Source organism: Pseudomonas lurida (assembly GCF_002563895.1).
GTDB classification, from domain to species: Bacteria; Pseudomonadota; Gammaproteobacteria; order Pseudomonadales; family Pseudomonadaceae; genus Aquipseudomonas; species Aquipseudomonas lurida.
In genome coordinates, this window is the sequence record NZ_PDJB01000001.1 from 6,222,413 (window position 1) to 6,311,648 (window position 89,236).

At 60.6% G+C, this 89,236-nt stretch carries 78 protein-coding genes and 4 pseudogenes (1 of these 82 only partly in view); 34 read left to right on the top strand and 48 right to left on the bottom strand.

Going from position 1 to position 89,236, the window contains the following annotated elements; genetic code table 11:
- The 4 genes in view from ATH90_RS28470 to dksA are tightly spaced (at most 44 nt apart) and all read right to left on the bottom strand, a layout consistent with a single transcriptional unit that may run on beyond the window.
- Window positions 1-899: the 5' portion of a CobW family GTP-binding protein gene (locus ATH90_RS28470; RefSeq protein WP_098467606.1), read on the bottom strand. The gene continues 64 nt to the left of window position 1, outside the view; 899 of the gene's 963 nt are visible here — the first part of the coding sequence; the start codon lies at window positions 897-899; the stop codon falls past the left edge of the window.
- Window positions 900-943: 44 nt separating this feature from the next.
- Window positions 944-1,588, bottom strand: coding sequence for a DUF1826 domain-containing protein (locus tag ATH90_RS28475; RefSeq protein WP_098467607.1), 645 nt, complete (start codon window positions 1,586-1,588; stop codon window positions 944-946).
- Window positions 1,588-2,796, bottom strand: coding sequence for a zinc metallochaperone GTPase ZigA (gene zigA / locus ATH90_RS28480; RefSeq protein WP_098467608.1), 1,209 nt, complete (start codon window positions 2,794-2,796; stop codon window positions 1,588-1,590). The genes ATH90_RS28475 and zigA overlap by 1 nt, the downstream gene beginning before the upstream one ends.
- Before the next feature lie 27 nt (window positions 2,797-2,823).
- Window positions 2,824-3,228 (bottom strand): RNA polymerase-binding protein DksA, encoded by a 405-nt coding sequence (gene dksA, locus ATH90_RS28485; protein ID WP_098467609.1) that lies wholly within the window; start codon window positions 3,226-3,228, stop codon window positions 2,824-2,826.
- Window positions 3,229-3,355: 127 nt separating this feature from the next.
- Between dksA and ATH90_RS28490 the strand changes: the two genes are divergently transcribed.
- Entirely contained in the window at window positions 3,356-3,724 is a 369-nt protein-coding gene (locus tag ATH90_RS28490) for a hypothetical protein (protein WP_034110429.1), read from the top strand.
- Here the strand turns inward: ATH90_RS28490 and ATH90_RS28495 are convergent.
- Window positions 3,721-4,923, bottom strand: a complete 1,203-nt coding sequence (locus ATH90_RS28495) for an N-acetylmuramoyl-L-alanine amidase (RefSeq protein ID WP_034110431.1) — start codon at window positions 4,921-4,923, stop codon at window positions 3,721-3,723. The two genes, ATH90_RS28490 and ATH90_RS28495, sit on opposite strands and share 4 nt — an antisense overlap.
- 128 nt (window positions 4,924-5,051) lie before the next feature.
- Between ATH90_RS28495 and folE2 the strand changes: the two genes are divergently transcribed.
- Genes folE2 through ATH90_RS28530 form a run of 7 tightly spaced genes read left to right on the top strand, consistent with a single transcriptional unit; the run spans window position 5,052 to window position 10,677 of the window.
- Window positions 5,052-5,948 carry a GTP cyclohydrolase FolE2 gene (gene folE2, locus ATH90_RS28500; protein ID WP_098467610.1) on the top strand — a complete coding sequence of 299 codons (897 nt, stop codon included), beginning with the start codon at window positions 5,052-5,054 and terminating at the stop codon, window positions 5,946-5,948.
- On the top strand, window positions 5,945-6,613 hold the full coding sequence (locus ATH90_RS28505) for a metal ABC transporter ATP-binding protein (RefSeq protein WP_069078603.1): 669 nt from the start codon (window positions 5,945-5,947) through the stop codon (window positions 6,611-6,613). Before folE2 ends, ATH90_RS28505 begins: the two co-directional genes overlap by 4 nt.
- Window positions 6,613-7,479, top strand: coding sequence for a metal ABC transporter permease (locus ATH90_RS28510; RefSeq protein ID WP_069078604.1), 867 nt, complete (start codon window positions 6,613-6,615; stop codon window positions 7,477-7,479). Before ATH90_RS28505 ends, ATH90_RS28510 begins: the two co-directional genes overlap by 1 nt.
- Window positions 7,480-7,490: 11 nt before the next feature.
- On the top strand, window positions 7,491-8,369 hold the full coding sequence (locus ATH90_RS28515; protein ID WP_098467611.1) for a metal ABC transporter substrate-binding protein: 879 nt from the start codon (window positions 7,491-7,493) through the stop codon (window positions 8,367-8,369).
- Window positions 8,366-8,779, top strand: a complete 414-nt coding sequence (gene hisI / locus ATH90_RS28520) for a phosphoribosyl-AMP cyclohydrolase (protein ID WP_069078606.1) — start codon at window positions 8,366-8,368, stop codon at window positions 8,777-8,779. The genes ATH90_RS28515 and hisI overlap by 4 nt, the downstream gene beginning before the upstream one ends.
- Window positions 8,776-9,336, top strand: a complete 561-nt coding sequence (locus tag ATH90_RS28525) for a gamma carbonic anhydrase family protein (RefSeq protein WP_034110438.1) — start codon at window positions 8,776-8,778, stop codon at window positions 9,334-9,336. Before hisI ends, ATH90_RS28525 begins: the two co-directional genes overlap by 4 nt.
- 3 nt (window positions 9,337-9,339) lie before the next feature.
- On the top strand, window positions 9,340-10,677 hold the full coding sequence (locus tag ATH90_RS28530; protein ID WP_069078607.1) for a dihydroorotase: 1,338 nt from the start codon (window positions 9,340-9,342) through the stop codon (window positions 10,675-10,677).
- Here the strand turns inward: ATH90_RS28530 and ATH90_RS28535 are convergent.
- Complete coding sequence (locus ATH90_RS28535; RefSeq protein ID WP_034110442.1) at window positions 10,674-11,195, bottom strand: DUF3617 domain-containing protein; 522 nt, start codon at window positions 11,193-11,195, stop codon at window positions 10,674-10,676. The two genes, ATH90_RS28530 and ATH90_RS28535, sit on opposite strands and share 4 nt — an antisense overlap.
- Before the next feature lie 130 nt (window positions 11,196-11,325).
- Here ATH90_RS28535 and cls point away from each other — a divergent pair, with 130 nt between their 5' ends.
- Window positions 11,326-12,765 (top strand): cardiolipin synthase, encoded by a 1,440-nt coding sequence (cls, locus tag ATH90_RS28540; protein ID WP_034110444.1) that lies wholly within the window; start codon window positions 11,326-11,328, stop codon window positions 12,763-12,765.
- Window positions 12,766-12,798: 33 nt separating this feature from the next.
- On the opposite strand, the gene cfaB is transcribed toward cls, so the two are convergent.
- From cfaB to hflK (ATH90_RS28580), 8 genes are all read right to left on the bottom strand, one after another.
- Entirely contained in the window at window positions 12,799-13,983 is a 1,185-nt protein-coding gene (cfaB, locus tag ATH90_RS28545) for a C17 cyclopropane fatty acid synthase CfaB (RefSeq protein ID WP_034110446.1), read from the bottom strand.
- 86 nt (window positions 13,984-14,069) lie between these two features.
- Complete coding sequence (locus ATH90_RS28550) at window positions 14,070-14,858, bottom strand: HvfC/BufC N-terminal domain-containing protein (protein ID WP_069078608.1); 789 nt, start codon at window positions 14,856-14,858, stop codon at window positions 14,070-14,072.
- Complete coding sequence (gene bufB / locus ATH90_RS28555; protein ID WP_034110449.1) at window positions 14,849-15,694, bottom strand: MNIO family bufferin maturase; 846 nt, start codon at window positions 15,692-15,694, stop codon at window positions 14,849-14,851. The genes ATH90_RS28550 and bufB overlap by 10 nt, the downstream gene beginning before the upstream one ends.
- Before the next feature lie 67 nt (window positions 15,695-15,761).
- Window positions 15,762-16,013 carry a BufA2 family periplasmic bufferin-type metallophore gene (gene bufA2, locus ATH90_RS28560; protein ID WP_034110450.1) on the bottom strand — a complete coding sequence of 84 codons (252 nt, stop codon included), beginning with the start codon at window positions 16,011-16,013 and terminating at the stop codon, window positions 15,762-15,764.
- A gap of 116 nt (window positions 16,014-16,129) precedes the next feature.
- Complete coding sequence (locus ATH90_RS28565; RefSeq protein WP_098467612.1) at window positions 16,130-18,016, bottom strand: cation-translocating P-type ATPase; 1,887 nt, start codon at window positions 18,014-18,016, stop codon at window positions 16,130-16,132.
- Complete coding sequence (gene hflK, locus ATH90_RS28570; RefSeq protein ID WP_098467613.1) at window positions 18,013-19,047, bottom strand: protease modulator HflK; 1,035 nt, start codon at window positions 19,045-19,047, stop codon at window positions 18,013-18,015. Before hflK (ATH90_RS28570) ends, ATH90_RS28565 begins: the two co-directional genes overlap by 4 nt.
- Window positions 19,044-20,024, bottom strand: coding sequence for a protease modulator HflC (hflC, locus tag ATH90_RS28575; protein WP_034110455.1), 981 nt, complete (start codon window positions 20,022-20,024; stop codon window positions 19,044-19,046). The genes hflK (ATH90_RS28570) and hflC overlap by 4 nt, the downstream gene beginning before the upstream one ends.
- Before the next feature lie 12 nt (window positions 20,025-20,036).
- Window positions 20,037-21,941 carry a protease modulator HflK gene (gene hflK, locus ATH90_RS28580; RefSeq protein ID WP_098467614.1) on the bottom strand — a complete coding sequence of 635 codons (1,905 nt, stop codon included), beginning with the start codon at window positions 21,939-21,941 and terminating at the stop codon, window positions 20,037-20,039.
- A 212-nt stretch (window positions 21,942-22,153) separates the two neighbouring features.
- On the opposite strand from hflK (ATH90_RS28580), the gene ATH90_RS28585 reads away from it, so the two are divergent.
- Genes ATH90_RS28585 through ATH90_RS28610 form a run of 6 tightly spaced genes read left to right on the top strand, consistent with a single transcriptional unit; the run spans window position 22,154 to window position 27,841 of the window.
- A complete protein-coding gene (locus ATH90_RS28585) occupies window positions 22,154-22,777 on the top strand; it encodes a CDP-alcohol phosphatidyltransferase family protein (protein WP_034110459.1) in 624 nt (207 codons plus the stop codon).
- Between the two features lie 11 nt (window positions 22,778-22,788).
- Complete coding sequence (locus ATH90_RS28590) at window positions 22,789-24,543, top strand: bifunctional alpha/beta hydrolase/class I SAM-dependent methyltransferase (RefSeq protein WP_098467615.1); 1,755 nt, start codon at window positions 22,789-22,791, stop codon at window positions 24,541-24,543.
- 2 nt (window positions 24,544-24,545) lie between these two features.
- Window positions 24,546-25,844 (top strand): phosphatase PAP2/dual specificity phosphatase family protein, encoded by a 1,299-nt coding sequence (locus ATH90_RS28595; protein ID WP_098467616.1) that lies wholly within the window; start codon window positions 24,546-24,548, stop codon window positions 25,842-25,844.
- Window positions 25,834-26,277 (top strand): hypothetical protein, encoded by a 444-nt coding sequence (locus ATH90_RS28600; RefSeq protein ID WP_069078614.1) that lies wholly within the window; start codon window positions 25,834-25,836, stop codon window positions 26,275-26,277. The genes ATH90_RS28595 and ATH90_RS28600 overlap by 11 nt, the downstream gene beginning before the upstream one ends.
- A gap of 9 nt (window positions 26,278-26,286) precedes the next feature.
- Window positions 26,287-26,907, top strand: a complete 621-nt coding sequence (locus ATH90_RS28605; protein WP_034110467.1) for a lysophospholipid acyltransferase family protein — start codon at window positions 26,287-26,289, stop codon at window positions 26,905-26,907.
- 1 nt (window position 26,908) lies between these two features.
- Window positions 26,909-27,841 (top strand): phosphatidate cytidylyltransferase, encoded by a 933-nt coding sequence (locus ATH90_RS28610; protein ID WP_017528659.1) that lies wholly within the window; start codon window positions 26,909-26,911, stop codon window positions 27,839-27,841.
- A 145-nt stretch (window positions 27,842-27,986) separates the two neighbouring features.
- On the opposite strand, the gene ATH90_RS28615 is transcribed toward ATH90_RS28610, so the two are convergent.
- Window positions 27,987-28,469, bottom strand: coding sequence for an Lrp/AsnC family transcriptional regulator (locus ATH90_RS28615; protein ID WP_016978705.1), 483 nt, complete (start codon window positions 28,467-28,469; stop codon window positions 27,987-27,989).
- A gap of 126 nt (window positions 28,470-28,595) precedes the next feature.
- Here ATH90_RS28615 and ATH90_RS28620 point away from each other — a divergent pair, with 126 nt between their 5' ends.
- The 3 genes from ATH90_RS28620 to pbpC all read left to right on the top strand — a co-directional run bounded on the left by ATH90_RS28620 (window position 28,596) and on the right by pbpC (window position 37,384).
- On the top strand, window positions 28,596-29,225 hold the full coding sequence (locus ATH90_RS28620) for a LysE family translocator (protein WP_034110470.1): 630 nt from the start codon (window positions 28,596-28,598) through the stop codon (window positions 29,223-29,225).
- A 76-nt stretch (window positions 29,226-29,301) separates the two neighbouring features.
- Window positions 29,302-35,106, top strand: a complete 5,805-nt coding sequence (locus ATH90_RS28625) for an MG2 domain-containing protein (protein WP_098467617.1) — start codon at window positions 29,302-29,304, stop codon at window positions 35,104-35,106.
- The gene (gene pbpC / locus ATH90_RS28630; protein WP_098467618.1) at window positions 35,087-37,384 is read left to right on the top strand and encodes a penicillin-binding protein 1C; all 2,298 of its coding nucleotides are present in this window, start codon (window positions 35,087-35,089) and stop codon (window positions 37,382-37,384) included. Before ATH90_RS28625 ends, pbpC begins: the two co-directional genes overlap by 20 nt.
- On the opposite strand, the gene ATH90_RS28635 is transcribed toward pbpC, so the two are convergent.
- The 17 genes from ATH90_RS28635 to mnmG form a co-directional block, all read right to left on the bottom strand.
- A complete protein-coding gene (locus ATH90_RS28635) occupies window positions 37,381-37,758 on the bottom strand; it encodes an avidin-fold protein (protein ID WP_098467619.1) in 378 nt (125 codons plus the stop codon). The two genes, pbpC and ATH90_RS28635, sit on opposite strands and share 4 nt — an antisense overlap.
- A 59-nt stretch (window positions 37,759-37,817) precedes the next feature.
- The gene (gene glmS, locus ATH90_RS28640; protein ID WP_034110478.1) at window positions 37,818-39,650 is read right to left on the bottom strand and encodes a glutamine--fructose-6-phosphate transaminase (isomerizing); all 1,833 of its coding nucleotides are present in this window, start codon (window positions 39,648-39,650) and stop codon (window positions 37,818-37,820) included.
- A 10-nt stretch (window positions 39,651-39,660) separates the two neighbouring features.
- Window positions 39,661-40,428, bottom strand: a complete 768-nt coding sequence (locus ATH90_RS28645; protein ID WP_098467620.1) for a DeoR/GlpR family DNA-binding transcription regulator — start codon at window positions 40,426-40,428, stop codon at window positions 39,661-39,663.
- Between the two features lie 227 nt (window positions 40,429-40,655).
- The gene (gene glmU / locus ATH90_RS28650; RefSeq protein WP_098467621.1) at window positions 40,656-42,023 is read right to left on the bottom strand and encodes a bifunctional UDP-N-acetylglucosamine diphosphorylase/glucosamine-1-phosphate N-acetyltransferase GlmU; all 1,368 of its coding nucleotides are present in this window, start codon (window positions 42,021-42,023) and stop codon (window positions 40,656-40,658) included.
- A gap of 123 nt (window positions 42,024-42,146) precedes the next feature.
- On the bottom strand, window positions 42,147-42,563 hold the full coding sequence (locus ATH90_RS28655; RefSeq protein WP_015886644.1) for a F0F1 ATP synthase subunit epsilon: 417 nt from the start codon (window positions 42,561-42,563) through the stop codon (window positions 42,147-42,149).
- Window positions 42,564-42,607: 44 nt separating this feature from the next.
- On the bottom strand, window positions 42,608-43,984 hold the full coding sequence (gene atpD, locus ATH90_RS28660) for a F0F1 ATP synthase subunit beta (protein WP_015886645.1): 1,377 nt from the start codon (window positions 43,982-43,984) through the stop codon (window positions 42,608-42,610).
- A gap of 27 nt (window positions 43,985-44,011) precedes the next feature.
- Window positions 44,012-44,872 (bottom strand): F0F1 ATP synthase subunit gamma, encoded by an 861-nt coding sequence (gene atpG / locus ATH90_RS28665; protein ID WP_010565870.1) that lies wholly within the window; start codon window positions 44,870-44,872, stop codon window positions 44,012-44,014.
- 50 nt (window positions 44,873-44,922) lie between these two features.
- A complete protein-coding gene (gene atpA, locus ATH90_RS28670; protein WP_003177064.1) occupies window positions 44,923-46,467 on the bottom strand; it encodes a F0F1 ATP synthase subunit alpha in 1,545 nt (514 codons plus the stop codon).
- Window positions 46,468-46,488: 21 nt separating this feature from the next.
- A complete protein-coding gene (locus ATH90_RS28675) occupies window positions 46,489-47,025 on the bottom strand; it encodes a F0F1 ATP synthase subunit delta (RefSeq protein ID WP_015886646.1) in 537 nt (178 codons plus the stop codon).
- Between the two features lie 12 nt (window positions 47,026-47,037).
- Window positions 47,038-47,508, bottom strand: coding sequence for a F0F1 ATP synthase subunit B (locus tag ATH90_RS28680; RefSeq protein ID WP_015886647.1), 471 nt, complete (start codon window positions 47,506-47,508; stop codon window positions 47,038-47,040).
- A gap of 58 nt (window positions 47,509-47,566) precedes the next feature.
- Complete coding sequence (gene atpE, locus ATH90_RS28685) at window positions 47,567-47,824, bottom strand: F0F1 ATP synthase subunit C (protein ID WP_002555987.1); 258 nt, start codon at window positions 47,822-47,824, stop codon at window positions 47,567-47,569.
- 133 nt (window positions 47,825-47,957) lie between these two features.
- A complete protein-coding gene (gene atpB / locus ATH90_RS28690) occupies window positions 47,958-48,827 on the bottom strand; it encodes a F0F1 ATP synthase subunit A (RefSeq protein ID WP_098467622.1) in 870 nt (289 codons plus the stop codon).
- 16 nt (window positions 48,828-48,843) lie between these two features.
- Complete coding sequence (locus ATH90_RS28695; RefSeq protein WP_010565865.1) at window positions 48,844-49,251, bottom strand: F0F1 ATP synthase subunit I; 408 nt, start codon at window positions 49,249-49,251, stop codon at window positions 48,844-48,846.
- A gap of 148 nt (window positions 49,252-49,399) precedes the next feature.
- Window positions 49,400-50,272, bottom strand: coding sequence for a ParB/RepB/Spo0J family partition protein (locus tag ATH90_RS28700; RefSeq protein ID WP_038845392.1), 873 nt, complete (start codon window positions 50,270-50,272; stop codon window positions 49,400-49,402).
- A 9-nt stretch (window positions 50,273-50,281) separates the two neighbouring features.
- Entirely contained in the window at window positions 50,282-51,079 is a 798-nt protein-coding gene (locus tag ATH90_RS28705; RefSeq protein WP_010207696.1) for a ParA family protein, read from the bottom strand.
- 18 nt (window positions 51,080-51,097) lie between these two features.
- The gene (gene rsmG / locus ATH90_RS28710) at window positions 51,098-51,742 is read right to left on the bottom strand and encodes a 16S rRNA (guanine(527)-N(7))-methyltransferase RsmG (RefSeq protein ID WP_034110484.1); all 645 of its coding nucleotides are present in this window, start codon (window positions 51,740-51,742) and stop codon (window positions 51,098-51,100) included.
- Window positions 51,739-53,631 carry a tRNA uridine-5-carboxymethylaminomethyl(34) synthesis enzyme MnmG gene (mnmG, locus tag ATH90_RS28715; RefSeq protein WP_025854394.1) on the bottom strand — a complete coding sequence of 631 codons (1,893 nt, stop codon included), beginning with the start codon at window positions 53,629-53,631 and terminating at the stop codon, window positions 51,739-51,741. Before mnmG ends, rsmG begins: the two co-directional genes overlap by 4 nt.
- A 566-nt stretch (window positions 53,632-54,197) precedes the next feature.
- Between mnmG and ATH90_RS28720 the strand changes: the two genes are divergently transcribed.
- The 3 genes from ATH90_RS28720 (at window position 54,198) to ATH90_RS28730 (ending at window position 58,179) form a co-directional block, all read left to right on the top strand.
- On the top strand, window positions 54,198-54,704 hold the full coding sequence (locus ATH90_RS28720) for a sigma-70 family RNA polymerase sigma factor (RefSeq protein ID WP_098467623.1): 507 nt from the start codon (window positions 54,198-54,200) through the stop codon (window positions 54,702-54,704).
- On the top strand, window positions 54,704-55,648 hold the full coding sequence (locus ATH90_RS28725) for a FecR domain-containing protein (protein ID WP_034110487.1): 945 nt from the start codon (window positions 54,704-54,706) through the stop codon (window positions 55,646-55,648). The genes ATH90_RS28720 and ATH90_RS28725 overlap by 1 nt, the downstream gene beginning before the upstream one ends.
- A gap of 92 nt (window positions 55,649-55,740) precedes the next feature.
- On the top strand, window positions 55,741-58,179 hold the full coding sequence (locus ATH90_RS28730) for a TonB-dependent siderophore receptor (protein WP_098467624.1): 2,439 nt from the start codon (window positions 55,741-55,743) through the stop codon (window positions 58,177-58,179).
- Between the two features lie 84 nt (window positions 58,180-58,263).
- On the opposite strand, the gene mnmE is transcribed toward ATH90_RS28730, so the two are convergent.
- From mnmE to rpmH, 5 genes are all read right to left on the bottom strand, one after another.
- Window positions 58,264-59,634 (bottom strand): tRNA uridine-5-carboxymethylaminomethyl(34) synthesis GTPase MnmE, encoded by a 1,371-nt coding sequence (mnmE, locus tag ATH90_RS28735; protein ID WP_098467625.1) that lies wholly within the window; start codon window positions 59,632-59,634, stop codon window positions 58,264-58,266.
- A 79-nt stretch (window positions 59,635-59,713) separates the two neighbouring features.
- Complete coding sequence (gene yidC, locus ATH90_RS28740; protein ID WP_034110493.1) at window positions 59,714-61,396, bottom strand: membrane protein insertase YidC; 1,683 nt, start codon at window positions 61,394-61,396, stop codon at window positions 59,714-59,716.
- Between the two features lie 2 nt (window positions 61,397-61,398).
- Window positions 61,399-61,644, bottom strand: a complete 246-nt coding sequence (gene yidD / locus ATH90_RS28745; RefSeq protein ID WP_003213574.1) for a membrane protein insertion efficiency factor YidD — start codon at window positions 61,642-61,644, stop codon at window positions 61,399-61,401.
- Entirely contained in the window at window positions 61,637-62,041 is a 405-nt protein-coding gene (gene rnpA / locus ATH90_RS28750; protein ID WP_010565857.1) for a ribonuclease P protein component, read from the bottom strand. The genes yidD and rnpA overlap by 8 nt, the downstream gene beginning before the upstream one ends.
- A gap of 16 nt (window positions 62,042-62,057) precedes the next feature.
- Window positions 62,058-62,192 (bottom strand): 50S ribosomal protein L34, encoded by a 135-nt coding sequence (gene rpmH / locus ATH90_RS28755; RefSeq protein ID WP_003213577.1) that lies wholly within the window; start codon window positions 62,190-62,192, stop codon window positions 62,058-62,060.
- 585 nt (window positions 62,193-62,777) lie between these two features.
- Here rpmH and dnaA point away from each other — a divergent pair.
- The 4 genes from dnaA to gyrB are packed head-to-tail and all read left to right on the top strand — an operon-like array spanning window position 62,778 to window position 68,986.
- Window positions 62,778-64,298 (top strand): chromosomal replication initiator protein DnaA, encoded by a 1,521-nt coding sequence (dnaA, locus tag ATH90_RS28760; protein ID WP_034110495.1) that lies wholly within the window; start codon window positions 62,778-62,780, stop codon window positions 64,296-64,298.
- A 38-nt stretch (window positions 64,299-64,336) separates the two neighbouring features.
- Complete coding sequence (gene dnaN / locus ATH90_RS28765) at window positions 64,337-65,440, top strand: DNA polymerase III subunit beta (RefSeq protein ID WP_010207719.1); 1,104 nt, start codon at window positions 64,337-64,339, stop codon at window positions 65,438-65,440.
- 20 nt (window positions 65,441-65,460) lie between these two features.
- Window positions 65,461-66,564 (top strand): DNA replication/repair protein RecF, encoded by a 1,104-nt coding sequence (gene recF, locus ATH90_RS28770; protein ID WP_034110497.1) that lies wholly within the window; start codon window positions 65,461-65,463, stop codon window positions 66,562-66,564.
- Window positions 66,565-66,568: 4 nt separating this feature from the next.
- On the top strand, window positions 66,569-68,986 hold the full coding sequence (gene gyrB, locus ATH90_RS28775; protein ID WP_025854386.1) for a DNA topoisomerase (ATP-hydrolyzing) subunit B: 2,418 nt from the start codon (window positions 66,569-66,571) through the stop codon (window positions 68,984-68,986).
- A gap of 108 nt (window positions 68,987-69,094) precedes the next feature.
- Here gyrB and ATH90_RS28780 read toward each other — a convergent pair whose 3' ends face one another.
- Window positions 69,095-69,817 (bottom strand): response regulator transcription factor, encoded by a 723-nt coding sequence (locus ATH90_RS28780; RefSeq protein WP_034110498.1) that lies wholly within the window; start codon window positions 69,815-69,817, stop codon window positions 69,095-69,097.
- Window positions 69,818-70,104: 287 nt separating this feature from the next.
- Between ATH90_RS28780 and ATH90_RS28785 the strand changes: the two genes are divergently transcribed.
- Together ATH90_RS28785 and ATH90_RS28790 are read left to right on the top strand one after the other, a co-directional pair.
- Entirely contained in the window at window positions 70,105-71,037 is a 933-nt protein-coding gene (locus tag ATH90_RS28785) for a FecR family protein (protein WP_098467626.1), read from the top strand.
- Window positions 71,038-71,040: 3 nt separating this feature from the next.
- Window positions 71,041-73,320, top strand: a complete 2,280-nt coding sequence (locus tag ATH90_RS28790; RefSeq protein ID WP_098467627.1) for a CHASE2 domain-containing protein — start codon at window positions 71,041-71,043, stop codon at window positions 73,318-73,320.
- A 181-nt stretch (window positions 73,321-73,501) separates the two neighbouring features.
- On the opposite strand, the gene ATH90_RS28795 is transcribed toward ATH90_RS28790, so the two are convergent.
- The 4 genes from ATH90_RS28795 to glyQ all read right to left on the bottom strand — a co-directional run bounded on the left by ATH90_RS28795 (window position 73,502) and on the right by glyQ (window position 77,898).
- Complete coding sequence (locus ATH90_RS28795; protein WP_034110504.1) at window positions 73,502-74,272, bottom strand: lysophospholipid acyltransferase family protein; 771 nt, start codon at window positions 74,270-74,272, stop codon at window positions 73,502-73,504.
- An 82-nt stretch (window positions 74,273-74,354) separates the two neighbouring features.
- Entirely contained in the window at window positions 74,355-74,891 is a 537-nt protein-coding gene (gene gmhB / locus ATH90_RS28800; RefSeq protein WP_012721458.1) for a D-glycero-beta-D-manno-heptose 1,7-bisphosphate 7-phosphatase, read from the bottom strand.
- A 2-nt stretch (window positions 74,892-74,893) separates the two neighbouring features.
- Window positions 74,894-76,948, bottom strand: a complete 2,055-nt coding sequence (gene glyS, locus ATH90_RS28805; protein WP_069078628.1) for a glycine--tRNA ligase subunit beta — start codon at window positions 76,946-76,948, stop codon at window positions 74,894-74,896.
- Window positions 76,945-77,898 carry a glycine--tRNA ligase subunit alpha gene (gene glyQ / locus ATH90_RS28810; RefSeq protein WP_003187265.1) on the bottom strand — a complete coding sequence of 318 codons (954 nt, stop codon included), beginning with the start codon at window positions 77,896-77,898 and terminating at the stop codon, window positions 76,945-76,947. Before glyQ ends, glyS begins: the two co-directional genes overlap by 4 nt.
- Window positions 77,899-77,979: 81 nt before the next feature.
- Here glyQ and ATH90_RS28815 point away from each other — a divergent pair, with 81 nt between their 5' ends.
- Window positions 77,980-78,537, top strand: coding sequence for a DNA-3-methyladenine glycosylase I (locus tag ATH90_RS28815; protein ID WP_034110508.1), 558 nt, complete (start codon window positions 77,980-77,982; stop codon window positions 78,535-78,537).
- Window positions 78,538-78,577: 40 nt separating this feature from the next.
- A complete protein-coding gene (locus ATH90_RS28820; RefSeq protein WP_098467628.1) occupies window positions 78,578-79,465 on the top strand; it encodes a lysophospholipid acyltransferase in 888 nt (295 codons plus the stop codon).
- Between the two features lie 46 nt (window positions 79,466-79,511).
- Here the strand turns inward: ATH90_RS28820 and ATH90_RS28825 are convergent, their stop codons facing one another.
- From ATH90_RS28825 to def, 5 genes are all read right to left on the bottom strand, one after another.
- Complete coding sequence (locus ATH90_RS28825; protein WP_034110512.1) at window positions 79,512-79,823, bottom strand: tetratricopeptide repeat protein; 312 nt, start codon at window positions 79,821-79,823, stop codon at window positions 79,512-79,514.
- Window positions 79,824-79,877: 54 nt separating this feature from the next.
- Window positions 79,878-81,251 (bottom strand): Trk system potassium transporter TrkA, encoded by a 1,374-nt coding sequence (gene trkA / locus ATH90_RS28830; protein ID WP_034110514.1) that lies wholly within the window; start codon window positions 81,249-81,251, stop codon window positions 79,878-79,880.
- 22 nt (window positions 81,252-81,273) lie between these two features.
- On the bottom strand, window positions 81,274-82,584 hold the full coding sequence (rsmB, locus tag ATH90_RS28835; RefSeq protein WP_098467629.1) for a 16S rRNA (cytosine(967)-C(5))-methyltransferase RsmB: 1,311 nt from the start codon (window positions 82,582-82,584) through the stop codon (window positions 81,274-81,276).
- Complete coding sequence (fmt, locus tag ATH90_RS28840) at window positions 82,581-83,534, bottom strand: methionyl-tRNA formyltransferase (RefSeq protein WP_098465466.1); 954 nt, start codon at window positions 83,532-83,534, stop codon at window positions 82,581-82,583. The genes rsmB and fmt overlap by 4 nt, the downstream gene beginning before the upstream one ends.
- A 69-nt stretch (window positions 83,535-83,603) precedes the next feature.
- A complete protein-coding gene (gene def / locus ATH90_RS28845; RefSeq protein WP_034110518.1) occupies window positions 83,604-84,110 on the bottom strand; it encodes a peptide deformylase in 507 nt (168 codons plus the stop codon).
- 135 nt (window positions 84,111-84,245) lie between these two features.
- Between def and ATH90_RS28850 the strand changes: the two genes are divergently transcribed.
- From ATH90_RS28850 to tsaC, 3 genes and pseudogenes are all read left to right on the top strand, one after another.
- Window positions 84,246-85,022 carry a peptidoglycan-binding protein gene (locus ATH90_RS28850; protein ID WP_098465467.1) on the top strand — a complete coding sequence of 259 codons (777 nt, stop codon included), beginning with the start codon at window positions 84,246-84,248 and terminating at the stop codon, window positions 85,020-85,022.
- A gap of 63 nt (window positions 85,023-85,085) precedes the next feature.
- Window positions 85,086-86,180, top strand: coding sequence for a DNA-processing protein DprA (dprA, locus tag ATH90_RS28855; protein WP_034110521.1), 1,095 nt, complete (start codon window positions 85,086-85,088; stop codon window positions 86,178-86,180).
- 54 nt (window positions 86,181-86,234) lie between these two features.
- Window positions 86,235-86,791, top strand: a pseudogene (gene tsaC, locus ATH90_RS28860) (L-threonylcarbamoyladenylate synthase type 1 TsaC).
- Window positions 86,792-86,920: 129 nt separating this feature from the next.
- Here the strand turns inward: tsaC and ATH90_RS28865 are convergent.
- A pseudogene (locus ATH90_RS28865) lies at window positions 86,921-87,909 on the bottom strand (NADPH:quinone reductase).
- 160 nt (window positions 87,910-88,069) lie between these two features.
- Between ATH90_RS28865 and hemF the strand changes: the two are divergent.
- Together hemF and aroE are read left to right on the top strand one after the other, a co-directional pair.
- Window positions 88,070-89,003 (top strand): annotated as a pseudogene (gene hemF, locus ATH90_RS28870) (oxygen-dependent coproporphyrinogen oxidase).
- Window positions 89,003-89,236, top strand: a pseudogene (gene aroE, locus ATH90_RS28875) (shikimate dehydrogenase); the annotation flags it as partial. The pseudogenes hemF and aroE, both read left to right, overlap by 1 nt.

Here is an 89,236-nt window from a genome sequence, read left to right on the forward strand (position 1 = left end):
AATTCGATACGTGAGTCACGCCGCCACTCGCTGGGCTGCCAGGCGAGCGCACTGTTGTCCACCGCGTTGGCCGAAACCCAGCCTTCGGCACTGTGGATAACCAGCTTGGCGCGGCGCCACCCAAGGCTTGTCAGCCAACGCTGCAGGCGTTGCGCATCGAATTGCAGGCTTGGGTGCCAGCGCCAGCCGATGCTCCAGCTGCCCTCTTGGGCCTGGCTCAGGCAGATCGGTTGCGCCGGATCGCTCCAGATCGCTGGCATCTGCGCCAAACCCCTGGGCACATCGACGTTATCCACAGCCGCTGCCGCCTGCGCATTCAGGCCTGGCAACTGCTCCAGAGGCACTTGAGCCTGGCGCGTCCAGTACAGCGGGCAGTCGGGTAACTGCTGTTCAATCGCTCGGCGCTGTGCAGCGTCCAGCGCTTCCTCCTTGTTCAATACCAGCAGCCCGGCGCTCGTTAGGGCTTCTTGCTGCGCTGCTGGCAACGGTTTGCCCGCCGCCAGCGCCTGGGCATCCAGCACCAGCACACAGGGCTGCACCGCCAGCACGTTCTGCCACGGCGCCTCGCGCAGTTGCTTGAGCAATTGCGCCGGATGACCCAGGCCCGACGGTTCGATAAACAGCCGGTCGGGCTTGGCCTTACGCAACAGACGACCCAGTCCTACCTGAAACGGCGCGCCATTCACGCAGCACAGACAGCCTCCAGCGACTTCGCCCAGGGCGATGCCGTCGTCATCCTGTGTGAGCAAGGCAGCGTCCAGGCCGATCTGCCCGAACTCGTTGATCAGTACGGCCCAGCGCTCGTTGGCCGGGCGCTGGGCGAGCAGGTGCTTGATGAGGCTGGTCTTGCCGGCCCCTAAGGGGCCGGCAATCACGTGAGTGGGAATGTTCTGCAGCATGAGGGGCATCGTTCGGACCATGTAGAGCGTTTGATCCTACGCGGTTATGCGAGCCAATCCAGCGTCAGGATCAAGCGACGCTCGTCGGCCTTGAGTGCCGGCGAACGGTGAACCAGGCCGTGGCCTTCATTGCCTTGCCACTGGGTGCCCTTGAGCAGGGCGACTTCGCCGCAGTGAAGCTGTTCGATACGGTCGGTGGGTTCGGCATCCGGCTGGCCCAGCTGGCGACGGTCCATCACACCTTCACGCAACCACTGGCTGCCGATACCGGCATAGGTGGTGATCAGCCGCACCGGCACATGGTCGACGTGAAACCGTGGGCACATGGCTTTATCCAACAAGCGCAAGCGCACCCCGATGCGCTTGGCACCCAGCAAACAGGCGAATGCGCTGACCAGCCAGGACACATCGGCGATAAAGCCTTCGTAACCTTCAAGGTCACGGCAGCTGGACGCCAACCCGTGCAAATCGGGAACGGCGTCTTCGTTGCTCAGCTCGATCACCCTGGCATCGGCCAGCGGCTCGTCAAGCGCCACCAGCAAGGCGCCGAACTCGGCGATGTGCAGGGGCAACTGGCGCTGCCACACCGCCAGGTTGACGCCGTCTTCGAGGATCTCGGAGAGCGCCAGTGGGGTTTCACCGCGGGTCTGGCGAATCACGGGGCGCAGGGGAATAACCGGGGCCAGCATCAGGCGGCTGCCTCCTCATACCAGGGGCCAAAAGGATCGGCCAGCAGGCGCCAACCGTCGACGCCCAGAGCCATTTCTTCATCATTGAGCAAGCAGGCGTCCAATTCGACGCGCAGTTGGGTGAAGTCGATGTTCTGCCCGATGAACACCAGTTCCTGGCGACAATCACCGGTGCTCAATTGCCAGTTGCCCATGATCGCCGCGACGTTTTCTTCGTCCTGGGGCCACTGGCTCTTGGGCACGAAACGCCACCAGCGACCGGCGAACCCATGGCGCATCAAGCCGCCGGCCTGGGACCAACTGCCCGCATCCTGGGGCTTGCTGGCCAGCCAGAAAAAACCCTTGGAGCGCAGCAGTTTGCCGTTGACCCACGGGCGGTCGATAAAGTCGAAGAAGCGCTGCGGATGAAAGGGACGGCGCGCACGGTAAGCACTGGAGGCGATGCCGTACTCGTCGGTTTCCGGCACATGTTCACCGCGTAATTCCTGTAACCAGCCCGGGGCTTGCGCGGCGCGTTCAAAGTCGAAACGGTTGGTGTTGAGGATCTTGTCCAGTGGCACTTCGCCCATGACCATCGGGATGATTTCTGCCTGGGCATTCAGGCGCTCGAGGATCGCTATCAGTTCTTCGCGTTCACGGCTGCTGATCAGGTCGATCTTGCTGATCAGGATCACGTCAGCGAACTCGACCTGCTCGATCAACAGATCGGTGATGGAGCGCTCATCTTCTTCACCGAGGGTTTCACCGCGCGAGGCCAGGCTTTCGGCGGCCTGGTAGTCGAGCAGGAAGTTCATGCCATCGACCACCGTGACCATGGTGTCCAGGCGCGCGATGTCGGCCAGGCTTTGCTCGTCTTCGTCACGAAAGGTGAAGGTTTCGGCGACCGGCAAGGGTTCGGAAATGCCGGTGGACTCGATCAACAGGTAATCGAACCGCCCTTCCTTGGCGAGCTTTGCGACTTCCTCCAGCAAGTCTTCACGCAAGGTGCAGCAGATGCAGCCGTTGCTCATCTCCACCAGCTTTTCTTCGGCGCGGTTGAGGGTGACGTCACGCTGGACTTCGCTGCCGTCGATGTTGATTTCGCTCATGTCGTTGACGATCACCGCGACCCGCAGGTTTTCGCGGTTGCGCAGGACGTAATTGAGCAGTGTGCTTTTACCGGCGCCGAGAAAGCCGGACAACACGGTAACGGGGAGACGATTGGGCATCAGGTATTCCTCATCAGGGTTGGCCGGTCAAATCGCCCGTTTATGGCGTTCGCGCAGCTCTTCACGTTCTTTGGCTTCGATACACAGGGTGGCGGTGGGCCTTAATAGCAAGCGTTGCAGGCCGATCGGGTCGCCGGTTTCGCGGCACCAGCCGTATTCGCCACGGGCGAGCAATTCGAGGGCATCGTCGATCTTGTCCAGCAGCTTCTTTTCCCGTTCAAGCAGGCGCAGTTGCCATTGGCGCTGTTCTTCGGCGCTGCCCACATCGGCCGGGTCGCTGTTGGTTTCCTGCTCACGCAGCACCAGGAACTCGGCGTCGATACGCTCTTGCAGTTCATGGCGATGGGTCAGCAGCAACGCACGGAAGAACCCTTGCTGGGCTTCATTCATGTAGTCGGCAGGCGGCTGGGCCAGGAGGTCTTGTTCGGTCATGGGGAGCGGTTCACGGGTCAGGCTGTGCTTTAATGTTATAGTATAACAATGCAAATAAGCCAATCCCCTCTTGCTCACCTCGACGAAGGGCGTAATCCTTGAAAACCTCCCTGCCGCGAGAAACCCCATGAAATACCTGGTGTGCGCCCTGCTATTGCTTGCGACAGGATCCGCCTGCGCCCAAGCGCCGAGCCTGCTGGCCAACTGCACGCGCAGCGCCAACCTGCTCGCTTGCGTCGACCCATTGGGCAATGCCTACAGCGTCGCCACGGTCGGCGGTACCACGTATTTGCGCGGGTATGAGGTGATCGGCAATCGCTATTGGGCACAGACCAACAGCCGCTACGGGCAACTGACGTTCTTCACCGGGTTGGCGTCGGACGGTGAGGCGTGGGTGGGCTACACGCGGCGTGTGGGCTGGACCACCCTCAACCGGTTCTCCAGTTCGGGTGGCACCAGCGCCAGATTCACCTGCAGCCGCCTCACTGGCTGTTAGACCTGACTGTTCTTCTGTTCCTGAACCCACGCCATGTAGCTGTTCATCGGTGGGTTCTTCTGGAAGTATTTTTTCAGGCCTTCGAACAGGCCGTCGGCAACCGCTTGCTGATGACGCGCGGTGACCAGGCGCGCACTGTCACGCGCATTGGAGATAAACCCGGTTTCCACCAGGATCGACGGCACGTCCGGTGACTTGAGCACCGCGAACCCGGCCTGTTCCACGCGTTTCTGATGCAGGCTGGTGATGCCTTCCAGGCTACCCAGGATCGAGTTGCCCAGTTGCAGGCTGGAGGCGATGGTGGCGTTCATCGACATATCCAGAATCACCCCCGCCAGCATCGGGTCCTTATCCTTCAGATTGAGCAGGCTGGTGGCGCCAAGCAGATCGGCGCCGTTTTCCCGTTGTGCCATGAAGCGTGCGGTAGCCGACGTCGCGCCGCCTTCGGACAAGGCATACACCGAAGCGCCCGACGCGGTGATCCGTGGTGCCGCATCCGCATGCACCGAGATAAACATATCGGCATTGTGCTTGTGGGCGATCTCCACCCGTTTACGCAGCGGTACGAAGAAGTCGTCGTTGCGCACCAACTTCACGTCAAAGCCCTTCTCGCGCTTCAGGCGCTTGGCCAGCAGCTGGGCAATGGACAACACCACGTCTTTTTCGCGCTGGCCCTTGGAACCGACCGCGCCTGGGTCCTTGCCGCCGTGACCGGGATCGACCACCACAATGATGTCGCGTTTGGGATGCGCCTTATCCACCAGCGGCTTGGGCTCAGGCGTAATTTGGCGAGGCACCTGGGTGGCGCTGGTCAGGTCCAGCACCAGGCGATGCCCCTGGCCATCCTGGGGAGGCAATAAAAAGCTGTTGAGCTGCATCGGCGCGGCCAGGTCCAGCACGATGCGCGTATCGCCTTGACCAAAATGCCCTGAGCGGATCGACGTGATTCCGCTGTTCGTCAACGCCAGCTGAGAAAAGTCGCCACTGAGGCCGGCGCCGCTCAGGTCGATGATCAAGCGTTCCGGCGCGCTCAGGGTGAAGGTCTTGTACTGCACCGGGCCACTGAGGTCGAACACCAGCCGCAGCTTGTCGTCCGAGCGCCATAGGCGGGCATTGCGTATCTGTGTGGCGCGGGCTGCAAACGGCAACGTGAAAAGAGGGCTGGCCAGAAGCAGGTTAAGGAGCTGACGTCTGTGCATGAAAAATACCGCGAATGAAGGAGCGTCCCTACTCGACATGACTGAAAAAAGGCTGGAGCAGAAAAATCATCGTCGACTCAATAGTTATAATATAACATGTCTTTTTATTTCCAACGATGGACCTGCTCATGAATGCGCTGACTCTGCCGGATATCGCCGCGCAGGCTTCACGCCAAGCCTTGCCACTCGACTGGGTGGGCATGTGCGGCATCGCCCTGCCCATTCTCATCGACGGCCAACGCCTCGCCGCCACCGCCGATGCCGGGGTAAGCCTGAACGACGGGACTGCCCGTGGCATTCACATGTCACGCCTGTACCTGGCGCTGGAGATGCTCGACCAGCAAGCACTTACGCCTGCACTTCTGCGTAATTTACTGCAGCGTTTTCTCGACAGTCATGAAGGTTTATCTAATAACGCCTACCTGCGTATCCACACCGATGTGCTGCTCAAACGCCCTGCGCTGGTCAGCCCGCTGGCCGGTTGGAAGGGCTACCCGGTAAGCATCGAAGCGCGTCTGGAAAACCAGATGTTCCACGTGGAACTAAAAATTGACGTTGCTTATTCCTCAACCTGCCCTTGCTCCGCTGCCCTCGCCAGGCAGTTGATTCAGCAGCAGTTTCTCCAGGACTTCGCCAACACGCCGCTGCAGCATGAAGACGTGTTGACCTGGCTCGGCAGCGCCAGCGGCATCGTCGCCACGCCTCACAGCCAGCGCAGCAGCGCGCAATTACTGATCCAATTGGACGGCGACCAATCCGGCCTGCCCATCACCGATCTGATCGATGACGTTGAAGCCGCTCTCGGCACCGCCGTACAAACCGCCGTGAAACGCGCAGACGAACAAGCCTTCGCCCTGGCCAACGGGCAGAACCTGATGTTCTGCGAAGACGCCGCGCGCCGCCTTAACCTCGCCTTGAAACGCTCGGACGCCGTCAAAGCCTTCCACCTCAAAGTGATCCACGCCGAAAGCCTGCACGCGCACGATGCCGTGGCTGAAAGCCGCTGGACGAGAAACCCTGCATGATCACCTGCACCGCATTGCGTTGGGGCGCCCCAGGCCAGCCGCTGACGCCAGCCATCGATCTCAAGCTGGAAAAAGGCAGCCTCACCGGCATCATCGGCGCCAACGGCACGGGTAAGAGCAGCCTGCTCAAAGTCATCGCCGGCCTGCAAAAGCCGCTGGCGGGCAAGGTCACGGTTGAGGTTCCACGGCGTGGCGGCCTATCGTTTCTGCCCCAGCAGCAACACCTGGACCGCCAGTTCCCCATCAGCCTGCAAGAACTGGTCGCCGCTGGCTTCTGGGGTACCCAACGCTCCCCGCAACAACGCAGCCAGCACTTAGAAGCGGTACTGGAAGACTGGTGCCTCAGCGGCCTGGAGCACCGCCCATTGATGGCGTTGTCCGGTGGCGAACTGCAACGCGCCCTGCTCGCCCGCATGAGCCTGGCCGAAGCGCCGGTGCTGCTGCTCGACGAGCCCCACGCCGCCCTCGATGAAGAAGGCCAGGCGCTATGCTGGAAGCATATTCATGCCTGGCACGAGCAGGGCCGCACGCTGATCGTGGTCTGCCATGACCTCGCGTCGGTTCGCCACCACACCCAGCAAGTGGTGCAGATCAAAAGCACCGGCTGCCTATTCGGCCCGAGCAAAGAGCTGATCCGCCCGCAGCCTCACATGCAGGTGGCCTGATGCACTTGGCCGGCCACCTGTGGGCCCCCTTCCTCGACTTCGTCTTCATGCGCCGCGCCCTGATTGGCGGCCTGGTCCTCGCCTGCAGCACTGCGCCGCTGGGGGTGTTTCTGATCCTGCGGCGCATGAGCCTGATCGGTGATGCGGTGGCCCACGGCATCCTGCCCGGAGCGGCCCTCGGCTTCTGGTTCGCCGGCCTAAGCCTGCCCGCCCTGACCATCGGCGGCCTCGGTGCAGGCCTGAGCATGGCCGGCCTGTCCGCCTGGATCACCCGTCGCACCGGCCTGCGCGAAGACGCCAGCCTCGCCGCCATCTACCCCATCTCCCTCGCCGCCGGCGTACTGATCCTTGGCCTCGCCGGCAAACGCCTGGACTTGCTCCACCTGCTGTTCGGTTCCGCCCTGGCTGTCGACGAAACCACCCTCACCGGCATGCTCTGGGTCTCCAGTTTCAGCCTGATCGCCATGGCCGTGATCTACAAACCGCTGCTGCTGGACACCCTCGACCCACTGTTCCTGCAGACCGTCAGCCGCCTCGGCCCGTTGGCTCATGGGTTGTTCCTGACCCTGGTGGTGCTGAACCTGGTGATTGGCTTCCAGGCGATCGGCGCGTTGATGGTGGTGGGGTTGATGATGTTGCCGGCCATTGCCTCACGTTTCTGGAGCCGGCGCCTGCCGGTGCTGATCGCGGTATCGGCGGTGCTGGGATGCCTGTCGGTATGGCTGGGGTTGTTGCTGTCGTTCTACTACTCGCTGCCCAGCGGCCCGGCCATCGTGCTGGTGGCGGGCGCGGGGTATCTGCTGTCCGTGGTCTTCGGTCCGGTGCACGGTTTGCTGCGCCGCCCGCCTTTGCTTACATCCCAATGAGGTGCTTCCCGATGCGCGCTCTACTCGTGCTGTTCAGTCTCGTCTTGTCGCTCTCGACGGCTCAGGCCGCAGACAAGCTCCAGGTGGTTACCAGCTTCAGTATTCTCGATGACATCACCCACCAGATCGGCGGCGATCACATCCAGATCAGCAACATGGTCGGCCCCGACGCCGACGCCCATACCTACGAGCCAACACCCGACGACGCCAAGGCGCTGCTCAAGGCCAAGGTGATCATCAAGAATGGCCTGGGCTTCGAGCCATGGCTGGACCGCCTGGTAACCAGCACCGAAACCAAGGCCACGGTGGTCACTGCCAGCAAAGGCGTGATCTCCCACACCATGGAAGAAGACGGCGAAACCATTCCCGACCCACATGCCTGGCACAACCTGGCCAACGCCGAAATCTACGTGAACAACATCACCAAGGCGCTGGTGGCCGCCGACCCGGCCAACAAGGCTGATTACCTGCGCAACAGCCAGGCCTACCTCAAGGAAATCTACCGTCTGCTTGCGCAGGCCAAGAGCAAGTTCGGCGCGCTGCCACCGGGCAACCGCCGCATCGTCACCTCCCATGACGCCTTTGGTTACCTGGGCCAGGCCTATGGCATCGAGTTCCTCGCGCCACAAGGCCTGTCCACCGAGCGTGAGCCGTCCGCCGCCGAAGTCGCCGCCCTGATCACCCAGATCCGCAAAGACAAAGTCAAAGCCGTGTTCATGGAAAACATCAAGGACTCGCGCCTGCTCAAGCAGATCGCTGATGAAAGCGGCGCGCAGATTGGCGGCACGCTGTATTCCGACGCCCTCGCCGCAGAAGGCCCGGCCAGCACGTTTACCGGACTGTTCGAATACAACCTCAACACCCTGTGCGCGGCCCTGGGCAAGCCATGAGCCTGAGCATGCTCGACCTGGAAGGAGCTGCCGTCGGCAGCCGCTTTCCACTCGAACACGTCCTGGACGCGCTGCCCTGGAACAGCGCTGGACTGATCGCCGCCATTGCCCAGCAACACCGCAGCGGCGAGGTACTGATGCTGGCCTGGATGAACCGCCAGGCCCTCAAGGAAACCCTGGCCACCGGGCAAGTCTGCTACTGGTCGCGCTCGCGCCAGCAGTTGTGGCGCAAGGGCGAGAGCTCGGGCAACGGGCAGCAGTTGATCGAGGCACGACTCGATTGCGACGGCGACGCCGTACTGCTGATCGTCGACCAACAAGGCCCGGCCTGCCACACCGGTCGACCGACCTGCTTCTACAACGCTATCGATGGCGACTACGTTCACATCCTCACGGAGCCCTGCGCATGATCCGCAAGAACCCTTCCGGCGACCTCCCAGTGATTGCCGAATCGGCCTACGTCGACAAGACCGCAATCATCTGCGGCAAGGTCATCATTGGTGAGAACGTGTTCGTCGGCCCCTACGCCGTGATCCGTGCCGACGAGGTCGACGCCAGCGGTGCGATGGACCCGATCACCATCGGCGCCAACTCCAATATCCAGGACGGCGTGGTCATCCACTCCAAGTCCGGCGCGGCGGTCACGATCGGGGAATTTACCTCCATTGCGCACCGCTCCATCGTCCACGGCCCCTGCACCGTTGGCGACCGTGTGTTCATCGGGTTCAACAGCGTGCTGTTCAACTGTGCCGTGGGCGACGGCTGCGTGGTGCGCCACAACTCGGTGGTCGACGGTCGCGATTTGCCCGCCGCCTTCTATGTGCCCTCCACCACCCGTATAGGGCCCAACACCGACCTGTCGCAATACCCGCCGGTGAGTGTGAGCGCCTCGGAATTTTCCGAAGACGTTGCGCGCACCAACGTCGACCTGGTGCGCGGCTACAAAGCCTTGCAAAACGAGTTCTGAACCATGAGCCGCCTGCTGATTCGCAATGCCCACCTGGTGAACGAAGGCCAGACATTCCACGCCGATGTGCTGGTTGCCAACGGCCGCATCGAGAAGATCGCCAGCAGCATCGAGGGCTGCAACGCCCCCGTGTCCATTGACGCCCAAGGCCAATGGCTGCTGCCGGGCATGATCGATGACCAAGTGCACTTTCGCGAACCCGGCGCGCCGGACAAAGGCAGTTTCTACAGCGAATCTCGCGCTGCAGTGGCCGGCGGCATCACCAGTTTCATGGACATGCCCAACACCCACCCGGCTACCCTGACCCTGGAGGCCCTGGCCGATAAAAAACGCCGCGCGGCCCTGCACTCGGTGGCCAACTATGGCTTTCACTTCGGCGTGAGCAACGACAACCTCGACACCGTAGCTGCCCTCGACCCGCGCGAAGTCGCCGGGGTCAAAGTGTTCATGGGCGCGTCCACCGGTAACATGCTGGTGGACGACCCACGGATCCTGGAGCGGCTGTTCGCCGAAGTGCCAACCCTCCTGCTGGCCCACTGCGAACACACGCCGAGTATCCAGGCCAACGAACAACGCCTGCGCGAACGCTTCGGTGACAAGATTCCCCCCGTGGCCCACCCGCTGATCCGGGATGCCGAGGCGTGTTATCGCTCATCGTCGTTCGCCGTGGAATTGGCCCGGCGCCTGGGAACGCGCCTGCATGTGCTGCACCTGACCAGCGCCCGCGAGCTGAGCCTGTTCGAGGACACGCCACTGGCGGAAAAACGCATCACAGCGGAAGTCTGCGTGCACCACCTGCTGTTCGATGACCGCGACTACCATCGCCTGGGCCATCAGATCAAATGCAACCCGGCGATCAAGACCCGCGCCGACCGCGACGCGCTGCGCCAGGCCTTGCTGAGTGATCGTCTGGATGTGATTGGCACTGACCATGCGCCGCATACCTGGGCGCAAAAGCAGTCGGGCTATCGCGAAGCGCCGTCGGGTTTGCCCCTGGTGCAGCACGCGCTGCCCGCGTTGTTGGAGCTGGTGGCCGATGGGCTGCTGCCGCTGACCACCCTGGTGGCGAAAACCAGTCACCGCGTGGCCGACCTGTTCGCCATCCCAGACCGGGGTTATCTACGCGAGGGTTATTGGGCCGACCTGGTGTTGATCAAACCGGAGCCTGCGGGTAAACCAGTCAGCAGCCAACCGATCCTGGCCCGCTGCGGCTGGACGCCCTTTGCCGAACGCAGCTTTCGCCACAGCGTCAGCACTACGCTGGTCTCCGGCCACCTGGCTTGGCACAACGGCCAGGTGGTCGACAGTTGCCAGGGCCTGCCGCTGCATTTCCTGCGTTAGGCGCGCGGCTTGACCGTACCGCAATCGTTGCCCAGCCACTGGGCATGACTGTCGAGGCTGCCCTTCTGCTGAATACCGGTGGCATTGAAGGTGCCATTGACCGTGGTGGTGAATTCTTTCTGGCTCTGGAAAGTGGCGACACCAGTACCCTGGGCCTTCGGGCAACTGAAGCGGAATTTCCACTGGTTACCGGTCTTGTCGGTGACTTCCTGTTTGCAGCCCGACTGCGGGTCGGTCAGGGGGATCGAATCGGAAGCGACCTGTGCCGGTGTCAGGCACACCTGCACGCCTTTGCCGGCCATGGTGATGCCTTGTTTCTCCAGCATGGCGCGCTGTTCGGGGGTCATCTGTTGCTTGAGCTGACCGAGGATCAACGACAGGTCCGGCAGATCCTGGTTATCGACTTTCATATTGCTGGTGGTCAATTCCCACAAGCCCGGCGCCAGCATCTGCGCCTGTGCCGCCAAGGGCAGCGCCAAACCAGTAACCATGGCTAAACAGAGCAAACGAGCATTCATCGGGTAACTCCTGGGCAATTGTTGGCGTTAGACGCCGCAAAGCGGCCAGTGTTGCACGGCAAATAAAATAGCGACATTCGTGATCGAACATGGTCTGTTAGGCACTGGATTGCCTGGAGTACCGTCGTCCATGGATTTTTTTGGTCCGCACCTGCTCGCCTATTTCATTGCCACGCTGCATTTTCTCGGGTCGCTTGCCGCGATCCACGCGGTGCTGACGGTCAGGACCGCCCAAGGCTCGATCGCCTGGGCCTTGTCGCTGATGTTCATGCCCTACCTCACCCTGATCCCTTACCTGATCTTCGGTCGCAGCACCTTCGACGCGTACATCCAGGCGCGTCGCCAGGCCAACCAGGAAATGCACACGGCAATCACCGAGCTGAACTGGCGACCCTGGGTCGAGGAAGCCCTGGCCGCGCGCAACTCCAGCGCCTACGCCTCACTGCGCGCCATGCCCAAGCTGGGCCGCATGCCGTGCCTGGCCAACAACGAGGTGCGGTTGTTGATCAATGGCGAGGCCACTTTCGGCGCGATTTTCGAGGCGATTCGCAACGCCAGGACCGCCGTGCTGTTCCAGTTTTTTATCATTCATGACGACGAACTCGGCCGCCAGCTGCACGCCCTGTTGAAGGAAAAAGCCGCCGAAGGCGTGAACATCCACGTGCTCTATGACCGCATCGGCAGCCACGCCCTGCCCCATCGTTATGTGCAATCGCTGCGCGATGCCGGGGTGAAAGTCAAAGCCTTCGCTACCCGCAGCGGCTGGCTCAATCGCTTCCAGGTCAACTTCCGCAACCACCGCAAGATCGTCGTGGTGGACGGCATCACCGGGTTCGTCGGCGGGCATAACGTCGGGGATGAATACCTGGGCAAGAAACCACCGCTGGCACCGTGGCGCGATACCCATGTGCAGGTCACGGGTCCTGTGGTGGCATGCTTGCAGGAGTCGTTCGCCGAAGACTGGTTCTGGGCGGCGCGCGAGTTGCCGCCGCTGATCCTGCCAGACGCCTACCCCGAGGACGGCGTGCTCTGCCAATTGCTCGCCAGCGGGCCGGCCGACCCGTATGAAACCTGCTCGCTGTTCTTCGTCGAAGCCATCCACGCGGCGACCGAGCGCGTGTGGATCACCAGTCCGTATTTCGTGCCCGACGAAGCCGTGTTCGCCGCGTTGCGCCTGGCCGTCTTGCGTGGCGTCGACGTACGCCTGCTGCTGCCCTCACGACCCGATCACCGCATTGTCTACGCCGCCTCGAGCCTCTACGCGATCGAAGCCGTACGGGCCGGTGTGCGGGTATTTCGCTACACGCCGGGGTTCCTGCATCAGAAGGTGGTGCTGGTGGACAGCGAAATCAGCGCCATTGGCAGCGCGAACATGGACAACCGTTCATTCCGGCTGAATTTTGAAGTGATGCTACTGACCGTCGACGAAGCCTTCGCCAAACAGGTCGAGCACATGCTGCTGGACGACTTCGCCCTGGCCCATGAAGTCAGCCACGAAGAAAGCCGCGAAACCCGCCGCCTTCAACAACTGGGCATGCGGATCGCGCGGCTTATTTCACCCATTCTCTGACAGCTCCCACAGAGGTATCGGTGTTTTCCACCCTCAGCGGTAGATATCTTCCCGTGTCCACGGCAGCTCATGACTGCCATCGGCATGAGGTTTCACCGCCAGAATCTGGTGCAGGTTGATCCAACCCCGTGCGAATGCATATGCGCAACCGGCCAGGTAGAGCCGCCAAATGCGCAGCGCTTGCTCTGGCACCATCTTCGCCGCGGCTTCCAGATTGTCTTCCAGGCGCTCGCTCCAATGATCCAGCGTGCGCGCGTAATGCAAGCGCAGGCTTTCGACGTCGACCACTTCGAGCCCGACTTCACTGATCTCGGCAGTCATCATCGCCAGGTGCGGCAGTTCGCCATTGGGGAACACATAACGCTCGATAAAATCTCCGGCGCCACGGCCTACAGGACGGCCATCGGTGTGCTTGGCGGTAATACCGTGGTTCATCACCAGGCCGCCTTCGCGCACTGCGCCATACAAGGTCTTGCAGTACTCGGCCAGGTTGGCATGGCCGACGTGTTCAAACATGCCCACGCTCACCACTTTGTCGAAACGGCCGTCCTGCGGGAGGTCACGGTAGTCGAGCAGTTGCAGGTCCACCTGGCCCTCCAGGCCTTCGGCTTTCACCCGTTCCCGGGCTAGCGCCAGCTGCTCCTTGCTCAAGGTGATGCCAAATACTTTCACTCCGAACTCACGCGCCGCAAACCGCGCCAGCCCGCCCCAGCCACAGCCGACGTCGAGCAAATACTCGCCTGGCTGCAGCCGCAATTTGCGGCACAGGTGGCGAAATTTGTCTTGTTGAGCCTGGTCGATGGACTCGCTGCCGGTCTCGAAATAACCGCACGAGTACGCCATGTCCTGGTCCAGCCACAGCTGGTAGAACTCGTTGGACAGGTCGTAATGGTAGGAAATGGCCGCTGCGTCAGTGGCCTTGTCGTGGATCGAGCGCACCGGACGACTGTCCTCGCCGTCTTCGATCAAGGCGTGACTCAATTCGTCACATACCCGGATGACCTCGGAGATCGAGCCTTCCAGCTCCAGTTTGCCCTCGACGAAGGCTTCGCCCAGGGAATCGAGCGTGGGATGGGTCAGCTTGGAGACGACCGTTGGGTCCTTCACCACGATGGTCACACTGGGCTCGGGGCCCAAGTTGAATTCATGGCCGTCCCAGAGTCGAAGACGCAGCGGTAGCTGAAGATTCTGTAAGGCCGGTGGAAGTTGCGCGAGCATGAGTAGTCCCCCCTTGTTTCAGACGTCTGGTGTGAGGGTAGACCATCCGAAGACAAGTAGGAGGCTATCGATTTGATAGCGGTCTTCTATGGGGCTCGGCGCTCGAGCAAACCGTCCTGGATCCACTGTTTCAACCATGTGGCGGCCTGCAGTGGTGCCCCCTCTTCGTAACTGACTGCCAGCGCTGCGCACAGTTCGGCAAAGCTCCAGCCGGTGGTCGCCATCCCAGCCAGGGCATCGGCTTCATCGGGTTCCAGGCTGCGGTAATGGCACACATGCTGATGTCGCCATACCAGGCATGTCTGCGCCGGGGCTAACGCCTGGCTGTGGGGAAACGGCGACGCGTCCTTGCTGGCACGCCAGATCGCCACACTATTGAAACGGCAAGGCAACTGCTGCACCGACGGCGCCAAGGTAACCTGCAACGCCGGCCAGGCTTCGGGTGGCAACCTGGCCATGTCATCCAGCGTCAGCGGTTCGCCCGGCGGCGCATCAAATGCCAGGGTAAACGCCCACTCCAACCGCGCCAGCTCTGCCAGCGGTGCACTTTGCTCCGCCACCCGATGCTCAAGGATAAACGCCGGGAAACGCTCGCCCAGCCAACGCAGGCTGTAATGCGCCGATGGATAACGGCGTACATAGGCCTGGGTCAGCGACGCGAATTCATCATCCCCGAGCCAATAGCGGATGGCCCCGAAGTCGTGCAGCAAGACGTCCTGCAACCGCGAGAGATAGCCGTGGTGGTAGATCGCCAGGCCGGTATCCACATCCAGCGTCGGCCCGCCCAGCAGGGTGGCGGCGAAGCCACTGTCGGCGATTGGTGTTTCAGATAACAGGTGCTGTTCGAAGGCCAACTGCCAATCGGTCAGGCGCATGACGATCTCCTGGCCAATGCCATGGCACCCAGTTCGCGGGCCTTGCTCAGTTCGGTGAACAGTTCTTCAAAAGGTGGGAAATGGTCGTCCCGCTCCAGCAGCGTCGACACCGGCCCCAGGTGTTCCAATGTCTGTTGATAGAGCGCCCACACCGGGTCACACACGGGATGGTCATGGGTGTCGACCACGTAGTCGCCATAGTCCATGTGCCCCGCCAGATGCAGTTGACGGATGCTCTGAGGTGGCAGGTTGCGGATGAACGTCCAAGCGTCGAAGCCATGATTGCGCGAGCTGACATACACATTGTTGACGTCCAGCAACAACTGGCACCCTGACAGGTGGGCCAGGGCGTTGAGGAACTCCCACTCAGTGAATTCATCCGCTTTCGAGCGCACATAGCTTGAGACGTTTTCCAGGACCAGCGGACGTTGCAACGTGTCCTGCACTTGGCGCACCCGGGCGGCCACGTGGTAGAGGCTCTCTTCGGTGTAAGGCAACGGCAGCAAGTCATGCAACTGGTGGGCGTTGCCGCGGCTCCAGCACAAGTGATCGGAAACCCACGCCGGCTGGATACGCTCGGCGAGCTGCTTGATTTGCTTCAGGTAATCGGTATCGAGCGCATGGGGCCCGCCGATGGACAGCGATACACCGTGCATCACAAGGGGATAGCGCTCGGCGATTGCATCCAGGTAGTACAAGGCTTTACCGCCCTGGACCAGATAATTTTCGGAGATCACTTCGAACCAATCCACGGCCGGCGATTGTTCCAGGATCTGCTGGTAGTACTCACTGCGTAGACCCAGGCCGTAACCGAGGCTTGAAGAGGATGCGGACATACGACACTCCTGGGCAAAGTGTCCGCAGCGGTGGTGGACAGCCGCTGCGGGAGCACTCGGTGGCCGGTTATTCGCCGACGGTGCCGCCTTTCTGGTCGCACATTGCCTTGCTCATCGACAGGAAGCCCTGGCCCTTGCAGGAACCTTGGCCTTTGCACGCGTGATCCTTGGTCTTGCAGTCGTTCTGGCCTTTGCAGGCGTTGACGCCATAGCAGTGAACGCTGGCGTCCGCAGCTTGTGCTTGGGTAGCAACACCGGCAAACAGCGTCGCGGCGGCCATAGCGAGCGCGGCACCAGCAGCAGCGGATTTGATGTTCATTGTTGTATTCCTCATGATCGGTAGGGGTGCCGGTCTGAACGGATTGCTCAGTCTCGACACACCACTAGAGTGAGGCCCCTCCTGCGCGTTACAGCCCTGTGCAATTATTTCTGAAATTATTCCTCAAGCTTCAACAGGGGCTCCTGAAAGCGCAGCAAACGTCCGGCATTGCCCAGTACCAATAAGGTGCTGAGGTTGTGCAGCACCGCCGCAATCATGGCGCCGGCTGCCCCCAACCAGCCAAACGCGGCAAACACAACGATGGCCAAGGTCCAGCCCAGGCCGATGATCACGTTGACCTGCAACGTCTGCCGACATTGACGGCTCAAGCGCACACAAGTACCGAGGCGCCGCAGGTCGCTGCCAATCAACACCACATCCGCCGACGCCAAGGCGATATCCGCCCCGCCCGCCCCCATGGCCACGCCAACCACGCCGGCCTTGAGCGCCAGCGAGTCATTGATGCCATCACCGACCACCATCGGACGGAAGCCACTGCGAATCTCACCCAACACGCGGTTGAGCTTGTCTTCCGGCAAGGCCTGGGCTTCGACATCGCTGATGCCCACCTCCAGCGCCAGGCTATCAGCCACACTCTGGCGGTCGCCGGTAAGCAGCAGTTGACGACCGAGGCCAAGGTCACGCAGCTCTTGCAAGGCCTGGCGTGCTTCCGGCTTGACGCTATCGGCCAGCAACAGCCAGGCGAGAAACTGCCCGTTCAGCGCCAACCCGGCGATGGGCCCGTCGTGATTCGGCACAGCGGTGGTGAGGATGCCCAGTTGCTCGAACAACGCCGGCCGGCCCAATGCCGCTTCGCCTTGATCGGACTGCGCCACCACGCCCAGGCCCTGGCGCTCGCGGATATCCGTCAACGCCAGCAGCTGTTCCTGTGTCGCCAACCCCGCCAACGCTCGGCTGACCGGGTGGCTGCTGGCCGAGCCCAAGCTGGCTGCCAGGTTCAACAACACCTGCCGATCCGGCGCGGTGGTTTCGATGGATTGCAGGCGCAGGGTGCCAAAGGTCAGGGTGCCCGTCTTGTCGACGACCAGGGAGGTCAGGTCCGCCAGCTCTTCGAGGAACGCCGAGCTGCGAATCAGGATGCCATGCCGCGCCGCCACGGCGATCCCGGCAATCGCGGTGGCCGGCGCCGACAGCACCAACGCACACGGACACGCGGCCACCAGCACGGCAAGCATTGCCTGGGCGTCGTTGGTCACAAACCAGGTGACCGCGGCCAGCAGCAACACCAGCACCATATAGCTGCCGGCGTAACGCTCCAGCAGCCGCGTGATCGGCGGCTTGGCACGCTCGGCGTTCTGCATCAGCGCAATGACTTTACCCAGGGTGGACTCGTTACCCGTGCGGGTCACCTGCAAGCGCAGCAAGCCATCAAGGTTGATTGCCCCGCCAAACACCTGCACGCCCACGCTGGCTTCCAGCGGCACCGACTCACCGGTAATCGGCGCCGTGTCCAGGCTCGCCTGGCCCGACAGCACCACGCCATCAGCCGGCACCCGATCCCCCGCGCGCACCTCGACGATATCGCCGGTGTTCAGCGTGCCGTTATCCACTGCTTGGATGCTGCCGTCAGGCTGCACCAACCGCGCTTGGCTGCGGGTCAATTTGCCCAGGGCATGGATCGCCTCCTGGGAGCCGATCACGCTGCGCTCTTCCAGCACATGGCCAAAGATCATGATGATCGGCAGCAGCGCGGCGGTCAGCAGATCACCCGTGGCCCAGGCGCCGAGCATGGCCAGGGCGATCAGTTGGTCGGTGATGCCGTGCAGGCTGGGGAACCGCAGGCTGTACCAGGCCGAGCGCATCACCGGCACCGCCACCAAGAGCGACGCGACGCCCAGCAGCAATTGGCTCACGCCGGTCTGGTCCGGCGCCAGCCAGCGCCATACCAGGCCCAATACCAGCAAGCCCAAGGCCAACATGGCCAGGGTCAATTGCCGGGCAGCGCTGCGCTGCTCGGCGGAGGTCAGCATGGGTGCGCTCATTGTTCGGCTCCCTGGATGATCAAGCGGGAGTCGTCTTTCGGATCGACCGTGGTCACGGAGCCGGCCTGGCCGAGAATCTTCGGCAGGCGCTCGCGGTACAGGCGCACCAGCAGGCCCGGGTCCTTCACCTGGGCCAAACGGGCGACCGTGGCGGTTTGCGCCTGGGCGTTGGCCAGGCGTTCGCTCGCCTGGGCGTGGGCGACTTGCACCAGGCGATCGGCCTGCTGGTTCGCGGTCTGGGTGAGTTTTTCCGCGTCGGTTCGGGCGTTGGCCACGGCTTTATCGGCTTGCTGACTGGCGGTCAGTACCGCATTGAATGCGTTCACCGCCGGGCCTGGCAGGCTCGATTGCACATCCACGCGAGTGACTTGGATACCCAGTCCCAACCCTGTGGAGGTGAGCTCCGCCAGGCGTTTATTGATGCCTTGCACCAAATCGCCCCGCAGCCGTTCGCGGCGTTCGGCAGCACGGTTATCGGTGCCGATCAGCTCAGGCCGCGCCACCAGGATCGTGTCCAGGTCCCGCGCTGCCGTGAGCGCGACGGCGCTGCGGGTGACCAGGCGATCCAGCGCCGGCAACACATGCTCGCCTTGCAACACAAAGGCATAGGGTTCGGTGACTTTGTAGAACACCCGCACATCCAGCTGCACCACACCGGCATCACCGGTCAGCAGGTAACCGGAACCGGCCAGTGCATCACTCAAGGGCGTGGCGAAACTGGCCACGCGATCGGCCTGGATCGCCGCGTCGGAACGCAGCAGGTTTTCCACCCTGCGCTCGATCACCCGGTCGGCCGCCGGCAACAACACCACCTGTTCGAATGGCTGCGGCCACGCCAGCAACAGCCCGGCATTCTGGATACGGTCGAGAGCGCCGAAGTGCAGCACCACCGCACGGTTCTGCGGGTCGATCTGGCGCACATTGGAAAACGCCCAGGCCAAGGCGGCCAGCACGGTCACCGCGTACAGCGCCAGGAACGTCAGGCGCCCGGCCTGGATCCACGGGCTGTCCGGGCTGTCACGCTCGGTCATGGCTGGATATCCTTCGGCCCGTCGACCAACGCGCGGAACGGCGCAGCATCGGTGCGCAGGATGATCTTGGTGCCCGGCGTGACCACGGTGCCCAAGGTATCCAGGGAACGCAGCAGGTTATACAGCTGCGGATTGCCGGCGTAGGCGCGGCCATAGATCTGCGCGGCCTCGACCCGCGACTGCGCTTCGATATCGGCGGCTTTCACCGTGGCATCGGCCTGCACAATGCGCGCATCGCGCTCGGCCGCAGAACGGATCTGCGCCGCCTCACGCTTGCCCACGGCGGTGCGCTCGGTGGCGATGGTTTCCCGCTCGGCTCGCATGCGGTCGACGGTGGCAGTAAGGGTCACCGACGGCAATGTCAGCCGTTCGATACCCACTTGGGCCACGCGCACCCCATAGGTCGTGAGCAATTGTTGATCAATCTGCTCACGCAACTGCGCTTCGAAATCGGCGATGCGCACCTGGCTGGCATCGGTATTGATCAGGCTGGACAGATCGAAGCTGGCCGCCGTGGTTTCCAGCGCCGAGCCCACGAACGTACGGATCTGCCGCGCCGCCTCATCCGGTTGGTTCTGCACGGCACGCATGAAGCGCTGCACATTGTCGGCATCGCCCTGCACCTGCCACGCCACGTACGCCTGCACGATGATGCGCAGGCCATCGCGGGTGCCCACATCCTGCAAGCCGCTGGAAGTGGTGCGCAGGCGCAAATCGACCGGGATCGCCGCCTCGAACGGCGCCGGCCAGCGCCAGCCCAGGCCCGGTTCCAGCAGCACCCGCGATGGGTTGCCGAAACGGGTGATCACCGTCGCTTCGCCGGACCGCACTTGCACCAGGCTGGCAGCGGCGACTGCAAACAGCACCAGCAACACTGCCCAGGCCATGCGCCGCCACGGGAAAGGGCCGGCGGCTAGCTCGTCACCATGATGATGGTGGTGGTGGCCATGATGATGATCGTGAGAATGAGCGCTCAACAGACAGACTCCTTATTGAACGGCTTTACGCGGCACCGAGGGGTCGGCCGGCAAGGTAAAAGAACGCAGATCGATCGTCGGCGCGCCATCGGCACCCAGGCGATGATCCAGAATGAGCAGCTTGGCGTGGGCCAGGCCCTGGCTGAGTTGGCCAAGGTATTGCTCCAGCACGAAGGCCTGGCCGGCCGTGGCATAGGCCTTTTGTTCGGCAGCGAAACGCAGGTCGGCAGCTTGGGCGCCGGCGTTCACTTCCCTTGCGGTGGCCTGGGCCTGATCACGCGCGGTGCTGGCTTGCAGCAGCGCCTGGTTGGTCTGCTCACTGGCCGCACCGCGCTCGCGGGAGATCAGGGCCTGGGCCCCGATCTGCGCGGCTTGCACGCCGTGATAGGCGTTGGCGGCACCGGCCGGGGGGTGGATCGCCTCGACCACCGTGGCGAGGATTTCCACGCCGCTGTCGAGCTTTTGCAGATCCGCCTGCACGGCGCGGCCGATCTCGTCGGCCAGGCGGGTGCGTTGTTCGCCGAGCAATTCATCGAGGGTACGCGAAGCAAAGTCATGCACCAGGATGCGGCTGGCGGTGCTACGAACCAGGGTCGGTACATCCGCATTGTTATACGTGGCGGCGAGAGCGGCCTGATCGGTGAGGCCGATGCGGTAGACGAAACGCACATCCATGTTGACGATCTGGAAGCTCTGCTTGTCGCCGCTGCTGCTGGCGATCACCTGGGATTTGTCATTCACATGGCTGGCGTCCCACAACCGATTGGCAGTCAACGGTGGCGGGCCTTCGGCGGGAGCCAGTGCCGGGGCTGCGGATTCAGTGACACTGGTTGCCAGCTCATGCACCCCACCGTTCTCCACCCTGATCACACGCCCCAGCGGCCACGGTAATCCGGCATGCAAACCGGGGCCGAACACCTCGACGGGCTTACCGAAGCGCTCATAAATCCCACGACCCTGCAGGGGTACTTCGTGCACGCCGGTGAGCGCCCAGCCGACCGCCAACACCACCAGCAACACCGGCAGGAACGCCCGGCGCATGTAGGTAAACGCCCAGATCTGACGCAGGTCGATGCCAAAGCGGTTGTGCAGCTCATGCTGCAACGCGAGCAACGGCTGGGGCGGCCAACGCAGCAGCCCGGCGATGAAACTTTGCGCCATCAGGCGAGGTTCGAGGCGCGGCTGGCGTGGGCTGAACAGCGACAGCACGGCCCTCAACAGAAACTCCAGCGAGGCCAGTGCCGGCAGCAAGCCAACCAGTACCGCCACGCGCAAGGGCCACACCGACGCCGCACCGGCAAACAGCAGGCAAACCGCACTGACCACCAGGCAGATGATCGCCAACCGGCTCAGTTGCGCCAGTGGCGAGGCTTCCGGCCACTGCGCGGTACTTTCCTGGGCGAGGCGACGTTCGAACACCAGCAGCCCAAATGCCAAGGCCAACCCCAGCGCGGCACCGATGCTTGCCGATTGACCGACCGGCGCGGCGGGCAATGCCAGGTTCCAGAACTCGATCACGCTGACCAGCACCAGCAGCGACCAGCCCCCGAGCCACAACGCCGGCGCGCCGACCTGCTTACCAACACGTTCCATAAAGCGCGCGTATCGGCCGCTGCCTTCAACCGGCACGTCAACTGCAGGCTCTTCCAACGACTGGGCGCGCCAGTCCGCCACCCACCACGCCGATTGCAAACCGGCTACCAACAGCAACAACGCCGACGCACAGTTGATCAGCACCACCGGCCAGATCGACAGCGGCACGAACAGCGCGACAAACAGTGCCAACACCCAACCGGCAACGCCCAGCACCGTCAGGCTGATACCCGCCTGGCGCAATCGACGGGCATGGAACAGCCCCTGTTGAAAACGCGGAAGGCCTTCCACCGAAGCGCCGCCAGCTTCCAGATCCACTTGCATCCACTCAACGCCCAGTCGTACACAATTCGTTACGATATAACACGCAGCGTGAAATTTTTGTTCGAAACCCGCTCCCACATTTTTTGGGCGACGTCCTCGATAGCGTGACTAAACCCCCAGAAACACGCGCCATCACTGGTGCAGGCCATGATTAATCGGCACACTCCAGAACAGTTTTTCGCGGGTCCACGGACAAGGAAGCGTCACCCCCCATGATTTCGATCTATCAGCTCAAACCGCGTTTTCAGAACCTGCTGCGCCCTCTCGTGCAGCGCCTCTACGACAACGGCACCACCGCCAACCAGATCACCGTATTGGCCGGCGTGGTTTCCCTGCTGGTCGGCCTGTTGATCGCCAGCTTTGCCCAGCATCTATGGCTGTTTGCGCTGATTCCGCTGTGGATGATCCTGCGCATGGCCCTCAACGCCGTCGACGGCATGCTTGCCCGCGAATTCGGCCAGCAGTCACGCCTGGGCGCCTACCTCAATGAATTGTGCGACGTGATCGCCGACAGCGCGCTGATCCTGCCGTTTGCGCTGATCCCCGGCGTGAGCCTGGTGCCGGTGCTGCTGGTCGCGTTGCTGGCGGTATTCAGCGAATACGCCGGCGTGTTGGGCCCCATGGTCGGTGCCTCGCGCCGCTACGACGGGCCGATGGGCAAGAGCGATCGCGCCTTCGTACTCGGCGTACTCGCCACCGGCGTGGCGCTGGGCTGGCTGGGCAACGGTTGGGTCGACGCGGTGATGTGGCTGGTCGCGGCCTTGCTCGCCTACACCCTGGTCAATCGGGTGCGTCAGGGCCTTAAAGAACAACAAGATACTTCACCGATTGCATAAGGATCTTTGCGATGCGCGAACAGCAAGAGCACACCTTCGGTACCCATGATGGCGTCGAGCTTTTCTACCGTCACTGGCCGGCTACCGCCCAGGCGGACGGCGAGCCACGCAAGGCGATTGTGTTGTTCCATCGCGGCCACGAGCACTCGGGGCGGATCGCCCATCTGGTCGATGAGCTGAACCTGCCGCAATTCGACTTCTTCGCCTGGGACGCCCGGGGTCACGGCCAGTCCCCCGGCGAGCGGGGTGACAGCCCCAGCTTCGCCACCAGCGCCCGCGATGTGCAGACCTTCTGCGACCACATCGGCGCTGCCTACGGCATCGAGGAAGAAAACTTCGCCATCGTCGCCCAAAGCGTCGGGGCGGTGATTGCCGCGACCTGGGTGCACGACTACGCACCGAAAATCCGCGCCTTGGTGCTCGCCTCCCCGGCCTTCAAGGTCAAGCTCTACGTGCCATTCGCACGGCCAGGCCTGGCGCTGATGCGCACGTTTCGCGGCAATTTTTTCGTCAACAGCTACGTCAAGGCCAAGTTCCTCAGCCATGACCCGGAGCGCGTGGCGTCCTACGACAGCGACCCCTTGATCACCAAGGCGATCTCGGTGAACGTACTGCTCGGCCTGTATGAAGCGGCCGACCGCGTGGTAGCTGATGCCCAGGCAATCCAGGTGCCGACCCAACTGCTGGTCTCCGGCTCCGACTTTGTGGTGCATCGCAAACCCCAACAGCAATTTTTCGACCGCCTTGGCAGCCTGAAAAAAGAGCTGCACATCCTCCCAGGCTTTTTCCATGACACCCTCGGCGAGCGTGACCGCGCCACCGCCGTGAACAGCGCCAGGCGCTTTATCCTGCAGAACTTCGAACACCCGCTGGACCGTGCCTCGTTGCTGGATGCAGACAAACTGGGCGCCACCTGCGCCGAGTCCGAAGCCCTCGCCGCGCCACTGCCGCGCAACTCCGTGCGCGACCTGTATTGGCGCCTGACTCGCGCCAGCATGGGCCTGGGCAAGAACCTGTCCGACGGCGTGAAGCTGGGCTTTGACACAGGTTTCGACTCCGGCAGTACCCTGGACTACGTGTACCGCAACACGCCGACCGGCAAGGGTGGTTTGGGGCGGATGATCGACACCAACTACCTTAACTCCATCGGCTGGCGCGGCATTCGCCAGCGCAAGCTGAACGTCGAGGAGCTGCTGCGCCTGGCCATGGCCAGGTTGCGCGCCGCTGATCGCCAGGTGCGCATCGTCGATATCGCTGCCGGCCACGGGCGCTACATCCTGGAGGCCTTGCAGGGCGTGTCGCCGCTGCCGGAATCGATCCTTCTGCGCGACTACAGTGATATCAACGTACGCGACGGTGGCGCATTGATCCGTGAGAAGGGCCTGGGGGATATCGCGCAGTTCGTCAAAGGTGATGCGTTCGACCGCTCGGACCTGGCGGCACTGGAGCCGAAACCGACACTGGCGGTGGTGTCCGGGTTGTATGAACTGTTTGCCGACAACGGCATGGTCGGCGGCTCACTGGCCGGACTGGCCGAGGCCGTGGAGCCCGGTGGATACCTGGTCTACACCGGCCAGCCATGGCACCCGCAACTGGAACTGATCGCCCGGGCACTGACCAGCCATCGCCAGGGCCAGGCCTGGGTCATGCGCCGACGCAGCCAGGCGGAAATGGATCAACTGGTGGAGGCTGCCGGTTTCCGCAAGATCACCCAGCGCGTGGATGAGTGGGGCATCTTTACCGTGTCCCTGGCACAGAAGATCTGAACATGCGCGAACCCGGCTTGTTGAAACCCGCGGTCCTCTGGCTGCTGCTGTTGGCGCCGCTGTTTTTCAGCACCTACGGCTTTGCCACCTGGGTGACCAGCCAGCGCAGCGACGTCGGCACGCTGGTATTTGACTGGGAAGCCCATATGCCGTTCTGGGCCTGGACCATCGTGCCCTACTGGTCCATCGACCTGCTCTACGGGTTTTCCCTGCTGCTGCCCAATAGTCGGCATGAGTTGAAACAACATGCGCTGCGGCTGCTATCGGCCCAGGTCATCGCGGTCAGTTGCTTCCTGGTCTGGCCGCTGCGCTTCACCTTCGAACGGCCGGAATTGGACGGTGTATTTGGCTGGCTGTTTGCGGTGCTGGCAGGGTTCGACAAGCCATTCAACCAGGCGCCATCGCTGCATATCGCACTGCTGGTGATCCTGTGGGTCATGTACCAGCGTCACACCCAGGGCTTCTGGCGGTGGGCGGTGCATGCTTGGTTCGCCTTGATCGGTATCTCGGTACTGACCACTTATCAACACCACTTTATCGACTTACCCACAGGTGCCCTCGCCGGGTGGCTGTGCGTGTGGCTGTGGCCGGTAGAACACCCCAACCCACTGTCGAACGCGCGGCTGACGCGAGACACCAAGCGCTGGCGCTTGGGCATGCGCTATGGCGTGGGAGCCCTGGCCTTGTTGGTCCTGGCTGTTGTCATGGGTGGCGCATGGCTGTGGATACTGTGGCCGGCGGTATCCCTTGCCTTGGTCAAGGCGAATTACCTCGTGCTGGGCCCTTCGGGTTTCCAGAAACGCGCCGACGGCCGACTGACGCCTGCCGCGCGCTGGCTGTATGCCCCATACCTGGCCGGCGCGTGGATCAACTCTCGGCTGTGGACACGCAAGCATCCACAACCCGACCTGATTGTGGATAACGTCTGGCTTGGGCGCATTCCTACGACGAGTGAGCAGGAACCCTTCAAGGCCATCGTCGACCTGTGTGCCGAACTGCCAATTAATCCACAGGGCCGCGCCTACCAATGCATCCCGGTGCTGGACCTGATCGCGCCGACGCCCGACGAATGCCTGCACGCCGCGCACGCCATAGAACGTCTGCGTTCCAGTGGTCCGTTGCTGGTGTGCTGCGCCCTCGGCTACTCACGCAGCGCGACCGCCGTCGCCGCCTGGCTGTTGCACACCGGACGCGCCACGACGGTCGAGCAAGCGCTGGCTATCATTCGTACAGCGCGGGCTGATGTGGTCCTGCACCCCGCACACCGTGAAGCGTTGGAGGGTTTACCCCATGCCCATTGATATGGAACTCCAGGTGGTCGCCAGCCTGTTACGGCGTGGCCGTTCACTGGATCAGTTATCCACAGGCCTGACGCTGGTCGGCGTGTTGTTCGGCCTGGCGCAACTGCTGATGGCCAGTATTGCGCCGATTTGCCTGCTGCTGAGCCTGTGGATGATTATCCTCGGCCTGTTGCAAAAGTATTGGGCGCTGCGCGTGGCCTTTGATGCAGACCTGTTCACCCTGCTCGCCCGTGACATCGAGCGCACCCCAGACCTCGACCAAACCCTGCAAACGCTTGGCCTGCAATCTGCCAAACGCGCCGGCCGGCCCTGGACCGAGCGCCGCCGTGGGGCGCTCAAACTGTTGCGCAAACAAGCCTGGCTGCTCGGCGCGCAAGCGCTGCTGACCCTGGGCGTGATACTCGCCAGCCCTTGGCTGCCTTTCGCCGGATAAGGAATTCCCATGTTCGAACCCGTGGTCGCCACGTTGATTACTTCGATGGCCCGCACCGTCACCGGGGCCCGCAGCCTGTGGCTGGGTTGCGCGCCTGTGCCGGTGCAACGCATCTATTTCGCCAACCACAGCAGTCACGGCGACTTTGTATTGGTGTGGGCATCACTGCCGCAGAACCTGCGCAAATTCACGCGCCCGGTGGCTGGTAGCGATTACTGGAACAAAAGCGCCCTGCGCCGCTACATCATCAACCGCGTGTTCAACGGCGTATTGATCGACCGCGAACGCAAGGACCCTGTGGATAACCCCCTGCAGCCCATGCTCAACGCCCTGGAAGGCGGCGACTCGCTGATCATCTTCCCCGAAGGCACGCGCAATCTCGAGGACGGCCTGCTGCCGTTCAAAAGCGGGTTGTATCACTTGGCCAATAGTTACCCACAGGCGCAATTGATCCCGGTGTGGATCGCCAACCTCAACCGGGTCATGCCCAAGGGCCGCGTACTGCCGCTGCCCCTGCTGTGCACAACCAGCTTCGGCGCACCGCTGCAACTGGAAGAAGGCGAAGACAAAGCCGCCTTCCTCGCGCGCGCCCGCGATGCCCTGCTCGCCCTTGCCCCGGAGCCTGTCTGACATGGATAGCCAAACCCTGATGTTGTTCGGCGGCATCGGCGCGATCCTGGTGCTCGCCTCGTTGATCGGCCTGATCCTCAAGCTGCGCACCCGTGGCACCCCCAACGCGGTGATCGACAACCTCAATGCCCGCATCAATGCCTGGTGGGTGATGGTGGTGGTCATTGGCATCGCTTTCTGGCTGGGTACCGGCGCGGTGATCCTGCTGTTCTACGCGGTGTCCTTCTACGCCCTGCGTGAATTCCTCACCCTCACGCCCACCCGTCGCAGCGACTACCCGGCGCTGGTCGCCGCGTTCTACCTGGCACTGCCGCTGCAATACCTGCTGATCTACTCCGACTGGTACGGGCTGTTCTCTATCTTCATACCGGTGTACGTGTTCCTGCTGCTGCCGATCCTCGCCTCCCTTGGCGGCGACAGCACGCACTTCCTGGAGCGAGCCTCGAAAGTGCAGTGGGGCCTGATGATCGCCGTGTTCTGCGTGTCGTTCGTGCCCGCCCTGCTCACCCTCGACATCCCCGGCTACGAAGGCCGCAACCTGCTGCTGATCGCCTACCTGGTGATTGTGGTGCAGCTGTCTGACGTGCTGCAGTACGTGTGCGGCAAGCTCTTCGGCAAACACAAGATTGCGCCTAACCTGTCACCCTCGAAGACGGTGGAAGGGTTTGTCGGCGGGATTTTGCTCTCGTCCCTGATCGGTGCGGCATTGTGGTGGACCACCCCGTTCAACCCATGGCAGTCGTTTTTGATTGCGCTGTTGATCAACCTGCTCGGGTTCGCCGGCGGCATCGTGATGTCGGCGATCAAGCGCGACCGGGGCGTGAAGGACTGGGGCCATATGATCGAAGGACACGGCGGAATGCTGGATCGGCTGGATTCGGTGTGCTTCGCCGCGCCCATCTTCTTCCATCTCGTGCGCTACTGGTGGACCTGACCCACCCACCTAAGACCCTATGGAGATCAACAAGCGGGCTTGCTCGCGATCGCGCTGTGTCAGCCAACGAACGTAACGGCTGATATACCGCCTTCGCGAGCAAGCCCGCTCCCGCACCCGTCTTGTGTCGATTTCAGATCCTCTATCAACCCGGTAAATGCCCCAGCGGCAACGCCCCTGGGGTTTTCACGGTCTGGATCGCGAAGTTGCTGCGGATGTCCCTCACCCCCGGCAGTTTCAGCAGGCTGCCAGTGACAAATCGCTCATAGCCGCGCAGGTCCGGCACCACCACCTGCAGCAGAAAGTCCGATTCGCCCGACACCAGGAACGCCGAGATCACTTCCGGCAGCGCCGTCACCGCCTCGCGAAAGGCGTTGGCCTCGGTGTCGTTATGCCGCTCCACCTTGACGCCAACAAACACCATCATCCCCAGTCCCACTTCGTCGCGATCCAGCGTGGCCTGGTAGCCGCGAATCACGCCGGCCTCTTCCAGCAGACGCACGCGCCGCAGGCAGGGTGAAGCGGACAATCCGATCTCGTCCGCCAGTTGGACGTTGCTCAGGCGGCCATCGCGTTGCAGGGCTTCGAGAATCTTGCGGTCAAACGCATCGAGTTTAAGATTTGGCATAAGTGAATGGCTGTTCAGGTTTTTAGTGGCAGACAGTGCCAAGACTAGACGCTTTTCTAGCTGACTACGCAAGCACCTGCCCTGCCCTCCCGCCCTAGAATTGGCAAACAAACAAGGGGGTGAGACATGGCGGAACTCTGGTTATTTCTGGTGGCCCTTTCAGTGGCGTTTCTATTGCCCGGGCCGGACATGATCCTGTTGCTGCAAACCGGCGCGCGCCAGGGCAAGGCCTTGGCGCTGACCACGGCGATTGGCTTGGGGCTGGCCCGCGCCTGCCATGTGGCATTGGCAGGCATGGGGCTGGCGACCTTGTTCAAAGTGGCGCCATGGACGTTCGATGTCGTGCGCCTGGGCGGCGCGGCCTACCTGTTGTGGCTGGGTGTTCAATGCCTGCGCTCGACGATGCTGCCGTCCCTCGATACCGCGAACACGCCTCCAACACGGCATGCCTGGCGCGCGGCCTTTCAGCGAGGCTTGCTGACCAACCTGCTCAACCCCAAGGCGCTGCTGTTCTGCTCGGTACTGCTGCCACAATTCATCAACCCGCAGGCCGGCCCGGTGGCGACGCAATTTGCGTTGCTGGGGGTGATCCTGGTGAGCCTCGGCTTCGTGTTCGATTGCTGCTACGCCCTGGCAGGCGCGCGCATCGGCCAGTGGCTGGCGCGCAATCGCGCCGCGCAGCGTATGCAGCAGTGGTTATTCGGCAGTCTCTTGATCGGTTTTGCGCTACGTCTCACGTTTGTGCAACACACCTAGCGGGCAGCGTATCTGCGTCATCTTTTGTATCAAAGACGCGTGTAAGATACGCCGCACTTAGCCAGGGATGCTCACCATGTTCGATTCGTTCAAAGCGATCAGCCGCCGTATTATCGGTGCGTTATTGACAGTGGTGGGGGCCGTCTTTGGCCAATGGCATCCGCCCCTCTGGCTGCGTGCAATTGGCCGTGGGCTCACGAACCTGGGCAGCAAGGCCCGCCGTTATCCACGTCAAACCGGTGCAGGCTTGCTGGGGCTGGTGTTGCTGGCCGCCGCCGCTTTCTACGGCTGGCACTGGTATTCCAACCTGCCACAGCCGCACACCGCGAGCTATTCGCTGCACAAACCGAACCTTACCGACTACACCCAGCAAACGCCGGTTGTGGATAACTTGCAGGTGCGTTTCGGCGAATCCGTGGCCCCACTGGCCGCCATCGGCAAACCCGTCACCGAGGGCATCACCCTCAAACCTGCGGTCGCGGGCACTTGGCGCTGGGCGGATGACCGCAGCCTGCTGTTCGTACCGGAAAAAGACTGGCCCATCGACGCCCATTACACTGTCGACCTGGCCAAGAAAAACCTGCTGGCTGACGGCGTGTTGCTGGACCAATACAGCACTCAGTTTTCCACCCAACCGTTCCGTGCCACCCTGGCGCAAAACGAGCTGTACCAAGACCCGTCCAATCCAACGCTGAAGCAGCTGGTGGCAACGTTCCGTTTTTCCCACCCCGTGGATGAAGACACCCTGCGCAAGCGCGTCACGGTGACCCTCGGCAAAGGCCTGGCTTACCGCGACGCCCAATTGCCCAACCGCCCCGAAATCACCTTCGACGAGAAAAAACTCAACGCCTACGTACGCTCAGCCGCGCTCGCTACGCCGTTGGAAAGTACGCCGGTGAGCGCCAAGCTCGACGAGGGCATCAAGGCCCGTGACGGCGGCAACGCCAGCACCACACCGCTGGTGGCGCAAGTCACCGTGCCCGGTCGCTATCGCCTGACCTTCACCGGGGCCGACGTGAGCTTTGTCGACAACGAACGTGGCGAGCCGGAGCCGGTACTGATGTTCAGCAGCTCCAGCGCCGTGGCCGACGAAACCATCGCCGGCAAGGTCCAGGCCTGGCTGTTGCCGGAAAAGGCCCAGGACGACACGCGCCCCTACAGCAGCAGCGACATCGATGACGCCCTGCTCGCCCGCAGCACCCGGATCAACCTGACCCATGTGCCCAGCGTCGAACCGCTGAATACCCTGCACGCCTTCAAGTTCAAGGCCCCGGCCGGACGTGCCGTGTATGTGCGTGTACCCGCCAACCTGGAAGCCATCGGCGGCTATCTGGCGAAGAATCCTACGGCGTCGCTGATCAGCATGCCGGCGTACCCGCGCACCTTGCAGTTCCTGTCCGACGGCGCCTTGCTCAGCCTCAATGGCGAAAAACGCCTGGGCTTCATGGCCCGTGGTGTACCGGGCGCCCACGTGGAAATCGCCCGCCTGTTACCTAACCAACTGCAACACCTGGTGGACCAGAGCAGCGGGAGCTTTGCCCGGCCGAACTTCGGCAACGAGTATTTTGATCGCATGGTCGAGCGTCAGTCGCTGGACATCCCGCTGTCATCCAATGACCCCGCGAAGACCGTCTACGACAATGTTGACCTCAGCCACTACCTCACCGCCAATGGCGGCCGGCGGGGCATTTTCGTGCTCAAGCTCAGCCCGCAGGATGACCCGGCACCGCGTACGTTCGAGTACGACCGCAGCAGTACCAGCGACCTGCGTTTCATCGTGGTGACGGACCTGGGCATCATCGCCAAGCGTTCCAGCGATGGCAGCCACGATGTGTATGTGCAGTCCATCGGCAATGGTTCGCCCGTGTCTGACGCGCAAGTCGACATCATCGGCCGCAACGGTTTGCCGGTGAGCAGCGGCCACACTGACGCCGAAGGCCATGCGCATTTCGCCAAGCTCGATGAACTGCGCCGTGAGAAAACGCCGCTGATGTATGTGGTCACTCGCGGCAATGACCAGTCCTTCCTGCCAATCGCCCGCCAATCCCAGCAGTTGGATTTGTCGCGTTTTGACGTAGGCGGTCTGGAAGAAGACGGCGCGATTGATCGCCTGAGCGCCTACCTGTTTACCGACCGCGGCCTGTACCGGCCCGGAGAGACCGCACACCTGGGCATGATCGTGCGCAGCGGCAATTGGAAGGGTGCACTGCAAGGCTTGCCGGTGGAGCTGCAAATCACCGACCCCCGTGGCCTGGAAGTGATTCGCCAGCCGTTGAAGCTGTCCGCCAGCGGTTTTGAAACCTTTGATTTCCCCAGTAGCGAAGTCGCCCCCGCCGGGGAATACACCGCGACCTTGCAGTTGATTGGCCAGAAGCAGACCCGCACCGACTTGGGCAGCGTGAACTTCAAGGTCCGCGACTTCGAACCGGACCGCATGAAGGTCAGCCTGAGCCTGCATGACACCCCAGTGCAGGGCTGGATTCCACCGGACCAGGTGGTGGCCAAGGTCACTGCCATGCACCTGTTCGGCGCTCCGGCCTCCGGCCGGCGTGTCACCGTGAAAATGTCCCTGAGCCCGACGCTAGCGGCCTTTGACCGTTATCCGGACTACCGTTTCCGCCTCAACGATTCCCTGGAAGACGCGACTACCGAAGACCTGGCCGAAACCACTGTCGACGACAATGGCCAGGCCGTACTCGACCTCAACCTGCAACGCTTCGCCAACAGCACCTACCGCCTGCAGGTGATGACCCAGGTGTTCGAGGCCGAAGGCGGCCGTAATGTCGCGGCGCAAAGTGCCTTGCTGGTGTCGTCCGCGCCCTACCTGGTAGGTGTGAAAAGTCAGGACTCGCTGTCGTACATCGCCAAGGACGCGCCGCGCCAGGTGCAATGGCTGGCTGTGGCGCCGGACCTCACGCCTGTGGCGGTGGACGGCCTGACCAGCGAAGTGGTCGAGCACCGTTATGTGTCGGTGCTGGTGAAACAGTCCAACGGCACCTACAAGTACGAGTCGCGGATCAAGAACATCAGCCAGCCGGCCTCGCCGCTGGTCATGACCAAGGAAGGTGCCAAGCAGGTCCTGAATACTGGCGCACCGGGTGATTTCACCCTCCAACTCAAGGACGCCAACGGCAACCTGCTCAACCAGATCGACTATAGCGTGGCCGGGCGTGGCAACACATCGCGCTCGCTGGAACGCAACGCCGAACTGCAATTGCGCCTGGATAAACGCAGCTACGCCACCGGCGATGAGATCGCCATCAGCATTCGTGCCCCGTATACCGGCGCTGGCCTGATCACCATCGAACGTGACAAGGTCTACACCCAGCAGTGGTTCAAGGCCGACAGCACCAACAGCGTGCAGCACATCCGCGTGCCGGCAGGGCTTGAGGGCAATGCCTACGTCAACGTGCAGTTTGTACGCGACATGGGGTCGGCCGAGGTATACATGAGCCCACTGTCCTATGGCGTGGTGCCGTTCAGCATCAACCTGGATGCGCGACGCATGGCATTGAAGGTTGAAGGCCCGGCGAAGATCGAGCCCGGGCAGACGCTGGATATCAAGGTCAACGCTGATCGCCCGGGCCGTGCCGTGGTGTACGCGGTAGATGAAGGCATCCTGCAAGTAGCGCGCTACCAGACGCCCGACCCGTTGGGCTTCTTCTTCCAGAAGCGTGCGCTGGAAGTGGGCACCAGTCAGATCCTTGACCTGATCCTGCCAGAATTCAGCCGACTGCTCAGTGGGGCAGCGCCCGGTGGCGATACGGAAGGCGCCCTGGCCAATCACCTCAACCCGTTCAAGCGTAAACATCAGCCGCCAGTGGCCTGGTGGTCCGGGCTGGTGGACTTGCCGGCGGGTGAAACCGTGCTGCATTACCAAGTGCCGGACAGCTTCAACGGCAAGCTGCACCTGTTCGCGGTGGCGGTGGACAGCGACAGTGTCGGCGTCAGCGAAGCCAACACCGACGTGCGCGGGCCTATCGTGATCACGCCGAACGTACCGGCCTTCGTGGCGCCAGGGGATGTGTTCAACGTCAGCGCCGGGGTATTCAGCAACCTCGACGCGGCGGCGGACGTGACGTTTGAAGTGCAGACCAGCGCTGGCCTGGTCGTTCAAGGCGACAAGGGCAGTACCTTGGCCCTGCAACCGCGCAAGGAGGGCACGGCCGAGTTCAAGATCAAGGTCGGCGACACCCTCGGCTCGGCGGACCTGCGTTTTGTCGCGGTGCTACCCGATGGCAAACGTATCCAGGTGGCGGAAACTACCTCGATTCGCCCACTGAGCGAACATCGCGTAGCCCTGAGCCTGGGCCGTTTCGACAGCGCCAGCAAAGAGCTCAAACCCACCCGCGAGCTGTTCAGCCAACTGCGCGACGTGCAACTGGGCGTAGCGGCCTCGCCGCTGGTGTGGGCCAATGGCCTCAAGCATTACCTGGATGACTACGGCTACGCCTGCACCGAGCAACTGGTGTCCAAGGCCATGCCGGCGTTGATCTGGGGCGGTAACGCCATTGAGGCCGAACAAGCCTTCGGCAGCGCGGTACGCATGCTGCGCCAACGCCAGAACCAGGCCGGCGGCTTTGGTCTGTGGGCGGCCAACCCGGACGTGGCGCCGTACGCCAGCCTCTACGCCACCGACTTCCTCATCGAAGCCAGGGAGCGCGGGTTGCCGGTGCCGGAAGACCTGCTGGTACGCTCGAATGCGTATCTGACAGACCTGGCCAATGGTCCTAGCGAAGGCCTGTCGGAATTGCGCAACCGTGCCTACGCCAGTTACCTGTTGAGCCGTCAGGGGATTCTGGTCAGCGGTGCGTTGAGCGATATACGCGAGCGCTACGAAAGCTACTTCAAGGACACCTGGCAGAACGACCTGGGCGCCGCTTACCTGGCGGCCAGTTACAAACTGCTCAAGCAAGATCGCCAGGCCGATACGCTGTTTCGTAAAATCCCATGGCGTTCGCTTGTGGATAAGTGGGACAGCGATGGCCTGTATTACGACCCGCTGGTGCACGACGCTGAGCACCTGCACCTGTTGGCGCGCCACTTCCCCGAGCTGATGGACGATGTGCCCACGGCGTTGCTGGATAAACTCGGCAAGCGTCTCAACGAACAGCGCTACAACTCGCTGTCGGCGGCCCTGTTGCTACGCGCCCTGGACAACTATGGCCAACGTGCGCAAAGCGACATGACCTTCAAGGCCACCGCCTGGCTGGGCGACAAGCAGCAGCAATTGCTGGAGATGGCCGGCCAGCCGCCACGCGCCGCCGTGCCGGGCAACACGCAAAAGCTGGTGCTGGAAAAATCCGACGGCCCGGCCGCGTTCTACATGCTCAGCGAAGCCGGTTTCGACAAGGGCGCCAAGCTCAAGCCGATCAACAATGGCCTGGAAGTCATCCACGAATACCTCGACCTCAAGGGCGAGCCCGTGAGCAAGGTCGCAGTGGGCGAAGAGTTCCTGGTGCGCCTGCGCCTGCGGGCTACCGACCGCGATCAGGTGCAGCAAGTGGCCGTGGTGGACCTGCTGCCCGGTGGCGTCGAGCCTGTGTATAACCTGCCGCCGGAGCCGGAGGCGGCCAGCAGCGAGGAAAGTGAGGGTGAAGCGTCCGAGTACGTCGAGGAAGACAGCCAGGAAGAACAAAGCTGGCAAGCGCCTATCGGTGAAACCGAACTGAGCAACTGGCAGCCGGACTATGTGGACGTGCGTGATGATCGGGTGGTGTTGTACGGCACTGCGCTGCGTGATGTCGGCACGTTCGTGTACCGCGTGCGCGCCACCAACGCAGGTACCTTCAACACGCCTGCGGCCTACGCCGAAGGTATGTACGAAACCACCCTGCAAGGGCGCGGCAAAGTAGGCCAGCTTGAAATTACCAAGCCTTAAGCGCCTGACGCCGCTGCTGGTAGCGGCAGCCGTACTGGCGGGGTTGCGGCTTTGGCCTCACGCCCCGCTGGAACAAGCCGTAACCTCATCGCGGGTTGTGCTGGCCGACGACGGTTCGCTGCTGCGCATGACGTTGGCGGATGACGGGCAATACCGCCTGTGGCTACCGCTGGAGCGGATCTCTCCTTCACTGGTCCAGGCATTGCTGCTCAAGGAAGACCGCAATTTCTACTGGCACCCGGGGATCAATCCCCCAGCATTGCTGCGCGCAGCCATGGCCACCTACAGCGGTGGCCAGCGCCAGGGCGGCTCGACCTTGAGCATGCAACTGGCGCGGCGCCTGTGGGACCTCAACACCCGCCAGGTGCCGGGCAAGTTGCAGCAGATGGCGTTGGCCCTGTGGCTGGAGGCGCGCTATAGCAAGCACGACATCCTGGAGGCCTACCTGAACCTGGCGCCCATGGGCGGCAATATCGAAGGGGCCGAGGCGGCGAGCCGCATCTATTTCGGCAAGTCGGCGGCGCAGCTGTCGTTGTCCGAGGCACTGGGGCTGGCGGTGATTCCCCAGCAGCCAGGCCGGCGTGCACGCTTCGGACCGTCGCTGCAAAATGCCCGCCTGCGCTTGATGACCGACTGGCGCGAGACTTATCCACAAGACCCGCGTAACGACAGTTTGCTGGAATTACCCCTCGAAGCGCGCAACCGCCAGCAGATCCCGTTCCTGGCGCCGCACTTGAGTGAACAGCTATTGGCGTCCCAGGCCGGCAATGAGCTCAACAGCACCCTCAACCTGCCGCTGCAACACTTGCTCGAACGCCTGGTCACCGGCTTTATCGCCGAGCGGCGCAGCACGGGTGTGGAAAACGCCACGGCAATCCTGATCGACAGCCGCGACCAAAGCGTCAAAGCGCTGGTGGGTTCGGCGGACTACTTATCCACAAGCCTGCACGGCCAGGTCAATGGCGTACTGTCGCGACGCTCACCAGGGTCGACGCTCAAGCCCTTCCTGTATGGGCTGGCGCTGGACCAAGGGGTTATCCACCCCATGAGCATCCTCAAGGATTTGCCGAGTAACTTTGGCTACTTCCAGCCGGAAAATTTCGACGGCAGTTTTGTCGGCCCGCTGACCGCGCGAGACGCGCTGATCCGTAGTCGCAACATCCCGGCGGTGTGGCTGGCCAGCCAGGTCAAGTCGCCGTCCTTGTACGGGCTGTTGCAACGCGCCGGGATCAAAGGCCTGCGCGACGAAAGTCATTACGGCTTGGCCTTGGCCCTCGGGGGCGGTGAGATGACCTCGGAAGAGCTGGCGCGGCTGTACGTGATGCTGGCCGGCGACGGGCACCTGCGGCCGTTGCGCTATTTGCAGGAACAGCCCCAGACCACGGGGGCCCAACTGCTGACGCCCCAGGCCGCCTTCATGGTGCGCGACATGCTGCGCCGTAACCCACGGCCGGATGGCCTGCCCGGCCGCCACTGGCGCACCGCGTGGAAAACCGGCACCTCCTGGGGCTTTCACGATGCGTGGAGCGCCGGCCTGGTCGGCCCCTATGTGCTGGTGGTGTGGGTGGGTAATTTCGATGGTCGACCGAACCCGGCGTTTATCGGTGCCAAGACCGCTGCGCCGTTATTCTTCCGCATCGCCGACGCCCTGCCCCTGGCCTTGCCCAACACCGTTATCAAGCCCGACAAGCCGCCCGCCGGGCTGGTGCGCATCGACGTCTGTGCCGCGTCCGGCGAGTTGCCCAACCGCTGGTGCCCGCAAACCCGCAAGACCTGGTACATCCCCGGCGTGTCGCCGATTCGTGTCTCGAACCTGCACCGCCCGGTGCTGATCGACACCCGTACCGGCAAGGCCGCATGCCCGCCGTTCGAGGCGCAATACACCCGCGAAGAGGTCTTCGAATTCTGGCCCAGCGACGTGCAACGGCTGTACCGCGCTGCCGGCCTGCCCCGGCGCACGCCGCCCAACGTGATGAAAAACTGCCAGCCCAATCGCCTCAGTGACCAAAGCGAAGCGCCGCAGATCCGCTCGCCGCTGACCCAGGTGAGCTATCAACTGCGTCTGTCCCAACCGCAGGAAAGCATCCCGCTGAATGCCAACGCGGCCAGCGATGCCGCGACGTTGTACTGGTTTGCCGACCAGACACTGATCGGCCAAGGCCCGCCGCAAACCACACTGAACTGGCGGCCGGGCAAGTCGGGGGAATATCGGTTGCGGGTCAGTGATGATCAGGGACGCAGCGCGAGTCGGGGCTTGAAGGTGGAGTTTGTGCCTTAGGCACGGCGCTCACGTTCGACAAACTCGACATAGTTTGACTCTCCGCCTCCCGTCGCGCCCGATAACCAGCCCCATACAAAGCTCAGGGTAGTCCGCCCGGCCTGATCCACGCCGACCACACCACGCGACCAGCCGGACAGCAGCTCACCCTCCAGGGTCAGGCACTGATACAGCAGTTCGATAGTATTCGCACCGGTCACTCGCCCTACTTGCATGCCCAGGCGAATCCGTCCGCCTTCGTAGGTACCGGAAATGGCCTCGCCTTGGACAAGGTAATGAAACACCGTGCCTGCGCCGGATAGCCCGTGGGTGTTGTGGGCGACGGTGAATCGGCGGTTGTTCAGGCGGTGGTGGAGCTGGGAGGGCGTTTGCATCGAGGTCGCGTCCTTTCGCGGAACCTGGAGACCCGGGCGGGTCTCCAGGGCATGGCGGGTTACTCCACGGTCACCGACTTCGCCAGGTTGCGCGGCTGGTCCACGTCGGTCCCTTTGAGCACAGCGACGTAGTACGACAGCAGCTGCAGCGGGATGGTGTAGAGGATCGGCGACAGGGTGTCGTTGATATGCGGCATGTTGATGACGTGGGTGCCTTCACCGTTGGTCATGCCGGCTTTTTCATCAGCGAACACCACCAACTGGCCACCACGGGCACGGACTTCCTGCAGGTTGGACTTGAGCTTCTCCAGCAGTTCGTTGTTCGGCGCCACGGTAACCACCGGCATGTCGTCATCCACCAGGGCCAATGGGCCGTGCTTGAGCTCGCCGGCCGGGTAGGCTTCGGCGTGGATGTACGAGATTTCCTTGAGCTTGAGCGAGCCTTCCATCGCCACCGGGTATTGCGCGCCACGGCCGAGGAACAAGGTGTGGTTCTTGTCGGCGAACAGTTCGGCGACTTTTTCCACGGTGCTGTCCATCGCCAGGGCTTCACCCAGTCGGGCTGGCAGGCGGCGCAGTTCTTCGACCAGAGTGGCTTCGACGCCTTCGGCCAAGGTACCGCGCACTTGACCCAGAGACAGGGTCAGCAACAGCAGGCCTACCAGCTGAGTGGTGAAGGCTTTGGTGGAGGCCACGCCGATTTCGCGACCGGCCTGGGTCAGCAGGGTCAGGTCGGATTCACGCACCAGCGAGCTGATGCTGACGTTGCAGATCGCCAGGCTGGCCAGGAAGCCCAGCTCCTTGGCATTGCGAAGGGCGGCCAGGGTGTCGGCGGTTTCGCCGGACTGGGAGATGGTCACGAACAGGGTGTCGGGCTGCACCACCACCTTGCGGTAGCGGAACTCACTGGCGACTTCCACCTGGCACGGGATGCCGGCCAGTTCTTCCAGCCAGTAACGGGCAACCATGCCGGCGTGGTAGCTGGTGCCGCAGGCCACGATCTGCACATTGCGCACTTTGGCGAACAGTTCGGCGGCTTGCGGGCCGAAGGCGTTGACCAGCACCTGGTTCTGGCTCAGGCGACCTTCCAGGGTGCGTTGCACCACCGCGGGCTGCTCGTGGATTTCCTTGAGCATGAAGTGGCGGTATTCGCCCTTGTCGGCGGCCTCAGCACCGTCGCGGTATTGCACGGCTTCGCGCTCGACGGACTGACCGTTGACGTCCCAGATCTGCACGCTTTCACGGCGGATGTCGGCAATATCGCCTTCTTCCAGGTACATGAAGCGGTCGGTGACCTGGCGCAGGGCCAGTTGGTCGGAGGCCAGGAAGTTTTCCCCCAGGCCCAGGCCGATCACCAATGGGCTGCCACTGCGCGCGGCAACCACGCGGTCGGGTTGGCTGGCGCTGACCACGGCAAGGCCATAGGCGCCATGCAGTTCCTTGACGGTGGCCTTGAGGGCGACGGTCAGGTCGCCCAGGTCCTTGAGCTTGTGGTTGAGCAGGTGGGCGATGACTTCGGTGTCGGTGTCCGAGGTGAATACGTAACCCAGGCCCTTGAGTTGTTCGCGCAGCACTTCGTGGTTTTCGATGATGCCGTTGTGGACCACGGCCAGGTCACCGGAGAAGTGCGGGTGGGCATTGCGTTCGCACGGTGCACCGTGGGTAGCCCAGCGGGTGTGGGCAATGCCCAGGCGACCTACCAGTGGCTCGCCAAGCAGCGCTTGCTCCAGCTCGCTGACCTTGCCCGGGCGGCGCATGCGCTCAAGCTTGCCGGCGTTGGTGAAGACGGCCACACCGGCGCTGTCATAGCCACGGTATTCCAGGCGCTTGAGGCCTTCGAGCAGGATGGGGGTGATGTTGCGTTCAGCGACTGCGCCTACGATGCCACACATGGTGTTTCTCCTAGATGATTGCCGCGCATATCAGCGTAATGCCGCGGGCTTGGATCTGGTCGCGGGCCTCAAGCGGCAGGCGATCATCGGTGATCAGGGTATGGACGCTGCTCCAGGGCAGTTCCAGGTTGGGAATCTTGCGGCCGATCTTGTCGGATTCGACCATCACCACCACTTCACGGGCGACCTCGGCCATGACGCGGCTCAGGCCCAGCAATTCATTGAAGGTGGTGGTGCCACGTTCCAGGTCGATACCATCGGCACCGATAAACAACTGGTCGAAGTCATAGGAACGCAGGACCTGTTCGGCGACCTGGCCTTGGAACGAGTCCGAATGCGGGTCCCAGGTGCCACCGGTCATCAACAGCACGGGCTCGTGTTCCAGTTCGCTCAGGGCGCGGGCCACGTGCAGGGAATTGGTCATCACCACCAGGCCGGGCTGGTGGCCCAGCTCGGGGATCATCGCGGCGGTGGTGCTACCACTGTCGATGATGATGCGCGCGTGTTCGCGCAGACGCATGACGGCAGCACGCGCGATGGCACGCTTGTAGACCGACACCGGTTGAGTGGCATCGCCCACCAGCTCCTGAGGCATGGTGATTGCGCCACCGTAGCGGCGCAGCAGCAGGCCGTTGCTCTCCAGGGCGGCCAGGTCCTTGCGGATGGTGACTTCCGACGTTTCGAAACGCTTGGCCAACTCGTCCACGCTGACTTCGCCCTGTTCGTTGAGCAGGGTCAGGATGTTGTGGCGCCGCTGGGGAGTATTTCGTTTCGACATGGTGATGATAAGTTTCGTTTCGAAAGATAACGAAGGCAATCAAAACCTATTAGCGAAAGATCGTCAAGCGGGCGAGGACATTTTTTATTTACCCGCACACCAATGTGGGAGCGGGCTTGCTTACGAATGCACGGTCCAGTCGTCACTTCCGGTGACTGGCACTGCGTATTCGCGAGCAAGCCCGCTCCCACAGGGGATTACTGATCGCTGGCGAGAATGTGGATAAGTCAGGTCTTCTTGATTTTGACCGGGCGTTTCCAGCCGTCGATGTTGCGTTGGCGGGCGCGGGCGACGGCCAGTTGAGACTTATCCACATCCTGGTTGATGGTTGAGCCGGCGGCGGTGCTGGCGCCATCGTCGAGGGTCACCGGGGCGACCAGCGAATTATTGGAACCGATAAACACATCCGCCCCAATGGTGGTCTGGTGTTTATTCGCGCCATCGTAGTTACACGTGATGGTGCCGGCGCCGATGTTGGTTCGTGCGCCGACGGTAGCATCACCCAGGTAGGTCAGGTGACCGACTTTGGCTTCGGCATCCAACTTGGCGTTTTTCAGTTCAACAAAGTTACCCACATGGGCCTTGGCACCCAGCACGCTACCTGGACGCAACCGCGCAAACGGGCCAGCGTCGCTGCCCTCGCCCATCACGGCACCGTCTATGTGGCTGTTGGCCTTGATCACCACGCCCTTGCGCAGGGTGCTGTCCTTGATCACGCAGTTGGGACCAATCACCACGTCGTCTTCGATGACCACACGGCCTTCGAGGATCACGTTGATATCGATCAGCACGTCGCGGCCGACGGTCACTTCCCCGCGCACATCGAAACGCGCCGGGTCACGCAGGGTCACACCCTGGGCCATCAGGCGACGACCTTCGCGCAGTTGGTAGTGACGCTCCAGCTCGGCCAGTTGCTTGCGGTCGTTGGCGCCCTGCACTTCCATGGGGTCGTGGGGTTGTTCGGTTGCGACCAGCAGGCCATCGCTCACGGCCATCTCGATGACGTCGGTGAGGTAGTACTCGCCCTGGGCGTTGTTGTTGGACAGGCGGCTCATCCAGTCCGCAAGCTTATTGGCAGGGACTGCGAGAATGCCGGTATTGCCTTCGGTAATGGCGCGCTGTACTTCGCTGGCATCCTTGTGCTCAACGATGGCCGCGACCTTGCCGTCGGCGTTGCGCACGATGCGCCCGTAGCCGGTGGGGTCTTCCAGCTCAACGGTCAACAGGCCCATCTGGCCTGGGACTACATGCTTGAGCAGGCGTTGCAGCGTTTCGACTTCGATCAGCGGCACGTCTCCATACAGGATCAGCACGGTGTCCGCCGTGATGAAGGGCACGGCCTGCGCGGTGGCGTGGCCGGTACCGAGTTGCTTGTCTTGTAGAACGAAATTCAAGTCGTCTGCGGCGAGGCGCTCACGCACCACATCGGCACCGTGACCGATCACTACGTGAATGCGTTGGGGGTCCAACTCCCTGGCGCTGTGGATAACATGACCCAGCATGGAATTACCGGCAACCGGGTGCAGCACCTTGGGCAGGGCCGAACGCATACGGGTGCCCTGGCCTGCGGCGAGAATGACGATTTCAAGAGACATGAATGGCTACCAATCCTGGGCGGTCCGGCTTCAGACCAAAGAAGTGTTTTGCAAAAAAAGAAAAAGGGTAGCCGAGGCTACCCTTTTTAATCAATCGCGCATGAAGCATGACGGCATGGCCGATTACTTCTTGCGGATCTGCTGGAGCGTGCGCAGCTGGGCTGCAGCCTCGGCCAGACGTACAGCAGCAGCGCTGTAGTCGAAGTCCGCACCCTTTTCGTTCAGGGCCTTCTCGGCAGCCTTGACGGCTTCCTGAGCGGAGGCTTCATCCAGGTCGCCAGCACGTTGCACGGTGTCGGCAAGTACCTTGACCATGTTCGGCTGAACCTCGAGAAAACCACCGGAGATGTAAAACACCTCCTTTTCCCCGCCCTGCTTGGTCAGCGTGATCGGACCTGGCTTCAAGCTGGTGATCAACGGCGCGTGGCCCATGGCAATACCCAGGTCACCCAGGTCGCCGTGTGCAATCACCATTTCTACCAGACCGGAGAAGATTTCCCCTTCCGCGCTGACGATATCGCAATGGACTGTCATAGCCATCTGATTGCCTCAACCTGATGAGCGCCCGTTACCGGGCGCTTGGATTACAGTTTCTTGGCTTTCTCGATCGCTTCTTCGATGCCGCCGACCATGTAGAACGCTTGTTCTGGCAGGTGGTCGTAGTCACCGTTGAGGATGCCTTTGAAGCCAGCAATGGTGTCTTTCAGGGAAACGTATTTACCCGATGCACCGGTGAAGACTTCAGCCACGAAGAACGGCTGCGACAAGAAGCGCTGGATCTTACGAGCGCGGGATACCAACTGCTTGTCGGTTTCCGACAGCTCGTCCATACCCAGGATCGCAATGATGTCCTTCAGTTCTTTGTAACGCTGCAGCACGTACTGAACGCCGCGAGCGGTGTCGTAGTGCTCTTGGCCGATCACGTTCGGGTCCAGCTGGCGCGAAGTCGAGTCGAGTGGATCGACCGCTGGGTAGATACCCAGGGAAGCGATGTCACGGGACAGAACGACGGTGGCGTCCAAGTGGGCGAAGGTGGTCGCTGGCGACGGGTCAGTCAAGTCATCCGCAGGTACGTATACCGCTTGGATGGAAGTGATCGAACCTTCCTTGGTCGAAGTGATACGTTCTTGCAGAACGCCCATCTCTTCAGCCAGGGTCGGCTGGTAACCTACTGCCGAAGGCATACGGCCCAGCAGTGCGGATACTTCAGTACCGGCCAGGGTGTAACGGTAGATGTTGTCGACGAACAGCAGAACGTCGTTACCTTCGTCACGGAACTTCTCGGCCATGGTCAGGCCAGTCAGTGCTACGCGCAGACGGTTTCCCGGCGGCTCGTTCATCTGACCGTAAACCAGTGCCACTTTGTCCAGAACGTTGGAGTCCTTCATCTCGTGGTAGAAGTCGTTACCCTCACGAGTACGCTCACCCACACCAGCGAACACGGAATAACCGCTGTGCTCGATGGCGATGTTACGGATCAGTTCCATCATGTTTACGGTCTTGCCTACACCGGCACCACCGAACAGACCAACTTTACCGCCTTTGGCAAACGGGCAAACCAGGTCGATAACCTTGATGCCGGTTTCCAGCAGATCGTTGCCGCCAGCTTGTTCGGCGAACGAAGGTGCTGGACGGTGAATGCCCCAGCGCTCTTCGGTGTCGATCGGGCCAGCTTCGTCAATCGGGTTGCCCAGTACGTCCATGATCCGGCCCAGGGTCGCTTTACCGACCGGTACGGAGATGGCAGCGCCAGTGTCGACAACGTCCAGACCGCGCTTCAAGCCTTCGGTAGAACCCATCGCAATGGTACGAACTACGCCGTCGCCCAGCTGCTGCTGAACTTCCAGAGTAGTTTCCGCGCCTTGTACTTTCAGCGCGTTGTAGATGCTCGGTACGCTGTCGCGTGGAAATTCCACGTCGATAACGGCGCCGATGATTTGAACGATACGTCCGCTACTCATAGCTGGATCCTCTGAATATTTGAACCGTTAAACCGCGGCAGCGCCGCCGACGATTTCCGAGATCTCTTGGGTGATCGCAGCCTGACGCGCCTTGTTGTAGATCAGCTGCAAATCGCTGATCAGATCACCGGCGTTATCGGTAGCGTTTTTCATCGCGATCATCCGCGCCGCTTGTTCAGCTGCGTTGTTCTCGACCACCGCCTGGTACACCTGCGACTCCACGTAGCGCACCATCAAGCCGTCAAGCAGCTCTTTGGCGTCTGGTTCGTAGAGGTAGTCCCAGTGGTGCTTGAGTTCCTGATCCGGAGTCGCCACCAGTGGAATCAATTGCTCCACGGTTGGCTGCTGGGTCATGGTGTTGATGAACTTGTTGGATACCACGGACAGGCGGTCAATCCGGCCTTCCAGGTACGCATCCAGCATCACCTTCACACTGCCGATCAAATCATTGATCGACGGCTCTTCACCCAGGTGGCTGATAGCTGCAACGACGTTACCGCCGAAGTTGCGGAAAAAGGCCGCACCCTTGCTACCAACAACACACAGATCGATCTCGACGCCGTTTTCGCGGTTTACCGCCATGTCCTTGACCAGGGCCTTGAACAGGTTGGTATTCAAACCACCGCACAAACCACGGTCACTGCTCACAACCACATAACCGACGCGCTTAACTTCGCGGTCGATCATGAACGGGTGGCGGTATTCCGGGTTGGCGTTGGCCAGATGCCCAATTACCTGGCGGATACGCTCCGCATAAGGACGGCTAGCAGCCATGCGCATTTGTGCCTTGCGCATTTTGCTGACCGCCACTTTTTCCATGGCGCTGGTAATTTTTTGCGTGCTTTTGATGCTCGCAATCTTACTGCGAATCTCTTTTGCGCCTGCCATGTAACACCTATCAGGTTAGCAAGCGGGAGCCTTGCGGCTCCCGCTGCGGCTTACCAGGTTTGGGTGGCCTTGAACTTCTCGATACCGGCTTTCATGCCAGCGTCGATATCGTCATTGAAGTCACCCTTCACGTTGATCTTCGCCATCAATTCGGCGTGATCGCGGTTGAAGTAAGCAATCAGCGCTTGTTCAAAGCTGCCGACCTTGGCGATTTCAACGTCGGTCAGGAACCCACGCTCAGCGGCATACAGCGACAACGCCATGTCAGCGATCGACATCGGGGCGTATTGCTTCTGCTTCATCAGCTCGGTAACGCGCTGACCATGCTCAAGTTGCTTACGGGTCGCTTCGTCCAGGTCAGAAGCAAACTGGGCGAATGCCGCCAGTTCACGGTACTGAGCCAGAGCGGTACGGATACCACCGGAGAGCTTCTTGATGATCTTGGTCTGAGCGGCACCACCCACACGGGATACCGAAACACCGGCGTTCACTGCAGGGCGGATGCCCGAGTTGAACATGGCCGATTCCAGGAAGATCTGACCGTCGGTGATGGAAATCACGTTGGTCGGAACGAACGCGGAAACGTCGCCAGCCTGGGTTTCGATGATCGGCAGTGCGGTCAGGGAACCGGTTTTGCCGGTCACTGCGCCGTTGGTGAACTTCTCTACGTACTCTTCGGAAACGCGGGATGCGCGCTCCAGCAGACGGGAGTGGAGATAGAACACGTCGCCTGGGTAGGCTTCACGGCCTGGTGGACGGCGCAGCAGCAGGGAAATCTGGCGGTAAGCCACTGCTTGCTTGGACAGATCGTCATAAACGATCAGTGCGTCTTCACCGCGGTCGCGGAAGAATTCACCCATGGTGCAACCGGAGTACGGTGCCAGGAATTGCAGCGCAGGAGATTCCGAAGCACTGGCAGCCACGATGATCGTGTTGGCCAGGGCGCCGTTTTCTTCCAGCTTGCGAACCACGTTGGCGATGGTCGATTGCTTCTGACCGATCGCTACGTAGACGCAGAAAATGCCGCTGTTCTTCTGGTTGATGATCGCGTCGATCGCCAGAGCGGTTTTACCGATCTGACGGTCACCGATGATCAGCTCACGCTGGCCACGGCCGACAGGGATCATGGCATCGACAGCCTTGTAGCCAGTCTGTACAGGCTGGTCTACCGACTTACGCCAGATCACGCCTGGAGCAACTTTCTCGACCGCGTCGGTCTCGGTGTTGCCCAGTGGACCTTTACCGTCAACAGGGTTACCCAGTGCGTCGACTACGCGACCCAGCAGTTCCTTACCAACCGGAACTTCCAGGATGCGGCCTGTGCACTTGGCGCTCATGCCTTCAGCCAGACTGGTGTAAGCGCCCAATACAACGGCACCTACGGAGTCTTGCTCCAGGTTGAGGGCCATACCGTAGACGCCGCCCGGAAACTCGATCATCTCGCCGTACATAACGTCGGCCAGACCGTGAATCCGCACGATGCCGTCAGATACGCTGACGACAGTGCCTTCGTTACGGGCTTGGGAGGTCACATCGAGCTTGTCGATGCGGCCCTTGATAATTTCACTTATTTCGGAAGGATTGAGTTGCTGCATTGCTCTGCTGCCCCTTCAAACTCAAGATTTCAATGCTTCGGCAAGTTTCGCGATTTTGCCGCGAATCGAGCCATCGATAACCAGGTCGCCGGCACGGATAACAACACCACCAATCAGGGATGCGTCCTCCGAAGCTTGCAGGCGCACTTCCCGATTGAGTCGTGCACTGAGAACCTTGGCGAGTTTGTCTTGCTGTTCTTGGTTCAATGCAAAAGCACTGGTCACTTCAACGTCTACCGATTTCTCTGCTTCGGCCTTGTACAGGTCGAACAGAGCGGCGATCTCCGGCAAAAGCGGGAGACGGTCGTTTTCGGCAACGACGTGGATGAAGTTCTGCACTTTCACATCAAACTTGTCGCCGCACACTTCAATAAAAGTGGCGGCCTTGTCTGCGCTCGTCAGGCGCGGGGCCTTGAGCACGCGCTGCATGGTGTCGTCTTGCGACACTGCTGCAGCCAGGCCGAGCATGGCTGACCAAGAGGCCAGCTGCTGGTGGGCCTGGGCGTGCTCGAAGGCTGCCTTAGCGTAAGGTCGGGCCAACGTGGTCAGTTCTGCCATGATCGCCCTCGCTTAAATTTCAGCAGCCAGTTTGTTAACCAGCTCCGCGTGCGCGTTTTGATCGATTGTGGCACCGAGGATCTTCTCAGCACCGCCGACCGCCAGAGCACCCAGTTGGGCACGCAGCGCGTCTTTGACGCCGTTCAGTTCCTGTTCGATCTCGGCATGAGCCGAAGCCTTCACACGGTCAGCTTCGACGCGGGCTTTTTCAACAGCCTCTTCGACGATCTGGTTACCGCGTTTCTTGGCTTGCTCAATGATTTCAGCTGCCTGTGCTTTAGCATCGCGCAGTTGATGACCCACTTTCTCTTGGGCCAACTCCAGGTCGCGAGCTGCACGGCTGGCAGCGTCCAAGCCATCAGCGATCTTCTTCTGACGTTCGTGCAAAGCCGCGATGACCGGAGGCCACACGAACTTCATGCAAAACACTACAAAAATGAAGAACGCAACGGATTGGCCAATCAGGGTTGCATTAATGTTCACGCCAACACCTCGCTCATTCGTTGTCCATCACTCCAATCAACTCGAAAAATTCGAGTGATTAGCCAGCGAGTTGACCAACGAAGGGGTTCGCGAAGGTGAAGAACAGAGCGATACCAACGCCGATCATGGTCACGGCGTCGAGCAGGCCGGCGACGATGAACATTTTAACTTGCAGCATTGGAACCATTTCTGGCTGACGCGCTGCGCCTTCCAGGAATTTGCCGCCCAGCAGGCCGAAACCAATGGCAGTACCCAGGGCGCCCAGGCCGATCAACAGTGCAACAGCGATAGCGGTTAGACCAACTACAGTTTCCATCTTTCCTCCCGACTTTTACGTCGTATGGTTTAGGTTTTTTAGATTTTAAAGCGGTAAAACAAATCGTTTCATAGCCCTGGTGGGCCACCTTCCCGTTTTACCGGGAAGGACATCAGACTAGTCGAGACTGGTCTTAATGGTTCTCTTCGTGCGCCATCGACAGGTAGACGATGGTCAGCATCATGAAGATGAAGGCCTGCAGGGTGATGATCAGGATGTGGAACACAGCCCACGCCCACTGCAGAACCACGCCCAGGCCGCTAAGCCAGAGCAGACCGCTGCCGAACATCACAGCGATCAGAATGAACACCAGCTCGCCGGCATACATGTTGCCGAACAGTCGCAGGGCCAGGGAAATCGGCTTGGCGACCAGGGTCACGAACTCCAGCAGGAAGTTCACCGGGATCAGCAGGGCTTGAACGAAGATGTTCTTGCTGCCGAACGGGTGCAGGGTCAGTTCGCCGATGAAACCGCCGATGCCCTTGACCTTGATGCTGTAGAAAATGATCAACGCGAACACCGACAAGGCCATGCCCAGGGTGGCGTTAGGGTCAGTAGTCGATACTGCACGGAATGGAATGTGCGCATCGCCCGTGATCAGGATGGCCAGCTGAGGAATCCAGTCGACCGGGATCAGGTCGATGGCGTTCATCAGGAACACCCAGACGAAGATGGTCAGTGCCAGCGGTGCAATCACCGGGCTACGGCCATGGAAGCTGTCTTTCACGCTGCCATCGACGAATTCGACCAGGACTTCAACGAAGTTCTGCAAAGCACCTGGCTGACCGGACGTTGCCTTCTTTGCCGCCATGCGGAAAATCAGGACGAAGATCAGACCCAATGCGACCGACCAGCCCAGAGTATCCAGGTGGAAAGCCCAGAAGCCCATTTCTTTGGCCTCTGCTGCGGTGTGGGCAAAGCCCCAGCCGCCATTAGGAAGCTGACCGAAGGTCAGGTTCTGCAAGTGGTGCTGGATATAGCCCGAAGCGGTTGTTTCTGCCATGGTTGCCTCAAACGCCCTAAGGTTTCGAAAGTCTTGTTTTCATTAGCAGGGGAGCGAACCAGCTGACCAGTTGGGTCAACACGAAGACGCCGAATACAGCCAGCGGCGCCAATGGCTTCACACCTGCAAAGGTCAGTGCAAACAGCACTGCCGTCAAAATCAGTTTCCCTGCCTCGCCGGCATAAAAGGACCGGACGATAGCCTGGGCTGCTCGGGCGCCGGAAAACCGAAAGGCCCTGTGAGCAAAATACATATTGGGCAGCAAGGCTATCAGGCCTCCGCAAAGTCCTGAATATCCGGCTACGACTCCATGCCAGTACCAAAGCGCCAATGCGGCGATCAGCAAAATGACAAATTGAGCCAATAAAACCGGAAAAACAGCCAAGCGATGGAACGGCAACGTGTTTGGCGTGCGGGTTTCCATCACTCTTGCTCCTCAATGGTCGGCTGCCGGAAATCAATAACTTGGCATAATTTGTGCCGACAAAATGCGCGCAGAGTATAGGGGCGGTTCAGCCCCTATTCAACTGCCGGGTAGTGATTTCCGATCACGCGCTACATAAGCAAATGTTTCAGCGGATGTGGGCAAGGACGCCCTGGAGCTCGTCAAGGGAGTTATATCCGATGACCAATTGCCCTTTGCCCTTCTTGCCGTGGCGAATTTGCACCGCAGAGCCCAGGCGCTCGGCCAAGCGCTGCTCAAGACGCGCGATATCCGGATCAGGTTTGGTCGTTTCGACCGGTGCAGGTTTGCCGCTGAGCCACTGGCGAACCAGCGCCTCGGTCTGACGAACGGTGAGCCCCCGTGCGACAACGTGTCGCGCCCCTTCAACCTGTTGATTTTCCGGCAAACCGAGCAATGCACGCGCGTGGCCCATTTCCAGGTCGCCATGGGACAACATGGTCTTGATGACTTCCGGCAGCGCGATCAGGCGCAGCAAGTTGGACACGGTCACGCGGGATTTACCCACCGCCTCGGCCACTTGCTGCTGGGTCAGCTGGAACTCCTGCTGCAAACGCTGCAAGGCGATCGCTTCTTCGATCGGGTTGAGGTCTTCGCGCTGGATATTCTCGATCAACGCCATGGCGATGGCGGTTTCATCCGGGACATCGCGCACCATCGCCGGAATGGTTTCCTTGCCGGCCTGCTGACTCGCGCGCCAGCGGCGTTCGCCGGCGATGATTTCAAAACGGCCACCACCAATGGGGCGCACCACGATCGGCTGCATCACGCCCTGGGCCTTGATCGAATTGGCCAGTTCTTCCAGGGCCTGGGGGTCCATGTCCCGACGTGGCTGGTATTTACCGCGCTGGATCAAGTCCAGGGGCAGGTGTTGCAGCTCGCGCTCGTCGGCCTGCACCGCTTGTTCTTCAAGCGATGTGACGGTCGGACCACTCAACAGTGCATCCAGTCCACGTCCTAGACCTCGTTTCTTGACGGCCATGGGGATTCCTTAAGTTGGCTGGGCTGCAGCGGTACGTGAATTGCGGCGCTGGCGACGAACCATCTCGCCGGCCAGCGCCAGGTAGGCAATGGCACCACGGGATTGTTTGTCGTACGCGAGCGCCGGCATGCCGTAGCTCGGGGCTTCGGCCAAGCGAATGTTGCGCGGGATCACCGTGTCGTACAGCTGATCGCCGAAATGTTCCTTGAGCTGCGCCGACACATCGTTCATCAGGCTCAGGCGCGGATCGAACATGGTCCGCAGCAGGCCTTCGATCTGCAGGTTCGGGTTGAGCAACTCGGCGATACGCTTGATGTTATCCACAAGGTCGCTCAAGCCTTCCAGTGCGTAGTACTCGCACTGCATGGGGATAATCACCCCATCGGCGGCCACCAGCGCGTTCAATGTCAGCATCGACAGTGACGGCGGGCAGTCGATCAGGATGTAGTCGTAGTTCTCGCGAATCGGTGCCAGGGCGCTGCGCAGACGGCTTTCTTTCATCTGCATTTCCAGCAGCACCACCTCGGCCGCGGTCAAATCGCGGTTAGCCGGCAGCAGTTGGTAACCGCCGTGCTCAGAGTAGTGCATGGCCTGGGCCAGGTCGCACTCGCCGATCAGCAAGTCGTAGACCGAGTTTTCCAGGCCATGTTTATCCACACCGCTTCCCATGGTGGCGTTGCCCTGTGGATCGAGATCGATCAGCAGCACCCGACGCTTGGTAGCGACCAGGGAAGCTGCGAGGTTGATGCAGGTGGTGGTTTTGCCCACGCCACCTTTCTGGTTCGCTATCGCGAATACCTTAGCCATTCTTGCTTGTGTTCCCAATCATGCCGTGCGGCGCAGTATCAGCAGATGGCGTTGGCCTTGGCAACCGGGTACGGCCAAGGCGTGTTCGCTATCGAGGTGGAAGTCTGCCGGCAATGCTAACAGCTCGTCGCTTGGATGGACGCCCTTCATTGCCAGCCAGCGGGTGTCGCGGTCGCCCAGGTGGCGAGTCCAGTTGCTGAAGTTCTCCATGCTGCTGAACGCCCGGGAAACAATTCCGTTGAAAGGCTGTTCAGGCGTGAACGCTTCGACGCGACTGTGGATAACTTTCAGGTTATCCAGCTTGAGTTCGAGTTTGACCTGCGTCAGGAAGCGGGTCTTCTTGCCGTTGCTGTCCAGGCAGGTCACGTGCGACTCGGGAAACAGGATTGCCAGCGGGATGCCGGGCATGCCGCCGCCACTGCCGACGTCGAGCCAACGACCGTTTTCGATAAACGGCATGACGCTCAAGCTATCGAGCAAATGGCGCGACACCATTTCGTCGGGATCGCGCACTGCAGTCAGGTTGTAAGCCTTGTTCCATTTGATCAACAGGGCCAGGTAGCCCAACAGCAATTCGTGCTGGGCCGGGCTCAGGTCGACGCCCAACTGGCGTGCACCTGTGGATAACTCTTCGGCGTGTTGCGAGGTGACCAACGAACTCAAGCGCTTTGCTCCAACTGACGGCCCGCGCCGCGTTTTTTCAAATGGATCATCAACAGCGAAATCGCTGCTGGGGTGACGCCCGGGATACGTGACGCCTGGCCCAGGGTTTCCGGCCGAGTTATCCCCAGCTTGCTCTGGATTTCTTTCGACAAACCGGAAATCCCGGTGTAGTCGATATCCACAGGCAGCTTGGTGTCTTCACTGGCGCGCAGGCGAGCGATCTCGTCCTGCTGACGGTCAATGTAACCGGCGTATTTGGTCTTGATCTCGACCTGCTCGGCGACTTGTGGGTCTTCTGCACCCTGGCCAGTCACTTCGACCAGACCAGCGTAGTCGATTTCCGGACGGGAAAGCAGGTTGAGCAAGTTGTACTCATGAGTCAGTGGCGTGCCGAATTTTTCCGCAATCGCATCACCTTGCTCAGTGCCCGGACGAACCCAGGTGCTTTTCAGGCGCTGCTCTTCCAACGCAATACTTTCGCGTTTTTTGCAGAACGCTGCCCAGCGCGCGTCATCAACCAGACCCAGTTCGCGACCCTTCTCGGTCAGGCGCAGGTCGGCGTTGTCTTCCCGCAGGATCAGGCGATATTCCGCGCGGGAAGTGAACATCCGGTACGGTTCCTGGGTGCCCAGGGTAATCAGGTCGTCGACCAATACACCGATGTACGCTTCATCGCGACGTGGGCACCAGCTGTCTTTGCCCTGAGCACGCAGCGCGGCGTTTGTGCCCGCGAGCAAACCTTGGGCGCCGGCTTCTTCGTAACCGGTAGTGCCGTTGATTTGCCCAGCAAAGAACAGGCCGCCGATCACTTTGGTTTCCAGGCTGTACTTCAGGTCACGCGGGTCGAAGTAGTCGTACTCGATGGCGTATCCCGGACGCACGATGTGCGCGTTTTCCATGCCGCGAATCGATTGCACGATCTGGATTTGCACGTCGAACGGCAAGGAAGTGGAAATCCCGTTCGGGTACAACTCGTGAGTGGTCAAGCCTTCGGGCTCGATGAAGACCTGGTGGCTTTCCTTGTCGGCAAAGCGGTGGATCTTGTCTTCGATCGACGGGCAATAACGCGGGCCGATGCCTTCGATTACCCCGGAATACATCGGCGAACGGTCGAGGTTCGCGGCAATGATTTCGTGGGTGCGCGCATTGGTATGGGTAATCCAGCAACTGACCTGTTTCGGGTGCTGCTCCTTGGAGCCCATGAACGACATGACCGGGATCGGGGTGTCGCCGGCTTGTTCGGTCATCACCGAGAAATCCACGGAACGCCCATCGATACGCGGCGGGGTCCCGGTTTTGAGGCGGCCGACACGCAGCGGCAGTTCACGCAAACGCTTTGCCAGGGCAATCGACGGTGGGTCACCGGCGCGGCCACCGGAGTAATTCTGCATACCGATGTGGATAAGTCCGCCCAGGAACGTACCCGTAGTCAACACCACGGACTCTGCGAAGAACCGCAGGCCCATTTGCGTGACAACACCGCGTACCTGGTCCTGCTCGACGATCAGGTCATCCGCTGCCTGTTGAAATATCCACAGGTTCGGCTGGTTCTCCAGGGTTTCGCGGACCGCCGCCTTGTACAGGATGCGATCGGCTTGTGCCCGAGTCGCACGCACGGCAGGGCCTTTACGGCTGTTGAGCACGCGAAATTGGATGCCACCTTTGTCGGTAGCCATGGCCATAACGCCGCCAAGGGCGTCGATTTCCTTGACCAAATGGCTTTTGCCGATCCCACCGATGGCAGGGTTGCAACTCATTGCACCAAGGGTTTCCACGTTATGCGTCAACAACAGGGTTTTTACGCCCATGCGTGCTGACGCCAGTGCTGCCTCGGTACCGGCATGACCGCCGCCGATGACGATCACTTCAAAACGGGAAGGGAAATCCACCACGCACCTCGTGCCTGCTTATGTAGGTAATTAGGAATTGATTGGTTGAGCTGGTTTTAGAGCTTTGGCGGCAAGTATAGGGACTTAGCCCTCCCTAAAGAACCCTTTGCACAAAATTTAACCAGCTGTGGATGAATCACAGACAATAGAAATTAAAAGAGAGAAATTTATTAAATCTTTGTTTTTATGTTTATTTATACTGAGCAACCTTTCTGTGGATAGATCTCTACAGGCCTTTATTTACTTTGTGTACAGCGATTCAAAAGTCTGTGGTCATGTGCCAATGAGGCCCTTGGATAAGTGCTTTAAGCCTGTGGATTAAAGCGATGGTTATCCACAGAGGGGTTTTTGCTCAGGTTTTAGGGCCTGTTATCAACTGGGCACAGAGGTGGTTATTCACAGGGCTTAATCCACATAAATCAGCACCCCTTGTGTATTTCTTCCACGACGAAGCCATCCGAATCCGCCCACCCGGTAGTAAGCGCCGCCAAAAAAGAGATCTATTGTGAGAAAACAGCGGGGCAGTTAATAATAGCGATTATCATTAACCTACCTTGTCATGCCCTATGTCCCCTTCTTCACACACGGCTGCGGTCCAGAACATTTACGAGCAGCACCATTCCTGGTTGCACGGGTGGCTCAAAGGCAAGTTGCATAACGCCTGCGATGCGGCCGACGTGGCGCACGATACGTTCGTGCGTATCTTGGGCGGGCGACATGCGGCGCAGATCCTTGAACCACGTGACTACCTGGCGACCATCGCCAGGGGCCTGGTGATTGATCGTTACCGTCGGCATGCCATCGAGCAGGCCTACAAGCAAACCTTGGCCGAGCGGCCTGACGCCACAGCCATCAGTGAAGAAGACAAAGCCATCATCATCGAGGCACTGGTGGCCGTGGATAAAGCCTTGGCCGGGCTTGGCGAGCGAGCTCGGCGGATCTTCATGCTGTCGCAGATCGAAGGCCTGACTTATCAACAGATCGCGGATGAACTGCAGGTGTCACTGACCACGGTGAAGAAGCACATGATCCGTGCACTGACTGAATGCTCGCTGATCATGGCCAGCCTGTAATGGCGAACCCCGATCGCAAGACCTTCGAGGCCGCTGCCACTTGGTATGTACAGTTTCAATCCCAGGCGCCGACCGCTGCCGAACGCCTGGCCTGGCAACAATGGCTCAACGGCGATCCGTCCCATCAGGCCGCGTGGAACCAGATGGAACAACTGCAGCGCAGCCTCGGCGCGCTGCCGCAGGACTTCACCCGCCGCGCATTGTCGACCACCCAGCAACGTCGCCAGGTACTGAAGTGGATGCTGGTGCTCGGCGGTACTGGGTACCTCGGCTGGAATGTCCAGCAGCACACGCCCCTGGGTAATGTGTGGGCTGACTACCGTACGTCCGTGGGGGAGCGCCGGCGCATCGAATTGGCCGATGGCACGCGGATCGATCTCAATACCAGCACAGCGATTGACGTGGTGTTCGACGGGCGCCAGCGTTTGGTTCGCCTGCGCGAAGGTGAAGTACTTATCCACACTGGGAAATTGGGTGGGCAGACACCGTTTTATGTCGAGACCCGCCAAGGCCGGGTCCAAGCGTTGGGCACCACGTTCACTGTGCGCCAGTTGCCAGACGCCACGCGTGTCGGCGTCCTGGAGGATCGGGTAAGCGTGTCGCCAGGGGACCAACCTGAACACGCACGATTGCTGGCTGCCGGGGAAAGCGTTGACTTTGACCGCCAAAACGTGGGGCTAGACCGTGTGTATAGCGGGTCACAGGCGGCCTGGGTTGATGGCCAACTGATCGTCTTGGACGCTCGCCTCGCAGATGTGATCGAAGAGCTCGCCCGCTACCGTCCGGGTGTCCTGCAATGCGACTTGGCTTCGGCACGTCTACGTGTTTCCGGGACCTTCCGCCTGGATTCTACCGACGCGGTACTGGCCAACCTGCAAGCAACCCTGCCGATCCAGGTGAAGTACTTCACTCGCTATTGGGTTTCGGTGAAACGAATCGGCTGATCGCAAAAAATATTCGCACAAGGGGTTATCTTTTTTTTACCTGGCACGGCCCTACAGGTAATCACGACGCCACCTTCAGGGCTTATCCACCTATGCGCCTTCCTACCAAGCTTCGCCAGCGACTTTCCTACCACGGCATGACCTGCAGCCTTCTGCTCGGCACGGCAGCCACTGCTGGTGTTTTGCTCTCTGCTGACGCCATGGCTGCCAGCGCAGTGCAGCATTACATTATCGCCGCGGGCCCCCTGGACAATGCCTTGAGCCAGTTTGCCGCCAGGGCGAATGTGATCTTATCGTTCTCCCCCCAGCAAACCGCGCGTTTGAACACACCTGGGCTGGAAGGTGACTATTCGGTGGAGCAAGGCTTTGCCCTGTTGTTGCAGAACTCGGGGTTGCAAGCCGTCACCCAGGCGCCCGGCAGTTATGTCCTGCAGCCTATTCCCGCAGATCAACTCACGCTCGCACCTACCACCGTCAGCACTTATCAACAGGCGGGTTTCAATCAAGAGATTGCCGGAGATGTGGGCTACAAGGCGCAAAATAGCCGTATTGGTACCAAGACCAGCACGCCTTTGTCGGAAACACCCCGTTCGGTATCGGTCGTGACCGGCCAGCGCATCAAGGACCAGAAGTCGCAGACCCTGACTGAAGTATTGGGCTACGTGCCAGGTATCTTCGCGCCACCTTTTGCTGCCGGCGATGGTCTGGCGGGGGATTTATTCTTCATTCGCGGTTTCAATGCCACGGATTACGGCTACGGTCTGCTGCGAGACGGCCTGCGCGTGCAAGGCAATCGGTACGACACCACCAGTGAGCCCTATGGCCTGGAACGGGTCGAAATCTTCCGTGGCCCCTCTTCCCTGCTCTACGGCGAAAACGCGCCTGGCGGTTTGGTGAACCTGGTGAGCAAACACCCTACTGCGACGCCGCAAGGTGAAGTCCAGCTGGGTTATGGCTCTAATAATCGCCGCCAATTGGGTGTGGATATCTCGGGGCCGCTCAACGACAGCGACAACATTCTTGGTCGCGTTGTGATGCTCGGGCGTAAGTCCGACACGCAGACTGACCATGTGCCCGATGATCGCCTGTACATCGCCCCCTCGCTGACCCTGAATTTCGACGATTACAACACCCTCACGCTGTTGGCCAATTACCAGAAGGACCACACCAACCTCGAACTTGGCCTACCGGCCGCAGGCACCTTGCTTACAAATCCCAATGGCAAGCTGTCCAAGCACATCATGCTCGGCGACCCGGATTGGAATACGTTCGAACGTGAAGCCTGGAGCACCGGCTACGAATTCAGCCACAGCTTCAACGATGATTGGCAGTTCCGTCAGAACTCGCGCTATATGCAGTCGCGCATCAACCGGCATGAGACCTGGCCCAGCACGTTGAACAACCGCGGTTTCGGTACTCAACTGAACATGACCGCCTACGACCGCTACAACAAGTCGATGGTCTATTCCCTGGATAACCAGTTGGAAGGCAAATTCGAGGTCGGTGGCCTGGAAAATACCGTGCTGTTGGGTGCCAGTTACGACCGCACCTCTTTCAGCCAGGATTGGAACGCAGGCTTTGCCGGCACCATCAATGTGTATAACCCCGTGTACCTGCGCGATCCATTAACCCCGGTGGCCGTGCAAAACACCTTGCTCGAGCAGCAAATGAAGGGCGTTTATGCACAGGTGCAGAGCAAGTACGACCACTGGTTGTTCCTGCTGGGCGGTCGCCAGGACTGGGTCGACAGTGATTTCCGCGACAAGGTCAACAAGGCCAGCAACACCGGCTCGCAAGACCGCAAGTTCACCTACCAGGGCGGGGTGATGTACCAGTTCGACAATGGCGTGACGCCGTATGTCAGCTACTCCACCGCATTCGTGCCTGTGCAGCAGATCTCCAACGCCGGATCACCGTTGAAGCCGATCACCAGCAGCCAGTACGAAGTGGGTGTGAAATACGAACCGATCGGCTGGGATACGGCGATGACCCTGTCGGTGTATGACTTGCGCAAGGAAGACGACACCTACCTGGACGCCACTACCAACAGCTACCGACAGGTAGGCGAAAGCCGCGCCAAAGGGGTGGAAGTCGAGGTGAACAGCAACATCACACCCAACCTGAATGTGACGGCGGCCTACACCTACACTGACGCTCGGATTACCAAGGACTCGGCTACATCGCTGGTCGAGGGGCACCAAATGACGGGCGTTCCTCGCAACCAGGCTTCAGTGTGGGGCAAATACCGTTTCCTTGACGGTCAGCTCAAGGGCTTCTCCCTGGGCGGCGGCGTGCGGTATTTCGACAGCACGTTCTCTTACACGGCGCCAACGCTTTACGGGAAGCTGGACGCAGGGAGCGTCACCCTGGTGGACGCAGCCGTTGGTTATCAGATCGACAAACACTGGTCTGTGGACGTGAACGCCAAGAACCTGTTCGACAAGGAATATGTATCCGGGTGCAACGATGCGGGCCGCTGCTATTGGGGCGACAGCCGTACGCTACTCGGGACCGTTTCGTACAACTGGTGATGGAAATCGGCCTGAAGTGTCTACGTGTTCTTCAGGCCGATATCGCTCGCACGCCAGTGCCCACAGGGAGTGTGGATAACTTGGCTATTTGCCGATGCAAAAGCTGGAAAAGATCCGCCCCAACAAATCATCGGAGCTAAACGCACCGGTGATTTCTCCCAACAGCTGCTGTGCCTGGCGCAGATCCTCTGCCAGCAGCTCCCCTGCCCCCGCCAGGGTCAGCTGGGCCCGACCGTGCTCCAACGCCGCGCTGGCATGGCGCAACGCCTCCAGGTGCCTGCGGCGCGCACTGAAGCTGCTTTCCGAGGTCTGTTCGTAGCCCATACAGGCCTTGAGGTGCTCGCGCAGCAATTCCAGGCCTTCACCTGCCGCCTTGGCGCTGAGGCTGATGGTGACATGGCCATCGGCGCTGGTTTCAATCGCAATGGCTTCGCCTGTCAGGTCGGCTTTGTTGCGAATCAAGGTGACTTTGGCCGGGTCCGGACGTTGCTCGAGGAATTCCGGCCACAATGCAAAAGGATCCACCGCCTCGGGCGCCGTAGCATCTACCACCAGCAGCACCCTGTCGGCTTCGCCAATGGCCTTGAGCGCGCGTTCCACACCGATCTTTTCCACCTGGTCATCGGTATCGCGCAAGCCGGCGGTGTCGACCACGTGCAGTGGCATGCCGTCGATGTGGATATGTTCACGCAGGATATCCCGGGTGGTGCCGGCAATCTCGGTGACGATAGCGGCCTCACGCCCCGCCAGTGCATTGAGCAGGCTGGATTTGCCTGCGTTAGGCCGCCCAGCGATCACCACTGTCATGCCGTCACGTAGCAGTGCTCCCTGCCCGGCCTCGCGCAGGACTGTGGATAACTCATCGCGAACGTTGTCGAGCATCGCCAGGACATGGCCATCGGCGAGAAAGTCGATTTCTTCCTCGGGAAAATCAATCGCCGCCTCCACATAAATGCGCAGGCTGATCAACTGCTCGGTCAAGTTATGCACACGCAGCGAGAACGCGCCCTGCAGTGAGCGCAGTGCATTGCGTGCTGCCTGTGCCGAACTGGCCTCGATCAAGTCGGCGATGGCTTCGGCCTGGGCCAGGTCGAGCTTGTCATTGAGAAACGCACGTTCGCTGAATTCCCCCGGCCTGGCCAAGCGGCAGCCCAGCTGCAGGCAACGTTGCAGCAGCATATCCAGCACAACCGGGCCGCCATGGCCCTGCAATTCCAGCACATCTTCCCCGGTGAATGAGTTTGGCCCTGGGAAATAAAGAGCCAAACCCTCATCCAGAACGCTGTCATCTGCATCCAGGAACGCGCCGTAATGGGCATAACGCGGCTTCAACTCGCGGCCGCTAATGGCCTTGGCTGCAACGCTTGCGAGCGGCCCGGAAATTCTAACGATACCGACACCGCCGCGACCCTGAGCGGTAGCGACGGCAGCGATGGTTTCACGAGGAGCGCTCATCAGCAGATTCCAGAACAAAAGTGACGGAAAGCAAAACGCCCCACTAGGGGGCGTCTTGAGTGGTTATCCACAGAGTAAATTACGCCGCGGCTTTTGCGGTAGCCGCTTCGATTTTACGTGTGATGTACCACTGTTGAGAGATCGACAACACGTTGTTGACCACCCAGTACAGCACCAGGCCCGCTGGGAACCACAGGAAGAAGAAGGTGAAGATGATTGGCATCATTTTCATTACCTTGGCCTGCATCGGATCCGGCGGAGTCGGGTTCAGGCGCTGCTGGATGAACATGGTCGCGCCCATGATGATCGGCAGGATAAAGAACGGGTCTTTGATCGACAGGTCAGTTATCCACAGCATGAACGGTGCCTGGCGCATTTCCACGCTTTCCAGGAGTACCCAGTACAGCGACAGGAACACCGGCATCTGCACCAGAATCGGCAAGCATCCACCCAGCGGGTTGATCTTCTCTTTCTTGTACAGCTCCATCATGGCCTGCGACATTTTCTGCCGGTCATCGCCATGTTGTTCTTTCAGCGCTGCCAGTTTTGGTGCCACGGCACGCATGCGCGCCATCGACTTGTAGCTGGCTGCCGACAATGGGAAGAAGATCCCTTTGATCAGCATGGTCAGGAAGATGATCGAGAAGCCCCAGTTACCCACGATGCTGTGGATATGTTGCAGCAACCAGAAAATCGGCTGGGCAATGAACCACAGGAAGCCGTAGTCCACCGTCAATTCCAGACCTGGGGACAACTCTTTGAGCACCGCCTGGCTTTTCGGGCCGGCGTACAGGGTAGCGCTGGTTTCAGCCTTGGCACCTGGAGCGACGGTCAACGCCGGGCCAGTAAAGCCAATGATGTAGTTGCCCTGACTGTCCTTGCGGGTCTGGACCAGGTTCGCTTCACCTTTGTTCGGGATCCAGGCGGTCACGAAGTAGTGTTGCAGCCAAGCGACCCATCCACCTTGGACGGTCTCTTTCAGCGAGCCCTTGTCGATATCTTTCATCGACACTTTCTTGTACGGCTCGTTACTTGTCCACAGCGCAGCACCCAGGTAAGTCGCGGTGCCGGTGGCAGTGCTGGAAGAAGGATCGGAGCTGGCGTCACGCTTGAGCTGGGCAAACAGGTTGCCGCTCCATGGCTTGTCGCTTTCGTTGTCGATCAGGTAAGTGACCTTCAAGTCGTACAGACCACGGGTGAAGCTGAAACGCTTGATGTAGTTGACGCCGTCGAGGCTGAATTTCAGGTCGACGTTCAACTGGTTCTGGCCATCAGCCAGTTGATAAGTCTTTTGTTCGGTCGAATAAACCGGACGACCGGTAGCACGTGCATCCGGACCGTTGGTGCCGGTCAGGCCGCTTTGTGCCAGATATGTACGTTCACCACCGTTATCGAACAGTTGGAACGGAACATCCGGATGGTCCTGGCGACGTGGATACAGCGGCAGTTTCAACTGCGCGATATCACCACCCTGTGGGTCGATAGCCAAGTCGAGCACATCCGTTTTCACATGGATGAGGTCTTTATTGGTGACCACGGGCGTTTCTAGAGGGGCGCTTGTCTCGCCATTCGCGCTGGGAACATCGGCACTCGCGGACGCATTGTTACCCAGCGGGGTGTCCGGAATTGCCGGCGCAGCCTGGTTGGTAGCAACATTCTGAGTCGGCAGGGCAGCCTGGCCGTAGTCCTGGTTCCACTTAAGAACCATGACGTAGGACACGATTGCCAGGGCGACGATCAGGATCGTGCGTTTAATATCCATGATTACTCGGCCATCGAAGAAGAACGGGAGGTAGGGATAGGTGGAACCGGGTCATAACCACCGGGATTCCACGGATGACAGCGACCTAAACGACGAAAGGTCAGCCAGCCACCGCGCAGAAGACCATGGTTTTCTATGGCCTCTAACGCGTAGCAGGAACAACTGGGGTAGAAACGACAGTGGTTGGCCATCAGAGGACTAATGGCATAGCGATAAAACTGGATCGGAACGAGGGCCAGTTTACGCATCAAGGCTGTCTACCCCTACAGTTTCGGTGCTGACTGCTGGTGCTGGCTTGTTGGTACGCGCCAAACGTTTCCAGAGCTTGCCGAAATGCTGAATCAATTCGGGGTTTTCTACGTCCCCCAAGCCTTTGCGCGCGACGATAACAATATCCCAACCAACCAGAGTGTCCTGGTGGAGGCGAAACGATTCGCGCATCAGACGCTTGAGGCGATTGCGCTCAACGGAGAGCTTTACGCTCTTCTTGCCGATCACCAACCCGAGTCGGGGGTGATCCAGATCGTTGTTACGCGCAAGGAGCAGGAGATTTTTCCCCGGAACCTTGCCGGTGGGGGAGTCAAAGACTGCCTTGAAATGCCGGGGGGTTAGCAAACGCTTTTCCCGACTGAAGTCCTGACTCACCACCAGTACCGGATTATCAAACTGCCAGACGCGCACGACCTTTGGCGCGACGACGCGACAGGACAGCACGGCCGTTCTTGGTAGCCATGCGAGCACGGAAGCCGTGGGTGCGGGCGCGTTTGATGGTGCTTGGTTGGAAAGTACGTTTCATGGCGTTGTTACCTGGTTCGTCCACAACGGGCCGGAATGGCCCCCGTTTTAAGAGACCGGCGATTCTAGTGAAAGCAAGCCTCTAGGTCAATTTCCAACCAGCTTTTCCTTTAATTAGATCTCCACAGGCCATTTGGTCTTTTCCATCCGCTGGGCTTCCACGTGTCATGGGATAGATATAAAAATAAAGAAGGAAGTTATTTAAAGCTTTTCTGTAAAGCTTATAAAAGCTAGGCAGGCATTCATCTGTGGATAACTGCCTTGAGGCCATATTCCACCTGATGTACAGAGAATGACAACACAGGGGAGAAACGGTGCTCTGCCTGTGCTGCGCTGTCGGATAAGCTGTGTGTGGAATGGCTTGTTATCCACAGGCTGGTTACCCACAGACTTTCGCCCCCACTTGTACAACGACCTTAGGCGGGCTTATCCACAGAGCTTATGCACAGACCATTGGTCGCCTTTATTACCGTTAAGACGTTGATTTTGGCCGGCCTGTGATCAAGCTACATGTGGATAAGTGGGCGGCTCGCCGCTACAATGGCGGCTGTTTTTGCCTCACCGGCTTTCAACTTAGGGGATATCCGTGTCAGTGGAACTTTGGCAGCAGTGCGTGGAGCTTTTGCGCGATGAGCTGCCTGCCCAGCAATTCAACACCTGGATCCGTCCGCTACAGGTCGAAGCCGAAGGCGACGAGTTGCGTGTCTACGCGCCCAATCGTTTTGTACTCGACTGGGTCAACGAGAAGTACCTGAGCCGCGTTCTCGAACTGCTCGACGAACATGGCAACGGCCTCGCGCCCGTAGTCTCCTTGTTAATAGGCAGCAAACGCAGCTCTGCGCCTCGCGCTGCGCCGAACGCGCCACTGGCTGCGAGCGCCTCTCAGGCGCAGGCAGCAGCAGCGCCTGTTAATAATTCGCCAGCGCCAGTTGCCCAGACGCCTTCGAAATCCTCGGCGCAAAAAAATGCGCCTATAAATGAAGAGCCGTCCCGCGACAGCTTCGACCCGATGGCTGGCGCCAGCTCCCAACAGGCACCGGTTCGCGCAGAACAGCGCACCGTGCAGGTCGAAGGCGCGCTCAAGCACACCAGCTACCTGAACCGTACGTTTACCTTCGAGAACTTTGTAGAAGGTAAATCCAACCAGTTGGCTCGTGCAGCCGCCTGGCAAGTAGCCGATAACCCCAAGCATGGTTACAACCCGCTCTTCCTATATGGCGGCGTCGGCTTGGGTAAGACCCACTTGATGCACGCTGTGGGTAACCACCTATTAAAGAAGAACCCGAATGCCAAGGTCGTGTACCTGCACTCGGAGCGCTTCGTGGCTGACATGGTCAAGGCCTTGCAGCTAAACGCTATCAACGAGTTCAAGCGGTTTTACCGCTCGGTTGATGCCCTGCTGATCGATGACATTCAATTCTTCGCTCGCAAGGAGCGTTCCCAGGAAGAGTTTTTCCACACCTTCAACGCCCTGCTCGAAGGTGGCCAGCAGGTCATCCTGACCAGTGACCGTTATCCGAAAGAAATCGAAGGCCTGGAAGAACGCCTGAAATCGCGTTTCGGCTGGGGCCTGACCGTTGCGGTAGAGCCGCCGGAACTGGAAACCCGCGTCGCGATCCTGATGAAAAAGGCCGACCAGGCCAAAGTGGACTTGCCTCACGATGCTGCGTTCTTCATTGCTCAACGCATTCGCTCCAACGTGCGTGAACTGGAAGGTGCACTGAAGCGGGTCATCGCGCACTCTCACTTCATGGGCCGCGACATCACCATCGAGCTGATTCGCGAATCCCTCAAGGACTTGTTGGCGCTGCAGGACAAACTGGTGAGTGTGGATAACATCCAGCGCACCGTGGCCGAGTACTACAAGATCAAGATTTCCGACCTGCTGTCCAAGCGCCGTTCGCGCTCGGTAGCACGTCCCCGTCAGGTGGCCATGGCCCTCTCCAAGGAGTTGACCAACCACAGCCTGCCGGAAATCGGTGATGTGTTTGGCGGACGCGACCACACCACGGTCTTGCACGCGTGCCGCAAGATCAATGAACTTAAGGAATCCGACGCGGATATTCGCGAGGACTACAAGAACCTGCTGCGTACACTGACAACTTGATGACACCAGCGCAGCTTATTAAGGCAAGGGACTAGACCATGCATTTCACCATTCAACGCGAAGCCCTGTTGAAACCCCTGCAACTGGTCGCAGGCGTCGTCGAGCGCCGACAGACCTTGCCGGTGCTCTCTAACGTATTGCTGGTGGTCGAAGGCCAGCAATTGTCCCTGACCGGTACCGACCTGGAAGTCGAACTGGTTGGCCGCGTGCAGTTGGAAGAGCCTGCCGAGCCTGGCGAGATCACCGTCCCGGCGCGCAAGCTGATGGATATCTGCAAAAGCCTGCCCAACGACGCGCTGATCGATATCAAGGTTGATGAGGCGAAACTGGTCGTCAAGGCCGGCCGTAGCCGTTTCACCCTGTCCACGTTGCCGGCGAATGATTTCCCGACGGTTGAGGAAGGCCCGGGTTCGCTGACCTGCAGCCTGGAGCAGAGCAAGCTGCGCCGCTTGATCGAGCGTACCAGCTTCGCCATGGCCCAGCAGGACGTGCGTTACTACCTCAACGGCATGCTGCTTGAAGTCTCGGAAGGCATTATCCGCGCGGTGGCAACCGACGGTCATCGTCTGGCGATGTGCTCGATGCGCGCCGATATCGGCCAGCCGGACCGTCACCAGGTCATCGTGCCACGCAAGGGTATCCTTGAGTTGGCGCGCTTGCTCACCGAGCCGGAAGGCAACGTCAGCATCGTGTTGGGTCAGCACCACATCCGCGCAACCACCGGCGAGTTCACCTTCACGTCCAAGCTGGTTGACGGCAAGTTCCCGGATTACGAGCGCGTGCTGCCTAAAGGTGGTGACAAGCTGGTACTCGGCGACCGTCAGGCACTGCGCGAAGCGTTCAGCCGTACCGCTATTCTGTCCAACGAAAAGTACCGTGGTATCCGCCTGCAGCTGGCGAATGGTCAACTGAAAATCCAGGCGAACAACCCGGAGCAGGAAGAAGCGGAAGAAGAAGTGGGCGTCGATTACAACGGCGGTTCGCTGGAAATCGGCTTCAACGTGAGCTACCTGTTGGACGTACTGGGTGTGATGACCACCGAACAGGTTCGCCTGATTCTGTCGGACTCCAACAGCAGCGCCCTGGTGCAGGAATCCGACAACGACGACTCGGCTTACGTTGTCATGCCGATGCGCCTGTAATCATGCTCAGCAGAAGCTAGATGTCCCTCAGTCGCGTCTCGGTCACCGCGGTGCGCAATCTGCACCCGGTGACCTTCTCCCCCTCCCCCCGCATCAATATCCTCCACGGCGCCAACGGCAGTGGCAAAACCAGCGTGCTGGAAGCCATTCACCTGCTAGGGCTTGCCCGGTCCTTTCGCAGCGCCCGCCTGTTACCGGTGATCCAATATGAGCAATTGGCGTGCACAGTGTTTGGCCAGGTTGAACTGGCAGAAGGTGGGCACAGTAGCCTGGGCATATCGCGTGATCGCGGCGGTGAGTTCCAGATTCGCATTGACGGGCAAAATGCTCGCAGTGCTGCGCAGCTGGCGGAGATCCTGCCGCTGCAATTGATCAACCCCGACAGTTTCCGCCTGCTGGAAGGCGCGCCAAAGATTCGCCGGCAATTCCTCGATTGGGGAGTGTTCCACGTGGAACCGCGCTTTATGGCCACGTGGCAGCGCCTACAGAAGGCCCTGCGGCAGCGGAACTCATGGCTGCGGCATGGTACACTTGACGCCGCTTCGCAAGCGGCCTGGGACCGGGAACTGTGCCTGGCCAGCGACGAAATAGATGAATACCGCCGCGCCTATATCAAAGCCTTGAAACCAGTCTTTGAGCAGACCTTGAGTGAGTTGTTGGACCTCGAGGGGCTGACGCTGAGTTACTACCGTGGTTGGGACAAAGAGCGTGAGCTGAGTGCAGTGCTCGCAACGTCCTTGCAGCGGGATCAGCAAATCGGCCATACCCAAGCCGGACCCCAGCGCGCTGATTTGCGCCTTAGATTAGGCGCTCACAATGCCGCGGACATATTGTCCCGTGGCCAGCAGAAGTTGGTGGTGTGCGCATTGCGGATCGCCCAGGGCCACTTGGTTAGCCAAGCCCGGCGCGGTCAGTGTATTTATCTGGTGGATGACTTGCCGTCGGAGCTCGACGAGCAACACCGCCGCGCGCTATGTCGCTTGTTGGAAGAATTACGCTGCCAGGTGTTTATCACTTGTGTAGACCACGAATTATTGAGGGAAGGCTGGCAGACGGATACGCCAGTCGCTTTGTTCCACGTGGAACAAGGCCGTATCACCCAGACCCACGACCATCGGGAGTGAAGGCATGAGCGAAGAAAACACGTACGACTCGACCAGCATTAAAGTGCTGAAAGGTTTGGATGCCGTACGCAAACGTCCCGGTATGTACATTGGCGACACTGATGACGGTAGCGGTCTGCACCACATGGTGTTCGAGGTGGTCGACAACTCCATCGACGAAGCTTTGGCCGGTCACTGCGACGACATCAGCATTATCATCCACCCGGATGAGTCGATTACCGTGCGCGACAATGGTCGCGGCATTCCGGTAGACGTGCACAAAGAAGAAGGCGTTTCGGCGGCAGAGGTCATCATGACCGTGCTCCACGCTGGCGGTAAGTTCGACGACAACTCCTATAAAGTCTCCGGCGGCCTGCACGGTGTGGGTGTGTCGGTAGTGAACGCGCTGTCCGAAGAGCTGATCCTCACTGTCCGCCGCAGCGGCAAGATCTGGGAACAGACCTACGTCCACGGTGTTCCACAGGAACCGATGAAAATCGTCGGCGACAGTGAAACCACCGGTACGCAGATCCATTTCAAGCCATCGGCTGAAACCTTCAAGAATATCCACTTCAGCTGGGACATCCTGGCCAAGCGTATTCGTGAACTGTCCTTCCTCAACTCCGGCGTCGGTATCGTCCTCAAGGATGAGCGCAGCGGTAAGGAAGAGCTGTTCAAGTATGAAGGCGGCTTGCGTGCATTCGTTGAATACCTGAACACCAACAAGACTGCGGTCAACCAGGTGTTCCACTTCAACATCCAGCGTGAAGACGGCATCGGCGTGGAAATCGCCCTGCAGTGGAACGACAGCTTCAACGAGAACCTGTTGTGCTTCACCAACAACATTCCTCAGCGTGACGGCGGTACTCACCTGGTGGGTTTCCGCTCCGCACTGACGCGTAACCTGAACACCTATATCGAAGCCGAAGGTCTGGCCAAGAAGCATAAAGTTGCCACCACCGGTGACGATGCCCGTGAAGGCCTCACCGCGATTATCTCGGTGAAGGTACCGGATCCGAAGTTCAGCTCCCAGACCAAGGACAAGCTGGTGTCTTCCGAAGTGAAGACCGCGGTGGAGCAGGAGATGGGCAAGTACTTCTCCGACTTCCTGCTGGAGAACCCGAACGAAGCCAAGCTGGTTGTCGGCAAGATGATCGACGCGGCACGTGCTCGTGAAGCTGCGCGTAAAGCCCGTGAGATGACTCGTCGCAAGGGCGCGCTGGATATCGCCGGTTTGCCGGGCAAACTGGCTGACTGCCAGGAAAAGGACCCTGCCCTCTCCGAACTGTACCTGGTGGAAGGTGACTCTGCTGGCGGTTCCGCCAAGCAGGGTCGTAACCGTCGCACCCAGGCCATCCTGCCGTTGAAGGGTAAGATCCTCAACGTCGAGAAGGCCCGCTTCGACAAGATGATTTCTTCCCAGGAAGTCGGCACCTTGATCACGGCGTTGGGGTGCGGTATCGGCCGCGACGAGTACAACATCGACAAGTTGCGCTATCACAACATCATCATCATGACCGATGCTGACGTCGACGGTTCGCACATCCGTACGCTGCTGCTGACCTTCTTCTTCCGTCAGTTGCCGGAGTTGATCGAGCGTGGCTACATCTACATCGCTCAGCCACCGTTGTACAAAGTGAAAAAAGGCAAGCAAGAGCAATACATCAAAGACGACGACGCCATGGAAGAGTACATGACGCAGTCGGCCCTGGAAGATGCCAGCCTGCACTTGAACGACGAGGCACCGGGTATCTCCGGTGAAGCGCTGGAACGTCTGGTTAACGACTTCCGCATGGTGATGAAGACCCTCAAGCGTCTGTCGCGCCTGTACCCGCAGGAGCTTACCGAGCACTTCATCTACTTGCCGGCCGTGAGCCTGGAGCAGTTGGGTGACCATGCGCACATGCAGGATTGGCTGGCCCAGTACGAAGTGCGCCTGCGTACCGTCGAGAAATCTGGCCTGGTGTACAAAGCCAGCCTGCGTGAAGACCGTGAACGTAACGTATGGCTGCCAGAGGTCGAGTTGATCTCCCACGGCCTGTCGAACTACGTCACTTTCAACCGCGACTTCTTCGGCAGTAATGACTACAAGACCGTGGTAACCCTGGGTGCGCAATTGAGCACACTGTTGGACGACGGCGCTTACATTCAGCGGGGCGAACGCAAGAAGCAGGTCAAGGAATTCAAGGAAGCCCTTGACTGGCTGATGGCCGAAAGCACCAAGCGTCATACCATCCAGCGATACAAAGGTCTGGGCGAAATGAACCCGGACCAGCTGTGGGAAACCACGATGGACCCCGCTCAGCGTCGCATGCTGCGTGTGACCATCGAAGACGCCATTGGCGCAGACCAGATCTTCAACACCCTGATGGGTGATGCGGTCGAGCCTCGTCGTGACTTCATCGAGAGCAATGCGCTGGCGGTGTCTAATCTGGATTTCTGATCCAGGTAAACAGCCAGAACAAAAAAAGGCCAACGCTCAGCGTTGGCCTTTTTTATGGGGCAGTGTTCAGTGATCCGCGGAAATGCTCCACGTGGAACATCGGCATTTTCAGTCTTCAGAAGCGGACGCGACACTCTCCAACCGATACCCATACCCGTAGATCGTCAGCAACTGCCAACCCCTGTCTGCGGTCAGGCCGAGCTTGTTGCGCAACCGATAGATGTGCGTATCGAGCGGGCGCGACGACACCATTTCTTCATGGGTCCAGAACCGTTCGTACAGATACTCGCGAGACAGTGGCCGCGCAAGATTGGCAAACAGGCAACTCGCCAGACGGTACTCACGCTCCGTGAGGTTGATAGGCTTACCGGCGCGAGTGACGGTCAACTCAGCATCGTCGAAGGTCAGGTCGTTGAAACTCTGCACTTCTTGGGTGGCGGATTTTTGCAGGCCGTGGCGACGCAGAACGGCCGTGACTCGAGCCTTCAGTTCGTTAGGGCGAAAGGGTTTGCTGACGTAATCATCTGCGCCGCTGTTGAGTGCAGTAACGATATCGCTCTCGGCATCACGGCTGGTGAGCATGATGACGGCGGGCGGTGACTCCATGTGTTCACGCGTCCATCGCAACAGTGCGATACCGGTGATATCGGGCAATTGCCAGTCGAGTATCAACAGGTCGAAGGTTTCCCGGCGAAGTTGGCGAAGCAGGTCTTCTCCGCGTTCGAAGCAATGCAGTGTCCAGGGCTGTTCGGCTGTGCTGGGGATTTGTCGCAGTGTCTGTTCAACCCGACGCAGTTCCGCGGGTTCGTCATCCAGTATTGCGACACGCATGGGTGGATCCTTTCTTCTTGAGAGTACGGCAGCCGTCGGCCTGATCGTTCATGGGCACGTACTGCGCAGATGCCGGTCTTTGAATCTGAAGAATTGTGCTCAGATTCGTCGACCCCTTGGATCTCTCGGTACGCTGGAGTCAATAAGGGGTTAACCCGTATAAGTCCTCGTGACCGATGTAGGAAAGATACCGGCTCCCGAGAGTAAGGAAAAGGATCAGCCGACGCATGCGCTGTCGTAAACTCCTGTGCGCTGATGTTAGATGCCCTCTGGAATCCCCAACCTTGATGAGCGCCATGATCCTTTCACCGAACCGATTGCGCTGCGCCCTCCCCTCATTGCTGATCATGATGGTCGGCACTGCGGGTGCTGCCGCCAAGGCGCGTTCCCCTTATATCGATGACCACTTAATGTGCCGGGCACAGCCATTGCCGGCGGTGGTCCAGCACCTCACCGGGCAGGCGTGGAAACTCGACACCAAGGGTAACGCAAGCCCCTTGCTGGAAGGCATGACCATTGATGAGCAGGAGGGTGTGAAGACATCGGCGTCGGCGTTCGTCAGCCTGTTGCTCGGTGATGGATCCCGGGTGGTATTGCCGTCCAGTTCCCAGGTGCGATTGCTTCTGGAGAAGAAGCAATCGATTCCCCAGGTCGTACTCGAACAAGGCCAGGCGGAGGCGTATGTGATCAAGCGCGCCAGCGACCATGATCGTTTCCAGATCGTGACACCAGTGGGCGTGCTGGGTGTTCGAGGCACACACTTTCGAGTGCGTAACGACGCTGAGCAATCGGTACTCGAGGTGTTGGATGGGCAGGTCGTCGTCAACCGCGAGGTCAAAACCCAACCGGTGGAACAGGAGACCAAAGTTGGCGCCCGGCAAGGTTTGCTCTTCAAGAAACAGGGCGAGCTGAAACCCGTTGAGTTACTCGCTGCACCGAAGCTTGTAGGTCAAGATGGGCAAAAAGGCGATGCGCCGGTATGGAGCTTGTACCTCCGGCCTTTGGAGGGTGCCCAGCGATACCGTGCCCAGGTTGCTACCGACAAAGCCTTTATGAACATCAAGCAGGAAAACTTCTCCAGCGCGCCGAAAATGAGCTTCACTGGGCTCAAAGCCTCGTTCTATCACGTGCGCTTGTCGGCCTACGATGAAAACGGCCTGGAGGGAGAAACCGGGGTCTATGACATCTTCTACTACCCACCAACCGCCCAGGCACGTTGACCTATGATGCTCTGGGGCAAAGCCGAAAAACGTCAACCCACCCATGCCCAGCGCCTGTTCCACGGCCTGGTGCGTGAATGGCTGTGGATTGGTTTGCTGCTGCTGCCGATCACTGCGTACCTGTCCTTGAGCCCGGGCCTGGCGTTGAACAACCCCTTGTATGACAGTCTGCGCCGCCTTACACCGCTGCCCGTAGACCCCCGTATACTGCTGGTGACCATTGACGATCCCAGCCTGAAAAAGCTTGGCCAATGGCCCTGGCCGCGCAGCCTGCACGCTGACCTGATCGACCGCCTTAGCGCTGCGCAACCGGCAGGTATTCTGTTCGATGTAATCTTCAGTGAGGCCGGCGACCCCGCCAATGACAAACGCCTGGCCGAAGCGGTCTGCAATGCCGGTAATGTCCTGCTACCGCTGGTACGTGAAGGCACTGCGAGCTACAGCCAGCCCGGCGCGCAGATGCTGCCGTTGCTCCAATGTGCCAAAGGGGTGGGCCATATCAATGTGGAGGCCGACAGCGACGGCGTGGTCCGCAGCCTTTATCTGCGTGAGGGGCCGCCCGATGCCACAGCGCCACAACTGGCTTGGCTGGCTTACGAGATGAGCGGCGATTTGTCGGATATGCCGGGCGAGCCGCGGCGGCCGCTCACGGAGCATTGGCACCGTGAACACGCTATCCGCATCCCTTTCATTGCGCCTCATTCCCATTTTCCCAGTGTTTCATACGTCAGCGTATTACGCGGTGAAGTGCCGCCAGAACAGCTGCGCAACCGCCTGATCCTGGTGGGGTCGACGGCCTCCGGGATGGGTGATCGTTTTGTCACGCCGCTGTCATCCACGGTAGGCACAACGGCCGGCGTGGAGATTCAGGCCAATGTGCTCAATGGCTTGCTGCAAGGCCGCAGCATCGTCGACCTACCGAGCTGGCTCGCGGCGCTGATGGCGACTTCCCTGGTGGCATTGCTGCTGGGCTTGCTGCTCTATCGCCCGCGCTATGCGCTGTGGATGACCCTGGGCTGCATGGCCACCGCCCTGCTTGGCTCCTGGGCCCTGTTACGCCTTGGCCACTGGTGGTCGCCCGCAGCCTGCCTGATCGGTTTGTTGCTCAGCTACCTGATCTGGAATTGGCGTCGCCTCAGTGTGATCCTTGCCTATTTCGGTTGGGAACTGGCGCGGCTGGACAACGAACCTAAAGTCCTGCCCGAACGCCGCCGTGCGCCCGCCAGCAAAGGTGACGTGTTGCAGGCGCGTATCTTCGCCCTGGAGCAAGCCGTAAGTCGCACGCGCGACACGCGGCGTTTTATGGCCGATGGCCTGGAGTGTTTGCCAGTGGCGACGCTGATTACCGATCCCAAGGGTAATATCCTGCTGGCTAACCGCATCGCCCGTGACATATTCGGCAATGACCTTGTCACCGAGAACCTGTTGGAGCAATTGGCCGACCTCGGCTACCCGCCGCTGCACAATGGTGTGCGCCCTGCCCTTTCGGCGTTGGAGCTCGTCGAGTTTCGGGATATCCACCAACGTAGCCTGCGCATGGAGCTTGCGCCCTTGCTGCCGGCTGAAGGCGATATGGCGCTTGGCTGGCTGTTGAGCCTTACGGATTTGAGCAAGGAGCGCGAAGCCCAGCAACATCGCGAGACGATGTTACGGTTCCTCTCCCACGATCTGCGGGCGCCGCACTCGGCGATCCTCGCGATGCTGGATGTGCATAACGGCGAATCGCCGGTGTTCACGCAGATCGAACAACAAGTTCGCCGCGCCTTGAGCCTCACAGAGTCTTTCGTCCAACTGGCCAAGGCCGAGGCTGACGGTTACCAGTTCCAGCCAACGTTGTTCGCGATGTTGGTCATGGATGCTTTTGATCAAGTGGCATTGATCGCCCAGCTCAAGGGGATCCACTTGGTTCACGACCTGGATGAAGCTGACGAGGGCATGGTGTCTGCGGATCAATCGCTGCTCACTAGGGCTTTGTTCAACGTCCTGGAGAACGCTATTAAATACTCACCCTCCGGTACAACGGTGCGGTTGAGGCACAGCAGTGCGCAGGGCTGGTTGGAATGTCGGATCAGTGATCAGGGGCCGGGTATTGCCGCAGAGGATTTGCCGGAACTGTTCAGCCAATACCGTCGCTTTGATTCGGCCCAGGGCAGTGAGGGGCTGGGGTTGGGACTGACCATGGTCAAGGCTGTGGTGGAGCGCCACGGTGGACGTATCAGCTGTGAAAGTGTGGTCGGCAAAGGCACCACATTCAGCCTGCAACTGCCGGTGTTGGACGATTGAAATACGTACTTTCCCGTTGTGCATAAAAAACCGGTCGCCAGGACCGGTTTTTTTATGCGGGAAAAACTTATGCACCTTTTCCGCGATTTTATGAGCTTAGGAAATATGTAAGTAAATCAGCTTCTTATAAGTCAAAAAGGCCAATTCGCCAACAAACCGTGCACAGGTTATCCACAGATGCTCAAATCACCGGAGTGTCGACTACAACCGGCTCGGGCGGCAGTGAACCCATGGCGCGTTGCTGCGCTTCGTTCCATGCCGCAGCACGGTCATTGAGCGCGGCAATTGCTCGTGGCCCTTCACCTTCGGCGTACATCGGTTCGCCGATCACCACAGTGATGGTGCCTGCGCGTTTGGCCCAGCCGGTTTTTGGCCAGAACTTGCCGGCGTTGTGGGCAATCGGCAGCACGGGCAGGTTGGCATTTACCGCCAACGCTGTACCACCGCGTGAGAACTTGCCTACAGTGCCGAAAGGCACGCGAGTACCTTCGGGGAAGATCAGCACCCACACGCCGTCCTTGAGCAGCTCGTCGCCCTTCTTGGCCACGTGCTTGAGTGCGGCCTTGGGGTTGTCACGGTCGATGGCGATCGGACGCAACATGGCCATGGCCCAGCCGAAGAACGGTACATACAGCAACTCACGCTTGAGCACCTGGCTCAACGGCGAGAAGTACGCCGAGAGAAAGAACGTCTCCCAAGTGCTCTGGTGGTTCGACAGGATCACGCAGGGCTGGTCCGGGACGTTTTCCGCGCCCTTGATCTCGAAGCGAATGTTCAGGAACACCTTGGTCAGCCACAACGCGCAGCGGCACCAATAGACGTTGATGAAGCGATAGCGCGCCTTGAACGGCAGGAAGGGCGCGATAAAAAAGCTCAGGGTGCACCAGAGAAACGAACTGGTGCCCAACAGCAGGTAAAAGAAAAAGGTTCTGATGGCCTGCAAAATCGACATGGCGGCATTTACCGTTGCGGGACAATGCCCGCCTGCTAAAAGCGCACTCCCGAACAGTCCTTGGTCAGGAAGTCGAGGGCGGCTAGTTGTTGATAAGTTCTGCGGCAACAGCCGCCAGATCGTCAAAAATCAAAGTGCCTACCGGCAGGTTTTTCGCCTGGGTCTTTTCGCCTTTCCCGGTCTTAACCAAAACTGGCTGAGAGTCGACGGCTTTGGCCGCCTCCAGGTCACCGAGGCTGTCCCCGACGAACCATATCCCAGCCAACGGCACCTTGTAATGTTCTGCAATGGTTTTCAACATGCCAGGCTTGGGTTTGCGGCAATCGCAGCCCTCATCCGGCCCGTGGGGGCAGTAGACCACCAGCCCCACCTCACCGCCCTGCTCGGCCACCAACGTGCGCAAGCGCGCGTGCATGGCGTCCAGGGTGGCGATGTCGTAATAACCGCGGGCAATGCCGGACTGGTTGGTGGCGATGGCCACCGTCCAGCCGGCTTTGCTTAACTGCGCGATGGCCTCGATCGAGCCAGGCAGTGGAATCCACTCCGCGACCGACTTGATGTAAGCGTCGGAGTCGTAGTTGATCACCCCGTCCCGGTCGAGAATCAGCAGTTTCAGCATGGTCAGCTCAGCGTCGAAATGTCAGCGATATTGACGAACAGACCACGCAGGCGCGCCAGCATGGCGTAGCGGTTTTTGCGCACGCCGGCATCTTCGGCATTGATCATTACCGCTTCAAAGAACGCGTCCACCGGCTCACGCAAGGTTGCCAGGCGCGCCAGTGCTTCGGCGTAGTTGCGTTCAGCGATCAGCGGCTTCACGGCGTTTTCAGCCTTGGCGATGGCCGAGTTCAGCGAGAACTCCTTGGCATCGGCAAACAGGCCAGGGTCGACGTCGGCGTTGCCCAGGCCTTCGGCCTTGCCCAGCAGGTTCGACACACGCTTGTTCACGGCGGCCAGGGCGTCGGCTTCCGGCAATTTGCGGAAAGCCTGCACGGCTTGTACGCGTTGGTCGAAGTCCAACGCCGAACCCGGCTGCAGGGCACGTACCGACAGGTACACCGACACGTCCACGCCTTCGTCTTCGTAACGCGCGCGCAGGCGGTCGAACACGAACTCCAGCACTTGCTCGGCCAGGCCGGCCTGCTTGACCTTGGCACCGAACTGGCCGACGGCGAACACCACGGCCTGGGTCAGGTCGAGGTCGAGCTTCTTGTCGATCAGGATACGCAGCACGCCCAGGGCCGCACGGCGCAGGGCATACGGGTCTTTGCTGCCGGTTGGCAACATGCCGATACCGAAGATGCCCACGAGCGTGTCCAGCTTGTCGGCAATAGCCACGGCTGCGCCGGTCAGGGTGGTCGGCAGTTCAGCACCGGCACCGCGCGGCATGTACTGCTCGTTCAGCGCCAGGGCGACATCGTCCGGCTCGCCATCGTTGAGGGCGTAGTAGTAGCCGGCAACACCCTGCATCTCCGGGAACTCGCCGACCATCTCGGTGGCCAGGTCGCACTTGGACAGCAAGCCTGCCCGTGCAGCCCAGGCAGCATCACCACCAATGCGCGGCGCAATATAGGCCGCCAGCTTGGAAACCCGTACGGCCTTGTCGTAGACGCTGCCGAGTTTTTCCTGGAACACCACGTTTTGCAGGCGCAGGTTGAAGTCTTCGAGCTTCTGCTTCTTGTCTTGCTTGAAGAAGAACTCGGCATCGGTCAGGCGCGGGCGAACGACTTTTTCGTTACCGGCGATGATCTGCTGCGGGTCCTTGCTCTCGATGTTGGCCACGGTGATGAAGCGCGGCAGCAATTTGCCGTCCACGTCCAGCAGGCAGAAATACTTCTGGTTGTCCTGCATGGTGGTGATCAGGGCTTCCTGTGGCACGTCGAGGAAACGTTCCTCGAACGAGCACACCAGCGGCACCGGCCATTCAACCAACGCCGTCACTTCGTCGAGCAGGCTTGGCGGCACGATGGCGGTGCCTTCCTGCAGACGCGCCAGCTCTTCGGTGCGCTTGCTGATCAGCTCGCGACGCTCGTTGGCGTCAGCCAGCACATAGGCAGCGCGCAGGTCGTTGAGGTAGTTGGCCGGCGACGTGATGCGCACGGCTTCTGGGTGGTGGAAGCGGTGGCCACGGGAGTCACGGCCGGCCTTTTGGGCGAGGATGGTGCAGTCGATGACCTGGTCACCGAGCAGCATCACCAGCCATTGGGTCGGACGCACGAACTCTTCCTTGCGTGCACCCCAGCGCATGCGCTTGGGGATCGGCAGGTCGTTCAGGGAATCTTCGACGATGGTCGGCAACAGGCTGGCGGTCGGCTTACCGGTGATGACCTGGCTGAAACGCAGTTTCGGGCCGCTCTGGTCGATCTCGCTCAGTTCCACGCCACACTTCTTGGCAAAGCCAAGGGCGGCCTGGGTTGGGTTGCCTTCGGCGTCGAACGCCGCCTGGCGCGGTGGGCCGTCGAGGTTGATGCTGCGGTCCGGCTGCTGGGTTTCCAGCGCGGTCAGCAACACGGCCAGGCGACGTGGCGCGGCGTAGACTTTCTTCGCTTCGAACTTCAGGCCAGCGCTGTGCAGGCCTTTTTCGATACCGGCCAGGAACGCGTCGGCCAGGGTATTGAGTGCCTTGGGTGGCAGCTCTTCGGTGCCCAGTTCAACCAGGAAATCTTGAGCACTCATTGTGCAGCCTCCAGCTTAGCCAACACTTCATCACGCAGGTCTGGGGTCGCCATCGGGAAGCCCAGCTTGGCACGCGCCAGCAGGTAGGCTTGAGCGACGGAACGCGCCAGGGTGCGCACACGCAGGATGTATTGCTGGCGTGCGGTGACCGAGATAGCACGGCGCGCATCCAGCAGGTTGAAGGTATGGGACGCCTTCAACACCATTTCATAGCTCGGCAACGGCAGCGGCTGGTCGAGTTCGATCAGGCGCTTGGCTTCGCTTTCATAGAAGTCGAACAGTTCGAACAGCTTGTCGACGTTGGCGTGTTCGAAGTTGTAGGTGGACTGCTCCACTTCGTTCTGGTGGAACACATCGCCATAGGTCACTTTACCGAACGGGCCGTCGGCCCACACCAGGTCGTAGACCGAGTCGACGCCTTGCAGGTACATGGCCAGGCGCTCGAGACCGTAGGTGATCTCGCCGGTCACCGGGTAGCACTCGATGCCACCGGCTTGCTGGAAGTAAGTGAACTGCGTCACTTCCATGCCGTTGAGCCAGACTTCCCAGCCCAGGCCCCAGGCGCCTAGGGTCGGCGACTCCCAGTTGTCTTCCACGAAGCGGATGTCGTGCACCAGTGGGTCCAGGCCCACGTGCTTGAGCGAGCCCAGGTACAGTTCCTGGAAGTTGTCCGGGTTCGGCTTCAGTACCACCTGGAACTGGTAGTAATGCTGCAGACGGTTCGGGTTTTCGCCGTAGCGGCCGTCAGTCGGGCGACGACTGGGCTGCACATAAGCGGCGTTCCAGGTTTCCGGGCCAATGGCCCGCAGGAATGTAGCGGTGTGGAAAGTGCCGGCGCCTACTTCCATATCGTAGGGCTGAAGTACCACACAACCTTGCTCGGCCCAGTATTGCTGGAGGGCGAGGATCAAGTCTTGGAAGGTACGCACGGCTGGCGTAGGCTGGCTCACGAAATTCACCTGTTACTTGGGCTGCGATTTAAAGAGCGGGAGTATACCCGATTCGGCCGCGCCACCATCCCCTGGAGCCTTATGCCACGCTGCTTTTGGTGTTCTGAAGATCCGCTGTACATGGCTTATCACGATCAGGAGTGGGGAACGCCGCTGCGCGATGCGCAGGGTTTGTTCGAGTTGCTTTTGCTCGAAGGGTTCCAGGCGGGCCTTTCCTGGATCACCGTTTTACGCAAACGCGAGCATTATCGAAAGGTCTTGTTCGGGTTTGATGCGCAACGTCTGGCAACGCTGACCGATGCGCAAATCGAGGCGCTGATGCTTGATCCGGGCATCGTACGCAATCGCCTCAAGCTCAACGCCACTCGACGCAATGCCGCCGCCTGGCTGGCGCTGGAGGACCCGGTGGGGTTGCTCTGGTCCTTTGTCGGCGGCCAACCCAAGGTCAATCATTTCAAGGATCGCAGCGAAGTCCCGGCGATTACGCCCGAGGCCGAAGCGATGAGCAAGGCGCTGAAAAAAGCCGGCTTTACCTTCGTCGGGCCGACCATTTGCTACGCCTTCATGCAGGCCTCGGGCATGGTCATGGACCACACTCAGGACTGCGACCGTTACGCGGACTTGGTCAACGCCGGTTAGAATGCCGGCTTTGCGCACCACACACGATCAGGAGTGACCTGTGGAAAAGTTTAAAGGCGCCTTGCTGGTAGGTGCTCTCCGGCTGTTTGCCCTGCTGCCTTGGCGCGCTGTCCAGGCGGTAGGCACGGCCATCGGCTGGATCATGTGGAAAACCCCCAACCGTTCCCGCGACACCGTGCGGATCAACCTCTCCAAGTGCTTCCCGGAGATGGACCCCATTGAGCGCGAAGCGCTGGTCGGCCGCAGCCTGATGGACATCGGCAAGTCCCTGACCGAAAGCGCCTGCGCCTGGATCTGGCCGGCCCAGCGCTCCATCGACCTGGTGCGTGAAGTCGAAGGCCTGGAAGTGCTGCACGAAGCCCTCGCCTCAGGCAAAGGCGTGGTTGGCATCACCAGCCACCTGGGCAACTGGGAAGTGCTGAACCACTTCTATTGCAGCCAGTGCAAACCGATCATTTTCTACCGTCCGCCCAAGCTCAAGGCGGTGGATGAGTTGCTGCGAAAACAGCGCGTGCAGTTGGGCAACCGCGTAGCGGCGTCTACCAAGGAAGGCATCCTCAGTGTGATCAAGGAAGTGCGCAAAGGCGGCCAAGTGGGTATTCCCGCCGACCCGGAACCGGCTGAATCCGCCGGGATCTTCGTGCCGTTCTTCGCCACCCAGGCGCTCACCAGCAAGTTTGTGCCGAACATGCTCGCCGGCCACAAAGCCGTGGGTGTGTTCCTGCATGCCCTGCGGCTGCCGGATGGCTCGGGTTATAAAGTGATCCTGGAAGCGGCACCGGAAGACATGTACAGCACTGACACCGCTACGTCCTGCGCGGCGATGAGCAAGGTGGTGGAGCGGTATGTCGGTGCGTACCCGAGCCAGTACATGTGGAGCATGAAGCGCTTCAAGAAGCGCCCGCCGGGCGAGGCGCGGTGGTACTGAGCCACCCCTGACTCAAGACCCATGCAGATCTAATGTGGGAGCTGGCTCAAGGTTGGCGATCGAGTTTCTTCAGGAACACCGCCATCTCTTTCTCGGCCTGCTTGTCGCCATGGGCTTGTGCCGCTTCGATGCCCTTCTCCCAGGCTTGTCGGGCTGCCGCGCTATCGCCTTGAGCGTGGTGCGCCTTACCCAACAGCTTCCACGCCGCCGAATACTTCGGATCGAACTCGACGCATTTCTGCAGATGCTCCGCTGCCTTGCTGTTGTCCTTCGCGTCCAGGTAACCCTTGCCCAAACCAAAACGCAGCAGCGCGTTATCCACACCCTTGGCGAGCATTTTCTCCAGTGACTCAAGCATACAGAACCCCCTTGTAGGCGCCGGGGGGACGCCTATTCCTTGCCGGCGACGGCGTCAGAAAAAACTCAGCCCCACGTGGAACAATTTCTCCACGTCGCGAATATGTTTCTTGTCCACCAGGAACAGGATCACATGGTCACCCGTGGCGATCACCGTATCGTCGTGGGCAATGATCACCTCTTCGTCACGAATGATCGCGCCAATGGTGGTGCCTGGCGGCAAGCCGATATCGCGGATGGCCTTGCCGATCACCTTGCTCGACTTCGAGTCGCCGTGGGCAATCGCTTCGATGGCTTCCGCCGCGCCGCGCCGCAGGGAATGCACGCTGACGATATCGCCGCGGCGCACGTGGGCGAGCAAGGTGCCGATGGTGGCCAACTGCGGGCTGATGGCGATGTCGATATCGCCGCCCTGGATCAAGTCCACATAGGCCGGGTTATTGATGATGGTCATCACTTTCTTCGCGCCCAAGCGCTTGGCCAGCAACGACGACATGATGTTGGCTTCGTCATCGTTGGTCAGCGCGAGGAAGATATCGGCGTCGGCGATGTTTTCTTCCATCAGCAGGTCGCGGTCCGAGGCACTGCCTTGCAGTACGACAGTGCTGTCCAAGGTGTCAGACAAATGCCGGCAACGAGCCGGGCTCATCTCGATGATCTTTACCTGGTAGCGGCTTTCGATGGCTTCGGCCAAACGCTCGCCGATCTGCCCGCCACCCGCGATGACGATGCGTTTGTAGGTCTCGTCGAGGCGGCGCATTTCACTCATGACGGCGCGAATATTCGCCTTGGCCGCGATGAAAAACACTTCGTCGTCAGCCTCGATCACTGTATCGCCCTGGGGCAGGATCGGGCGGTCACGGCGGAAAATTGCGGCTACGCGGGTTTCCACATTGGGCATGTGCTCACGCAACTGGCGCAGTTGCTGGCCCACCAGCGGGCCACCGTAATAAGCCTTCACCGCGACCAATTGCGCCTTGCCACCGGCAAAGTCGATCACCTGCAAGGCGCCTGGGATTTCGATCAGGCGCTTGATGTAATGGGTGACCACTTGTTCAGGGCTGATCAGTACGTCCACCGGAATCGCGTCGTTGTCGAACAGGCCGGCGCGGGTCAGGTAGGCCGCTTCGCGCACACGAGCGATCTTGGTCGGGGTATGGAACAGGGTGTGGGCGACCTGGCAGGCGACCATGTTGGTTTCATCGCTGTTGGTCACGGCGACGAGCATATCGGCATCGTCGGCACCGGCCTGGCGCAGCACCGTCGGAAACGACGCTCGACCCTGTACCGTACGGATATCCAGGCGGTCGCCGAGGTTGCGCAGGCGCTCGGCATCGGTGTCGACCACGGTGATGTCGTTGGCTTCGCTGGCCAAATGTTCGGCCAGCGAACCGCCGACCTGCCCTGCCCCAAGGATGATGATTTTCATCCGGTCACTCCCTTAAAACCATTCAGCCGCGCGCGGCGGCGATCTTGATCAGTTTGGCGTAGTAGAAGCCATCATGTCCGCCTTCTTGCACGAGCAATTGGCGGCCATGGGGCTGCTTGATGCCAGCCGTGGTGGCGAGGTCCAGCTCCCGGGCGCCGCTGGTGCGGGCGAGGAAGGCTTCGATGACCTCGGTGTTCTCGGTGGGCAAGGTGGAGCAGGTGGCGTAAAGCAGGATGCCGCCGACTTCCAGGGTCGGCCACAGCGCGTCGAGCAGTTCGCCTTGCAGCACGGCCAGGGCGGCAATGTCGTCGGGTTGGCGGGTGAGTTTGATATCCGGGTGCCGGCGGATCACGCCAGTGGCTGAGCACGGTGCGTCCAGCAGGATGCGCTGGAACGGCTTGCCGTCCCACCATGCGGCAGTGTCGCGCCCATCGGCGGCGATCAGCTCGGCGCTCAAGCCCAGGCGCGCGAGGTTTTCCCGTACGCGCACCAAGCGCTTGGCTTCAAGATCCACAGCCACTACACCGGCCAGGTCTTTTTCGACCTCCAGGATGTGGCACGTCTTACCGCCGGGCGCACAGCAGGCGTCGAGTACGCGCTGGCCGGGAGCCAAGTCGAGCAAGTCGGCGGCCAACTGCGCAGCCTCGTCCTGCACACTGATCCAGCCTTCGGTAAAGCCCGGCAGGCTGCGCACATCGGCGGCGGCCTCGAGCACGATGCCGTCAGTGCTGTACACGCACGGCGTAGCGTTGATGCCGGCGTCGGTGAGCAATTGCAGGTAGGCATCACGGCCGTGGTGACGCCGGTTGACCCGCAGGATCATCGGCGGATGTGCGTTGTTGGCCGCGCAGATCGCTTCCCATTGCTCGGGCCAGAAGGCTTTCAGGGACTTTTGCAGCCAGCGCGGGTGAGCGGTACGCACTACCGGATCGTGTTCCAGCTCGGCCAGCAGCGCATCGCTCTCGCGCTGGGCACGGCGCAGCACGGCATTGAGCAAGGCCTTGGCCCAGGGCTTTTTCAGTTTGTCGGCACAACCGACGGTTTCACCGATGGCAGCGTGGGCCGGCACGCGGGTGTAGAGCAACTGATAGAGGCCCACCAGCAACAGTGCCTCGACGTCCGCGTCCGCGCCCTTGAACGGCTTTTGCAGCAGCTTGGCCGCTAGCGCAGACAAACGTGGTTGCCAACGGGCGGTGCCAAAGGCCAGGTCCTGGGTGAAACCGCGGTCGCGATCCTCGACTTTATCCAGCTGTGTCGGCAGTGAGCTGTTAAGCGAGGCCTTGCCGTTGAGGACAGCGGCGAGAGCCTTGGCGGCGGCCAGACGTGGGTTCATTGAGCGGCCACCCCAAGGATCGTGCCCAGGGCAAATTTCTCACGACGGCTGTTGAACAAATCGCTGAAGTTCAGAGCCTTGCCGCCGGGCAATTGCAGACGAGTCAGGCACAGTGCCTGTTCACCGCAAGCCACCACCAGGCCATCTTTGCTGGCGCCGATGATTTCCCCTGGGGCGCCTTTGCCATCGGCCAACGTCGCGGCGAGTACCTTCAAGGCTTCGCCGTCGAGGCTGCTGTGGCAGATCGGCCACGGGTTGAACGCACGCACCAGGCGTTCCAACTCCACGGCGGGACGGCTCCAGTCGATGCGCGCTTCGTCTTTGTTCAGCTTATGGGCGTAGGTAGCCAGGCTGTCGTCCTGGACTTCACCTTGCAGGGTGCCGGCCGCAAGGCCGGTGATGGCCTGGATCACCGCGGGCGGGCCCAGTTCAGCCAGACGGTCGTGCAGGCTGCCGCCGGTGTCTTCGGCGGTGATAGGCGTGGTGACCTTGAGCAGCATCGGGCCGGTGTCCAGGCCCGCCTCCATGCGCATCACGGTCACGCCGCTCTCGCCGTCGCCCGCTTCCACGGCGCGCTGGATCGGCGCAGCACCGCGCCAGCGTGGCAACAGCGAAGCATGACTGTTGATGCAGCCCAGCCGCGGAATATCCAGCACCGCCTGGGGCAGGATCAGGCCGTAGGCCACCACCACCAGCAAGTCCGGTTGCAGCGCGGCCAATTCAGCCTGGGCTTCTGCGTTACGCAGGGTCGGCGGCTGCAGTACGGGAATAGTGTGCTCCAGCGCCAACTGTTTGACCGGGCTCGGCATCAGTTTTTGCCCGCGACCGGCCGGGCGATCCGGCTGGGTGTACACCGCGACGATGTCATGAGGGCTGGCAAGCAGCGCCTTGAGGTGTTCGGCGGCAAATTCGGGGGTACCGGCAAAAACAATGCGCAGTGGCTCGGTCATGGGAGGTCTCGGTTAAAAGCAGTCACAAAAGAAAAAGGCTTGCCGCAGCAAGCCTTTGGAAGAAGGGCATCAAGCTTGCTGGCGATGCTTTTTTTCCAGCTTCTTCTTAATCCGGTCGCGCTTGAGCGTGGACAGGTAATCGACAAACAGCTTGCCATTGAGGTGGTCGCATTCGTGCTGGATGCACACTGCCAACAGGCCTTCGGCAATCAGCTCGAACGGCTTGCCGTCGCGGTCCAGGGCCTTGATCTTCACGCGCAGCGGGCGCTCGACGTTCTCGTAGAACTCCGGCACCGACAGGCAACCTTCCTGGTATTCGCCCATCTCGTCGGTCAGCGGTTCGAACTCGGGGTTGATGTACACCATCGGTTCGCTGCGGTCTTCCGACAGGTCCATGACCACGATGCGCTGATGCACGTTGACCTGGGTCGCGGCGAGGCCGATGCCCGGGGCTTCATACATTGTTTCAAACATGTCATCGACCAACTGACGAACCTTGTCGTCCACTACGGCCACCGGTTTGGCGATCGTGCGCAGGCGCGAGTCGGGGAATTCGAGGATGTTCAAAATAGCCATAAGCGTAATTGCTGCACATGTGAGGTAGAGGCAAATCGGCGTTGGGATGGACCCAGACAGCCGGTGTGAAGCGCCCCGAAGCCGCGAAGGCTCTGGCATTTCACGCGAACGCACATAATAAAGGAGATTGACCCCATGAGGAAATCGCTACTCGTCTTGCTGCTGTGGGCCCCGTTCGCGATGGCCCTGCTGCCGCAGCCCGTCCAGCGACTGGATCAGCCGACGCAACACGCTATCCAGCGGTTTTTACTGCATAACCGCCTGCTTGATTCGCCCCAGGATCTGGACAACGCCCCGTACATTGTCGCCGCCGATGCAGGACGCGTGCTGGGTGCCAATGGCGAGCGGGTGCATGCCCGAGGCAACTTGGACCCTTCCCAGCCCGATTACGCAATCTTCCGACGGGGTAAGGTCTACACCGACCCCCACACCCAGGAACTGCTGGGCATCAATGCCGACGACATTGGCACTGCGCGATTTGTCGTGGCCGGTGACCTGACGACCCTGGCCGTACAGCGGATCACCCAGGAGGTACGTCCCGGCGACCGCCTGCTGCGCGTGCAGTCTCCCGTCGACCCGACGACCTTTGGAGACACGCCGGCAGCGGCTTTTGTCGAAGGGCAAATCATCGATATCCCCAAAGGCGTCACTCAGATCGGCGTACTCGATGCAGTCACCCTGAACAAAGGCCGTCGCGACGGCCTGGTCGAAGGCCAACGCCTCAGTGTGATCAAGACTGGCGCTACCGTGCGCGACATCTTCACCGCAGCCCCGGTGAAGCTTCCCGATGAACACGCCGGCGTCCTACTGGTGTTTCGCACCTACGAAAAGCTCAGTTACGCCCTTGTGCTCAGTGCCTCACGACCGTTGGCGGTGATGGACCGATTCGAGACTGCCCACCAAACACAATAAATAGCCTGCTAAATAAGTTACCAACAGAGTTATCCACAGCTTGTTCCGGTCAAGGATGATCAAATGAATCCGATAAACTGTCATGAAATATCCCCGTCAGAACTGGAAGCCCGACTACGCTTGCACAGGCTGCCGGAACTGGGTCCCAAGCGCTTTCGCTTGCTGATCGAAGCGTTCGGCTCTGCATCCAAGGCTCTCAGTGCACCCGCCAGTGCCTGGCGTTCACTGGGTGTGCCGGCCATCAGTGCCGACGCCCGTCGCAGCCATGAAGTCCGCGAGGGTGCCCGTTCGGCATTGGCCTGGCTGGCGTGCCCGGGCCAGCATTTGCTGATGTGGGACCAGCCGGAGTACCCCGCGCTGCTCGCCCAGATTGATGACGCGCCACCGCTGTTATTCGTCGCCGGTGACCCCCTGATCCTGGAAAAACCGCAACTGGCGATGGTGGGGAGCCGCCGCGCAACCCGTCCTGGCATGGACACGGCGGCCGCGTTTTCCCGCAGCCTGGCGAGTGCCGGTTTTGTCATCACCAGCGGCCTGGCCTTAGGCATCGACGGCGCAGCTCATCAAGCCGCATTGGACGTGGGCGGCCAGACAATCGGGGTACTCGGCACCGGGCTGGAAAATTTTTATCCACAGCGTCACACACGCCTGGCGGCGGCGATGATTGACCAAGGCAGTGCCGTGGTTTCCGAGTTTCCCCTGGACGCACCGCCCCAGGCCGGCAACTTCCCCAGGCGTAACCGCATCATCAGCGGGTTGTCCCTGGGCGTACTGGTGGTGGAAGCCAGCATGGCCAGTGGTTCGCTGATCACCGCGAAACTGGCGGCCGAGCAAGGCCGCGAGGTGTATGCCATTCCGGGGTCCATTCATCATCCCGGCGCCAAGGGCTGTCACCAGTTGATCCGTGACGGTGCGGTACTGGTGGAAACCATCGAGCACATTCTTGAAGGTTTGCGTGGCTGGCAGGCGCTGTCCCGACCGACGCCGATGCCTGTCGTGCATCCGCTGGTGGCGCTGCTGCACGCGGCGCCCCACACCAGTGAAGGCCTGGCGATTGCCAGCGGGCGGCCGCTGTCCCAGGTGTTGGCGACCCTGACCGAGCTTGAACTCGAAGGCCAGGTCATCTGCGAAAGCGGGCGCTGGCTTGCGCGCTGCTAGGTTTTGTAACGAAGATCGGTAAACTGCGCAGAGCTTTAGTCTGGAGAGTGAACCATGGTCAACCGGTGGCGTGTGCTGGAAACCGCACGAGAAATTCGCGCAGGCGCGGTGATTGCCTACCCAACCGAGGCAGTTTGGGGCTTGGGCTGCGACCCGTGGAACGAAGAAGCAGTGGACCGTTTGCTCGCCATCAAGAACCGTTCGGTGGACAAGGGCCTGATCCTGGTGGCGGACAACATCCGTCAGTTCGACTTCCTGTTCGAAGATTTCCGCAGGATTGGATCGACCGCATGGCCAGCACCTGGCCGGGCCCGAACACCTGGCTGGTGCCTCATCAGGACATGCTGCCGGAATGGGTAACGGGTGTTCACGACACCGTGGCGCTGCGGGTAACCGATCATCCACTGGTGCGCGACTTGTGCTCGCTGGTGGGGCCGTTGATTTCCACGTCGGCCAACCCCCAGGGACGTCCGGCGGCGCGCTCGCGGATTCGCGTGGAGCAATACTTCCGTGGCCAGGTAGACCTGGTATTGGGTGGCGCCCTGGGTGGGCGCAAGAACCCGAGCCTGATTCGCGATCTGGTGACGGGCGAGGTGGTGCGGCCTTCCTGAGGCCGAGGCGCGGCCATCGCGGGCAAGCCCGGCGCCCATACTTGATCCGTGTTCGTCATGACACGCGGTCAAATGTGGGCGCCGGCTGCCCGCGATGAGGCGTTTACAGGCTCCAGATTATCGATTGTCCTACGGCAACAGAATGGGTCGACCCTGTCGTGCGCGCCCGGACACTCGGTCTGTGCCTTCGCCGCATCCGCCAGTGGAATAGCGCTGGTTGATATCAATGCGCACCTTACCGCTCTTGATCATCGAGAACAGGTCATCCGCCATTGCCTGCAGGTTCTGCGGGTTATTGGCGTAGGTCGCCAACGTCGGCCGGGTGACGTACAGCGAGCTTTTGGCCGCCAGAATCCCCAGGTTCACCCCGTCCACCGCACCCCGACGCCATTACCGAAACTCCACCACCAGCCCCCGCGGCGCGACGCTGGTCCAGTGACGTCAGCCAGGTGTCCTTGCCAACGCCGTCGTACACCACCGGGAATTTTTGCCGTCGGTCAATTCCAGCACGCGCTGTGCGACATCTTCCTTGCTGTAGTCGATGGTTTCCCAGGCTCCTAAGGATTTTGGCCAACGCGGCTTTTTCCCGGCGAGCTGACGGTACCGATCAGCTTGACGCCCCAGCGCCTGGCCCATTGACAGGCCAGGGAGCCCTACGCCGCCTGCGGCGGCATGGAACAGGATGGTTTCGCCGCCTTTCAGTTCGTAGGTTCTGGGCGCAACAGGTTACTGCACGGTCAGGCCCATTGACATGGCGCCGGCCGGCTTGTTCGTAGCTGATCTCATCCGCAGGTGCACCAGGTTGGCGGCGGGCACACGTGCAGCTGGCTATAGGCACCCAGCGGGCCGCTGCCATAGGCCACGCGGTCGCCGACCTTGAATTGGTGGACTTCGCTGCCGACGGCGTCGACCACACCGGCGCCTTCTGCGCCCAACCCCCGATGGCAACGCGGGCGGCGCGTACAGGCCACTGCGGAAATAGGTGTCGATGAAGTTTCAGGCCGATCGCCCTCGTTACGCACACGCACCTGCTGCGGGCCCGGCTCCGCCGGCGTGTAGTCCACATACTCAAGCACTTCGGGGCCGCCATGGGCGCTGAACTGGATACGTTTTGCCATCTGCCTTCCTCCTGGGTCGAATTCGCGTAGCCCACTATCCCACTCCTAAGCTTGATCTTCGTCAACTGCGGCGCAATGGGGGTGCAGTGGTATCCTGTGCGCCCATTTGCCGCCGACGCCCAATGGCCTCGCGTAGCTTTGCCCGATTCAAGGTGATGCCATGACTACCCGCACCGAGGCTGTAAAGGCCTACCTGCTAGACCTGCAAGACCGCATTTGCAGCGCCCTGGAAACCTTCGAGACGGACACTCGCTTTATCGAAGACGCCTGGACCCGGCCTGCCGGCGGCGGTGGTCGCACCCGTGTAATCGAGAACGGTTCGGTGATCGAAAAAGGCGGCGTTAACTTTTCCCACGTGTTTGGTAGCGGCCTGCCACCGTCCGCCAGCGCGCATCGACCTGAACTGGCCGGTCGAGGCTTTGAAGCCCTGGGCGTGTCGCTGGTGATCCATCCGCATAACCCACATGTGCCGACTTCCCACGCCAACGTGCGGTTTTTCATCGCCGAGAAAGAGGGTGAAGAACCGGTATGGTGGTTCGGTGGTGGCTTCGACCTCACGCCTTACTACGGCAACGAAGAAGACTGCGTCCACTGGCACCGCGTGGCCGAGCAGGCCTGTGCGCCGTTCGGTCCGGATGTGTATTCGCGCTACAAGGCGTGGTGTGACACTACTTCCATATCAAGCACCGCAACGAACCGGCGCGGTACGGCGGCCTGTTCTTCGATGACTTGAACGAGTGGGGCTTCGACACCTGCTTCGCCTTCATCCGGGCCATCGGCGACGCTTACATCGACGCCTACTTGCCGATCGTGCAGCGCCGCAAGGCTCTCGCCTACACCGAGCAACAGCGCGAATTCCAGGATTCCGTCGCGGTCGCTACGTTGAATTCAACCTGTCTATGACCGTGGCACCCCTGTTCGGCTTGCAGTCGGGGTGGGCGCACCGAGTCGATCCTGATGTCGCTGCCGCCGCAAGGTGCGCTGGAACTACGACTGGAAGGCCCAGCCCGGCAGCGAAGAGGCGCGTCTTACCGGACTACTTCCTGCAAGACCGCGACTGGCTCGGCATCGCCGCGCCCAAGGCGGCTGTCTGATGGATCGTTACGTCGTCTTCGGCAACCCCATCGGCCACAGCAAGTCGCCGCTGATCCACCGGATGTTCGCCGAGCAAACGGGCGAGCAACTGGACTACAGCACCTTGCTGGCACCGCTGGAGGATTTCACCGGCTGTGCCCGTGAGTTTTTTCAACACGGCCGTGGCGCGAACGTCACGGTGCCGTTCAAGGAAGACGCCTACCGCCTGGCCAACACCCTGACCGAACGCGCC

Excerpts from the sequence above, each read along its gene's own strand:
- ATH90_RS28475 (WP_098467607.1), bottom strand. The coding sequence starts at position 1,588 with ATGCTGGCCCCGGTTATTCCCCTGCGCCCCGTGATTCGCCAGACCCGC.
- zigA (WP_098467608.1), bottom strand. The coding sequence starts at position 2,796 with ATGCCCAATCGTCTCCCCGTTACCGTGTTGTCCGGCTTTCTCGGCGCC.
- dksA (WP_098467609.1), bottom strand. The coding sequence starts at position 3,228 with ATGACCGAACAAGACCTCCTGGCCCAGCCGCCTGCCGACTACATGAAT.
- ATH90_RS28490 (WP_034110429.1), top strand. The coding sequence starts at position 3,356 with ATGAAATACCTGGTGTGCGCCCTGCTATTGCTTGCGACAGGATCCGCC.
- ATH90_RS28495 (WP_034110431.1), bottom strand. The coding sequence starts at position 4,923 with ATGCACAGACGTCAGCTCCTTAACCTGCTTCTGGCCAGCCCTCTTTTC.
- folE2 (WP_098467610.1), top strand. The coding sequence starts at position 5,052 with ATGAATGCGCTGACTCTGCCGGATATCGCCGCGCAGGCTTCACGCCAA.
- ATH90_RS28505 (WP_069078603.1), top strand. The coding sequence starts at position 5,945 with ATGATCACCTGCACCGCATTGCGTTGGGGCGCCCCAGGCCAGCCGCTG.
- ATH90_RS28510 (WP_069078604.1), top strand. The coding sequence starts at position 6,613 with ATGCACTTGGCCGGCCACCTGTGGGCCCCCTTCCTCGACTTCGTCTTC.
- ATH90_RS28515 (WP_098467611.1), top strand. The coding sequence starts at position 7,491 with ATGCGCGCTCTACTCGTGCTGTTCAGTCTCGTCTTGTCGCTCTCGACG.
- hisI (WP_069078606.1), top strand. The coding sequence starts at position 8,366 with ATGAGCCTGAGCATGCTCGACCTGGAAGGAGCTGCCGTCGGCAGCCGC.
- ATH90_RS28525 (WP_034110438.1), top strand. The coding sequence starts at position 8,776 with ATGATCCGCAAGAACCCTTCCGGCGACCTCCCAGTGATTGCCGAATCG.
- ATH90_RS28530 (WP_069078607.1), top strand. The coding sequence starts at position 9,340 with ATGAGCCGCCTGCTGATTCGCAATGCCCACCTGGTGAACGAAGGCCAG.
- ATH90_RS28535 (WP_034110442.1), bottom strand. The coding sequence starts at position 11,195 with ATGAATGCTCGTTTGCTCTGTTTAGCCATGGTTACTGGTTTGGCGCTG.
- cls (WP_034110444.1), top strand. The coding sequence starts at position 11,326 with ATGGATTTTTTTGGTCCGCACCTGCTCGCCTATTTCATTGCCACGCTG.
- cfaB (WP_034110446.1), bottom strand. The coding sequence starts at position 13,983 with ATGCTCGCGCAACTTCCACCGGCCTTACAGAATCTTCAGCTACCGCTG.
- ATH90_RS28550 (WP_069078608.1), bottom strand. The coding sequence starts at position 14,858 with ATGCGCCTGACCGATTGGCAGTTGGCCTTCGAACAGCACCTGTTATCT.
- bufB (WP_034110449.1), bottom strand. The coding sequence starts at position 15,694 with ATGTCCGCATCCTCTTCAAGCCTCGGTTACGGCCTGGGTCTACGCAGT.
- bufA2 (WP_034110450.1), bottom strand. The coding sequence starts at position 16,013 with ATGAACATCAAATCCGCTGCTGCTGGTGCCGCGCTCGCTATGGCCGCC.
- ATH90_RS28565 (WP_098467612.1), bottom strand. The coding sequence starts at position 18,016 with ATGAGCGCACCCATGCTGACCTCCGCCGAGCAGCGCAGCGCTGCCCGG.
- hflK (WP_098467613.1), bottom strand. The coding sequence starts at position 19,047 with ATGACCGAGCGTGACAGCCCGGACAGCCCGTGGATCCAGGCCGGGCGC.
- hflK (WP_098467614.1), bottom strand. The coding sequence starts at position 21,941 with ATGCAAGTGGATCTGGAAGCTGGCGGCGCTTCGGTGGAAGGCCTTCCG.
- ATH90_RS28585 (WP_034110459.1), top strand. The coding sequence starts at position 22,154 with ATGATTTCGATCTATCAGCTCAAACCGCGTTTTCAGAACCTGCTGCGC.
- ATH90_RS28590 (WP_098467615.1), top strand. The coding sequence starts at position 22,789 with ATGCGCGAACAGCAAGAGCACACCTTCGGTACCCATGATGGCGTCGAG.
- ATH90_RS28595 (WP_098467616.1), top strand. The coding sequence starts at position 24,546 with ATGCGCGAACCCGGCTTGTTGAAACCCGCGGTCCTCTGGCTGCTGCTG.
- ATH90_RS28600 (WP_069078614.1), top strand. The coding sequence starts at position 25,834 with ATGCCCATTGATATGGAACTCCAGGTGGTCGCCAGCCTGTTACGGCGT.
- ATH90_RS28605 (WP_034110467.1), top strand. The coding sequence starts at position 26,287 with ATGTTCGAACCCGTGGTCGCCACGTTGATTACTTCGATGGCCCGCACC.
- ATH90_RS28610 (WP_017528659.1), top strand. The coding sequence starts at position 26,909 with ATGGATAGCCAAACCCTGATGTTGTTCGGCGGCATCGGCGCGATCCTG.
- ATH90_RS28615 (WP_016978705.1), bottom strand. The coding sequence starts at position 28,469 with ATGCCAAATCTTAAACTCGATGCGTTTGACCGCAAGATTCTCGAAGCC.
- ATH90_RS28620 (WP_034110470.1), top strand. The coding sequence starts at position 28,596 with ATGGCGGAACTCTGGTTATTTCTGGTGGCCCTTTCAGTGGCGTTTCTA.
- ATH90_RS28625 (WP_098467617.1), top strand. The coding sequence starts at position 29,302 with ATGTTCGATTCGTTCAAAGCGATCAGCCGCCGTATTATCGGTGCGTTA.
- ATH90_RS28635 (WP_098467619.1), bottom strand. The coding sequence starts at position 37,758 with ATGCAAACGCCCTCCCAGCTCCACCACCGCCTGAACAACCGCCGATTC.
- glmS (WP_034110478.1), bottom strand. The coding sequence starts at position 39,650 with ATGTGTGGCATCGTAGGCGCAGTCGCTGAACGCAACATCACCCCCATC.
- ATH90_RS28645 (WP_098467620.1), bottom strand. The coding sequence starts at position 40,428 with ATGTCGAAACGAAATACTCCCCAGCGGCGCCACAACATCCTGACCCTG.
- glmU (WP_098467621.1), bottom strand. The coding sequence starts at position 42,023 with ATGTCTCTTGAAATCGTCATTCTCGCCGCAGGCCAGGGCACCCGTATG.
- ATH90_RS28655 (WP_015886644.1), bottom strand. The coding sequence starts at position 42,563 with ATGGCTATGACAGTCCATTGCGATATCGTCAGCGCGGAAGGGGAAATC.
- atpD (WP_015886645.1), bottom strand. The coding sequence starts at position 43,984 with ATGAGTAGCGGACGTATCGTTCAAATCATCGGCGCCGTTATCGACGTG.
- atpG (WP_010565870.1), bottom strand. The coding sequence starts at position 44,872 with ATGGCAGGCGCAAAAGAGATTCGCAGTAAGATTGCGAGCATCAAAAGC.
- atpA (WP_003177064.1), bottom strand. The coding sequence starts at position 46,467 with ATGCAGCAACTCAATCCTTCCGAAATAAGTGAAATTATCAAGGGCCGC.
- ATH90_RS28675 (WP_015886646.1), bottom strand. The coding sequence starts at position 47,025 with ATGGCAGAACTGACCACGTTGGCCCGACCTTACGCTAAGGCAGCCTTC.
- atpE (WP_002555987.1), bottom strand. The coding sequence starts at position 47,824 with ATGGAAACTGTAGTTGGTCTAACCGCTATCGCTGTTGCACTGTTGATC.
- atpB (WP_098467622.1), bottom strand. The coding sequence starts at position 48,827 with ATGGCAGAAACAACCGCTTCGGGCTATATCCAGCACCACTTGCAGAAC.
- ATH90_RS28695 (WP_010565865.1), bottom strand. The coding sequence starts at position 49,251 with ATGGAAACCCGCACGCCAAACACGTTGCCGTTCCATCGCTTGGCTGTT.
- ATH90_RS28700 (WP_038845392.1), bottom strand. The coding sequence starts at position 50,272 with ATGGCCGTCAAGAAACGAGGTCTAGGACGTGGACTGGATGCACTGTTG.
- ATH90_RS28705 (WP_010207696.1), bottom strand. The coding sequence starts at position 51,079 with ATGGCTAAGGTATTCGCGATAGCGAACCAGAAAGGTGGCGTGGGCAAA.
- ATH90_RS28720 (WP_098467623.1), top strand. The coding sequence starts at position 54,198 with ATGTCCCCTTCTTCACACACGGCTGCGGTCCAGAACATTTACGAGCAG.
- ATH90_RS28725 (WP_034110487.1), top strand. The coding sequence starts at position 54,704 with ATGGCGAACCCCGATCGCAAGACCTTCGAGGCCGCTGCCACTTGGTAT.
- ATH90_RS28730 (WP_098467624.1), top strand. The coding sequence starts at position 55,741 with ATGCGCCTTCCTACCAAGCTTCGCCAGCGACTTTCCTACCACGGCATG.
- mnmE (WP_098467625.1), bottom strand. The coding sequence starts at position 59,634 with ATGAGCGCTCCTCGTGAAACCATCGCTGCCGTCGCTACCGCTCAGGGT.
- yidC (WP_034110493.1), bottom strand. The coding sequence starts at position 61,396 with ATGGATATTAAACGCACGATCCTGATCGTCGCCCTGGCAATCGTGTCC.
- yidD (WP_003213574.1), bottom strand. The coding sequence starts at position 61,644 with ATGCGTAAACTGGCCCTCGTTCCGATCCAGTTTTATCGCTATGCCATT.
- rpmH (WP_003213577.1), bottom strand. The coding sequence starts at position 62,192 with ATGAAACGTACTTTCCAACCAAGCACCATCAAACGCGCCCGCACCCAC.
- dnaN (WP_010207719.1), top strand. The coding sequence starts at position 64,337 with ATGCATTTCACCATTCAACGCGAAGCCCTGTTGAAACCCCTGCAACTG.
- recF (WP_034110497.1), top strand. The coding sequence starts at position 65,461 with ATGTCCCTCAGTCGCGTCTCGGTCACCGCGGTGCGCAATCTGCACCCG.
- gyrB (WP_025854386.1), top strand. The coding sequence starts at position 66,569 with ATGAGCGAAGAAAACACGTACGACTCGACCAGCATTAAAGTGCTGAAA.
- ATH90_RS28780 (WP_034110498.1), bottom strand. The coding sequence starts at position 69,817 with ATGCGTGTCGCAATACTGGATGACGAACCCGCGGAACTGCGTCGGGTT.
- ATH90_RS28785 (WP_098467626.1), top strand. The coding sequence starts at position 70,105 with ATGAGCGCCATGATCCTTTCACCGAACCGATTGCGCTGCGCCCTCCCC.
- ATH90_RS28790 (WP_098467627.1), top strand. The coding sequence starts at position 71,041 with ATGATGCTCTGGGGCAAAGCCGAAAAACGTCAACCCACCCATGCCCAG.
- ATH90_RS28795 (WP_034110504.1), bottom strand. The coding sequence starts at position 74,272 with ATGTCGATTTTGCAGGCCATCAGAACCTTTTTCTTTTACCTGCTGTTG.
- gmhB (WP_012721458.1), bottom strand. The coding sequence starts at position 74,891 with ATGCTGAAACTGCTGATTCTCGACCGGGACGGGGTGATCAACTACGAC.
- glyS (WP_069078628.1), bottom strand. The coding sequence starts at position 76,948 with ATGAGTGCTCAAGATTTCCTGGTTGAACTGGGCACCGAAGAGCTGCCA.
- ATH90_RS28815 (WP_034110508.1), top strand. The coding sequence starts at position 77,980 with ATGCCACGCTGCTTTTGGTGTTCTGAAGATCCGCTGTACATGGCTTAT.
- ATH90_RS28825 (WP_034110512.1), bottom strand. The coding sequence starts at position 79,823 with ATGCTTGAGTCACTGGAGAAAATGCTCGCCAAGGGTGTGGATAACGCG.
- trkA (WP_034110514.1), bottom strand. The coding sequence starts at position 81,251 with ATGAAAATCATCATCCTTGGGGCAGGGCAGGTCGGCGGTTCGCTGGCC.
- rsmB (WP_098467629.1), bottom strand. The coding sequence starts at position 82,584 with ATGAACCCACGTCTGGCCGCCGCCAAGGCTCTCGCCGCTGTCCTCAAC.
- fmt (WP_098465466.1), bottom strand. The coding sequence starts at position 83,534 with ATGACCGAGCCACTGCGCATTGTTTTTGCCGGTACCCCCGAATTTGCC.
- def (WP_034110518.1), bottom strand. The coding sequence starts at position 84,110 with ATGGCTATTTTGAACATCCTCGAATTCCCCGACTCGCGCCTGCGCACG.
- ATH90_RS28850 (WP_098465467.1), top strand. The coding sequence starts at position 84,246 with ATGAGGAAATCGCTACTCGTCTTGCTGCTGTGGGCCCCGTTCGCGATG.
- dprA (WP_034110521.1), top strand. The coding sequence starts at position 85,086 with ATGAATCCGATAAACTGTCATGAAATATCCCCGTCAGAACTGGAAGCC.